We start from the raw sequence: 115,343 nt of genomic DNA, 5'->3' as shown, positions 1-115,343 counted from the left end.
GTTCGGACACCGCGCCGTCGCGCGAGGTGACCACGGCGACGACCTTCTCGACCGCGACGGGCTCCCCCGCCCGCACCGCGCACCGCAGGACGTGCGCGACGCGGTCGGGCCGGCGGTGCAGTGAGCGTTCGTCGACGGCCGTGCCGGGTTCCAGGGTCGTACGGGCCGCCACCGCCACCCGCAACCGCGACTGGCGCGTCCGCGCGACGAGCAGCAGCGTGGACCCGTCCGGCTCCCCGGTCGTGACGACGTCCAGGTGGCGGCCGTCGAGGGCGGCGTAGCGGGACACGCCCGCGTTGCGGACGGCGCCGTCGATCCCGGACTCGATCCGCAGGTTCCCCGACCAGTTCTCGGCCACCAGCACCGTGTGCAGGCCGGCCACGTGCGGCAGCGTCCGGTGCACGAAGCTGCGCTGGCGCAGCACGGTGATCCGCCCCGCGGCGTCGGCGAACCGGGTGCGGCGGGTGAGCAGCCCGCGGCGCAGGTCCAGCGCCACCCGGTGCTCCAGCACCTCGGCCCCGTCCGCGGAGATCCACGGCCCGTCCTCGACGGCGACGCGCAGGTCCGCCCAGTGCGGCAGGTTGACCATGCTCTCGGACTCGACGACCTCGCCGTCGATCTCGTCGCGGACGCGGTCGAACACGCCCGCGGCGTAGGTCCCCGGGTAGTGCACGCCGTCGGCCCGGCTCTCGGGCGCCGCCCCGCGGGTGGCGAACCGGCCGTTGCCCAGGGTCGTCAGGGCCTCCCGGCGCCCTTCGTCGGCGGGGTCCCAGCCCTCGAAGGTCAACGTCCAGGCATCCACGGCAACCCCCTGTCCGTTCCGACCGTAGGACCCCGCCACGGCGTCCGATCCGGGCCGAAGGTCCCGCATCCGGGGCCGGACGATCCTGGCGACGGCCGCTCGGACGACCGAGGCTGGACCGGCCAGCACCGCACACCGCGAGGAGGGGCGATCCCGTGCCACCGATACCGACGGCCGCTCTCGACGAGGCGTTGCGCGCCCCCTCGGTGCACAACTCCCAGCCGTGGCGCTGGCGGATCACCCCGGAGTCGGTGGAGCTGCACGCCGACCCCGACCGGCACCTGCAGGTGACCGACCCGGACCGGCGCGACCTCGTCCTCAGCTGCGGGGCGGCACTGCACCACCTGACCGTCGCGCTGGCCGCGCACGGCGCCGCCGCGGTCGTCGACCGGCTGCCCGATCCCGAGGACTCCACGCATCTCGCGTCCGTGTCGATCGGACCGGGACGACCGGCCGCAGCCGACGCCGACCTGTTCCCGGCCATCGCCGCCCGCCGGACCGAGCGGCGGCGGATGAGCCACCGTCCGGTGCCCGCCGAACTGCTGGAGCACCTGGCCGAGCAGGCCCGGCGGGCCGGGGCCCTCCTGGTGCCCGTCGTCGGCGCGGCCGCCCGGGACCGGCTCGCCCTCGCCCTCGGCGACGCCGGCCGGCTGCAGCGGTCCGCACCGGGCTACCCGGCCGAGCTGCGCCTGTGGACCCACCGCCTCCCCGCCGCCCGGGACGGGATCCCGGCCACGGCGACGACCGCCGTGCCCCGCCGCGACAGCTCGCCCCCACTGCGCGCCTTCCCCGCCGGGCGGCTGCGCGAGGGACGCCAACTCACCGGGCACGGCGGCACCGACGACGCCGCCGAGTTCATGGTCGTGGCCACCGCGGACGACCGGGTCCTCGACCGGCTCCGCGCCGGCGAAGCCGTCAGCGCCGTGCTGCTGGCCGCCACGCTCGCCGGTCTGGCGTCCACCCCGCTCAGCCAGGCGACCGAGGTCGACACGGTCCGGGACGCCCTGCGCACGCACGTCCTGCGCGTCCCCGAGCACCCGCAGATCGTCCTGCGGCTGGGCTGGCCGGCCACCTATGCCGACCCGCTCCCCGCCACCCCGCGCCGCCCCCTGCGGTCGGTCCTGCTGCGCTGAGGACGCACGGCGGAGGTCGGGGTACCGCAGAGGCCCCCGCGAGCCCGCGGACCCGGGCGGCGACGTCCCCGCGGATCGGCCGGATCTCCGCCGCGGCCGTGCCGGCGGGATCGGTGAGCGGCCAGTCCACGTAGCGTTCCCCGGGGGACACCGGGCAGGCGTCACCGCAGCCCATCGTGACCACGACATCGGTTGCCTCGACGGCACGACACGACCTGCTGCCTGCTGCTGCACGGCCGCGCCGCCCATGCCCCGAGCGGGCCGACGCGGACCCGTCCGCGGCCTCTCGTCCCGCACCGGCCTCAACGACCGCCGGACCGGGAGCCGCCGGAGATCACGACGCCCAGATCACGACGCCCAGTCATCGCCCGCTACGGCTCCACTCCGGGCCGAACCGCTCCCAGTCCCGTTCCCAGCGCGCGGAGTTGGCCCGCCCGACCATGCCGCGCACAGCCGCCCAGGTCGCGCCCAGCACCACGCCCCCGCCCAGCATCAGACCCACCACCGCGAGACCCCCGGCGACCACGGCCCCGACCTCGCCGACGGGACGGGGAACGACCCGGCCGTCGCGGTCGAGCCAGATCCTCACCACGGCCCCGGCGCGGGCACCCGCTCCGGCGGTCACCGAGCCGGTGCGCGACACCCCGTCCGGGTCGAGCCAGCGCGCCGGGACCACCACCTGGCCCCGCGCCGTCCCGTACTCCCCGGCGGCCGCCGCCGCGTCCTCGAGCAGGACGGCCTCGGTCGAGGTGCGGGCGGCGCTCTCGAGACGGCCGCGCTCGACGGTCCCGGCGTGCACGACGATCCCGCCCAGGACCGCCACCGTCAACAGGAGCAGTCCGGCGCAGGCGAGCATCCACGCCACGAGGTCCTCGACGACGTCGGTGAGCCTGCGGCGTGGCCGCACCGCGCGCTCCGACGGACGGTCACCGGGCTTCCGCGGTCGCTGCATCGTGACCGCCCCCCTTCCGGGACGGGCACTGCAGGCGCGCGTCCGGTGGCGGGAACAGCAGTGACTCGTGGTCGTCGTCGAGCCACCGCACGCGGTAGGGCGGGGAGCCGTCCTCGTGCGGGACACCGACGATCCGCCCGCGCCGCACCAGGTGGTCGCCCGGCGCCACCGGGACCACCAGCCAGTCCCCCACGTGGGCGCGCATCAGCGCACCGCCCCACGGCGTGCCGCGTCGAGCAGCACCCTCCGCTCGGCGGAGGCGACGGCCGGGCGATCGACGCCGCACACATGGGTGAAGGTGACGTTCATCCCGGCGAACGAGTCGTCCGTGCCGTCCTCCCCCACCGCTGAGGACCGCACCGCCACGACGGCTCCGCGCTCCTCGGGATCGGGCAACCGCTCGTAGGCGGCACGCACCGCGGACTCCAGCGCGGGCGGGAACGGCGCGGAGCCGGCCAGGTCGCCCACCCGCAGGCGGAGTGCGTCGAGCGCGGCGGGATCCTCGACGGCCGCGGTGAGACCGGTCAGGTCCCGCACCGCGGCGGGCGCGGCCACCGCCGTCATCCCTGCTCCCCGGTCTCCTCGGTCCGCACGACGGCGACCGGGCACGGGCTGCGGTGCAGCAGCGCATGGCCGACCGACCCGAGCAGCAGGCCCGCGAACCCGCCGCGCCCGCGCGACCCCACGACCACGAGCTGGGCCCCCACCGCCTCCTTCAGCAGGGCGTGCGCCGCCCGGTCGCGGGTCACGACGCGCCGTACCGGCACGTCCGGGTACTTCTCGGCCCAACCCGCGATGCGCTCGCCCAGCACCACGCGCTCGTCGACCTCGATGGCCTCCCAGTCCAGCAGCGGCGCGATCGCCGGGTCGGCCACCAGGTCCATCCACGTGTGCACCGCCACGAGCGGGGCGTCCCGCAGCGCCGCCTCCTCGTAGGCGAAGGCCAGCGCCGCCTCGCTCACCGGCGACCCGTCGATCCCCACGACGACCGGCGCCGACGCCGAGACCGCCTGTCCCGCACCGCGCACGACCACCACCGGACACGCACCGTGCGACGCCAGCGCGTGCGCCACCGACCCCAGCAGCAGGCCACCGATCCGGCTCAGGCCGCGGTCGCCGAGCACCATCAGCTCCGCCCGGCGCGACTCCGTCACCAGGACCCCGATCGGGTAGCCGACGACGAGCTCGCGCTCCACGGGCACGTCGGGGGCGTGCCGGGCGACGGCCGCCTCCGCCGTGGCCAGGTCGCGCCGGGCGTGCTCGAGCATGATGTCGCGGCGATGCTCGCCGAGGCCGGGGTGCCCGACGACGAGCTCGGTGGTCCAGCCGAACGCGTACACCAGCCGCAGCCCGAGATGCCGCCGCGACGCCTCGTCCGCCGCCCAGCGCGCCGCCTCGAGCGCGCTCTGCGAGCCGTCGATACCCACCACTACGGTCCTGCTCCGTCGAGCGTTCATGGCCTTCTCCTCGTCGATGTGGGGCGATCGTGTCTCCGCGGCGACCCCGCCGGGCAGCGTCCAACGCCCCGTGCCCGGGGGCCCTCCGACCCGTTCCCCACGGACCTCCGCGGTCAGAACAGGGGTGCACGACGGCATCGGCGAGCCGCTCGTCCAGCCGGTACCGCAGCCGGTCGACCACGGTGACGACACCTTCCACCCGCCGCACCTTCCGCGGCGGCTCGGTCATCAAGGCGGCCGCTCCGGACTTCGCCACGACCGTCCCGGTCATCGGGGCGACGACGGGTTCGGTCGCCGGTGTGGACCGCACGACCGTGACCGGACACGGGGCGCCCACCACGCAGCGCAGCCCGACCGAGCCGAGCCGGACGCTCACGACAGCCCGCGCCCGCGATGCACACGACCAGCAGGTCGGCATCCCGGGCGGCGCTGAACAGGGCATCCGCGGACGGCCCGGGCGCCGCCCCCCGCGGGGACGGCCGCACGGGCCCGTAGGCGCTCGCCCAGAGCTCCGAGGGCTCCACCGCGACCACCACCCTCAGGAGGGCGCCGCGGCGGGCCGCCACCCGCAGCGCGAAGTCCAGCGCGGCGAAGGAGCCGGGCGAACCGTCCGCCCCGACCGCGACGGCCGGCTGGCCTGCCGCGCCTCGATCGGTCGACCTGATCCCGCCCGGCGACCGCAGGCCGGTCACCGGGACGAGGTACCCCGCCCCCGGGCGTCCGCAGCCCGCGTCCGCTCCACCACAGCGGAGCGCTGAACAGCCGGGCCACGGCGAACGCGACCATCAGGAACAGCGCCACCGCGCGCACGTCGATGCGCTCGCGCGGGATGACCCGCCCGGTGTCCGCCGTCATCGGGGATCCGGCCCCTCCGCGGGTGGCGTGCGGGTCAGCGGTCCGGTGTGCGGGGGATGGACCGGAGCTCGACGTGCACGGGCGGGTCCGCCGGGGTGTCGGGGTCGGTGACCCGGCGTCCGTCGACGAGGACCCAGCCGCCGCGGACGTGTTCGATCGCCCGTTCCCTCGAGATCCCGGCCTGCACGAGCCGGTCCAGCACGGTGCGGTCCGCGACGGCGGTACTGCTGCGTGGGGTCTCCATCAGGTCATCACCTCGGTGATCGGAGGAATTCGTTCGGAGATCCGACGGTCCCAGCAGCGTGAGCCGGCCGTCAGCGGCGAAGGTCCCGTTCTCCGACCGACCAGCGGCCCTGCCGGGAGCATCCGCTCGACCGTGGTCGCGCCGGCACCGCACGCGCACGATCGGTACCTCCAGAACTCCTTCGACCGGCGAGGTGGACCGATGCGCATCCGCACGGGCGTCACCGGCATCGGCCCCGCCGGCTCCACGCTCCCGGACCGGTGAGCTGAGGTGCGGCGCGTCGGCACGCGGCTCGGGACCGGGATCCGGCCGGGGCTCGCGGCGGTGCGCCGCCGCGACCGGCGGGCGGTGTCCGCCGACCTGCTCGCCGGCGCCACCGTCGCGGCCTACCTGGTGCCGCAGGTGCTCGCCTACGCGGAGGTGGCCGGTCTGCCGGCGGTCGCCGGCCTCTGGGCCTCGCTCGCGGCGCTCACCGCCTATGCGGTGTTCGGTTCCTCGCGGCTGCTCTCCGTGGGTCCGGAATCGACGACCGCGGTGATGACCCTCATCGCGATCGCCCCGCTCGCGGGGGGCGACCCGGGTCGCCACGCGGCGCTGTCCGCCGCGCTCGCCGCGCTGGTCGGGGTGCTGTGCCTCGCCGGGCGAGCAGCGCGGCTGGGTTTCCTGGCCGACCTGCTGTCGCGCCCGGTGCTCGTCGGCTACCTCACCGGGATCGCCCTGATCATGATCGCCGGTCAGCTCGGCCGGCTCACCGGGATACCGGTCGACGGTGGCACGTTCGTCGACGACATCGCCGGCGTCGTGGGCGGGCTCGGCGGGGTCCACCTGCCCACGCTCGTCCTCTCGGTGGCGGTGCTCGCCGTCCTCGTGGTCGTCGCCGCGCTCGCCCCCCGCCTGCCGGGGCCCCTGCTCGCGGTGCTGCTCGCCACCGCCGTCAGCGCCGCGCTCGACCTGCCGCGACTCGGGGTGGCCGTGGTCGGCGCGGTCCCGCCGGGGCTCCCGTCCTTCGCCGTCCCCGCGGTGGGCGCGGCGGACCTCGGCGCCCTGCTGCTGCCCGCGCTCGGCGTCGCGCTGGTGGCGTACTCCGACAACGTGCTCACGGCCCGGGCGTTCGCGCCCAGCGGGCAGCGGGTCGACGCCGACCAGGAGCTGCTCGCCCTCGGCACCGCCAACATCGCCGCCGGCGTCCTGCAGGGATTCCCGGTCAGCAGCAGCGGCAGCCGGACCGCGATCGGCGCATCGGTCGGCGGCCGCAGCCAGCTGGCCTCGGTGGTGACGGTGCTGGCCGTGCTCGCCGTCCTGCTGGCCGGGGGCCCCGTCCTCGCCGCCTTCCCGACCGCCGCGCTGGGCGCACTCGTCGTCTACGCCGCGGTCCGGCTCGTCGACCGGCGGGAGTTCTGCCGGTTCGCCCGGTTCCGTCGCTCCGAGCTGCTCATCGCGGTGACCACCACCGCCGCGGTGCTCGCGCTGGGTGTGCTCACCGGCGTGCTCGCCGCTGTCGGCCTGTCGATCCTCGACCTGCTGCGGCGGGTGTCCCGACCGCACGACGGCGTACTCGGGTTCGTCCCCGGCCTGGCCGGGATGCACGACGTCGACGACCACCCCGGCGCAACGACCGTCCCGGGGCTGGTGGTGTACCGGTACGACGCGCCGCTGTGCTTCGCCAACGCCGACGACTTCCGCGCCCGCGCCATGGCCGCGGTGGACGCGGATCCGCAGGCCCGGTGGCTACTGCTCAACGTCGAGGCGGTGGTCGAGGTCGACATCACGGCGGTGGACGCGCTGCTCGGGCTGTGCGACGAGCTGCGGCAGCGCGGCGTGACCGTGGCGCTGGCCCGCGCCAAGCACGAGCTGCTCGAGGACCTCGCGCGCAGCGGGCTCCGCGACCGCATCGGGGAGGACCGGATCTTCCCGACCCTCCCGACCGCGGTGGAGGCCTACCGCAGGGAGACGACATGTCCATGGACCTGACCGCCCCCACCCGCGTCGAGCACTACCACGACCCGGTCGCACCGCCCGCCGCCGTCGTGGTGCCACTCGTGTACGCCGTGGCCCGCGACACGACCGGCCGCGTCCTGCTGGTCCGCCGCGCCGACACCGGTGACTGGGAGCTGCCCGGTGGCCGCGTCGACCCCGGGGAGTCGGCCGTGGCGGCACTCGTCCGTGAGGTGGCCGAGGAAAGTGGCCTGGTGGTCGACGTACGGGGCGTCGCAGGTCTGTACTCCGATCCGGGCCACGTCGTGGAGCAGGCGGGGGTCGTGCGGCAGCCGTTCGCCGTCTGCTTCCACGCCATCGCCCGGCCGGGCGTGCCGCGGCCCGATCGGCACGAGACCAGCGACGCCCGGTGGTGGGACGTCGCCGATCTCGACGGGCTGCAGATGCACACCGCCGTCCGGGCCCGGGTCCGCGACGCGGTCAGTCGGCCCGACCGGGTGCACCTCGGCTGAAGCCCTGTCGGTCACCCGGTACCAGGCCGCCGGCGGCGGGTTCGGCGGCCACCATCGCGGGTCCGACCACGACGACGGGACACTCCGCGAACTCGACCAGGGCTCGGCTGGTCGACCCGAGCAGCATCCCGGTCTGCGGCATCCCGGTCTGCGGCATCCCGGTCTGCGGCGCGGTGCGGCGGTGCCCGACCACGATCATCCGGGCCGTGCCTGCCCGGTCGAGCAGGACCCGTAGCGGGGTGTCCTCGTCGACGTCGTGCTCGATCACGAGCTCGGGGTGCGCGGCGGCGACCCGGCCGAGCTCGGCGGCGAGCATCCTGCCCGCCTCGTCCGCGAGGACCGGCCAGTCCTCGGGCCTGCGGTGTGCGGACCCGTCGCTCCCGGCGACGACGTCCGACCACGCCCGCGTCCCCACCAGTCGCGCGCCCAACACCTCGGCCAGCCCGGCCGCGACGTCGAGCGCGGCGCGGCCGGCCGGCGAACCGTCGACCCCCACCACCACGGGACCGCCACGGGGCGGCGGCAGCTGCGGGACCTTGCCCCGGATCACCGCGACCGGACACCGGACCCGTTCCAGGAGGGACACCGCCACGGTGCCCGCGAGCATCCCCGACCACCCGGCCTCGCCGTAGCTGCCGAGGACCAGCATCGCGGCCCCCTCCGCGCGGGTCCCGAGCACGTCGACCGGTGTGCCGGGCTGCACCTCCGCGACGCACGGCTCCGCCCCCAGGCGCACCGCGACGTCCCGCAACTCGGCCAGCCACGCCGGAATGGGGGTGATCGGCGCGTCCTGGTAACCACCCGGCACCACGTGCACGAGGAGCAGCGGCGCGCGCTCGGCCGATGCGAGGTCTGCGGCCCACTCGGCGGCCTCCCTGGCGGAGTCCGAGGCGTCCACGCCGACCACGATCAGGCCGCCGTCCCTGTTGCCGTCCATGCGCACGCGCCTCCATCGGGTCCGACGTCTCTCCGACCAGAGTCTCCGGGCCACGCGGGGCGTCCCAGGGTCGGCGGACCACGGTCGTCGGGACCTCCGACCCCAAACCGCGGCCCCACGGGTCACCACGGACTCGGTGCTGATCGCCTCTGTGCGGCCCGATCTGCCGGGGGGACGGTGCACACATGGCAGATAGGGACGTTCCCGTCGGTGTACTCGCGGTCGCGGTGCAGCGGGCACTGCAGGCGCCGTCGGTGCACAACACGCAGCCGTGGCGGTGGCGGCTCACCGACGGGCTGATCGAGCTGCACGCCGACCCGGCACGACAGCTGGTGGCCACCGACCCCGACCTTCGCGATCTCGTCCTGAGCTGCGGTGCGGCTCTGCACCACCTCCAGGTCGCCCTCGCCGCCGCGCGCCTGTCGGCGCACGTCCACCGGCTCCCGTCACCGGAGGACCGCTGGCACCTGGCGACCGTGCGTGTCCGCCCCGGGGCGGGCGACACCGGGCTCGCCCAGCTGAGCCGGGCCATCGACGAACGCCGGACCGACCGCCGCCCGTTCGGCGCCGACCCCGTCTCCCCGCAGGCGATCGGGCGGCTCGTCGCGTGCGCGACGCAGTACGGCGCGACACTGCACCCGGTGACCGAGCCCGGTGCGCGTCGTCGGCTCGACGAGGTACTGGCCGATGCCGGGGCGCGGCAGCGCTTCGCGCCCGGCTACGCAGCCGAGCTGACGATCTGGAGCCACCGCTGGGCCGCCGCACGCGACGGCATCCCGGCCACCGCCCGCACCACGCGCACCGCGGCCCCGGACCTGCGGGCGTTCCCGCGCGGGACGCTGGGCAGCACCCGGCCGCAGCCGGCACCGGGCGGGCACGACGGTTCCGTCCTGCTCGTCCTCACCACCACCGGCGACGAGGTGCTCGATCACCTGCTCGCCGGCGAGGCGACCAGCGCGGCGCTGCTCACGGCGACCGTTCAGGGGCTGGCCACCACCCCGCTCAGCCAGTCGCAGGAGGTCCCCGCAACCCGCGCGCGGCTGGCGTCGTCCGTCCTGCGCTCACCGGACCGTCCCCAGCTGGTGATCCGGATCGGTCACCCAGGACCGGGCGCGAGCCGGATCGAGCGGACACCACGCCGCATGCTCGAAGCGGTCCTGATGCACTGACCCGGTCCCGGTCGGCCACCCGGTGGGCGCGGAACGCCCGTCGTGCACTGCCCCGGGCCGGTCGGCGTCGCAACACGGCGCCGACGGTGGCGAGGAGCATCGCCGCACCGAGCAGCAGGCCCAGACCACCAGGACCGCCGCCATCACGACACCGGGGACCGGCGGATCCGGCCGGGACGGCCCGCGCTGGGCCGTCCGGCCCTCCCGGTCGGGGCCCATCGGCACAGACGCGGACCCCTGTCGGCAGGTACCGTCGACGCGGCGACGACGAGAGGCAGGCCGTGACCATTTCCGTGTTCCTGCTGGACGACCACGAGATCGTCCGGCGTGGCATCGCGCAGCTGCTGGAGTCCGAGGACGACATCACGGTCGTCGGGGAGGCCGGCACGGCTGCGCAGGCGCTGGCCCGCATCCCGGCGCTGCGCCCGGACGTCGCGATCCTGGACGTCCGGCTCCCCGACGGCGAGGGCGTCTCGGTGTGCCGCGAGGTGCGGTCGGCCGTCCAGCCGCCGCCCGCGTGCCTGATGCTCACCTCGTACTCCGACGACGAGGCCCTGTTCGGCGCGATCATGGCCGGTGCGTCGGGCTACCTGCTCAAGCAGGTCGCCGGGGTCGATCTGGTCGGTGCGGTGCGCACGGTCGCGGCGGGCGGGTCCCTGCTGGACCCGCGGGCCACGGCCACGGTCCTCGAACGGCTGCGCACCGGGGACGCCCCGGCCGACCCGCGCTACGAGTCGCTCAGCCCGCAGGAACGCCGGATCCTGGAGTTGATCGCCGAGGGCATGACCAACCGCCAGATCGGCGCCGAGATGTACCTCGCGGAGAAGACGGTCAAGAACTACGTCTCCTCGTTGCTGCACAAGCTCGGGTTCGCCCGCCGCACGGAGGCCGCGGTCTACGCGGCCGAGCTGCGCCACGGGCCACGCTGACGGTCACAGCGCCTCGGCCCTGCGCCGTCACGGCGTCGTCACGGCGGCGCCGCGACGGCCGCATGGGCCCCACGGGCGTCCCGGTGGATGCGGAAGGTCGTGTCGAGGGGCGATCCGGGAGGTCCACGCGGGTCGCTCACGCGGCGCACGGCCGCGACAGCAGGCTGTCCAGGCGGGCGAGCGCGGCCCGATCCACCGAGCCGGCGACCACCATCGCCGCACGGCCGCTCCGCGGTGTGCTGGTGACGTGCAGCACCACCGGCGAGTCTGCTCCGGACGTTGCCCTCGTCCCGATGGGCGATCTCCGGTCGCCACGACCTACCGGGGGCTGAGGGCGGGACCGCCGGCCGTCCGCGGGGGGCCGTTCGGCCCTCCCGAGCGCTGGGCTCTCCGGGCGAAGGTCGTGGTGAGCCGGAGTACCGGCGCCCGACCGCTCACGGAGGAGTGATGAACCTCGATCTCGCGCGGTGGCAGTTCGCGATCGTCACCGTGTACCACTTCCTGTTCGTCCCGCTGACGATCGGCCTGTCCGTCCTCGTGGCCGGCATGCAGACCGCCTGGTACCGCACCGACGACGACCGCTACCTACGCATGACCAAGTTCTGGGGCAAGCTGCTCCTGATCAACTTCGCGATGGGCGTGGTGACCGGGATCGTCCAGGAGTTCCAGTTCGGGATGAACTGGAGCGACTACAGCCGCTACGTCGGCGACATCTTCGGCGCCCCGCTGGCCATCGAGGGACTGCTCGCGTTCTTCCTGGAGTCGACCTTCCTCGGCCTGTGGATCTTCGGCTGGGACCGGCTGTCCAAGGGGCTGCACCTGGCCTGCATCTGGCTCGCCGCGATCGGCACCGTCCTGTCGGCCTACTTCATCCTCGCCGCGAACTCCTGGATGCAGCACCCGGTCGGCTCGATCGTCAACGACGAGCGCGGCCGCGCCGAGCTCGTCGACTTCGGCGCCGTACTCACCAACTCCACCGCGGTCGGGGCCTTCCTGCACACGATCACCGCCTGCTTCGTCACCGCCGGGATGTTCGTCCTCGCCGTCAGTGCCTGGCACCTCGCCCGCGACCGGCACACCGAGGTGTTCCGCCCCTCGATGCGGCTCGCACTGGTCACCGTGCTCATCGCCAGCCTCGGCGTCGTCGTCACCGGCGATCTGCAGGCCCGGCTCATGACCGAGCAGCAGCCGATGAAGATGGCCGCCGCCGAGGCCCTCTACGACACGGTCGCGCCCGCGTCGTTCTCGCTGTTCACGGTGGGCTCGCTGGACGGGTCGCAGGAGCTGTTCAGCGTGCGGGTCCCCCGCATCCTGTCGTTCATGGCCACCGGCTCGTTCGACGGGGAGGTCGAGGGCATCAACCAGCTCCAGGCGGCCGCCGAGCAGACCTACGGGCCCGGCGACTACACGCCGAACATCCCGGCGACGTACTGGACGTTCCGGCTCATGATCGGCTTCGGGCTGCTCGCGGGGCTGATCTCCGTGGTCGGGCTGTGGCTGACCCGCCGCCGCGCCCGCCGCCCGGTGCCGCGCTGGTTCTACACCGTCGGGGTGGCCGGCCTGGTCCTCCCCTTCGCCGCCAACAGCGCAGGCTGGATCTTCACCGAGATGGGCCGCCAGCCCTGGGCCGTGTACGGCGTCCTGCGCACCGCCGACGGCGTCTCCCCCTCCGTGACCACACCGATGGTGCTCACCTCGCTGATCGTCCTCACGCTGCTCTACGGCGCCCTCGCGGTCGTCGACGGCTACCTGATGATCCGCTACGCCAAGGCCGGGCCACCCCCCGCCGCCACGGCCACCCCCACCGACACCGACGGACCGCGGCCGCTGGCCGTGGCCTACTGAGGGACCCGACATGGCACTCACCGACATCTGGTTCCTGCTCATCGCCGTCCTGTGGACCGGCTACTTCGTCCTGGAGGGCTTCGACTTCGGCGTCGGGATGCTGCTCCCGTTCGTCGGGCGCACCGAGAAGGACCGCCGGGTCGCGATCAACACGATCGGCCCGGTCTGGGACGGCAACGAGGTCTGGCTGCTCGTCGCGGGCGGCGCCACGTTCGCCGCGTTCCCCGAGTGGTACGCCAGCCTGTTCTCCGGCTTCTTCCTGGCCCTGCTGCTCATCCTCGTCGCGCTCATCGTGCGCGGGGTCGCCTTCGAGTTCCGCGGCAAGATCGACAGCGACCGGTGGCGCCGCAACTGGGACATCGGGATCGTCGTCGGGTCGACGGTGCCCGCACTGCTCTGGGGCGTCGCGTTCGCCAACATCGTGGCCGGGGTGCCGCTGGACGCCGACCACGAGTTCACCGGGTCGCTGCTCACCCTGCTCAACCCCTACGCGTTGCTCGGCGGGCTCGCCACGCTGAGCCTGTTCGCCCTGCACGGCGCGGTGTTCCTGTCGCTCAAGACCCACGGTGACGTCCGGACGCGGTCCCGCGCACTGGCGCAGCGCGCCGGGCTGGCCTCGGTCGTGCTCGGCGGCGGCTTCCTGGTCTGGACGTTCCTCGCGCACGGACCGTTCTGGACGGTCGTGCCCGTGCTGGTCGCGGCCGCGGCGCTGATCGGGGCGGTGCTGGCGAACGCACGCGCGCGGGAGGGCTGGGCGTTCCTGCTCACCGCGACCGCGATCGTCGCGGTGACGGTGACGCTGTTCGGCTCGCTCTACCCGGACGTGCTGCCCTCGAGCACCGACCCGGCGTTCAGCCTGAACACGACGAACGCGGCGTCGACGCCCTACACGCTGCAGATCATGACCTGGGTGGCGGTCGTGTTCACCCCCGTGGTGCTGGCCTACCAGTCCTGGACGTTCTGGGTGTTCCGCCGCCGCATCGGCGCGGCCGACATCCCCGCCGCGTCCGGGCTGCCCGCCCGCAACGGCCGGAAGGATGAGCCGGTCCGATGAGACCACTGGACCCGCGGTTGCTGCGGCACGCCTCTGCGGCGCGGCGCTACGTCGTGCTGGCCGCCGCGCTCTCCGTGGCGACCGCGGGCCTGGTGCTCGTGGCGGCCGAACTGCTCGCCCGCGCCGTCGAGGGCGCCTTCCTCGGCGGTGCCGGTCTCGACGCGCTGGCCCCGCTGCTGCTGGGCCTGGTCGTCGCGGTCTCCGCCCGCGCCGTGCTCGCCTGGGCCGGGGAGGTGGCCGCGCACCGCGCGTCCACCGACGTCATCCGCCAGCTGCGGGCCCGGCTCGTCGAGCACGTGCTGGCCCTGGGCCCGCGGCACCCCGACCTGCCGCCGACCGGCGAGCTGGCCACCCTGGCCACCCGGGGCCTCGACGGGCTGGAGGGCTACTTCAGCCGCTACCTCCCGACCCTGCTGGTCGCGGCCACCGTGCCGGCCGCCGTCGCCGGGCGCATCCTGTTCGCCGACCCGCTGTCCGGGCTGATCGTCGGGCTGACGGTCCCGCTCATCCCGATCTTCATGATCCTCGTCGGGATGCACACCGGGCGCTCCACGCGCCGGCAGTGGCGCACCCTGGCGGTGCTCGGCCACCACTTCCTCGACCTCGTCGCCGGGATGGACGTGCTCGTCGCGTTCGGGCGCGCCCGGCGCCAGTCCGGGCGCCTGCGCAGCCTCGCCGAGGACTACCGCCAGGCGACCCTGCGCACCCTGCGCGTCGCGTTCCTCTCCGCGCTCGTCCTCGAACTGCTCGCGACGCTCTCGGTCGCGCTCGTCGCCGTCGCGATCGGGCTGCGCCTGGTCGAGGGGCATCTCGACCTCGTCACCGCACTCGTCGTGCTGATCCTCGCGCCGGAGGTCTACCTGCCGCTGCGCGCGGTCGGGGCCCGCTTCCACGACTCCGCGGAGGGGCTCGCCGCCGCCGCCGAGGTGTTCGCCGTGCTGGAGACACCCACCGTCGGCTCCGGCGAGCGGATCCCCGCGCCGGACCCGTCGCGCGTCGCCGTCCGGCTCGACGGCGTCGTCGTCGAGGGCCGCGGAGGGCGCGTCCTCGACGGGCTCGACCTGGTGCTGGAGCCCGGCACCGTCCTGGGTGTCCGCGGCCCGAGCGGGTCGGGCAAGTCCACCCTGGTCGACCTGCTGCTCGGCCTGCGCCGCCCGGACGGCGGGCGGGTCACCGTCGGCGGCGTCGACCTCGCCGACATCGACCGCGACGCCTGGTCCCGCCGCGTCGCCTGGGTCCCCCAACGCCCGGTGCTCGTGCGCGGCACCGTCGCCGACAACATCCGCCTCGGTGCGCCCGACGCCCCGGAGCCGCGGGTGGCAGCGGCCGCCGCCGCCGCTGCGCTGGACGTCCCGCTCGACCGGCGCGTCGGCGAGGACGGGGTGGGCATGTCCACCGGGCAGCAGCGCCGCGTCGCGCTCGCCCGCGCCGTGCTGGCCGACCGGCCGCTGCTGCTGCTCGACGAGCCGACCGAGGGCGTCGACACCGACACCGAGGCCGCGATCGTCGCGGCCCTTCCCGGGATCGCGGCGGGGCGGACCGTCGTGCTCGTCAGCCACCGGCCCGATGTGCTCGCCGGCTGCGACCGGACGGTCACCGTGGACGCGCCGCAGCTGCCGGCCCCCGTGACGCACCCGCTCTCCCCCCAGACGCCGGCCGCGGCACCTCCTGCCCCCGAAGGGCCGCGGCCGGCCCCGTCCCCGATCGGCACGCCGGTGCGCGGCGCGCTGCGCTGGTCGCTGTCCGCGGCCCGCGACCAGCGCGGCCGGCTGGCGCTCGCCGCCCTGCTCGGCGCACTCGCGCTCGGGTGCGGCGTGGCGCTGACCGCGACCTCGGCCTGGCTGATCTCCTCCGCCGCGCTGCACCCCCCGGTGCTGGCCCTGATGGTCGCCATCGTCGCGGTGCGCGCGTTCGGGCTGGGCAAGGGCGTGCTCCGCTACGCCGAGCGGCTCGTGTCGCACGACGCCGCACTGCGGGCCTCCAGCGCGCTGCGGGTGCGGATCTGGGAGGCGCTGCTGCGGCTCGGACCGGCCGCCACCGCGCGGCTGCGGCGCGGGGAGCTGCTGTCCCGGCTCATCTCCGACGTCGACGCCCAGCAGGACCTGCTGGTGCGGGTGCTGCTGCCCGCGGTGGCCGCCGCCGCGGTCGCGACGGGCACCGCCGTGGGGATCGGGCTGCTGCTCCCCGCCGCGGGACTGGTCGTCGCGATCGGCCTGTTCGTCGCGGGGGTACTCGCACCCGCGACCACCGCATGGGCCGCCCACCACACGGAGCGGCGGGCGGCCGCCGCCCGCGGCGAGGTGCTGGCCCGCAGCGTCGAGATCGTCGAGGCCGCCCCCGACCTGATCGCCTTCGGTGCGGCCGGCCGGTTCCGCGACCGGCTCGCCGACGCCGACGCCCGGCTCGCGGCCCTGCTGCGCCGGGCGGCCACCGCCCGCGGGCTCGGTGCCGGGATCGGCGTGCTCGCGATCGGGGCGACGTCCGTGGCGGCCACGGCCGTCGGCATCGCCGCCGTGCGGGCGGGGACGCTGCCCGGGCCCGCGCTCGCGGTGCTCGCGCTGACCCCGCTGGCCATGGCCGACGTCGTCGCGGGGCTGCCCGACGCCGCCGTCCGGCTGCTCACCGCGCTGCCCGCCGCCCGGCGGCTCGCCGAGCTCGAGGCCCGGCCGGTCGCCGTCGCCGATCCCGCGCACCCGCTCGACGTCGCGCCGCCGTCGGGCTTCACCGCCGACGGGCTCGCCGTCCGCTGGCCGGGTGCGGGCCGCGACGCCGTGCACGACGTCGATCTCGACCTGCGCGGCGGCACCCGCCTCGCGCTCACCGGGCCCTCCGGCTCCGGGAAGTCCACCGTGGTCGCGGCCCTGCTGCGCACCCTGGACCCCAGCGCGGGCACCCTGCGCGCCGACGGCCACGACGTGCGCGGGCTGGCCGGGGACGACGTGCGCCACGGCATCGCCTGGTGCGGCGCCCGCACCCACCTGTTCGACAGCACGCTGCGCGCCAACCTGGCCCTCGCCGCCCCGGACGCCACCGACGCGCAGCTCGTCGCGGCGTTGGGCCGGGCCCGGCTGGGTGACTGGTTCGCCGGGCTGCCCGACGGGCTCGACACCGCCGTCGGCGAGCACGGGGGCGCGGTGTCCGGCGGCGAGCGCCAGCGCATCGGGATCACCCGCGCGCTGCTGGCCGAGCGCAACGTCCTGGTCCTCGACGAGCCCACCGCCCACCTCGACCCGGCCACCGCGGACGCGCTGGCCGCCGAGCTGCTCGCCGTGACAGAGGGCCGCACGGCGCTGATCGTGACCCACCGGCCCGAGCAGACCCCCGGCCTGCCCGAGGTCCGGATCGGCGACCGGCCACTCGTCCCCGCGCGCTGACCCGGACCCCGAGGAGACGGTGGTGACCCGCACCGACGCAGCACCGACCGGCGGACCCGCACGCGTGACCCCACCGAGCCGGCGGGGAGCGCTCACCGCGGCGCTCGCGCTGGCCGCGGTCTCCGGTGCGGTGACCGCGGTCGCCGTGCCGCTCGGGCCGACGACCGCCGGACAGGCCGTCGCCGTCATGGTCCTCGGCGCGCTGCTCGGGCTCGTCGCCGGTGGCGGGACCGGCACGGCGTGGACGGTGCTGCCCACCTCCGCGGTGTACGGGGCGGTGCTCGAGCTGGGCCGCCTGGCCGTCGCGCTGCCGACCGTCGACGCCGTCCGGCTCGACTCGGTCTACGGCGTCCTCGCGCTGCTCGCCGGACGCGGCGTGCACGCGCTGCTGCTCGTCCTGCCGATGCTGCTCGGGGCCCGGATCGGCGTCGGCATCGCGCTCCGGCGGTCCGGGGCGGTGCCGCACCGCGCCCGCCGCGCGATCGGCACCGGTGTCGTGGGCCTGGTCGTCGTCGCCATGGCCGCGTTCGTCGCCGTGCCGGCATCCACCCCGCCGGTCGTGGACGCCACCGGGGCCGTCGTGCCGGGCGGCCTGGCCTCGCTGGAGACCGTGACGCTCGGCGGCACCGGGCACGCCCTCATGATCCGCGCCGCGGACGTGGACGACCCGGTGCTGCTCTACCTCTCCGGCGGGCCGGGGCAGTCCGACCTCGCGCTGGCCCGCGTCCTGTCCGCCCCCTGGACCGACGACGTCGTGTTCGCCACCTACGACCAGCGCGGCAACGGCAAGTCCTACGCCGGGCTGCTGCCGACCGGGCGGGCCACCCTCGACCGGGCCGTCGAGGACACCATCGCGCTGAGCGAGCAGCTGCGCGACCGCTTCGGCGAGGAGAAGATCCTCCTCATGGGCGAGTCCTGGGGCACGCTCCTGGGGGTCCTCGCCGTGCAGCGTCGCCCCGACCTCTACCACGCCTGGATCGGCAGCGGCCAGATGGTCGACGTCCAGGAGACCGACCGCCGGATCCACACCGACCTGCAGGCGTACGCGTCGCGGACCGGCGACACCGACCTCGCCGCCACCCTGGAGCGGATCGGGGTCCCGCCCTACCGGGACATCCCCTGGGCGAACGCCGCGGTCATGGACGCCTACGGCCGCCTCTACGGCCCCTACACCCCGTCGGCGGGCTACCTCGCCCGCGGCGCGGCATCGGGGCTCGACCCCTTCGGCCTGCTGGGTTCCGAGTACGACGCCATGGAGAAGGCGAACGTGCTCCGCGGGCTCGTCGACACGTTCGCGGTGATGTACCCGCAGATCCAGGACCTCGACCTGCGGCGCGACGTGCCCGCGCTGCAGGTCCCGGTGTACGTCCTCGACGGCGCGGCCGAGCTGCACGGCAGGCGCGACCTGATGCTGGAGTGGTACGGCCTGCTCGACGCGCCCGAGAAGCACCTGGTGACCTACGAGGGAGCCGCGCACGCGGTGGCCTTCGAACAGGCCGACGAGGTGCACCGGCTGCTCGTCGAGGACATCCTCCCGCGGACGGGCACCCCCTGAGCCCTACCGGACCGTGAGCCCTACCGGACCGTGAGCCCTACCGGACCGGGCTCGGGGACCACCCGGACGTCGGCGACGAGGGCCGGCAGGACGATCTTGCCGGTCACCGACCAGACCCCCGGAGATCGTCCGCGCGGCCGCACCGACAGGAACGCTCCGGCGAGGTCGGGGACGGCGGCGATACCGACCGCCACCCGGGGCCGCAGCGCCCCGGTCGCGATCGAGATGGCCATCGCGTTCGCGGTGTCGTGGAACCCGTTGGTGAAGTCGACGAGCGCGGTGAGCACCACCGTCACCACGATCGGCGAGATGTCCATCGGCGCAGGCCCTCCGTCGGCCGGGCGGAGGCGCTCGCCCGTGGCCCGCGCTGCTCCGGCCGCCACGATCCGGTGGACCGCGGTGACCGGGCACCGGCCGCCGAGCGACATGTCCTCCGGGCCCTCCGGCGACGGCCCTCGTCCCGTGCGGCCGTGGAGTACCCGGGTGAGGTGCGGACGTGGGACCTCAGGGGTACCGAGGTCGGGTCCGACGACCCGGCTGCCCGGTGCGTTCGCTCCTGCCCGCGCCCGGCCCCGCCCGGGCAGCGTCTGCCCATGCAGACATGGCAGAGCGTGCTGGTGGGTGCGGTGGTCGTGCTGGTCCTGCTGGGCCTGGGCAGCATCCGGATGGTGCAGCAGTACGAGCGCGGGGTCGTCTTCCGCTTCGGGCGGGTGCTCCCGGGCGTGCGCGAACCCGGGCTGCGGCTCATCGTGCCGATCGCCGACCGCATGCAGAAGGTCTCCGTGCAGGTGATCGTCCTGTCCGTACCCGGCCAGGGCGCGATCACCCGGGACAACGTCACGGTCCAGGTCGACGCCGCCGTCTACTTCAAGGTCGTCGACCCGGTGAAGGCCATCGTCAACGTCCGGGACTACCAGCACGCGGTCTCCCAGGTCGCCCAGACCTCGCTGCGCACCGTCATCGGCCGCGCCGACCTCGACACCCTGCTCTCGGACCGCGAGCGGATCAGCGCCGAGCTCAAGGCCGTCATCGACGAGCCCACCGAGCAGCCCTGGGGAGTGCGGATCGAGCTCGTCGAGCTCAAGGACATCGCGCTGCCCGAGACCATGAAGCGGTCCATGTCGCGCCAGGCCGAGGCCGAGCGCGAGCGCCGCGCCAGGGTGATCGCCGCCGACGGCGAGTTCCAGGCCTCGACCCGCCTCGCCGACGCCGCCCGCGCCATGCACGCCACGCCCGGCGCCTTCCAGCTGCGGCTGCTGCAGACGGTCTCCGACGTCGCGGCGGAGAAGAACAGCACCCTCGTCATGCCGTTCCCGGTCGAGCTGCTGCGCTTCTTCGACCACGCCGCCGGCCACATCGCGGCACCGGTCACGATCCCGGACACAGCCGCCGAACTGCACGGCCACTCCGATCATCGATGACCCGCGGCGCCTGCCGCCGGTGACAGCCGTCCTGCGCGACGGAGAGGATGACCACGACGTGGTGGTACGGATCCGGGCTGAACGGGTGGGGTTACGCCCTGCTCGGGGCGGGGACCGTGCTGCTCTGCGTCCTGATCGCGCTCGTCCTGGTCGCGCTCGTCCGCGACCGCGGGGCCGCCGACGCCGACGCAGCCGCCGACGCAGCCGACCCCGGGGCAGATCCTCGCCGAACGGTTCGCCCGTGGCGAGATCGACGAGCAGGAGTACCGCATGCGCCTCGACGTCCTCCAGGAGCCACCCACCCTGAGGTCCTGATCCGGGTCACACGCCGGCCCGCAGCCGCGTGCACCCCGTGCCCGGTCGCCTGACCGACCACCGAACCGATCGACGGTCCGGGGATCGCGGGCCCAACGGCCCGACATCACGGGTCTGCCGCCGCTGCCGGCGCACGGCGGCAACGAGAGACGCTCGGTCATGCCGCACGTCCGACAGGAGATCACGATGACCCGCCGCCCGTTCCGCCTCGACGCACCGCCCGAGGCCCTCGACGACGACCCTCCCGTCACCGAGCTGATGACCCACCGGATCGTCGCCATCGTCCCGGAGGCCGACCTGGCGGTGGCCCTGCGCCTCATGGACGCGCACGGGGTCCGGCACCTGCCGGTGCTCGACGGCGAGCGGTGCGTCGGACTGGTGCTGGAGACCGACGTGGCTCGGCTGCTCGCCGGCGGGCGCCCCGAGCCGGGGGTCCCGCGGCTGCGGGTCGCGGACGTGTGCCGGACGGCCCCCGCGCTCGAGCCCGCCGCGCGCCGGTCGGCCGCGGCGCGCAGCATGCACGCCGGGGGGATCGACGCGGTACTCGTCACCGACGGCGACCGCCTGCTCGGCATCGTCACCGCCACCGACCTGATCCGCTCGCTCGCCGCCGACGGGGGGAACCGATGATCGTCGAACACGTCGACCACCGTTCGGTGCGCAGCGCGCTGGAGCTGGCCACCCGGGCCCCGTCGATCCACAACAGCCAGCCGTGGCGGTGGTTGCTGGGTCCCCGCAGCATCCACCTCTACGCCGACCTGCGCCGGTGGCTGCCGGTGACCGACGCAGACGGCCGCGACCTGGCCGTGAGCTGCGGCGCGGCGCTGCACCACCTGACCGTCGCCCTCGCGGCGACCGGCCTGCGCTGCACGGTGCACCGGCTGCCGAACCCCGCCGACGGCGACCACTTCGCGGCCGTCGAGCTGCGGGCGGGGCCCGTCGCAGCGGCCGACCTCGGCACGGCGAACGCCATCGTGGCGCGGCGCACCGATCGCAGGCGCTACCTCGACTGGGAGGTTCCCGAGGCGTTCGTGGGCGAGCTGACCGACCGGGCCGCCGAGTTCGGCGCGGTGCTGCGCCCGGTCACGGGCGCGGCACGCGACCGGACCGTGGCGGCGCTGCGTGCGGCGGCCCGGGCACAGGAGGACCTGCCCGGCTACCACACCGAGACGACGGTCTGGACCGGCGGGCGATCCGGCGACGACGGCGTTCCGGCGGCGAATCTGCTTCGCGACGCCGACGTATCCGGTGACGGCACTGCGCGCTGGTTCAGCGAGGGCCTGATCGCCCAGACGGACGGGGGGAAGGACGGGGCCCTGCTCATGGTGCTCGGCACCGCGTCCGACGACACCCTCTCGCAGCTGCGGGCCGGGGAGGCGCTGAGCGCGGTGCTGCTGCACGCCACGCAGCTGGGCCTCGCCAGCTGCCCGCTCAGCCAGCCGCTCGAGGTCACCAGCACCCGCGCGATGCTGCGCGACGACGTGCTCGGCGGCACGCTCGACCCCCAGCTCGTGCTGCGGGTGGGCTGGGCGCCGACCGGCTCCCCGCTCCCGCCGACGCCCCGCCGCGCCCTCGACGACTCCCTCGAACGCATGCCGCAGTGAGCATCGCCCGCCCGGACCTCGGGTCCGGCCGGGCGATCGCGTCGGGGCCACTGTCTCAGAACGGCCCTGTCGGAACGGCCGCAGTCAGTAGCGCCGGACCTCCGACAGGTCGGCGTGGCGGTCGTCCACCCGGAAGTGCAGCCGGTCGACGACGGCGACGACCCCCTCGACCCGCTCCGTGAACCGCACGGCCAGCTCGGCATCCGCCCGGGTGTCGAGCTCGCCGTCGAGGGTGACCACACCGTCGATGACGGTTACCGAGACGCGCTCCTCACCGACGAGCAGCAGCCGGCCGAGCACGTCGACGAGGACCTCGGCGCGGATCCCGTCGTCGTCGCGGTCGAACACCGAGAGCAGGTCCGAGCGGCCCAGCACGCCGACCATGCGGCCGTCCCGTTCGACCACGGGAAGCCACGCCAGCCCGTGTTCGCGCATCGCGCGCGCCGCCCGGGCGACGGTGCTGCCGGGCTCGACCGTGACGGCGGGCGTGGTCATCAGCTCGGCAGCCGTCGTCGCCCCGGGTGTGCCGGTGGGCCGGGTCCGGCCGGTGTGCCGCGGGCGCCACCACGGCCGTACCAGCGGTGGGTCCGCCCGCTCGGCGGTGAGCAGCAGGTCGGCCTCCGACACCGCCCCCAGCAACACACCATGGGTGTCGCACACCGGGACCGCCCGGATCCGGCCGGTCGAGAGGGCGGCGGCGATGTGCGCGAACGTCGCGTCGGGCGACACCCGGACCACCTCGGTGGTCATCACGTCGGCGACCGTGGTGCGCCGCACGGACGGCCTCGTGGCGCGCACCCGACGGGTCTCACCGACGCTCGTCACCGCGGGGCGCGGACGCACGATGGTCACCGGGCACGACGCGTCCATGACGCACCGCATCCCCACCGACCCCAGAAGGGTGCTGGCGACCGCTCCCCGGCCGCGGTGACCCAGCACGAGCAGGTCCGCGTCGCGCGACGCATCGGTCAGCGCCTCCGCCGGCGGACCGGCCACGGCGGACACCTCGACCGGAACCGTGACCGAACCGGTGGGCCGGGCCGCCGTCACGTCGTCGATCCACTGCTGGGCCGCGGTACGCACCCGGTCGACCTCCGCCGGGGCCGGGGCCAGCAGTACGGGGCCGTAGGCGGTCACCCAGTAGTCGGGGTGCGCCAACGCGGCGACGACCCGGAGCCGGGCACCCCGGCGGGCGGCGTCGTCCAGCGCGTACTCCAGTGCCACCCGCGACTCCGGCGATCCGTCGACGCCCACGACGACGGTGCCCGCATCGTCAGGTGGGATCATCGGCCGTCTCCTGCGCGTCGCGGCCCGGGCCGGCCGGATCGGGCCAGAGACCGATGGCGCTGCTCGGGGCGTGCGGCCATCGGGCGGCGCTCTCGATCCGGTAGCCCGGCGGCGGGGTGACCACGGAGTCGCGGTCGTTACCCACCCAGCGCACCCGGTAGCGCTCCGGGCCGTCGCCGGGGATCCGGGCGACGATGCGGGCCCACCGCCAGCCGCGCTCGATCGGCGGGCTGGGGACGACGAGCCAGTCACCGACCGGTGGCCGGGACGGGTCCGTGGCCGATGTGCCGGTCACCTCGTCGGGGACCGTGGACTTGTCCACCATTGTCGACACCTCCGTCTGGGTCGTGTCCACGGTCCCCTGGACGACGGCGGTCCCGGTAGTGGCGGACGGCCCTGCCGTGGTGGCCACAGGTACCACCGCGGGAGCATTCCCCGGGCCACCCGGCCGCAGCGCTCGGGGCCTCCGACCCTGCCGCCCCGCCCCCGCCGCGCCGATCCTGGGACCTCACCGAAGGGAAGGACCAGCCGTGGAGCACCCAACCGTGGAGGACGAGGACATCGCCGCGTCACCGGAGGTCGTGGTCGGCACCGACGGGACGGCGACGGCGTCACGAGCCGTCGCCTGGGCCGCCACCGAGGCCCGCGTCCGCCGGCTGCCGTTGCGGATCGTGCACGCCGGCCCCTACGCGACCGAGGACTACGCGCCGGGCAGGCGTCGGGCGGCCGCGATACTCGCTCGCGCCTACACCATCGCGCACCGGCGTGAGCCCGGCGTCGAGGCCCACACCGTGCTGTCCGACGAGGCGCCCGTCGCAGCGCTCGTCCGCGCCTCCCGCGACGCCGAGCTGCTCGTCGTGGGGCTGCTCAGCGGGCACCCCGGGGATCTGCTGGTCGGGTCGATCGCGCCCGCGCTGACGGCCAGGGCACACTGCCCGGTGACCGTCGTACACAGCGACCACAACCTGTCCGGGAACCGCCGCACCGTCGTCGTCGGGGTCGAGGACGTCGCGGCCGACACACCCGCGCTGACCGTCGCGTTCGCCGACGCCGCGCGGCATGCATCGCCCGTATCGGTCGTCCACGCGTGGCGCCGGGCCTGCGACATCCCGGGGACCGCCGCGCCCCAGACCGTGCTGCTCCACGAGCTGGGCCCGTGGCGCGCCCGCTGGCCCGACGTTCCGGTCGAGGTGCGGATCGTGCACGGCGGGGCGGACGAGCCGCTGTTGGCCGCCGCGCACGGGGCCCGGCTGATGGTCGTCGGGACGGCCGGCCACAACCTGGCCGCACGTGCGGCACTGGGGTCGACGAGCAGGACACTGGTACGCCTGGGCGCCTGCCCGGTGACCGTTGTCCGCCGGGACCTCGACCTCACGGCGGCCGGGGCACCACCGGCCCGCGACGCCGGGGCGGTCCGGTCGTGAGCCCGGCACCGCCGGTCGCGGTCCGGGAGACCCACATCGGCATCGTCTTCCTCGTCGGCGACCGGGCATACAAGATGAAGAAGGCCGTGCACAACGACTTCCTCGACTTCCGCACCCCGAACCGCAGACGCGCCGCCTGCCGCCGCGAGATCGAACTCAACCGCCGGCTCGCCCCCGACGTCTACCTCGGCATCAGCGAACTGCTCCGACCCACCGACCCGACAGGACGGCCCGTCGCCCACGCCGGACCGACCGAACCGATGGTGGTCATGCGCCGGATGCCCGAAGAACGCCGCCTGGCCACCCTCGTCACCTCCGGCGCACCAGTCGCCGACGACCTCCGCGCACTGGCCCGGACCATGGCCCGATTCCACGCCGGCGCCGAGCGCGGCGATCACATCACCGCCGACGCCACCCGCGACACCATCGCCACCCGCTGGCGGGACAACACCGCCGCACTCCACCCGTACGCAGGCCCCGTACTCGACCCGAACCTCCTCGACGCGCTGGAACAGCTCTCCACCCGGTTCCTCGACGGCCGCGCCCCCCTGTTCACCGACCGCATCGCCCACGACCGCATCATCGACGGCCACGGCGACCTGACCGCCGCCGACGTGTTCTGCCTCCACGACGGCCCCCGCGCCCTGGACTGCCTGGAGTTCGACGACCACCTCCGCCACATCGACGGCCTCGACGACGTCGCATTCCTCGCCATGGACCTCGAACGCCTCGGCCACCCCGACCTCGCCACCGTGTTCCTCGACGCCTACATCGAATTCTCCGCCGACCCCGCCCCCACCGCCCTGCGCCACCACTACATCGCCTACCGCGCCGTCGTCCGCACCAAGGTCGCCTGCCTACGCCACGACCAGGGCGACGAAGCAGCCGCCACCGACGCCGAACAGCACGCCGAGCTCGCCCTGCACCACCTCGAACAAGGCGCGGTACGCCTGGCCCTGGTCGGCGGCCTGCCCGGCACCGGCAAGACCACCCTCGCCGGGGCACTGGCCGACCGGTTCGGCGCGGTCCTGCTCTCCAGCGACCGGATCCGCAAGGAACTCGCCGGCATCGACCCCACGAAACCCGCCGGCGCGCCGTTCCGGGAGGGTCTCTACACCGAACAGCACACGGCGCAGACCTACACCGAGCTGCTGCGCCGGGCCCGGACACTGCTGGGCCGCGGCGAGTCGGTCGTGCTCGACGCCTCCTGGATCGACGCCCGCCACCGCGCCGCCGCCACCGACCTGGCCCTCGACACCAGCAGCGACCTGGTCGCGCTGCGGTGCCACGCGACCGCCGACACCGCGGAGCGGCGCATCGCCGGCCGCGGGGCGACCGGATCGGACGCGACCGCAGCCGTCGCCGGTGCGATGCGCGCCGCGATGGACCCGTGGCCGGATGCGCGACCGATCCCGACCGGTGGGCGACTCGCCGCCGCACTGGACGCCGCCGCCGCCGTCTGGCGCGACTCCGCGGGCCCGGCCGGGCGATCCGTGTTGCTGACGGCCCCGTCGGGCTGACCCAGCGCCCGTCGGCGTCGGCCGCCGATCGGTCACGGACCGCCCTCAGGGGCGGTCCGTGACCGGCTGCGCGGCGTGCCCGACCATCGCGGGAGGCCGTCGAGCTCCGCCCGGAAGGCTCGCGGCCCTTCATGTTCTCGTTCGCCCGCGCAGCTCCCGGACCTCCTGCTCGAGCTCGCGAACCCTCGCTGCCTCGCCGGTGGTGACACCGGGTTCGTAGCCGTCGTCGATGCCGGCCTGGCGCACCCACGACCGCACCGACTCGACCCCGTAGCCCGGTTGCTCGGCGACCCGTTTCACCGTGCCGTGCTCGCTACCCAGCTCCGCGCGCAGGGTGCGGGCCATCCGCACCGCGGCGGCCTTCTCCTCCTCCGAGTACCGACGCGTGGTCGGCTTGCCCGGGGACTGCTCTCCCGGCATGGCTCCATCCTCGTTTCCACGCTCAGGAGCCTCCACAGGACCCAGGGCGAGTCAGTGGCCGCCGGGCCGAGCGTCCGGTGTGCCACTCGCCGGTGGATCGCCGCCGCATCGAGTGCGTGGAAACGGCGTGATCCAGACGCGCGCCGCCCGTCACCCGGTGACGGGCGGCTCCACCCCGAAGACGGCGAGCTGGGTGGCGACCAGGTCGTAGTAACCCAGCAGCGCCAGCAGCTCGAAGACCCCCCGCTCGCCCAGCTCGGCGGCGGCCGCGTCGTACTCCGCGTCGTCGAGGTCCCTGCGGTCGAGGACGGCCAGGGTCGTGGCGAACACCAGCCGCTCCTCCCCTGACCTGAACGCCGGCTCGGTGCGCGAGGCGAGCCCTTCGATCTCGGCCCCCGAGAGACCGGCGGCCAGTCCCGCCCTGCGGTGGGCGTACAGCTCGAACGGGCTGGCGCGGTGGAAGGCGTGGAGCAGGATCGCGATCTCACGCGCCCGGTCGGAGAGCTCGAGATCGAACCGCAGCACCCAGCCGATCCGCTCGAGCACGCGGCCGAGCGGCGGGCTGCGCAGCCACGCGTCCGGCGGCCCGACCAGCCCGCCGTCCGGATGGACGAGGGAGAACGCGGCGGCCGGATCGGCCCGCCTGCCGTCGGTGAAGCAGGCGTAGATCTCGGCCTGCTCCGGGGTCATGTCGTCCGGACGCAGACGGGTCAGCCGTTCGGTCATCGTTCCTCCTCGTCGGCGGCAGGATCGCGGGTCACACCGGCTCGCCCTCGACGACCTCGTAGCGGTACCCGCCCGCCGGGTCGGTGACGACCCGGCCGGGTGCCGAGTCCGGGAAGTGGGCCGGGAACAGCAGCACGTCGCGGTCGGCGATCTCGTGCAGCAGGCGCCGCCGGGCCTCACCCGCGCGGTCGGCGTGAACGCAGAAGTCGGTGCTCATCGCGGGAAAGGCCAGCTGCAGGGCGTGATGGACCATGTCGCCCGCGAAGATCGCCCGCTGCCCGCCGGAGGACACCTCGACGCAGACGTTGCCCGGGGTGTGACCCGGTGCGGGGACGAGCCGCAGCTCGTCGCAGATCCGCAGGTCCGGCTCCACCAGGTCGAGGACGCCCGCGGTGCGCAGCGGCAGCACGCTGTCGGCGACGTAGTCGCCGAGCTGCTCCCGGAACCCGCTCGCCGACCCGCCGGTCCAGTAGTCGAGCTCGGCGGCGGTCGTGAGGTAGCGCGCGGCCGGGAACGTCGGCACCCAGGCGTCGCCGTCGAACCGCGTGGCGTAGCCGACGTGGTCGACGTGCAGGTGCGTGAACACGACGGTGTCGACCTCCTCCGCCGTGGCCCCCGCCCGGTGCAGCGCGGCGAGCCAGTCGTCGTCGCGGTGGTCGAAGCAGGGGTTGGGCCGCGACTTGCCGTTGCCGACGCCGACGTCGACGAGCACCGTCCGGTCCAGGGTCCGGACCAGGAAGCCCCCCATGTCGATGACGAGGAACCCGTCGTCGACGTAGGGCGGCTGCCAGTACCAGGCCGTCTCGTCGATGATGCGGGGGTCGAGATCGCCGAAGAAGCGCCGCGGGTCGACGCGGTAGTGGAACTGGACGAGCGGGGTGATCGTCACCTCACCGACGCGCACCCGCCGGTCCCGGGCACCGGCGTCGCGGGCGTGGGCCCGGACCGGCGCCGTCATCGCGGCACCGCGAACGCCCGGATGCCCCAGCGGTCGAGCAACCGGGTCACTACCAGGTACTTGAGGTGCGAACCCGGCCACTGGGTCACGTTGGCCCCTCCCGGGGAGTGGTAGTAGTTGCGGCAGCCCGACTCCATCGCCGAGGCCTTGCGGGCGATCTGGTCGTCGACCCACGCGACCCAGCGGCGCTGGGCCCGCTCGTCGGTGTCGACGTACCCCGCACCGCGTTCGAGTCGGCGCACGGCCCTGCTGGCGATCTCGGCCTGGCGCTCCAGCTGGGCGATGATCGAGAAGCCCCCGTTGGTGTTGGGCCCGTAGAGCACGAAGAAGTTGGGGAACCCGGCCACCGTCACGCCGAGGAACGCCGACGCCCGGTCCTTCCACGCGTCGTGGATGCTGCGCTTGTCGATGCCCCGGACGTCGAGCCCGGACAGGAACCGGGTCGGCTGGAACCCGGTGCTCAGGACCAGGACGTCGACGTCGTGGTGCACGCCGCGGTCGTCGACGAGCCCGTCACCGGTCACGGAGGTCACGGGGTGCGGGACCAGGTCGACGTGCGGGAGGTTGAGCGCCTCGTAGAACGTCGACGCCAGCACCGGCCGCTTGCACCCCCACGGGTAGTCGGGGGTCACGGCCTCGCGGGTGGCGGGGTCGTGCACCGTGCGCCGGATGTAGTCGGTGCACCGGCCGCGCATGGTCTCCTGCATCCGGCTGGTGGTGTCGTAGGCCTTGACGCGGGCGATGGACCGGCCGAACAGCAGCCCGCGGTGAAGGCGCTGGGCACCGGGTACATGGCGGTAGACCCAGCGCTCCCTCGCGGTGAACTCCCGCTCCTGCTTGGGCTCGACCCACCCGGGCTCGCGCTGGAACACCAGGAGCGACCCGACCGTGCCGGCGATGCCGGGGACGATCTGCGCCGCGGTCGAGCCGGTGCCGACCACGGCCACCCGCTTGCCCCGCAGGTCGACGTCGTCGCGCCAGCGCGAGGTATGGAAGGCGGGGCCGCGGAAGTCCTCCAGCCCGGGCCACTCCGGGTGGTTGGGCACGCTGAGCAACCCGAGCGCGGAGATCACGACGTCGAACTCGTGGCTCTCGCCGTCGGCGGTGCGGACCTCGTGGTGCTGCTCGTTCTCGTCCCAGAGGACCTCGGTGACCTTCGTACCGAGCCGCAGGAGCGGACGGAGCCCGAACGCGTCGACGACCTCGTTCGCGTAGCGCAGCAGCTCGGGCTGCCGGGCGTGCGTCCGCGGCCAGTCGTGGCGGTGGAAGGAGAAGCTGTAGGCGTGCGAGGGGATGTCGACCTCGCAGCCGGGGTAGCGGTTGTCGTACCAGGTACCCCCCACCTCGTCGGACTGCTCGAAGATCACAACCGAGGCGGAGGTGCGCTGCCTGAGCTTGATCGCGGCGGCGATGCCGCCGAAACCGGCTCCGATGATGCCCACGCGGATCGTCCGCCGGGGCGCCCTGCGCCGAGTGCGCGCCATGGGTCTCCTCCCTTCAGCTCGTGGGGGTTCCGGGGTCGGCCCGGTCCGTCTCGGCCAGCACCCGTTCGGCCTGGCGGAAGGCCTGCAGCGCCGCCGGCGCCCCGCAGTAGGGCGCGGTGTGCAGGAGCAGCTCCTGGATGTCGGCGACCGTGCAGCCGTTGGTCAGCGCCGCACGGACGTGCGACTCGAACTCGGTGGGGCGGTTGAGCGCGGTGAGCATCGCCAGCGTCACCAGGCTGCGGGTCCGGCGGTCCAGCCCGTCACGGGTCCAGACGTCGGCCCACACCGCGCCCGCGATCCAGTCCTGGGCCGGGCGGCTGAACGCCGACGCGTTCGTGTAGTTCCGCTCGACCAGGTCGGTGCCGAAGACCTCCTGCCGCACCGCCAGCCCCTCCGCCACATGCACGTCCTCGGGGTCACGCATCGCTGCGGCCTCCGCTCGTCGAGGTGGGGGCCCCGGCTGGCGGACCGGAGCCGGTGTGCAGCAGGCAGGCCACGCTGTGCCCGGTGGAGACCGGCTGCAGCTGCGGGTCGACCTCCGCGCACGAGGGCATCGCGTAGGGGCAGCGGGTCCGGAAGCGGCAGCCCGACGGGAGGTCCGCCGGGTTGGGCGCGTCGCCCTGCAGGACGATGCGGCTCCGGTTGCGCTGGACCCGCGGGTCGGGCACGAGCACCGCGGACAGCAGGGCCTTCGTGTACGGGTGCAGCGGTTCGCGCACCACGTCGAGGGTCGGTCCCTCCTCCACGATGCGGCCCAGGTACATGACCGCGACCCGGTGGGCCAGGTGCTGCACCGTGGCGAAGTCGTGCGACACCAGCAGGATCGACAGCCCGGTCTCCTGCTGCAGCGCGAGGAGGAGGTTGAGGATCTCCGACCGGGTCGAGAGGTCCAGCGCGGAGGTCGGCTCGTCCGCGATCAGCAGCCACGGCGCCAGCGCGAGCGCCCGCGCGATGCTGACCCGCTGCCGCTGTCCGCCGGAGAGCTGCTCGGGGTACCGGCGCGCGAGCCCGGCGTCGAGCCCGACGCGCGCGAGCAGCTCCTCCGCGGCCTCCGTGCTGCCGGCTCGCCGGATCCGGCGGTGCACGATCAGCGGCTCGGAGACCGCGTGGGCGATGGTCTTCGTCGGGTCCAGCGACCCGAACGGGTCCTGGAACACGACCTGCAGGCTGCGCCGCACCGCGGACAGCTCGCGGCCCCGCAGGCCCGCCGTGTCGCGCCCGTCGAGGCGCACGGTCCCGCTGTCCGGACGTTCCAGCAGCGAGGCCAGTCGGCCGAGGGTCGACTTGCCCGAACCGGACTCGCCGACCACCCCGACCGTCATCCCCGCGGTCACGTCGAGGTCGACGCCGTCGACGGCCCGCACCCGGGAGACCGGCCTGCCGAGGACGTTGCGGCTCAGCGGGAACGTCTTGACCAGTCCCCGCGCCTCGAGCGCGTGGGTGCCGGCCGGGTGACCACCGCCCTCGTCGAGGGCTCCGGCGGTGCGACCCCCGGTGTGCGTCGTGTCGGTCATCGCTGCCCCCGGGCCGACATGGCGTCGCGGATCGCGTCGCCGATCGTGTTGAACGCCAGGACCGTCAGGACGACGGCGATGCCGGGCGGGAGCACCGCGGTCGGCGCCTCGAACTGGTTCTCGTACGCGGTCCGCAGCATGGAGCCCCAGCTCGACTCTGGGGGCTGCACACCCAGCCCGAGGAAGCTCAGGCCCGCCTCGGACAGCAGGGCCAGTCCCATCAGGATCGTGGCCTGCACCAGGAGCGGGGCCGCCACGTTGGGCAGCACGTGCACCCGCAGGATGCGCGAGGTCGAGCACCCGATCGACCGGGCGGCGTCGATGAACGGCTCCTCGGAGACGGCCATCGCGGCACCCCGGATGACCCGGAAGAGCGTCGGCGTGAACACCACTCCCAGCGCGACCATCACGTTGACCAGGCCCGGTCCCACCACCGCGATGATCGCCAGCGCGAACGCAAGGCCCGGCAGGCTGAGCAGGGCGTCGGCGATCCGGCTCAGCACAGCGTCGACGTAGCCGCGGGACAGCCCAGCCCACAGGCCGGTCGGCACCCCGAGGACCAGCGCCACGCCGACCGAGATCAGCGGGGCGAGGAGGGCGAGCTTGATGGCGTGCATCAGCCGGGAGACGACGTCGCGGCCCAGGTCGTCGGTGCCCAGCGGGTGCTCGGCCGAGTAAGGCGCGAAGGCGTTCGTCAGGTCCTGGGCGAAGGGGTCGTGCGGGGACACCCAGGGGGCCAGGGCCGCCAGTGCCACGAGGAGCAGCACGAAACCGAACGCCACGACGCTCGAGGGCCTGCTCAGCAGCAACCGCAGGGTGCGGCGCCGCGGCGAGACGACCCCAGGGGGCGGCTCGGGGCGGCCCGTCACCGGGCCGGGCAGCGATGTGGTGGTCATGACGTGCGCACCTTCGGGTTGAGCCAGCTGTACATCCCGTCGACGACCAAATTGATCGTGACGACGATGGCGGCGGAGAGCAGGACATAGCCCTGCAGGATCGGGAAGTCGCGCTGCAGGATCGCGTTGATCGCGAGGGTGCCGAGCCCGTCGATCCCGCAGACCATCTCGATGACGATCGACCCGCCGAGCAGCCGTCCGGCCTGCAGCCCGAGGACGGTGACGACCGGGATGGCGGCGTTGCGCAGGATGTGGTGGCGCACCAGCCACGACGGGTGGGCCCCGCGGGCGCGCGCGGTCCGGATGTAGGGCCGCTCGAGCACGTCGGCGACGCAGCCCCGGGCGTGGCGCGCGAGCTCGGCCGCGGTGGCCAGCCCGAGCGCGACGGCCGGGATGACGATGTGGGAGAACCATTCGCCGACCCCGTCGCCGATCGGCGAGTAACCGGTGGCCGGGAGCCACGACAGTCCGAGCGCGAGGACCAGCACCAGGAGCATCGCGACCCAGAAGCCCGGCATCGCGATGCCGACGGTGGCCAGCAGCGACACCGTCCGGTCCACCCAGCTCCCCTGGCGCAGTCCCGCGACCACGCCGGCGGGCACGCCGACGACGACCGCGATGACGAGCGCCACGAACGTGATGGACAGCGTGGCCGGAGCGGCCCGCAGGATCGCCTCGGTCACCGGGTCCCCGGTGAAGACCGAGGTGCCGAGATCGCCCTGCACGATGCCGGACAGCCAGCTCGTGTACTGCGTGGTCAGCGGGCGGTCCAGGCCGAGCTCGACCCGGATCTGCTCGACGCGCTCCGGCGACGCGCTGTCGCCGGCCACCAGCTCGGCCGGGTCACCGGGCACCAGCTGCAGCAGCGAGAAGGTCAGCAGGGAGACCAGCCAGAGCACGATGAGGCCGCCCCCGATGCGGGTGAACACCGCCGTGGGTCTCACCGGGGCCCCCCACCGGTCGTGGACGCCGTCACGAGGGGTCGACGGCGACGTCGGTGAACTTGGTCTCGAGCGTCATGTCGAGGTCCTGCACGTCCGACTGGTACGCGGCGAGCCGCGGGGCCGTACAGATCGGCATGATCGGCGGACCGTCGTTGAGGACGTTGGTCATCAGCTCGTGCAGCGCCGGGGCCCGGCCGGCCGGGTCGAGGCTCGACGAGGACTCGGCGAGGAGCTCGGCCGTGCCGGGCAGGTCGTAGCCCCCGGGGTTGAAGATCCCGTCGGGCAGGTAGAAGTTCCGGACGAACGCGCTCTGGTCGGGCCGGGCGTTCAGGTAGACCGACACGGTGCCGTCGAAGTCGCCCTGCCGCCGCGCGGTGACGAACTGGACGTTCTCCATCGGGCGGATGTTCACCCGGATCCCGATCTCGCCCCACTGGGCCTGCAGGATCTGGCCGATCTGGGTGTAGTTCTGGGCCGTCCCGACCTGCAGCTCGAAGTCGAACCCGCCGGCCACGCCGGCCTCCGCCATGAGCTGCCGGGCGCGCGCGGGGTCGTACTGGGCGGCGGGCAGCGCGTCGAGCTCGTCGGAGTGGGCCCAGTCGTTGGGGTCGTAGGGCTGGGCGCTCGGGGCGCAGCCGTCCTCGCCGAAGACCGCGCGGGCGATCGCGGTGCGGTCGAGGGCGAGCATCATCGCCTGTCGCACGAGGGGGTTGCCGAACTCGCGGCGGCCGGTGTTGACCAGCACGCCCCAGAAGGACTCGGCGGTGTCGGGTCGCGCCACCTCCAGGTCGGTCGACTCGACCTCCCTGACCTGCGACGGGATGATGAACGCGGTGTCCAGCTGGCCGGAGCGCAGGGCTCGCAGACGCGCGCTGTCGTCGATGAGCACGTCGATGTCCACGCCGCCGATCCGCACGGCCGCGGCGTTCCAGTACCCGTCCCAGGCCGTGAACTGCAGCCGCTGCCCCTCGAACCGCTCCAGGGTGAAGGGGCCGGCGCCCGCGGACCGCTGGGACAGGTCCTCACCCAGCGAGGCGGGACTGATGATCATCCCGGCCTCGCCGGCCAGCACCCCGAGCAGCGGTGCGGGCGAGTCGGTCAGCTCGATCCGGACCTGCCGGTCGCCGACGGCCTCCACCCCCGCGATGTTGGTCAGCTGGCCCGAGAAGTTCGTGCCGCCGGCCCGCGACGCGTCGAGGTTGGCCTTCACCGCCGCGGCGTCGAAGGGCGCGCCGTCCTGGAAGGTGACCCCGGGGCGCAGGGTCAGCTCCAGGGTGCGGGCGTCCTCCGAGAGCGTCCAGCTCTCGGCGAGCGCCGGGGTGAAGCTCCCGTCCGGTGCGCGCTGGACCAGCGTGTCGTAGAGCATCCCGATCCACTGCGCCTCGTACGGGGCAGACCTGCGCGGGTCCAGCGAGGACGGCACGGCGGCGGCCCCGACCGTGAGCGTGCTCCGCTCACCGGAGCCGGACCCCGGCTCCGACGAGCCGCACGCGGCCAGCGAGACGGTCAGGGCGGAGGTCGCGACGATGGCGAGGAACCTGGTCAGCGTTCTCATGGCGTTCCTATCTGGTCAGGGGGCGTCATCGGCCCGGAACCGAGGTGGGACGTGCGCCAGATCTAGGGCGCGGCGGTCAGGCCGCGAGCGGTCGGCAGGGCGACGGCGTCGCCGTCGGCGGCGCGGGCGCACCGGACGGAGCGCCGGTCCGCCCCGGTCGACTCGTGCTGGGGGGCGCGGCAGCGCGGGTCGCCCCCGTGGGTGCAGCGGGGCTCGAACCGGCAGCCGCCGGGGAAGCGTCCCGCGGCGGGGACGCGACCCGGGATCACCGGCAGGAGCGTGCGGGGGCTGCCGGTCTGCGGGACGGCGTCGAGCAGCGCGCGGGTGTAGGGATGCCGCGGGGTGTCGAAGAGCTCGTCGACGCCCGCCCGCTCCACCACGGTGCCGGCGTACATCGCGACCACGCGGTCGCAGAAGTCCGCGACCACACCGAGGTCGTGGGTCACCAGCAGCACCGCGATCCCCTGCTCGCGGCGCAGCTCGCGCAGCAGCTCGAGGATCTCGGCCTGGATGGTGACGTCCAGCGCGGTCGTCGGCTCGTCGGCCAGCACGAGCCCGGGATCGCAGGCGATCGCGGAGGCGATCATGGCCCGCTGCTGCATCCCGCCGCTCAGCTCGTGCGGGTAGCTGCGGAGGCGCTTGCCGGCGTTGGCGATACCGACGCGGTCGAGGAGCTCCGCGGCCCGAACCAGAGCCGTCTTCCGGCTCTCGCCCAGGTGCAGCCGCCGGGACTCGGCGATCTGGTCGCCGACGCGCATCGTGGGGTCCAGGCTGCTCATCGGCTCCTGGAAGATCGCGCCGATGGCCCGGCCGCGGGTCTCGCGCAGCTGGCGCTGCGTGCTGGTGAGCAGGTCGCGGCCCGCGAGCCGGATCTGCCCACCGGTCACCGCGAAGCCCCGGGGCAGCAGTCCGAGGACCGCCATCGCCGTCATCGTCTTCCCGCAGCCGGACTCCCCGATCAGGGCCACCGACTCGCCGTGCTCGACGGTGAAGGAGACGTCCGAGAGGATGCCGGGCTGCGCGACGTCGCCGGTCAAGTCGATGGTCAGCCCGTCGACGACGAGCAGGGGCTCTGCCGTCGTCGCGCGGCCGGTGTCAGTGTTCATGGAGGACTCGATCCGTTGCGTCAACGACATGTGTCCGAACGGCGCCGCCCCCCGCCACTCCGACTGCGGGGGACCTGGAGTGATCAGGAGCACAGCCACTGTACGACGCCGCGACCACTCTTCCGGGCGACGAGAAGGCCGCCCGCTGTTGACGTGGGCTCAACGATCTGCCTCCTCGTCAGGGGAACACGACGGTGCGGTTGCCGTGGACGGCGATCCGGTTCTCGGCGTGCCACCGCACGGCGCGGGCGAGTGCCCGGCTCTCGACCTCGCGCCCGCGGGCCGCGAGCTGCTCGGGGCCCAGGCTGTGGTCGACCCGGACCAGGTCCTGCTCGATGATCGGCCCCTCGTCGAGGTCGGCGGTGGCGTAGTGGGCCGTGGCGCCGATGAACTTGACGCCGCGGACGTGCGCCTGGTGGTAGGGCCGCGCACCCTTGAAGCTGGGCAGCATCGAGTGGTGGATGTTGATGGCGCGGCCCTCGAGATGCTTGCAGGCGTCGTCGGAGAGGATCTGCATGTAGCGGGCCAGCACCACCAGGTCGACGCGCTCCCGGTCGACCAGGTCGAGCAGCTCCGCCTCGGCCCGCCCCTTGGTGTCGGCGGTGACCGGGATGTGCCGGAAGGCGACCCCGTGGCTGTCGGCCAGCCTGCCCGCGTCGGGGTGGTTGGACACCACGGCCACGACGTCGAGGTTCGGCTCGCCGACCGAGCTGCGGAAGAGGAGGTCGTTGAGGCAGTGCAGCAGCCGGCTCACCATCACCACGACGCGGAGCGGCCGCGTCGGGTCGACCAGCCGCCAGGTCATCCCGAACCGGTCGGCGAGCGCTGCCGTCCGCAGGCGCAGGGCCGGCAGGTCCAGCGGCGCCCCGTCGGCACGGGTGAACTCGACGCGCATGAAGAAGGTGCCGCCGTCGCCGGGGACGCTGCCACCGAGGAGGCTGCCGAACTGCTGGCTCGACAGGATGGTGCAGCCCTCCTCCACCAGCAGCCCCGAGACCGCGTGGACGATCCCGGGGGCGTCGGGGCAGGACAGCAGCAGCACTCCGCGCGTGGTCGTTCCGGGCGTGCTCACGGCACCTCCAGCAGGGTTCGGTCCGATCCCGGTCGCAGCGAGGCGGCGCGGACGGTGCTGCGCAGCAGCCAGACGTCCGTCACCGGCCCGACCCCGCCGGGCACCGGGCTCAGGGCGCCGGCACGGGGCGCGACGGAGGCCGCGTCGACGTCGCCGACCGTCCGCACCCGGCCGTCCGACCCGGTGGATGCGTTGATCCCGACGTCGATCACGATCGCGCCGGGGGTGACGTGCTCGGCCCGGATGAGGCCCGGCCGCCCGGCCGCCACGACGAGGACGTCGGCCCACCGGGTGTGGCGGCCGAGACCGCCCGTGCGGTCGGCCCACACGTCGACGGACTCCACCGACGCCTCCCGCGCGCACCCCAGGGCCACGGCGGGCTTCCCGACCGTGTTGGACCGGCCGACCACGACGATCCGCGACCGGTGGTAGAAGTCGGCCCGGTCCTCCCCCGCCGCGTCGAGCCAGGTGTCGAGCAGGTGGAACACCGCGGCCGGCGTCGACGGCACGAACCGCGGCACCCCCAGCGTCAGCAGACCGGCGTTCTCCGGGTGCACGGCCTCCACGTCCTTGGCCGGGTCGAGGGCCCGGAACACGGCGGACTCGTCCACGTGCGGCGGCAGCGGGCGCAGGACGAGGATCCCGGACAGGTCCGGGTCGGCGTTGAGCTCCGCGATCACGCCGAGCAGGTCGGCCTGCGTGGCGGTCGCGGGCAGCGGACGGGCCGCGTGCCCGATCCCGAACTCGGCGGAGAGCCGCTGCAGGCGCCGGCCGTAGAGCGCCGCGCCGTGGTCGGACCCCGCCGAGACGATCGCGAGGCCCGGCCGCCCTCCCCGGTCGCGCAGGCGGGCCACCTCGTCGGCGAGCCCCGCGGCGAGCGCGCGGGCGCAGGCCCGGCCGTCCATCACCCGGGCCGTCATCGGTCCTCCTCGGCCAGCCGGGCGAGCCAGCCCTGCCGCCACGACTCGGTGGCAGCGAGCTCGTTGAACGTGTAGACGTGCAACCCGGCCAGCGGGCGGTCCGGCCGGGCCAGCGTCGGCGCGAGCCGGCGGACCAGGCGGTCCGGGCGGTAGCCCCCGGGCAGCAGGAACCGGCCGATCAGGTTCTGCTGCTTGGCGAGGAAGCGGGCCGACTGCCCCAGCCCCAGGCCCGCGGCGATCCGGACCAGCTTGGTCCGGGCGACGGGGCCGGGCACGCCGACGCGGACCGGCAGGCCCACGCCGTCCTCCCGGATGCGCTGCGCCCAGCGCACGGTGGCCCCGGCGTCGAAGCACAGCTGCGTGACGACGTGCGTCGCGTGCGGCGCCTTCGCCACCAGCGCCCGCTCGATCAGGGCGTCGCCGATGCGGCCGTGCCCCTCCGGGTACCCGCCGATCCCGACGGAGGCGAACCGGTCGCCGTCGCGGTCGAGCGCCTCGAGCAGGCTCAGGGCGTCGGGGAACGGGCCCGCGGGCGCCGGTGCATCGCCGCCGATCACGAAGACGCCGTCGACGCCCGCCTCCCGCAGCCGGGACTGCACGTCGTGCAGGTGCTTCGCGTCCCGGATCAGCCGGGCCGCCAGGTGCGGCGCCGCCCGGTAGCCGGCCGCGGTCAGCCGGACGGCCAGGTCGAGCGTGGAGTCCAGCCCGCGGGTCTCGGTGGTGGTCACCGATACGGGCACCTCGGTCGGGACGTGGGCGAGGACCTTCTCCTCCGCGCCCCGCAGGGGCAGCACCTCGTAGGAGGCCTCGCGCAGCGCGGTCGCGAGCGCGGCCCGCACCGGCAGCGGCTCGGCACCCGTCGTCGCGGGCCTCACCGGGCCACCCGGTCCGGGGCGGAGCGCAGCAGCGGCCGCAGCTCGTCGGCGGCATCCGGGCCGTAGGCGTCGGCGAGGCGGGCCAGGTCGCGGGCCGGGTCGAGGCGCCACTCCTGGGCGCCCGCGGTCTCCAGCACCGCGGTGGCGACGAGTGCGCCGAGCTGCGCGGCCCGCTCGGTGCCCATTCCGTGCCCGATCGCGGCGAGGAAGCCGGCGCGGAACCCGTCCCCCCCGCCCGTGGGGTCGACGACCTCGGCCGCGGGCACCGCCGGGACGTGCACCTCGACGCCGCCGTCCACCAGCAGGACGCCGTCGGCGCCCAGCGTCGTGATCCGGGTGCCGGTCCGGCGGGCGATGTCGGCGTCGTCCCAGCCGGTGCGCCGGCGCAGCAGCTCCCACTCGTAGGCGTTGGTGAACAGGTACCGGGCCCCGTCGACGAGCGTGCGGCACTGCTCCTCGTCGAGCCTCGGGAGCTGCTGCGACGGGTCCGCCGCGAACGGGACGCCGAGCGCCCGCGCCCGGGCGGTGTGGGCGAGCATCGCCTCGGGGTCGTCGGCGCCGATCAGCACCAGGCGGGCGCCGTGGCGCTCGACCAGCGGGCCGAGGTCGATGTCGCGGGCCTCGCTCATCGCCCCGGGGTAGAAGGAGGCCAGCTGGCACTGGTCGTCGTCGGTCGTGCAGGTGAACCGGGCGGTGTGCGAGACGGCCGAGACGAGCACGCCGCCGCAGTCGACGCCGTGGGCCTCGAGCCAGGTGCGGTACTCCGCGAAGTCGGCGCCGACCGCGGCCACCAGCACCGGGGCCGCGCCGAGGACGCCCAGCCCGTAGGCGACGTTGGCCGCGACCCCACCGCGGCGGACCACGAGCTCGTCCACGAGGAAGCTCAGGGAGATCCGGTCGAGGTGCTCGGCGACGAGGTGGTCGGCGAACCGGCCGGGGAAGTGCATCAGGTGGTCGGTCGCCACCGACCCGGTGACGAGGACCGGGTCGGCGCCACCGGTCCGGGACGTCGTGCGGACGGTGGTCGGGGCGGTGCTCACCGGGCCACCGCGGCGGCGTCGCCGACCGACAGGCCGGCGGCCTCCCGCAGGGCGTCGGCGCGGTCGGTGCGCTCCCACGGCAGGTCGACGTCGGTGCGGCCGAAGTGGCCGTACGCCGAGGTCGGGGAGTAGATCGGCCGGTGCAGGTCGAGGTCGCGGCGGAAGGCGGCCGGGCGCAGGTCGAAGTGCTCGGTCACGAGCTTGTGCACCAGGCGGGGCTCCACCCGCTCGGTCCCGAAGGTGTCGATCATGAGCGAGACCGGCCGGGCCACCCCGATCGCGTACGCCACCTGCACCTCCGCCCGGCTCGCCAGGCCCGCGGCGACGACGTTCTTCGCGACGTGCCGCGCCGCGTAGGCCGCGGACCGGTCCACCTTCGACGGGTCCTTCCCGGAGAACGCGCCGCCGCCGTGGCGGGCGAACCCGCCGTAGGTGTCGACGATGATCTTCCGGCCGGTCAGGCCCGCGTCCCCGACCGGGCCGCCGATGACGAAGCGGCCCGTCGGGTTCACCAGGAGGTCGGCGCGCAGCGCGTCCGCGTCGTAGAGGTCGGCGGGCAGCACGGCCGTGATCACGTGCTCCCACAGCTCCTCGGTCAGCTGCTCGCGGGTGACGCCCTCGGCGTGCTGGGTGGAGACGAGCACCCGCTCGATCCCTGTGGGGACCCCGTCGACGTAGCGGACGGACACCTGCGTCTTGCCGTCCGGGCGGAGGTGCCCGAGGGTGCCGTCGCGGCGGACCACGGCGAGCCGGCGCGCGAGCCGGTGGGCCAGCGCGATCGGGGTGGGCATGAGCTCGGGGGTCTCGTCGGTGGCGTAGCCGAACATCATCCCCTGGTCCCCCGCGCCGGACAGGTCGAGCTCGTCGGCGGAACCCCGGTCGCGGTGCTCGCTGGCCCGGTCGACACCGCGGGCGATGTCGGGCGACTGCCCGTCGACCGCGACGAGGACGGCGCAGGTGTGCCCGTCGAAGCCGTAGTCGCCGTGGTCGTAACCGATGCGGTTGACCGTCTCCCGGACGATGCCCGTGTAGTCGAGGGGCCGCGGGGTGGTGATCTCCCCCGCCAGCACGACCATTCCGGTGGTGATCAGGGTCTCGCAGGCCACGCGGGCGAACGGGTCGTCGGCGAGCGCGGCGTCGAGGACGGCGTCGGAGATGGCGTCGGCGATCTTGTCGGGGTGCCCCTCCGTGACGGACTCCGAGGTGAACAGCATGTCGTGCGGGGCGGACTGGGTCATGTGACTGCTCCTTGGGAGAGGACCGGGGTCGGTTCGGGGGCAGGGGCGGGGTCGCGCCGGGCGGCGGGGAGGGAGGCGCGGACGAGCTCGGCGCCGGCCGCCATCGCGGCGAGCTTGGCCCGGGCGACGTCGCCCGAGAGGTGGCGCAGCCCGCAGTCGGGGTTGACGACCAGTCGCTCGGCGGGGACGAACTCCAGCGCCCGCCGGATCCGGGCCGCCACGATCTCGGGGGTCTCCACGCGCGGGCTCTTCACGTCGATCACGCCGACGCCCACGCCGCGGTCCCAGCCGTACCGGGCGACCACGGGGAGGTCGTCGTAGCCCTTGCGGGCGAACTCGAGGACCAGGTGGTCGACCGCGGCGTCGAGCACCGCGGGGAAGAGGAAGTCGTAGTGCCCCTCCCAGGACGGGCGGGAGTAGCGGTTGCCGTAGCAGACGTGCAGCCCCCAGGACACGTCCACGCCCGCGGTGACGAGGTTGATCGCCTCGACGGCGACGTCGACCTGGCCGGGGTGCCCGGCCAGGAACGGCTCGTCAAGCTGCAGCCGGGTCGCACCCCGGGCCGCCAGCGCCCTGGCCTCCGCGTTGAGCTGGCGCGCGACGGCCAGCACCAGTTCCCGGTGGTCCCCGTAGGCGTCGCCGCGGATGCGGTGGGCCAGCGAGAAGGGTCCCGTGAGGGAGAAGGTGATCGGTCGGTCCGTCTGCGCCGCGGTGAACGCGTAGTCGTCGGCGAGGCCGAGCGGGCCGGGGCCGGCGGGCTCGGGCAGCGGCGCGGTCACCCGCGGCTCGTAGTAGTCGAAGTAGAAGTCCTTGGCGGTGTGGGCGATCTCCACCCCGGGCATCCGGGCGAGCAGGTAGTCGACGTCGTTGTCGCGGCGCAGCTCTCCGTCGGACACGATGTCGATGCCGGACTGCTCCTGGTCGCGCAGCGCGGCCTTGATCGCCGTCTCGTGCACGTCCTGCATCTGCCGGTGGCTGATCCGGCCGCGGAACCACTCCGTCTTCAGCCGGGCCAGCCACTCCGGCACGGGCCACGACCCGATGACGGTGGTGGCGATCGGGCGCAGCTGCTCCGTCGGGGCGCCCATCTCAGTCCCCCACCTGGGCGGACATCGTGACGATGTTGCCGCCGGACCGGTGCCGGAACCGTTCGTAGCGGATGTCGAACCCGTGCCGACGCCCGACGTGGGCGAGGAGCGGCCCGTTGACCCAGTTGACGACCGAGCCGTCGTACTTCCCGGGACCGCGGAAGTGCGTCCGGTAGCCCTCGACCTCGGTGACGAACAGGTCGTGGCACACGAGCGTGCCGTAGGGATGCAGCAGCTTCAGGCTCTCCACGAAGCTCGTCACGGCCCCGTTGCTCACGTGCATGCGCAGGTCGGCGCCGGACTGCAGGAGCGGCCCGAGCAGCTCGCCGCCCAGCACCGTCTCGGCGCTGCCTGGGCCGAACGTCGGGTCCGACAGCGCGTAGGTGTCGAGGCCGGCGAGGGGGACGTAGCGCTCCTCGAGCCGCAGCGCCGCCCACGTCCGCCGCCAGAACTCGACGGCGGAGTCGACGTCGGGCACGCGGTCGGGCACCGCCTCGGGGAGCAGGGTGGGGCCGAGGCGCAGCAGCTTGTGGACCAGGTCCGGGAGCTCGTCCACCCCGGTCGAGAGGAGGTCGGCCAGCTCGGCGGCGGCGTCGGCGGGCAGGTAGGCGCGGGTCTCCACGCAGTAGGTCCGGCCGCCGAGGTGGGCGACCTCGTCGGTCGGCAGGTTGTCGTAGACGTTGGACACGTAGACGAGGAAGACCTTGAACTGCAGGAAACCCAGCGCAGTGAGCGGCCGGACGGCGTCGAGGGCGAACGCGCTGACGTGGTCGAGGTGCTCCGCCACGGTCTCGCGGGCGAGGTCCAGCACATGCTGGGAGTAGTCGCACATCAGGTAGTGCAGGCGCCGGTAGTACGCGGTGCCGCGCTCGCGGTCGCGCTCCCGGAGGGTGTCGAGGAAGACCTTGGCCTGCCCCCCGTTGCCCACCCCCAGCTCGACGACGTACAGCTCGTCGGGCAGCGCCCTGGCCGCGGCGAGCCGGTCCCACACGGCGAACAGCTCGTCGACGAGGTCGCGGGCGGCGTCGCTGTTGCGGGCGTCGCTCTCCCCGCCGGGCAGCGCCTGCTCGTAGCCCTGGCCGCTGGCCTTCTCCCACAGCTCCAGCGCCGACCAGTACAGGGCGTTGAAGTCCCAGATGCAGCTCTCGCTGCCGCGGCCCCAGTCCTCGATCACGACGTGGTCCGAGCGCTCGCGGAGCCGGTCGGCGGCCAGCTCGCGGAGCGGGACGTCGCCGCTGCGCCGGACGTCGACGGCGATCTCGACGTCGTCCTCGCGCGTCCCCATGGGCACCGGCACCGCCTCGGCGGGTCCCCGCGCCACGGGCGTGTGCAGGATCGGCCGCAGGTCCACGACGTCGCGGAAGTTCTCGCGGTACTGCACCCAGTCGGCGACCACGCGCACCTTGCCGAGATCGACCGGGGAGTCGCTCAGGGCCTCGAGGACCGGGACGACCGTCGCCCCGATGTCCACCGGCCGACTGCCTCGAAGGCGGGTGTGTGGCCGGAAGTCGACGAGCATGACTGTCCCCTCTCGGGCGCTGGCGGTGCTGGGGAGGGCGCTCCGGGACCGGGTCCTCGGAAAGCGCTTCGACCTCACGGTAGGACCGCGTTCAGGGCCTGAGCAGGACGGTTAGTGCAGGCGAGCGTGAGCGGAAGTCAACTCAGACGTCGGCGACGGCCGCGGTCCGGCTCTCGGCGAGCAGCCAGCGGCGGAAGGCCGTGAACGCCTTCCGGTTCGGGTGGTCGCCCGGGTAGACGAGGTAGAACTGCGTCGCCGGCCGCGGCGCGAGCGGGAACGGTGCGACGAGGCGTCCGGCGGCCAGGTCCGGCTCGACGAAGGGCATCGGGGCGAGCATCACGCCGTGGCCCGCCGCCGCGGCCTGGTAGGCCAGCGTGGAGTCCCCGAACATCGGCCCCCGGGTCACGTCGACGTCGTCGACCCCGACCACGTCGAACCAGATGCGCCACAGGTGCGGCGAGGCCACCGAGCGCAGGAACCCGTCACCGGGCAGCCGCCGCAGGTCCTCAGGCCGCTCCAGCCGGTACTCGGCGACGTAGGCGGGGTTGCAGACGAGGACGAGGTCGGTGTCGACGACGAGGTCGGCCTCCAGCCCGGGCCACGGCCCCGACGCGCCGGGCCGGATCTCGGCGTCGACGTCGCGGCCGCCGAAGTCGGCGGGGTCGCTGGAGGTCACGAGCTCGATCTCGATCCAGGGCTGGCTGCGCCGGAAGCGGGTCAGCCGCGGGATCAGCCAGGTGCTCGCCAGCAGGGTGTAGGAGCGGATGCGCAGCGCCCCCTCCGCGCGTCCACGGCCCGTCGCCCGGTCCGTCGCCTCCGCGATCCCGGTCAGGTGCTCGGTGACCGACCGGAGGTAGCGCACACCGGTGTCGGTCAGCTGGATGGTCCGCCCGTCGTGGCGGAACAGCTCCACACCGAGCCAGGACTCCAGCACCCGGACCTGGCGGCTGACGGCGCCCGGAGTCACGACGAGCTCGGCCGCCGCGGCGCGGATGCTGCCCAGCCGCCCGGCCGCCTCGAAGCTGCGCAGCGCGTTCAGCGGCGGCAGGTGCATCCCACCGCCACTGTGCGTGTTCATCGGCCGAGTCTCGGCGACCCGTCCCGACGGCGTCAACCGGGCCCGCACCGTTGCGCTCAGCTCAACAGCAGCGGAGTTCTCGTCGCCGTCCGCGGCATCGCCACGCCCCTACGCTCCGACGACGGGGGCCGACCCCGACGCCGGGCTCGCCCCGGCCGCCACCACGGTCGACGACGCCAGGGGGAACACGGCATGCCGGACCTGCTCGAGGGCATCAGGGTCGTCGACCTCGGTGAGCACGTCGCCGGGACGCTCGCCGCCGTACTGCTCGCCGACCAGGGCGCGGACGTCGTGCACGTCGACCGGCCGGGCGCCCCCGACACCGCGACGGACGCCTTCTACCTGCGCGGGAAGCGGCGTATCGCGCTCGACCTGCACGACGAAGCCGACCTCGACGTCGCGCGCCGGCTGGTCGAGGGGGCCGACGTGGTGGTCGACGACCTCCGCCCGGGCATCCTGGCCGGGCTCGGGCTCGCCTACGAGCAGCTGCGCGAGCGCGCCCCCCGGGTCGTCCACCTGTCGCTGCCGCCCTTCGCGCCGGACGACCCGCGGCACGCCGTGGCGGGCGGGGAGTGCGTCGTCGACGCCGCCACCGCGTGCTGCCGGCTCCGCACCGGTGAGGAGCCCGCCGGGTGGGACCCGGGCCGGCCCACCTACTCGGCCGTGCCGGTCGCCTCGAACTTCGCCGCGTTCCTCGGCGCGGCCGGGGTCGTGGCCGCGCTCGTCGAGCGGGGCCGGTCCGGCCGCGGCCAGCAGGTCACCGTCCCCCTGCACGACGCCGTCTTCGAGGCGATCGGCGACGCGGGCGCCTTCCCGACCGCCCGCGGGCCCGCCGTCCAGCACCCGTTGCGGGCCAACGGGAGTGGCACCTACGCCTGCGCCGACGGCCGGCACGTCCAGTACAACCCGATCGGCGGCAGCCGCCGGTTCCTCACCTGGTTCCTCGACGCCGCGGGCCGTCCCGAGTGGACGGCCTCCACGGACGACACGCTCCTGCGCACCCGGCTCACCGGGCTGTTCGCCACCCGGCCCGCCGCGGAGTGGGAGGCGCTCGGCGCGCGCGCCGGGGTGCCGCTGGCGGCGGTGCGGACGGCGCAGGAGTGGCTGCGGACCCCCCACGCCGCGGAGTCGGGTGCCGTCGTGCGGCTCGACGACCCGGTGCTGGGCCCCACGCCGATGGCCGGGGCCGCGGTCGAGGTCGTCGGGCGGCCCGCCCGCCTGCGTCCGCGGCACCTCCCCGACGCCGACCGGGCCGCCGTCCTCGGCGAGCCCGTCCCCGCCCTCCCCCGGCCCGCACCCGGACCGCCCGGGGGACGGACCCGTCCGCTGGAGGGCCTCCGCGTCCTCGACCTGACCCAGGTGCTGGCCGGCCCCACCAGCGCGCGCCTGCTCGGCGAGCTCGGCGCCGCCGTCACCAAGATCAACGCGCCCCAGCGGCGGGTCGGCGCGCACGGCGCCGTCAACCGGGGCAAGGACTCCATCCTGCTCGACGTCGAGCGCGAGGCGGGCCAGGAGGTCTTCTGGGCCCTGGCGGAGCGCGCCGACGTCATCGTGCAGAACTTCACCCCCGGCACCGCGGAGCGCTACGGCATCGGCGCCGCGCACGTCCTCGCCCGCTGCCCGCAGGTCGTGCACGTCTCGATCAGCTGCTACGGCGCCACCGGGCCGTGGGCGACCGGGCGCGGCTACGAGACCCAGGCCCAGGCCGCGACCGGGATCATGGCGCGGGCCGGGGGCGACGGACCGCCCGCGGTGCTCGGCCCCTACAACCTGCTCGACTACGGCACCGGGGTGCTCGGCGCCTACGCCGCGCTGCTCGGCGTGCTGCACCGGGAGCGCACCGGCACCGGCCTCGCGCTCGCCACCTCCCTGGCCCGCACCGCGAGCCAGCACCAGGCGGGGCTCCTGCTCGGGGCCACCGACGGGCCCGCCGGCCCCTGGGCGCTCGGCGAGCACACCCTGAACGGGTTCCAGCGCGGTGCCGACGGCTGGTTCGCGCTGGCCGCGGACCCCGGGGACCTGCCCCGCCTCGCAGAGGTGCCCGGCCTGCACGAGCTGGCCGGGCTCGACGCCACGGGGCCCGACGGCCCCGGTGCGGAGAAGCTCGCGCTGCTGCTCGCGGACCTGTTCGCCCGCCGCCCGGTCGCCGGCTGGGTCCGGGACCTGGTCGCCGCGGGCGTCGGTGCGCACGCCGTCCTCGGCCTCGCCGACGTGCTGGCCGACCCCTCCGCCCGGGCGCGCGGCGTGGTCGTCACCCAGGTGTCGGAGGACGTCGGCGAGGTGACCGCGCCCGGCATCGCCCTCGGCCTGTCCGCCACCCCGCTGCGCGTGGGCGCGCCGGCACGCCGGCCCGGATCCGACGCCGGGAAGGTCCTGGCCGAGGCCGGACTCGCCGGAGCGATGACCGATCTCGAGCGGGCGTGGGCCGTCCAGACGGCCGGACTGCCCGACGCCTGGCCGCCGGGCTGAGCCCGCCTCCTCCGTCTCCTCCGCCGCAACCCGATCGGGAGCGAACCGTGACCGCACACACCTCTGGACCCCCGCCTGCCTACGACCTGCTGATCCGCGGCGGCCACGTCCTCGATCCGGGCTCCGGCCTGGACGGCCGCACGGACATCGCCGTCACCGACGGGCGCATCGCCGAGATCGGACCCGGGCTGGACCCGGAGCGCGCCCGTCGGGTGCTGGAGATCCGCGGCGCCGACCGGTACGTCGTCCCGGGCCTCGTCGACATCCACACCCACGTCGCCGACGGCGCCACCACCCGCGGGGTCGGGATGGGCTGCTGCGTCCCCGACGACGTCGGGGTCCGGTCCGGCGTGACGACCGTGGTGGACTGCGGGTCCGTCGGGGTGGCCAACATCGGCGTCTTCCCCGCCCACATCCTGCCGAAGGCCGCCACCCGGGTCGTCGTGTTCGCCAACATCGGCAGCTTCGCGCACACCATGCCGGGCTGGGCCGACCTCGCGAGCCTCGACGACATCGACGACCGCGCCATCGCCGCCTGCGTCGAGCACAACCCGGGGCTCGTGTCCGGGATCAAGCTGCGCCTCGTCGGCGACATCGTGACCGAGCGCGGCGAGGAGATCGTCGACCGGTCGAAGAAGGTGGCGCGGGAGCACCACGTGCCGCTGATGGTGCACATCGGGGACCTGCGGGCCGCCGACCGGCCCCGCCCCGAGCGGATGGGCGAGGTCACCCGCCACCTCATCGACGCGCTCGAACCCGGCGACGTCCTCACCCACCTGTGCAGCCCGAACGTCGGCGGCGTCATGGACGACGTCGACGCCACGTTCCCGATGCTCGCCGAGGCCCGCGCCCGCGGGGTGGTGCTCGACCCGGCGCCCGGCATGGGCAACTTCGGGTTCGCCGTGGCCAGGGAGCAGGCCGAGCGCGGCCTGTACCCGGACACCATCTCCAGCGACGTCACCCTGCCCGGTCAGAGCTTCCACAGCCTCGTGGAGTGCATGGCCAAGTTCATGGCCGTCGGGTACTCGTTCCGCGAGGTCGTCGCGATGACGACCGGGCGGGCCGCCGCCGCGGTCGGGCTGCAGGACGAGGTCGGGGCCATCGCCGTCGGGCGCGAGGCCGACCTCACCGTCCTCGACCTGGTCGGCGGCGACTTCACGTTCCTCGACACCACGAAGGCCCGCTTCTCCGGGGAGCACGGCATCGCGCCGGTGCTCACCCTCCGGGCCGGTGAGCCGATCGCGCCGGGGTGGGGCACCCACCCGTGGGGCTTCCTGCCCGCGACCGCGGCACCGGTGGCCGCCGGGGGTGCGCGATGACGCTCGCCCCGGCCCGGGCCGACCTCCGGTTCACCGTCGACGACCGGTGGGGGCGGCTGCCCGAGCGGCTCGCGCACACCGACGTGGCGGCCGTCGACGTCGACGCGGACGACGTCGTCTACCTGTTCACCCGCGACCGCGACGGCGTGGTCGTCCTCGATCCGGACGGGACGGTGCGCACGGCGTGGGGCGACGGACTGTTCACCACCCCGCACGGGCTCACGGTCGCCCCCGACGGCACCGTGTACTGCGTCGACTGCGGCGACCACACGATCCGCCGGTTCACCCCCGACGGCCGGCTGCTGCAGACCATCGGCACCCCCGGGTCGGCCGCCGACACCGGGTACGGGCGCCGCGGCCCCACCGTCGTGCACCTCAACGAGACGATCCAGCGGCCCGCGGGCCCGTTCAACGGGTGCACCAACCTGACGATCGCCCCGGACGGCGACCTGTTCGTCGCCGACGGCTACGGCAACTGCCGCGTCCACCGACTCTCCCCCGACGGCGAACTGCTCGGGTCCTGGGGCGGCATCGGGATCGGGCCCGGCGAGTTCCACCTCCCGCACGCGATCTGCGCGACCCCCGACGGGCTGCTGCTCGTCGGCGACCGGGAGAACGAGCGGATCCAGGTCATCGACCTCGACGGTACCTACCGCACCGAGTGGACCGACGTGCAGCGGCCGTCCGACATCACCGTCGGCCCGGACGGCCTCCTCTACGTCGCCGAGCTGTGGCGGCCCCGCGGCAGCGCGTCGTTCACCGGCGGCGCGTCCACCACCGACCTGCCCGGACGGGTCTCCGTCCTCGACCGCGACGGGCGGGTGGTCGCGCGCTGGGGTGCGTCGACCGTCATGCGCGACGCGCCCGGCAACTTCGTCGCCCCGCACGGGATCGCGGTCGACTCGACCGGGGCCGTGTACGTCGCCGAGGTCACCGGCACCTTCGGCGTGGCGACGGGCCGGGTGCCCGCCGCCATGGCCGACCACCAGCTCCAGAAGTTCACCCCGATCAGCTGAGCCGATCGGGCCACGTGCCACCAGGAAGGACCCATGATGAAGCGCAACGACGGTCGGATCCGGACCTCGCACGGCGGCAACCTGCCCCGACCCGCCGATCTCGACGTCCTGCTCGCCGCCCCCGACCGCGACGAAGCGGCCGTGCAGGCCCGGCTCCCGTCGGCGGTCCAGGAGGTCGTCGACCTGCAGATCGCCAGCGGGCTTGACGTCGTCAACGACGGCGAGTACGTCAAGGCGGGGGCGGCCGGGGCCTACGCCGGCTATATCCACGCCCGCGTCACGGGCTGGGAGGTCCGCGAGCCCGGCGCCGTGGCGCCCAAGCGCGGTGGGGTCGCCGAGCGCGACCGCGCGCTGTTCCCCGGCGTGTACGCCTCCGGCCTGTGGATGGCGGGCTCCGGGGGTGCGGTCCGGCCCGGCTTCTCGACGCCGGGCGCGGCCGTGCCGCGGTCGCGGTCGCGGGTCTGCGTCGAGCCCGTGCGCTACGTCGGCCACGACGCGATCGAGGCCGACATCACCGCGCTGCAGCACGCGCTGAAGGCCCGCGACCACCAGGGCTCTGGCGCCGACGCGGAGGGCTTCATCGCCGCTCTCGGTCCGCTGAGCCTCGGGGCGGGCGCCGTCAACGAGTACTACGCCTCGGAGGAGGAGTACCTGATGTCGGTGGCGGAGGTGATGCGCGAGGAGTACCGCGCGGTCACCGACGCCGGGCTGGTGGTGCAGATCGACGAGCCCGAGTTCCTCACCACCTGGACCTTCCACCCGGAGTGGAGCGTCGCCGACCTGCGCCGCTACCTCGGGCTCGCGGTCCAGGTGATCAACCACGCGGTCGACGGCCTGCCGACCGAGCAGGTGCGGTTCCACTGCTGCTGGGGCAGCGGGCACCGGCCACACACCACCGACATCGAGTTCAAGCACGTCGTCGACCTGCTGGTGCAGATCGACGCCCAGTGTTACGCGTTCGAGGCGGGCAACGCCCGGCACGCCCACGAGTGGCGCGTGTGGGAGGACGTCACCCTGCCCGAGGGCAAGCACGTCATGCCCGGGGTGGTGTCGCATGCGACCGACCTCGTCGAGCACCCGGAGCTGGTCGCCGAGCGGATCACCAACTTCGCGAGCGTGCTCGGCCGCGAGAACGTCCAGGCCGGCACCGACTGCGGCATCGGCTCCCGGGTCGGGCACGAGGAGATCGTGTGGGCCAAGCTCCGGTCGCTGGGCGAGGGCGCCCGGATCGCCGGCGCGCGGCTCTGGGCGTAGGGGATGGATCGGGTCGCCCTGGTCACCGGCGCGGCGGGCGGGGTCGGCTCGGCACTCGTCCGGCTCCTCACCGGGCACGGCTACGCGGTCGTCGCGACGGACCTCTCCCCCGCGGTCGAGGCGCTCGGCCGGCCCGGGGCCGTGCTCCCGCTCGTCGGGGACGTCGCCGACAGCGCGTCCGCGGACCTCGCCGTGGCCGCGGCCGAGCGCGAGTTCGGCCGGCTGGACCTGCTGGTCAACAACGCAGCGCGGTTCCTGCGCCGGCCGATCGAGGAGTCGACCGACGCCGACTTCGACCGGCTCTTCTCGGCCAATGTGCGGGGCGCGTTCGTCCACTCCCGGGCGGCCGTGGCGCCGCTGGCGCGGACGCGGGGGGCGATCGTGAACGTCACGTCGATCTCGGGCCTCGTCGGCATGCGAGACCAGTCGCTCTACGCGATGACGAAGGGCGCGCTGGTGCAGCTGACCCGCCAGCTCGCCGTCGAGCTGGCGCCGTGGGGGGTGCGGGTCAACGCCGTCGCCCCAGGTGCGGTCGACACGGACTTCATCGCCGAGGCGAGTGCAGCGGACCCGGATCCCACCGCGACGGCGGCCGCCGTGCTCGCCCGGCACCCCCTCGGGCGGATCTCGACACCGCTCGACGTGGCCGAGGCGATCGGGTTCCTCGCCTCGGCCGCGGCCGGGGGGATCACCGGTGCGATCCTCAGCGTCGACGGCGGGTACGTCGCCCAGTAGGAGCGCGCCCAGCAGGAACCCGCCCGGCCACCACGAGGGAGCCCATGACCGCACGACCGCTGCCCGGCGGGCCCGTCGCCGACCGCGTGCTGACCGACGTCACGGCGCGGGCCCGCGCGCTGCGCGCCCGCGGCGTCGCGCCGAGCCTGGCCACGATCCTGGTCGGCGACGACGACGCCTCCGCCGGCTACATCCGCATCAAGCAGCGCCAGGCCGCCGGGCTCGGAATCGACTCCCCGCACGCGCACCTCCCGCCGGACACCACCCAGGATCAGTTGGTCGGCGTGATCCGCGGCTTCAACGACGACCCCGCGGTGCACGGCCTGCTCATCCAGTACCCGATCCCGCGACACCTCGACTACGACGCCGCGCTGGCCGAGCTCGACCCGGCCATGGACGTCGACGGCATGCACCCGGTCAACATGGGGCGCCTCGCCGTCGGGCTGCCCGGGCCGCTGCCCTGCACCCCGGCCGGGATCGAGGAGTTGCTCGCGTACCACGAGATACCGATCGCCGGGCGCGAGGTCGTGATCCTCGGCCGCGGGGCCACGCTCGGTCGCCCGCTGGCGATGCTGCTGGCGCAGAAGCGCCCCACCGCCGACGCCGCGGTCACCGTGGTGCACACCGGCGTGCCCGACTGGGAGCGGTACACGCGGCGCGCGGAGATCCTCATCGCCGCCGCGGGGGTCCCGGGGATCATCCAGCCCCACCACGTGAGGCCCGGCGCGACGGTCGTCGGCGGCGGGGTGCGGTACAAGGGCAGGCGCCTGCTGCCCGACGTCGACGAGTCCTGCGCCGAGGTCGCCGGCGCCATCACGCCACGGGTCGGCGGCGTCGGCCCCACCACCGTCGCCATGCTCTTCCGCAACGTGGTCGCCGCGGCCGATCGGGCCCGCTGACCTCGTGCGCGGAAACCGTGGCCCTGGCCACGGTTTCCGCGCACGGGCTCAGTAGCGGTAGTGCTCGGGCTTGAACGGGCCCTCGACGTCCACCCCGATGTACTCGGCCTGGTCCTTCGACAGCTTCGTCAGCTCCCCGCCCAGCGCCAGGACGTGGATCTTCGCGACCTTCTCGTCGAGGTGCTTGGGCAGCCGGTACACGTCCTTGTTGTACTCCTCGAACTTCGTGAACAGCTCCACCTGCGCGATGACCTGGTTGGCGAAGCTGTTGCTCATCACGAACGACGGATGCCCCGTCGCGTTGCCCAGGTTCATCAGGCGGCCCTCGGACAGCAGGATGATCGAGTGCCCGTCCGGGAACACCCACTCGTCGACCTGCGGCTTGATGTTGATCCGGATGATGCCGGGGATCCGGCCCAGCCCGGCCACGTCGATCTCGTTGTCGAAGTGACCCACGTTGGCCACGATCGCCTGGTGCTTCATCCGGGACATCGCCTCGGTGGTGATGATGTCCTTGTTGCCCGTGGTCGTCACGATGATGTCGGCCTTCTCGATCGTCGACTCCAACGTCGCGACCTGGAAACCCTGCAACAGCGCCTGCAACGCGCAGATCGGGTCGACCTCGGACACGATCACCCGCGCACCCTGCCCGGCCAGCGCGGCCGCCGAGCCCTTGCCCACGTCACCGAAGCCGCAGACCAGCGCGACCTTCCCGCCGATCAGGACGTCGGTGGCCCGGTTCAACCCGTCGACCAGGGAGTGGCGGATGCCGTAGACGTTGTCGAACTTGCTCTTGGTGACCGAGTCGTTGACGTTGATCGCCGGGAACAGCAGCTCCCCGCGCTCGGCCAGCTGGTAGAGCCGGTGCACGCCGGTGGTGGTCTCCTCGGTGACGCCCCGGATGTCGGAGGCGACCGTGGTCCAGCGCTGCGGGTCCTCAGCCAGCGAGCGGCGCAGGGTGTCGAGGATGATCCGGTACTCCTCGGAGACGGTGAGGTCGTCGTCCTCGACCGTGGGCACCACGCCGGTCTTCTCGTACTCGACGCCCTTGTGGATCAGCAGGGTGGCGTCGCCACCGTCGTCGAGGATCATGTTCGGGCCGACCACGTTGCCGTCGGCGTCACGGAACAGGAACAGCTGCTCGGTGCACCACCAGTACTCCTCCAGCGTCTCACCCTTCCAGGCGAACACCGGGACGCCCTGGGGCTCCTCCGGGGTACCGGAACCGACGACGATCGCCGCGGCGGCGTGGTCCTGGGTGGAGAAGATGTTGCAGGAGACCCAACGGACCTCCGCACCCAGCGACACGAGGGTCTCGATGAGTACCGCGGTCTGCACGGTCATGTGCAGCGACCCGACGATCCGGGCTCCGTGCAACGGACGCGCCTCCGCGTACTCGGTGCGCAGCTCCATCAGGCCCGGCATCTCGTTCTCGGCCAGACGGATCTCCTTGCGGCCGAACTCGTGCAGCGAGAGATCGGCGACGGCGAAGTCGATGCCGTTGACGGTCTGCAGCCGACCGGCGGGGTCGGTGGTCAGGGTGGTCATGTGCTGTCTCCTCGAACGGTGGGAGGCGCCCTTCTCGTCGTGGGACCGCGGACCGAGCGTGGCGGACGGATCGTCCGCTGCAGCGCCTCTCGGCCACGGGGATCTGTGGGTCCTCAGGACCGGGTGGTGCGCGCCTGCTCCGCGGCGATCTCCGCGAGGACCGGGACGGCCGTGGTGGCCGCGTGGATGCCGATGACGCTGACGATCGCGAGCACCTCCATGATCTCGCCGGCGGTGGCCCCGAGACGCACGGCGTTCTCCATGTGCAGCTTCAGGCCCGGCACGTAGAGGTGGGTCGCGGAGGCGTCGAAGGCGATGTAGACCAGCTCCTTGACCTTCGGCGGCAGCGGTCCGGTCCGCCACGGCACCGAGGAGAACTCGATGTAGGCCTCGAAGAGGTCGGGATCGAGCTCCAGGAGCCCGTCCCAGAACGCGTGCCAGTAGCCGCGGTTCGCCGTGAACTCGGCCTTGAGCCGTTCCCGACGCTCGTCGAGGGGTGCGGGCCCGTCGCGCAGGCCCGCCTCCTGCAGCACCTCGAGCAGCAGCGGCACACCGATGTTGCTCGCGTGGATGCCGAGGGTGGAGGTCAGCTCGATGACCTCCATGATCTCCTCGGTGGTGGCGCCGTGGTCGAACGCGGCGGCGACGTGCTGCCGGATGCCGGGCTCGTAGAGGTGGGTGGCGGCCGCGTCCGCGGCGATGTACACGAACTCCTTGACCTTCGGCTCCAGGTGCGTGGTCCCGGTCCAGGGGACCGCAGAGAAGTGCAGGTAGGCGCGGACGAAGGCGGGGTCGAGCTCCAGCATCCGCTGCCACGGCTCGCCCCAAGTGCCGCGCACCCGGACGAACTCGTCCTTGATCTCCTGCTGCTCGGGGCTCAGCACCTGCTCGTCGATCGGGGACATGGTTCTCCTGTCGCAGGTCCGGACCGCCGCGTGCCGCGGTCCGTGCAGGACCGGGCCGGGCTCGCCGGACGTCGGGAGGGACGGTTCAGCTGTCGGTGCGCAGGCGCGCGAGTGCGGTGCGCGCCGCGTTCTGGATGTGGTGCACGCAGGCCGCGGCGGCGCGGTCGGCGTCGCCCGCCTCGACGGCGTCGACGACGGCCCGCAGCTCCGCGGCCGCCTCGCGCGGGCGACCGGGTTCGGACAGCGACGTCGCCCGCAGCAGGCGCACCCGCGCCTGCAGACCGGCGACGGTCTGCTGCAGCGGCTCGCTGCCGGACCCGAGGAAGAGCACCTCGTAGAAGCGGTCCTTGGCCCGCAGCTGCGCCGACGGGTCCGCCGACTCCGCGGTGCGCTCGATCTCGGCGACGGCCGCGCGCAGGGCGGCCACGTGCTCGGGGGCGGCCCGCTGCACGAAGCGCTGCACGGCGAGCGCCTCGAGCGGGGCGCGCATCTCGTAGAGGTCGGCGGCGTCGTCCGGCGAGAGCGCGGTGACGATCGCGCCCCGCTGCGGCACGACGGTGACCAGCCCCTCCGCGGCGAGCTGGCGCAGCACCTCGCGCACCGTGGCCCGGGAGACCGCCAGCTGCTCCACCAGCTCGCGCTCGACGAGCCGCTGGCCGGGCTGCAGGCGGAACCCGAGGATGGCGTCGCGGACGAGGTCGACGACCTGCTCGCGCAGCGGCGCGGCGACCCGGCCGATCTGGTCGGCGGTCCACGTCGGCCCGGCCGACGGCGAGCTGCTCGCCACGCTCATCCTCCCCCCGGGTCGGTGCGCCGCAACCATCGCACGATCTCCGTGTGGTCCGCACCGGGCCCCAGCGCGGCCGCGGCATCGGCCCACACCTCGACGGTCCGCGCGGCGTGGGCGTGCGGCACGCCGGTGGCCTCGGCGAGCCCGAGCCCGATCCGGATGTCCTTGAGCATCAGGGCGAGCGCGAACCCGGAGTCGTAGGTCCCCGGCAGCACGAAGTTCGGCCACTTGCTCTCGGTGGAGCCGCTGCGCCCGCTGGAGCCGTTCACCGCATCGAGCATCACCGCCGGATCGAGGCCGAACCGCTCACCGGCCAGCAGCGCCTCCGAGCTCGCCAGGAGGTGCGCGGCCGACATCAGGTTGTTCAGGGCCTTGAGCGCGTGCCCCGCGCCGACCGGCCCCACGTGGCGGACCCGCCCGAGCAGGGCGAGCAGCGCCGCGAGCGCCGCTACCGTGTCGTCCGGCCCGCCCACCATGATCGTCATGGTGCCCGCGGTGGCACCGGAGACGCCGCCGGAGACCGGCGCGTCGACGAGCACGGCACCGCGGGCCGCTACCTCGTCGGCCAAGGCACGGGTCCGCAGGGGCTCCGAGGAGCCCATGTCGACCAGCACCGTCCCGGGTGCGAGCGCGTCGAGCAGCCCTGCCCCGTGCACCACGGCGTCGACGGCGTCGGAGTCCGGCAGCATGAGGACCACCACCCCGACGCCCTCGGCCACCTGCACGGCCTCGTCGACGAGGGTCACGACGTCGCCGAGCCCGGGCCGGGGCGCGGTGTCGTGCCCGCGGACCCGGACCCCGGCGCCCACGAGGCGCCGCACCATGGGCTCGCCCATCCGCCCGAGACCGACGAAGCCGACGGCGGACGGCGGGCCGTCGGGGTCAGCCACCGCCGTCCTCCGCCGCGATCTCACCGAGGACGCGCTCGGCCACCCGGAACGACTCCAGGGCGGCCGGCACCCCGCAGTAGATGCCCGCCTGCAGGAGCGCCTCCTGGATCTCCTGCTCGGTGCAGCCGTTCGTGATCGCTCCCTTCACGTGCACGCCGAGCTCGTGGTTGCGGCCCAGCGCCGTCAGCATCACGAGGTTGAGCAGGCTACGGGTGCGCCGGTCCAGCCCGGGGCGCCCCCAGACGTCACCCCAGCACGCCCCGGTGACGAACTCCTGGATGGGCCGGGAGAAGTCGCTCACCGCGGCGAGCGAGCGCTCGACGTGGGCCGCGCCCAGCACCTCCTTGCGGATCGCCAGCCCGCGTTCGTACCGCTCGTCCGTCTGGTGTCCGTCGGTCTGCACCGCACCGTTCCCTTCGCTCATCGTTCGGTTCCCCGCGCCGCGGCGGTCAGCCCCGCGCGGTACTCGTCCTCGGCCACCTCGTGCAGCCACACCGTGGGCCCGAGCGACACGGCGAGGTGCGTCATCACCGTGTCGGCCGTGCCGCCGTGCCAGTGCCGCTCCCCCGGCGGCGTCCACACGACGTCGCCCGCGCGGAGGGTCTGCGGGGTGCCGCCCTCGGCGCACACCCAGCCCAGGCCCGCCGTCACCGCGAGGATCTGGCCGCGGGTGTGGTGGTGCCAGAACGTCCGCGCCCCGGGGGTGAAGGTCACGGAGTTGATCGTGTTGCCCTCGGCCGTCGTGGGCAGCACCGGATCACCCCACACCGTGCCGGTGAAGGTCTCGGTGCGGGACAGGGTCGGGGCGGTGTCGGGGGCGCGCCCCCGGACGATCTGCATGGTCATCCCTCCGTCTGGTCGTGCACGCGGACGCTGCCCGAGACGTCGCCGATGGCGTCGACGACCCGGTTGCTGATCTCGTCGCCGTACCCCAGGCTCTCGGCGAGCCCGAAGCTCGCCAGGGGGCCCGCGGCGTTGAGGCTGGGCACCCCGAGCCGGCCGACGAGGTCGACGTAGAGGCCGACGTCCTTGGTCATCAGCCGACCCGTGAGCCCGCCCTCGAGGTAGTCGCCCCGGACGATGTGCGGGAACCGGTTCTGCGTCGCAAAGTTGACGCCGCTGCTGGAGTTGAGCACGTCGAGCAGCTGCGGGAGGTCCAGCCCCGCCTTGCGGCCGGCGACCATCACCTCGGCGGTGGCGGCGAGGCTCACCGCGTTGAGGAAGTTGTTGAGCAGCTTGGCGGTGTGCCCGGTGCCGGCGGCGCCCATGTGGTGGACGTGCGCGGCGATCGGCTCCAGCGCCCACCCGATCTCGGCGAGCGCGTCCGCGCTGCCGCCGACCATGATCGTCAAGGTGCCCTTCTCCGCGGCCGCCGCGCCCCCGGAGATGCCGGCGTCGAGATACCGGACGCCCTTCTCCGCGGCCTCGGCGTGCAGCGCTGTCGTCGACGACGGCGACGCCGTCGACAGGTCCACGATCGTCGTGCCGGGGCGCGCCCCGGCCAGCAGCCCGTCAGTGCCGCGGACGACCGGCTCGACCACGCGGCTGTCCGGCAGTGACAGCAGCAGCACGCGGGCCCGCCGCGCCACCTCGGCCGGATCGGCGGCCGGCGTCGCCCCGACGGCCTCCGCGGCGCCGGGGCGCGGGTCGAACCCGACCACCTCGAACCCGGCGTCCACCAGCCGGCGGGTCATCCGTCCGCCCATGTTGCCGAGTCCCACGAACCCGACGGTCTTTTCCTGCGTCATGACGTCCTCCCTCACGCGAGCTCCGGGTGCATCCGCACGTCACCGGGCCGCGGGTCCCACGCCCCGGCCCCACCGGACGGCCGCACGGTGCTGACCGCGGACGCCCCGCCGTCCACCGACACGGTCTCGCCGGTCATGTAGGCCGCGCCGTCGCCCAGCAGGAAGGCGACGACCGACGCGATCTCGTCGCCGGTGCCGGGGCGGCGCAGCGGCGTGGTGGCGGCGCGGCGGGCCATGTCGTTCCCGCCGCCCGGGCCGCCACCCGCCCCGGCGAAGAGCGCCGTCGGGACGATGCCCGGCGCCACCGCGTTGACGCGCACCCCGATCGGGCCGCCGTAGAGCGCCGCACCCTTGAGGATGCCCAGCACACCGTGCTTGGAGGCGTGGTAGGCGAGCAGGTCGTCGCTCCCGCGCAGGGAGGCGATCGACGCGGTCAGCACGATCGCGCCGCCGCTGCGCTGCACCTCGTACTGCCGGAAGGCCGCCCGCACGCCGAGGAACACCCCGCGCAGGTTGATGCCCAGCACGCGGTCCCAGTCGGCGACGGACAGGTCGGGCAGCCGGACCAGCGGGCCGGGCACTCCGGCGTTGAGGTGGTGCAGGTCGATGCGGCCGAAGGCCGCGACCCCCGCCGCCACCGCGGCGTCGACGTCCGCCTCGTCCGCGACGTCGCCCGCGTGCACGACGGTCTCGACCGGCAGGTCTGCCGCCAGCGCCGCGAGCCGGTCGCCGTCGACGTCGGTGAGGACGAGCCGGACGCCGTCGGCGGCGAGCCTGCGGGCCGTCGCGGACCCGAGCCCCCCGGCCGCGCCCGTGATGAGGCAGACCTTCCCGGCCAGGGTCACGACGCCGCCCCCGCGCTGCGCCCGGTCACGTCGACGACCAGGTCGACCAGGTCGGCTGGCAGCCCGGGCACCCGGCCGCGAAAGCGCGTCCCGACGTCGGCGTCGTGGCCCGCCACGACCAGTCGTCCCGGGTCCTCGCTCATCTCGCGCAGCACGTCGAAGGCGCGGTACATCTCGACGAGGTCGGCGACCACGAAGAACGGGCGGTCGCGCTCCAGCTCCTCGTAGAAGTGCAGCGCGTCGGCGGCCAGCACCACCGCCCCCGGGCCGTCCGCGGCGACCTGCACCACCAACTGGCCGGGGGTGTGCCCACCGACGACCACCAGCTCGATCCCCGGTGCGAGGTCGAGCCGGTCCTCGACCAGCCGGAGCCTGCCCTGCGCGCGGACGGTGGAGAGGTGCGCCAGCTCGTCGGCCTCGGCGGAGTGGGCGAACTGGAGCCGCTGCGCGTAGGGCCCCGTCCAGAAGTCGTACTCGCGGCGCGCGATCACGACCTCGGCGTTCGGGAAACGGTGCAGGTTGCCGATGTGGTCGTAGTGCGCGTGGGTCACCACGAGCTGATCGACATCGTCCGGTTCGACGCCCAGCGCCGACAGCGCCGAGACGGGGTCGACGAGTGTCGTGCGCCCGCGCCGCCGCCCGGCCTCCGCGCCGAAGCCGCAGTCGACAAGCACGGTGCGCTCCGGGCCGCGGACGAGCCAGAAGAAGTAGTCCATCGCGAAGGACTCGTCCGGCTCGCCGTAGAGGTGGAAGTTGAGGTAGCTCTCCGCCTTGGTCGCGGTCCGCGTCCCGTAGCGGACGGCGAGCACCTCGTACGCACTCCCCACCCCGGCAATGTGGTGCATCGTCGCCCCTTCGCTGGAGTTATTGTTCGACCGTCAGCTTGTCAGACAATCTGTACGCCCACAAGGATGCTCCGTTCCGACATGGGCCTGGAGGCACGCGGGCAGGAGCGCCGTCGGACCGCCGGATCGGCAGCAAGTTGAGCTCGCACGCCGCGAGGTGCGGGACGTCCGGCTCAGGTCGACGCCAGGCGCTTCGACGGGCTGGAGGCGCGGTCGCCACGCCATCGTCCGCGACGTACTGGAGCACGCCGGCCGGGAGGAGCTCGCCTTCCGCAACTTCGCCAGACCGGTCAAGATCGAGTCGCCGACGCCGGTGAACCCACGCGAACCGCTGTCCGCGGCGAAGGCCCCGAAGAGCGACCGAACCGCGGCGTTGTGATCGCCGGTCAACCGAAGGCCACCCGCCCGGCGATCGCATTCCGCCACGTCAGGAACACGAAACGGGCGGTCCCTCACGAAGAGGAACCGCCCGTTTCGACCGTCGGGACGACAGGATTTGAACCTGCGACCCCTTGACCCCCAGTCAAGTGCGCTACCAAGCTGCGCCACGTCCCGGCCGCCCCCGAAGAGGCTCCATCAGCCTACAACACGGCTGACCACAACCCTCGTTCGGCCGGTCATGGCTCCCCCCAACACCTGGTCGCCGCACCTGCTGGCCGCGGGCACCGGTTTCCCGGCACCTGCGACTCGATCATCCTGCGGGCTCCGGGCACGGTCCACCACCGCCCTCGGTCGCCCTGCATGGGCGACTTTGGTGGGTACCCGTCGGTAACTACGCGACCGGGGCGGGTTGCGGCGGGAACCAGGCCTCCACGGTGAACCCGCCGTCGGGGCGCGGGCCTGCGGTGATCCGACCGCCGACGGCGCCGACGCGCTCGGTCAGACCGGTCAGGCCGGCCCCTCCGCGACCGACGACGTCGCGTGCCTCCGCGGACGCCGTGTTGTCGACCCGCACCGACAGCGACCCCGCCACGGACCCGATCTCGACGCGGACCTCCGAACCGGGCGCGTGGCGTGCGGCGTTGGTCAGGGACTCCTGCACCACCCGGTAGGCCGCGCGCCCGAGGGCCGGGGGGAGATCCGTCGTGCGCCGGGCGTCGACGAGTTCGACGGCCAGGCCGGCCTCGCGCCACTGCGCCACCAGCGCGTCCACGTCGGACACGACCGCCCCCGCCGTTCCCGCACCGGCCGTGGAGGAGACCAGGCCGAGCGCCGTGCGGACCTCGCCGAGCGAGCGCTTCGCCAGCGCGCGCAGCTCGTCAGCGGCGCGGCGGGTGCCCTCCTCCCGCGTCGACGCGGCCAGCGCCGCGGCGCCTACCGCGATCAGCGTGATGTGGTGCCCGACCGCGTCGTGGATCTCCCGCCCGATCCGGGCCCGCTCCTCGGCACGGGCGGCGTCGGCGCGGGCGGCGAGGGCGGAGTCCCGCACGCGGGCCAGCTCGGTCGCGCTCTCGACGAGCCGCGCGCGCGTGCCCACCAGCATCCCGACGACGGTGGCCGCGGCCGCGTTGACCACGACGTACCCGACGACGAGCACGCCCTGGTTCCACCGCAGGTCCTGCGTCGCGAACACCGGGGCCACGGCGGCGACGACGGGCAGCACCAGCCACAGCAGCACCCGGGGCACCGACCGGCCGTGGCGGCCCAGCCGGTACAGCGCGACGAGCGCGGGGGGCCAGCCCAGCCCGCCGGCCAGCCCCGCCAGTACCCCGAGCAGCGCCAGCGGCGGCCACACGTGCCGCAGCGGCAGCAGGGCGCAGCCCACCAGCGCCGCGGGCACCGACCAGGCGAACGCCGGCTCCCCCAGCACCGCGACGACCGCGGTCAGCGCGACCGCCAGCAGTTCCGTCCCGACGAACCGCGCCCACCGCACCTAGAGCCCCCATCCCTGCGCGAGCAGCGCCGCCTGGACCCGGTTGTCGGCGCCCAGCTTCACCAGCACCGCGGACACGTACTTCTTGACGGTCGCCGGCGCCAGCCCGAGCCGGGCCCCGATGGCCGCGTTCGACTCCCCCGCCGCCAGCCCGCTGAGGACCTGCTGCTCACGCATCGTGAGCTCGACGGGCGGGCGCGCCGGTGCCCCGCCGGCGAGGCGCGGCAGCAGGCGGGCGGTGATGCGTGGGTCGAGCACGGCCCCACCCGCGGCGAGGTCGAGCACGGCACGCACCAGTGCGTCGGGTTCGGCGTCCTTGAGCAGGAACCCCTGCACCCCGATCCGCAGCGCCTCGGCGACGTACTCGTCGAGGTCGAACGTCGTGAGCACGGCCGCCGGTGGGGCGCCGGGACGCGCGCAGAGGGTCCGCAGCGCGTCGAGCCCGCCGGAGCCGGGCATCTGGACGTCGACGAGCACCACGTCGGGCCGGTGCCGGTCGATCTGCTCCAGCAGGGCGTGGCCGTCGTCGGCCTCCCCGACGACGCGCACGCTGCCGCCGACCTCCAGCACCGTCCGCAGGCCCGCGCGCATGAGCGGCTCGTCGTCGGCGAGCACCACCCGCACAGCACGAGACCCGTCGTGCTCCCCCCGGTTCACGCAGGTGAGCCTAGTGCGGCGGCCTACTTGCGCGAGCGCTTCTCCCGCACCCGGATCGACATCCGGATCGGCGAACCGGTGAACTCGAACTCCTCACGCAGCCGCCGCTCGAGGAACCGCCGGTAGCCCGCCTCCAGGAATCCGCTGGTGAACAGCACGAACGTCGGCGGACGGGTGGCGGCCTGCGTCGCGAACAGGATCTTGGGCTGCTTGCCCGCGCGCACCGGCGGCGGCGTCGCGTTGACCACCTCGGAGAGCCAGCCGTTGAGCCGCCCGGTCGGCACCCGCCGGTCCCACGACGCCAGCGCGGTGCGCAGCGACGGCGCGATCTTGGTGACCGAGCGCCCCGTCAGCGCCGAGATGTTGACGCGCTCGGCCCAGCGCACGCGCACGAGGTCGCGCTCGAGCTCGCGCTTCATCGCCAGGCGCCGGTCCTCGTCGACGAGGTCCCACTTGTTGAACACGAGCACCAGCGCGCGCCCGGCCTCCTCGACCATCGTGATCACGCGCTGGTCCTGCTCGGCGATCGGCTCGCCCGCGTCGATCAGCACGACGGCCACCTCGGCCGCCTCGATCGCGGCCTTGGTGCGCAGGCTGGCGTAGTACTCCATGCCGCTCGCGGTGTTGACGCGCTTGCGCAGGCCCGCGGTGTCGACGAAGCGCCACACCTCGCCGTCGAGCTCGACCAGGGAGTCGACGGGGTCGACCGTGGTGCCGGCGACCTCGTGCACGACCGACCGGATCTCGCCGGAGACCCGGTTGAGCAGGCTCGACTTGCCCACGTTCGGCTTGCCGACCAGCGCCACGCGGCGCGGGCCGCCGGGGGCGCCGAACCCGAGGTCGCGCGGGCTCTCCGGGAGGATGGCCAGGATCTCGTCGAGCAGGTCGCCCGAGCCGCGGCCGTGCAGCCCGGAGACCGGGTGCGGCTCGCCGAGCCCGAGCCGCCACAGCGACGCGATGTCGGAGGTCAGGCGGTCGTCGTCGGCCTTCGTGGCGCACAGCATCACCGGGACGTCGCCGCGGCGAAGCACGCGCGCGACGGCCTCGTCGGTGGTGGTGGCCCCCACCGAGGCGTCGACGACGAGCAGCACGGCGTCGGCGGTCTGCATCGCCATCTCCGCCTGCGCCGCGACCGAGGCCTGTAGCCCCTTGGCGTCGGGCTCCCAGCCTCCGGTGTCGACGAGGGTGAAGCGGCGTCCGTTCCACAGCGCGTCGTAGGCGATGCGGTCGCGGGTGACGCCCGGGATGTCCTGGACGACGGCCTCGCGGCGGCCCAGCAGCCGGTTGACCAGCGTCGACTTGCCGACGTTGGGTCGCCCGACGACCGCGAGCACGGGTGCCGGGACCAGCCCCTCGGGCTCGCCGTCCGCCCCGTCGGCCAGGTCGGCGTCGGTGAACTCGGACGGGTCGAGACCCAGCCGGCCCATCTCGGTGAGGGTGTCCTCGTCGTACTCGCTCATGTGTTGCTCCGTTGGGCATCGAGTTCTCGGACCATCCCGGCCAGCGCGGCCCGGACGGTCTCGGTGGCGGCGGCGAGTCCCGCGCGCCCACCACCTGCGGGGAGGTCCAGTGGATCGCCGACCAGTACGTCCACCCGCGGGCGGAAGCGACGACCGGTCCCGGCCGGGCGGCGCGTGCCCCGGCAGACCACCGGCAGCACCACCGCACCGGAGGTGCGCGCCAGCCAGGCCGCGCCGTGCTGTGCCGCGGCCATGTCGCCCTCTCCGCGGGTGCCCTCGGGGAACACCCCGACGAGCCCGCCCTCGCGCAACACCGCCACCGCGGCCGTCAACGGCCGCCGGTCGGGCGCCCCGCGGCGCACGCCCAGCTGACCGATCCTCGGTAGTGCCCGGCCGGCCGGGCCGTCGAACATCTCCTGCTTGACCAGGAACACCGCACGCCGTCCGACCAGTCCGAACAGCAACGGCCCGTCGACGAACGCGCTGTGGTTGGCGACGAGCACCACCGGACCGGCCGCCGGCAGCCGTTCGGCGTGGTGCACCCGCACCCGGTAGAACGGCGTGAACAGCCACGTGCCGACCCACCGGGCCAGGTCGTGGAACCACGGCCACGATCCGGTGGGGAGTTGGGTCCCCGTCACCGGACGAGGCCCCGCTCCCCCACCAGCCTACGCAGCTCGTCGAGCACGGCGTCCACGCTCAGGTGGTCGGTGTCCAGGACGACGGCGTCGGCGGCGGCGGTCAGGGGCGAGACGGTACGGGTGGTGTCGAGGTGGTCGCGACGGCGGACGGCGGCGAGCACCGTGGCGGCGTCGGCCGCGCGGCCGGCCTTGCGGTCCTGCGCGCCCCTGCGGGCGGCACGGATCTCGTCGGAGGCGGTGAGGTAGACCTTCAGCGCGGCGTCCGGGGCCACGACGGTGCCGATGTCGCGGCCCTCCACGACCATCCCGCCGTCGGACGCGACCGCGCCGGCGATGAGCTCCTGCTGGCGCCCGACGATCAGCTCGCGGATCTCCGGGTGCGCCGACACGGCACTGACGAGCCCCGTCACCTCGGCCCCGCGGATCTCGGACTCGACGTCCTCGCCGGAGAGCAGGATCCGCGGCGCGGCCGGATCGGTGCCCGACTCGATCCGCGCCTGCGCGGCGGCGAGCACGACGTCGCGGGCGGAGCTGTCGGGCCCGAGTCCCGCGCGCAGCACCGCGAGAGTCGCCGCCCGGTACATCGCGCCGGTGTCGAGGTAGGGCACCGCGCACTCGCGCGCGAGCCGCCTGGCGACGGTGGACTTCCCGGTGCCGGACGGTCCGTCCATCGCGACGACCCCGTGCAACCTGCCCGCCACCACGACCGACCCCTCATCCGGGGGCCGCGCGGCCCCCTGCTCGCCGCATCACGGCCTGCGACCCACGGACGTGGGCCGCACTCATCATGCCGTGCGGCGGATCCGGCGACGTCAGCGGCATGCGTCTGCGCGGGCGGCTACAGCCCCACGGACCTGTAGAGCGACCCGATCTCCTCGCGGTTGAGCGGCCGGAACTTGCCGGGCCGCTGGTCGCCCAGCTGCACGTCGCCGACGGCGGTGCGCACGAGCCGCTGCACCGGGAACCCGACCTCGTCGAGCAGGCGGCGCACCACGTGCTTGCGCCCCTCGTGGATCTTCAGCTCCACCATGGACCGGCCCGGGGTGGAGTCGACGAGCTTGAAGGAGTCGACGACGACCGGACCGTCCTCCAGGTCCACGCCGGCACGCAGACGCTTGCCCAGGTCGCGCGGGAGCTGCCCCATCACCTCGGCGACGTAGGTCTTCTGCACCTCGTAGGACGGGTGCATGAGTCGGTGGCCGAGGTCGCCGTCGTTCATGAGCAGCAGCAGGCCCTCGGTCTCGGCGTCGAGGCGGCCGACGTGGAACAGGCGGCTGCGCGGCGCACCGGTGAAGTGCTCCTCCACGATCCCGCGCTCGACGATGAGGTCGCCGACGCTGGGGCGGCCGAGGTCGTCGGACATCGAGGACAGCAGCCCGCGCGGCTTGTTCAGGGCGAGGTAGACCATGTCGTCGCTCAGCACGATCCGCGACCCGTCGACGTGCACGACGGCGGTGTCGGGGTCGATGCGGCGGCCCTGCTCGCGCACGATCTTGCCGTCGACGCTGACCCGGCCCTGCGCGATCAGCTCCTCCGACGCCCGTCGCGACGCCACGCCGGCCTGGGCCAGCACCTTCTGCAGTCGCACGCCGTCACGGTCTTCGCTGGGGTTCACGGTCCTACTTCTCACATGTCGTCGATCGAGTCCACATCGGGCAGCAGCGGGGCCAGCGGGGGCAGGTCCTCCACGGAGGACAGCCCCAGGCGCTCCAGGAACATCTCGGTGGTGCGGAACAGGGTGCCCTGCGTCGCGCCGTCGATACCGGCGTCCTGCACCAGCCCACGGGACACCAGGGTACGCAGCACCCCGTCGCAGTTGACGCCGCGCACCGCGGAGACCCGCGCACGGGTCACCGGCTGCCGGTACGCGATCACCGCGAGGGTCTCCAGCGCGGCCCGGGTGAGCTTCGCGCGCTGCCCGTCGAGGAGCAGCCGCTCGACGTAGGGCGCGTAGGTCTCGCGGGTGTAGAACCGCCACCCGCCGCCGACGTGGCGCAGGTCGATGCCGCGGCCGTCCTCGGTGTAGGAGCGGGACAGCCGCACCAGCGCCGACTGCACCCGCGCGACGGGCTGGTCGAGCGCGAGGGCCAGCGACTCGGCCTCGGTCGGGGCGTCGACGACGAGCAGCAGCGCCTCCAGGGCACCGTCGAGCTCGGCGTCGGCGAACAGGGAGAGCTGTTCGGACTCCTCCGCCACGTCCCCGTTCAGGGCGTCCATCGCACCGTCAGCTCCCCGAACGGCTCGGGCTGGTCCAGCTCCACGACGGCACTGCGGAACAGGTCGAGCACCGCGAGGAACCGCGCGACGACCTCGATCGGGGCGACGCAGTCGGCGGTGAGCGTCGCGAACGTGGCGACGCCCAGCTCGGCGAGCCGCGCCCGCAGCAGCGCGACGTGCTCCGGCACCGACACCTCGTGCTGGTGCAGGTGCCCGAGACCGGGCTCCTCCGGCGGCGGCTTGGGCCGGAACACACTGGCGGCGAGGTCGGCGAACGTCGCCGCGTCGACGCCGAGGAGGACCTCGGGCAGCAGCACCGCGAAGCGCTCCTCCAGTGCCACCGACCGCGGGAACCGGCGCGCCGCCCCCGCCTCCAGCTCGACGAACAGCGACGCCACCTGCTTGTACGCGCGGTACTGCAGCAACCGCGCGAACAGCAGGTCGCGGGCCTCCAGCAGCGCCAGGTCCTCGGCGTCCTCGACGTCGGCGTCGGGCAGCAGCCGGGCGGCCTTGAGGTCGAGCAGGGTGGCGGCGATGACGAGGAACTCGGTGGTCTCGTCGAGGTCGGCGTCGTCGCCGAGGTGCTTGAGGTGCGCGATGAAGTCGTCGGTGACGCGGTGCAGCGCCATCTCGGTGATGTCGAGCTCGTGCTTGCCGATGAGCTGCAGCAGCAGGTCGAACGGGCCCTCGAAGTTGTACAGCCGCACGGTGAAGCGCTGCGGGCCCGCCGGGTCCGCCGCCGCGGCCGTGTCGTCGACCAGGGTCACCGGGCGATGACCTCGCGCGCCAGCATCCGGTAGGCCATCGCGCCGTTGGAGACCGGCGCCCAGGTCGTGATCGGCTCGCCGGCGACCGTGGTCTCCGGGAAGCGGACCGTCCGGTTGATCGTCGCCTCGAACACCAGCTCGCCGAACGCCTCGATCACGCGCTGGCGCACCTCCCGGGTGTGCAGCGTGCGGGGGTCGAACATGGTGGCGAGGATCCCGAGGATCTTCAGGTCGGGGTTGAGCCGGTCCTGGACCTTCTCGATCGTGTCCATCAGCAGCGCCACCCCCCGCAGCGAGAAGAACTCGCAGGCGAGCGGGATGAGGATCTCGTCGGCGCAGGCCAGCGCGTTGATCGTGAGCAGGCCGAGCGAGGGCTGGCAGTCGATGAGGATGATGTCGTAACGGTCGAGCACCGGCTTGATCGCGCGGCCGAGAGCCTGCTCGCGGCCGACCTCGGTGACGAGCTGCACCTCCGCCGCCGACAGGTCGATGTTGCTGGGCAGCAGGTCCAGGCCGTCGACGCCGGTCTGCTTGATGACGTCGTCGATCTCGACGCCGCGCTCCATCAGCAGGTTGTAGACCGTGGTGTCGAGCTCGTGGGCCTGCACCCCGAGCCCGATCGACAGCGCACCCTGCGGGTCGAAGTCGACGAGCAGCACCTTGCGCCCGTACTCGGCGAGCGCGGCACCCAGGTTGATCGTGGACGTCGTCTTGCCGACGCCGCCCTTCTGGTTGGCCACGGCGATGATGCGGGCCGGGCCGTGCTGGGTCAGCGGTGCCGGTTCGGGCGCGGTCAAGCGATGTCTCCCCCCGAGGTCGGGTGGCACGGACCCCGTGTCCGGCTCGTCCTCGTAGTGCTGCTCCGGGCGGGGGACGAAGGGCCGCGGCGTGTCCATGCGGGCTCCGCTCTGTGACGGGGCGGCCCGTGGGGGCCGTTCCGCGCAGACTAGGAGGCGCCGGTGACGAGCGGCAACGCGCCCCGCCGTGTCGCCGCCGCCGAATCATGTGCCGAGTCGGCTGATCAGAGCCGACGGGAGCGGAACGTTACCGGGCGGTGGCCCCCCGGTGTCGCGCGGGTACCGGCTCACACACGATCGGGGTCACCTGTGAGACGCCGGCCCCGCACTCGCAACAGCGCGGTCACCGTCCGGCATCAACGGTTCAGTTGACTCACCCCCGAACCCGACGCGTGACCGGAGGCCTCCCCCGTGCCCGACCTCTTCAGCCCGTACACCCTCAAGGGCGTGACCCTGCGCAACCGCATCGCCATGTCCCCCATGACGATGTACCGCTCGACCGACGGCAAGATGGACGACTTCCACCTGATGTACCTGGGCGCCCGGGCCGCGGGCGGGTTCGGCCTGATCTACCCCGAGCAGGTGGCGATCTCCCCGGAAGGGCACACCACACCGCACTGCGCCGGGATCTACGAGGACGCGCAGATCGAGGGGCACGCCCGCGTCACGTCGATGATCAAGAACATGGGCGGGGTGGCCGGCATCCAGCTCGGGCACACCGGTCGCAACGGCAGCGAGCTCAAGCCGTGGGTCGGCGGGGACCTCGGCCAGCAGCTGTCCCCGGACCACCCCGAGGGATGGCAGGTCGTCGGCCCGTCGGACGTCCCCTACGGCTTCGGCAAGCGTCCGTACCCGGTGCATGCGCTGACCGTCGAGGAGATCGAGGCGATCCACAGGAAGTACGCCGAGGCCGCCGTCCGCGCGCTCGAGGCCGGCTACGAGTGGCTGGAGATGCACTTCGCGCACGGCTACCTCGCCGCGAGCTTCTACTCGCCGCTGGCCAACCGGCGCACCGACTCCTACGGCGGCAGCAAGGAGAACCGCGCGCGGTTCCTGATCGAGGCGATGGACGCCGTCCGCGAGGTCTGGCCGGAGCACCTGCCGCTGACGTTCCGCCTCGGTGCCGACGACTACCACCCCGACGGCGTGCAGTGGGAGGACTCGATCGAGGTCGTCGGCTGGCTGAAGGAGCACGGCGCCGACATGGCCGACCTGTCCTTCGGCGGCAACACCGACGACATGGTCGACCCGTTCTTCGGCGACGTCAGCGCCTGGGTCGAGCGCGGCGCACAGGTCAAGCGCGAGATCGACATCCCCGTCACCGTGAGCTGGAACCTCGGCGTGCCGCAGAACGCCGACCGGGCGATCCGCGACGAGAAGATCGACCTCGTCCTGCTCGGCCGCCCGGCGCTGGCCAACCCGCACTGGCCGGTGTGGGCCGCCCGCGAGCTCGGCCACAAGGACCCCTTCGAACTCGTCCCCGAGGACTGGGGCTGGTGGCTGCAGAACTTCCGCGGCCACGACCCGAGCATCGGCTGGCCCGAAGTGCCCGTGGCCCCGGAGAACCTCGACGAGGTCGCCTGACCCCCACCCGGCGAGTTTTCCACCCCCACCCGGCGAGTTTGCCGCTCACGCCCGGCGAGTTTGCCGCTCACGCCCGGCGAGTGTGCCGATCCGGTACGCACCGCGCGTACGTGATCGGCCAACACACCGAGCGCCTGCGGCAAACTCGCCGGGGGTGTGGGGTCAGTGGGTGAGCGCGAGCTTCCCGAGGAACCCGGTGACGATCGTCGTCAGGTCCGCGGGGCGTTCGATGTGCAGGCCGTGGCTCGACCCGGGTCCCGTGACGAGCTCGTACTGCGCACCCGCGATCGCGTCGGCGACCTTCTTCGCCTGCCACGGCGGGGTCAGCAGGTCCTGCTCCCCCACCACGACGAGCGTCGGCGCGGTGATCCCGCCGAGCCGGTCGAGCGAGTCGTGGGCCAGGTCGGCGTCCCACTGCTCGACGGTGACCTGCATCTGCTCCTCGTTCTGCGGGAACGCCGGCAGCATCGGCTCGATCATCTGCGCGAAGTCCGGGTGGTCGAGCAGCTGCGGGGAGAACGCGAGTCCCGCCGTGGCGAGCGCCGACTCCATGTCGCGGTGGACGTAGGGCAGGCGCAGGGCGGTGAGCACCGAGCGCTGGAAGCCGTCGGCCCGGCCCCACGTGGCGTACAACAGCGCGGAGGCGACCTGGTCGGGGTGCGCCAGCGCCAGCTCCTGCGCGATCGCCGAGCCGAGCGACCAGCCCAGCACGTGTGCGCGGGGCACCTCCAGTGCCTCCAGCAGGGCGGAGGCGTCCTCGGCGAGCGAGGCGACGGTGATCGGGCCGCTGCCGCGGTCGCTCCCACCGAGGCCGCGGTTGTCGTAGGCGATGACCTGGTTCGTCTCGCTCAGGCGCGCGATCATCTCGCCCCACAGGGCGATGGCGCCGGAGGTTCCCATCACCAGCAGCAGCGGTTCGCCGCTGCCGGTGATCTCGTAGTTCAGGGTGACGCCGGTGCGGACGGGGATCTGGGGCACGGATCTGCTCCTTCGGGGTGGGCGGTCAGCGGTACTGGAGGCCGTCGCCGACGTCGGCGGCGGGCAGGGCGGTGCGGTCGTGCGCGTACTCCTGCATGTGGGTCCACGGCTCGCGGTCGCCCTGCTTGAACATCCGCTCCTGCGAGCGCAGCACGTAGTTGGGGTTGAAGTTCTCCGGGTCCGACCACTCCCGCAGCGGCATGTCGGCGTCCTGCGGCCGCAGCTCGGGCACGACCGTCGTCGCGCCCCGCTCCCCCATGCGCTCGACGATCCGGGCGACGACGTCGTTGACCAGGTCGACGCGCAGCGTCCAGCTGTGCCGGAAGTAGCCGAACGCGTACGCCATGTTCGGGACGCCGCTGATCATCATCCCGTGCCAGGTGACCCGCTCGGAGAAGTCGACGGGTTCGCCGTCGACCGCGAACGGGATGTCTCCGAACACCGCCAGGTCGAACCCCGTCGCCGTGACGACGATGTCGGCCTCGAGCACCTCGCCCGAGGAGACCTGAACGCCCGTCTCGGTGAACCCGGTGATCGTGTCGGTGACGATTGAGGCCCGGCCGTCGCGCATGGCCTCGAACAGGTCGCCGTCCGGGACGATCGCGATGCGCTGCTGCCACGGCCGGTACCGCGGGGTGAAGTGCTTCTCGATGTCGGTGCCCTCGGGCAGCAGCGGGGTGATCGTGTCCATCAGGAACGTGTGCAGCTGGTCCGGGTCCTCGTGCCCGACCGCGGCCAGCCAGTCGAGCTGCTGGGTGTACTGGCGGCGCAGGATCTCGTGCGTCCAGTCCGCGGGCAGGTCCAGCGGGGCGAGCGTGGTGGCGAGCTCGTGCACCGAGGGCGAGGGGAACCAGTACGACGGCGAGCGCTGCAGCATCGTCACGTGGTCGGCGGACTTGGCCAGGGCCGGCACGAGCGTCGCCGCCGTCGCCCCCGACCCGATGACGAGCACCCGCCGGCCCGCGTGGTCGAGGTCGGCCGGCCAGGCCTGCGGGTGCACGATCGTGCCGCCGAACCGCTCGGTCCCGGGCCACTCGGGGGTGTAGGGCTCGTCGTGGTTGTAGTAGCCCTGACACATCCACAGGAACGACGCGGTGACGGTGAGCTGCTCGTCGGTGTCGGTGCGGGTGACCTCGGCCGTCCAGCGGTGCTCCTGCGACGACCAGGACAGCGAGGTGACGCGGTGGTGGTAGCGGATGTGCCCGGCCAGGTCGTCCTCCTCGATGACCTCGTCGAGGTAGTCGAGGATCGCCCCACCGGCCGCGATCGACGGTCCGACCCACGGCTTGTGGCGGTAGCCGTAGGTGAACAGGTCGCTGTCGGAGCGCGCGCCGGGGAACTGGTGCGTCCACCAGGTCCCGCCGCGGGCGTCCTGGGCCTCCAGGATCGCGAAGCTGCGGTCCCCGAACCGTTCACGCAGGTGGTGCGCGGCTCCGATGCCGGACACGCCGGCCCCGATGATCAGGACGTCGAGGTGCTCGTTCTCGGAGCGGGTCATGGGCGATCTCCCTGCGTCGGCGGTGACGGCATCTCCCGACGGTAGGACGGGCGTCGGGGACCGGCGGTGTCCGAACATCGGACGGTTCCGGCCTTGACCGATGCCGCATGATGTGAGCTGGGCTACAGGGAGGTGCCGCGTCATGGGTGACGTCCTGGCTCGTCGCAGGCTCCTCACCTCCGCGCTGGCCCGGCTGCACGACCGGCCCGACGCCGACCTCCCCGGGATCCCGGGGCACGTGGTCGCCTCGTGGCGCCGGAGCCTCGCCCACGGCGTCGATCCCACGACGGTGTCGAACCTGCACCACCCGGACCTGGACCTGGACTCCCGGCTGGCGCGGTGCGCCCGCCCGGTGATCGAGCAGCTGGCCGAGCAGATCGCGGGCGCCCCGGTGTGCGTCGTGCTCACCGACGACCGGGCGCGCCTGCTCGTGCGGCTGGACACGACGTCGGCGATCGGGCGCGCCGCGGATGACAACCGCTTCGCCGAGGGTTTCGGCTACGACGAGGGGGCGGTCGGGACCAACGGGGTCGGCACCGTCCTGGAGTCGGGCCGGTCCGTGCACGTCGTGGGCGCCGAGCACTTCGTCGAGCCGCTGCAGTCCTACGCGTGCGCCGGCGCGCCGGTCCGCGACCCGGTGACCGGACGGATCGAGGGCGTGCTCGACGTCAGCTGCCGGGTCGAGCACTCCTCGCCGATCCTGCACTCGCTGGTCACGTCGGCGGCCGCCCGGATCCAGGACGCGCTGCTGCACGAGCGGGACCCGGGGCAGCGGGCGGTGTTCGACCTCTACACCCGGGTCGACGCGCGGTCCCGGCGCCCGGTGCTTGCGGTGGGCAGGCGGATGGCCCTGGCCAACACCGCGCTGCAGACCCTGCTGGACCCCGCCGATCTCGCCGCGCTGCAGGAGCACGCGCGGTTCCGCATGCACCGCGGGCCCGACGTCGACGACCGCCTCGACCTGCCGTCGGGCGTCCGGGTCCGGATGCGCGGCACCGCGGTCACCGACGGAAGCGCGGTCGCCGGGCTGGTCGCGGTGCTCTCGGTGCTGCGGGAGGCGGACGGGATACCGATACCCCGGCTCGCACCGGACGTACGACCGGTGCCGGACCCGGCGAGCACCAGCCCCGGCTGGCGCACGGCGTGGACGGCGGCGGCGGAGGCGCTGCGGGCCGGTGCGCCGCTGCTGGTCGTCGGGGAGGCCGGGACCGGCCGGCGTCGGCTGCTCGCCGACCTGGACCGCGCGCTGCACGGCCCGGGACGCGTCGTCGAGATCGGGCCCGCCGACACCGACCCGGCGACGCTCATCGGTTCCGCCGGGCCGTCGCCGCTGGTCGTGCTGGTCGACGTCGACCGCCGGCCCGGTCTCCCGACCGGGCTGCCCGGAGCGCTGCGCGCGTGCCGGGCCCGGCTCGCGGCCACCGCCGTCGACGGCGCCCGGTGCGCGCCGGCGGTCGCCGACCTGCTCGCCGGGTTCCGGCACTCGGTCACGGTGCCGCCTCTGCGCAACCGGTCCGGGGACCTCCCGTCGTTGGTCACGGCTGTGCTGGCCGACCTGGCCCCCGGCCGCGACGCACGGCTGTCCGCCGACGCGCTGCGCACGCTGGCCCGCCACGGCTGGCCGGGCAACGTGGCGGAGCTGCGCGACGCGCTGGACACCGCGCTGCGCCGCCGTCCGGTGGGGGCGGTGGAGGTCGGCGACCTGCCCGAGTCCTGCCAGAGCGCGCCGCGGGGGGCGCTGCGCCCGGTCGACCAGGCCGAGCGCGACGCGATCGTGGCCGCGCTGCGCACGACGGAGGGGAACCGCGCTGCAGCGGCCTCGGTGCTGGGGGTCGCCCGGTCCACGCTCTACCGCAAGATCGCGCAGTACCGCATCACAGCCTGAGCGGCCGAGCGCTCAGGCCAGCGCGCGGGGGTGGGTGGTCGCGTAGACCTCACGGAGCGCATCGACCGTGACGTGGGTGTAGACCTGCGTCGTCGTGACCGATGCGTGACCGAGCAGCTCCTGCACCGTCCGGACGTCGGCACCACCGGCGAGCAGGTGGGTGGCGAAGCAGTGCCGCAGGGTGTGCGGGGAGACCTCGACGGTCAGCCCGGCCACGTCGGCCGCACCGCGCAGCGCGTGCCACGCGCTCTGCCGCGACAGCCGGGAACCGCGCGCGTTGAGCAGCAGCGCCGCGGTGCCGCGACCCTTCTCGGCCAGCGCCGGGCGGGCCCGCACCCGGTAGGCGTCGACGGCGGCGAGCGCCGGTCGCCCGACGGGCACGATCCGCTGCCTGCCGCCCTTGCCGCGCAGCAGCACCGTGCGCCCCTCGACGTCGAGGTCGTCGCGGTCGATCCCGACGGCCTCGGAGATCCGCGCGCCGGTGGAGTACAGGAGCTCGAGCAGGGCGCGGTCCCGCAGCGCGACCGGCCCGTCCCCCGGCGACCCGGCGAGCAGCTGCTCCACCTGGTCGACGTCGAGGGCGCGCGGCAGCGTCGAGGGCAGCGCGGGCGGGGTGACGGCGCGGGCCACGTCGTCGGGCACCAGCCCGTCGCGCGCGGCGAAGCGGTGCAGCCCCCGCACCGCGGCCAGCGCGCGGGCCGCCGACGAGGCGGCCAGCGGCGGGGTCCCGCTGCGCAGCGCCACCACGAACCCGCTGACGTCGGCCTCGCGGACCCGCGCCAGGTCGTCGATCCCGAGGCCCTCGAGGTACCCGACGTAGCGGCGCAGGTCGGCGGTGTAGGACGCCACGGTGTTCGCGGCGCTGCCGCGCTCCACCGTCAGGTGGTGCAGGAACGCCTCCACCGCCGCGCTCGTCATCGCGCCATCATGCCGTCACCCGGGGACCCCGGCGCGGTCCCCCGCCGCGCGTGTCACGAGCTCCACCAGCTCGTCGCGGGTCGGGCCGTCGGGCACCGGCGGCTGCCACCCGGTCGCGTAGACCTCCCGGGCCCGCGGCTCGACCTCCGCGAGCGCGGCGGGCAGGGACTGCATCGCCAGGTACGGCCCGACCACGGCCATCATCGACGGGTCGACCGCCGCCGCCGCGCCGATCAGGTCCGAGGGCAGCGGGGCGTCGAGGTCGACGTCGGCCCCGGCCCAGCGGGCGGCGAGCCCGGCGTCGCAGGCGACGTGGTCGTCGAACCAGGGCCGGACGTGCGCGGTGTTCCAGGCGTCGAGCGCGCGGGTGAGGGACTCCGGGTCGCCGGGGTGCTCGGCGAGCAGCGCGAGCAGCCTGCGCACCTGCAGCAGCGACGTGGTGATGCCGCGCCCGGCCGAGGGGTTGGTCGTGCACACCGTGTCGCCGACGAACACCAGCCCGGGCAGCGGCACCTCCCCGCGGTCGTCGAGCTGGCCGCACCAGGTGTTGTGCAGCCGCCCGCCGGGCAGGACCCCGGTCAGCGGCGTGCTGCGGGCGGGATCGGTCCACGCGGCGAGCAGCGGGACGGCCGCGGCCACCGCGTCGAACGCCGCGGTCCCGCGCAGGCCGGTGAGCGCGCGGTCGTCGCCCGACCGAATGACCACCGTGGAGAACACGCCGTTGTCGTGCGGGAACGCGATGGCGGCGTAGCCGGGGTAGTAGGCGATGCCCGCGATCGGCATCGTCAGCGGGCCGAACTCCGCCCCGGGGCGCAGCCGGTACTGCCGCGAGACGTAGGCCTGCCCGCAGTCGCCGCCCTCCGCCGGGGCGCGCAGCCCGCGGCCGATCCGCCCGGACCGGCCCGACGCGTCGAGGACGAGGTCGGCGCCGAGGGGACGGCCGTCGACGCGCAGCCCGGCGGCCCGGCCGCGCTCGGCCAGGACCTCCTCGGCGTGCCCGCGCAGCAGCTGCACGCCGGGCTCGGCGACCGCGGCGGCGCGCAGCACCCGCTCGAACACCATCCGCCGGCACCGCAGCCCCGCGACGGTGTCCGGCGTCACCTGCACGGGCTCGGCACCCGCCGCGAGCAGGGCGTCGACGACCTCGGGCATCTCCGCCGACAGGGCGTCGACGACCGGCCCGCGGAACGCGTGCGGATGGTGGAACTGCATCACGCCGACCCGCGGCCACGACCCGTCCGGGTGCGGGCCGGGGTCCCGGTCGACGACGGTGACGGCGTGGCCCCGGCGGGCCAGGGCGATGGCGGCGAACAGGCCGGTCGGCCCGGCTCCCACGACGGCGATGCGCATGGGGGACGGAGTCGGCCGGCCCGCCCGCTGATACGTCAGGCGAGCGCCGGGATGACCTCGCGCTCGAACAGCTCGATGCCCGAGCGGTCGTAGGCGGCCTCGGCGAAGTTGAGGACGGCGTAGGTCATGCCGGCCTCCTTGAGCTTCGTGAGGTTCTCGATGATCTGGTCGGGGGTGCCGCACCCGGGCAGGCCCCGCACCGCACCCAGCGAGCCCTCGGCCTTCTCCTCGCCCACGTACGGCAGCAGCCGCGCCTTCGCGTCCTGCATGCGCTGCTCGACCTCGGCCTGGTTCGCGCCGATCGCGATGTTGTAGTTGGCCGAGCGGACGATCGCGTCGAAGTCGGTGCCGACGGTCTCGCAGTGCCCCTTGAGCAGCTCGGACTTGCGGGTGAAGCCCTCCAGCGTGCCGTCGAAGTTGGTGTACTGCGCGTACTTCGCCGCGATCTTCAGCGTCACCTTCTCACCGCCGCCCGCGATCCAGATCGGGATGCCGCCGTCCTGCAGGGGCTTCGGCTGCACGATCGCGCCGTCGACCTGGTAGTGCTTCCCGTCGAGCGTGGCGGAGCCCGTCTCCCACGCCTGCTTCATGATCTGCACGCCCTCGTCGAGCATGCCGAGGCGGTCGGGCGCGGCGGGGAAGCCGTAGCCGTAGGCCCGCCACTCGTGCTCGTACCAGCCCGCGCCGATGCCCATCTCCACGCGGCCGCCGGAGATGATGTCGGCGGTGGCGGCCACCTTCGCGAGGTAGGCGGGGTTGCGGTAGCTCATGCACGTGCACATCTGGCCCAGCCGCACCCGCTCGGTGACGGCGCCGAACGCCGACATCAGCGACCACGCCTCGTGCGTGGCCTGGTCGGTGGGGGCGGGCACGGTGTGGAAGTGGTCGTAGACCCAGACGGACTCCCACGGGCCCGCGTCGGCGTGCTGCGCGAGCCCCTTCATGGTGGCCCACTGGTCCTTCGGGTCGATGCCGACGAGGTCGTGTCGCCAGCCCTGGGGAACGAACAGTCCGAATCGCATACCGGTCACGAACCCCGACCCTAGTCTCCGCCCGCCGGTACCGTCGTGGGTGTGAACCCGCCGGAGACCCCGCGCATCCGCGTCGGCCACGCCGAGCGCGAGTGGGCCGTCACGGAGCTGGGCGAGCACCTGTCGCAGGGCAGGCTCGACCCCGACGAGTACGCCGACCGCACCACCGCCGCCTACGCCGCGCGCACGAGCGACGAGCTGGAGGCGCTGTTCGTCGACCTGCCGCGGCCGGCTCCGGCCGCCGCCCCGGTGGCCTACCCGTCGCCGTACCCCGCCGTGCGGGCCGACGCCCCCTACGGCGTCGATCCCCGGTCCGGCGTGCCGTACTCCGACCGCTCCAAGGTCGTCGCCGGCGTCCTGCAGCTGGTGCTGCCCTTCGGTGTCGGCCGGTTCTACTCCGGCCATCACGGCATCGCGGTGGCCCAGCTGTTGCTCTCGATCTTCCTGATCGGCGCGATCTGGGCGTTCATCGACGGCATCGTGCTGCTCGCCGGCCGGCCGACCGACCCGTACGGCCGTCCCCTGCGGCCCTGACGGACCGGCGGGCCCGACCGACACATCGGGTGTGGACCACGCGGAGTACCGCAGCCACGACGCCGTGGTGCCGGCCGACGAGCTGCTGACCGCGACCGCCGACCGGGCCGCGGCGTCGACGGGCGGCTGTTCGGACCCCGACGACCTGCCGCTGGGCGTCCGGCACGTGGGCGGGCGGCGAGGGACTCCTGCTGGCCCTGGCTTCCCACCTGGTGGCGCCGCGGCCGTGGTTCGACCGGCAGCCCCCGCTCCGGGTCAGGCCTTCCGTGCGGCGAACCGGGTGGGACGGTCCGTCCACGGGGCGTCGACCGGGCGCGCAGCGGTCGGCGCCCCGGCCAGGACGTGCGCGGCGAGGATCGCCGCCACCGTGGTGGCGTTGACGATCGTGCCGGCGAGCACCATCCGCACCGCGACGGGCATCGACACCCACTTCACCGTGAGGTCGGACTCCTCGTTGTCGCTCTCCTCGGGGCCGCCCATCTCGGGACGCCCGACCTCGGTGACGCCGCGGGCCAGGAACACCCGGATCGACTCGTCGGAGAACCCGGGCGACGGCACGATGTCGAGCAGCACCGACCACTCCTGCGCGGCGAGCCCCGCCTCCTCGGCCAGCTCGCGTTGCGCGGTGAGCACCGGCTCCTCCCCCGCGACGTCGAGCAGACCGGCCGGGAGCTCCCAGAGCCGCCGACGTACGGCGTGGCGGTACTGGTGGATCATCATGACCCGGTCGTCGGCGTCGAGCGCGACGATCGCGACGGCACCGGGGTGCTCCACGATCTCGCGCGCCGCGACCCGCCCACCGGGCATCACGACCTGGTCCGACCGCAGCGCCATGACCCGCCCGGCGTAGACGTCCGTGCTGCTCTCGACGGGGAAATCGTGCCTGCTCACGATCCGGCCCCGTTCACCGACGCGGCCGCGGACTCCCGCGCGGGCTCGTCGAACGGCAGCAGGACCTCGCCCTGGTAGCGCAGCGCCGCCTTGACGAACGCCGCGAACAGCGGGTGCGGCCGGGTGGGGCGGCTCTTGAGCTCGGGGTGGGCCTGGGTGCCGACGTAGAACGGGTGCTTCTCCGCGGGCAGCTCGACGAACTCGACGAGCGCGCCGTCCGGGGAGGTGCCGCCGAACACCAGCCCGGCCTCCTCCAGCCGCGACCGGTAGGCGTTGTTGACCTCGTAGCGGTGGCGGTGCCGCTCGGTGACCTCGCGCTCGCCGTAGGCCGCGGCCACGACGGTGCCCGCGCCGAGCGTCGCCGGGTAGGAGCCCAGGCGCATGGTGCCGCCCATGTCCCGCTCCCCCGCCACGACGTCGCGCTGGTCGGCCATCGTGGAGATCACCGGGTGCGGGGTGCGCTCGTCGAACTCGCTGGAGTTGGCGTCGGCCAGCCCGGCGAGGCTGCGTGCGGCCTCGATCACCATGCACTGCAGGCCCAGGCACAGGCCGAGGGTCGGGATGCCGCGGGTGCGGGCGTGGGTCAGGGCGTCGAGCTTGCCCTCGATCCCGCGGACGCCGAACCCGCCCGGCACGAGCACGCCGTCCATGCCGTCGAGGGCGGCGGCGGCCCCGGCCGGGGTGCGGCACTCGTCGGACGGCACCCAGACGATCTCCACCCGCGCGCGGTGCGCGAACCCGCCGGCCCGCAGCGCCTCGGTGACCGAGAGGTAGGCGTCGGGCAGGTCGACGTACTTGCCGACCAGGGCGATCCGCGCGGTCGCGTCGGGGTGGTGGACGCGGTCGAGCAGGTCGCCCCACACCGTCCAGTCGACGTCGCGGAAGGGCAGGCCCAGGCGGCGCACGACGTAGGCGTCGAGGCCCTCGCTGTGCAGCACCTTGGGGATGTCGTAGATCGACGGCGCGTCCGGGGCGGCGGCGACGCCGTCGAGGTCGACGTCGCACATCAGGGAGATCTTGCGCTTCATGCCGTCGGGGATCTCCCGGTCGGCGCGCAGGACCAGCGCGTCGGGCTGGATGCCGATGTTGCGCAGCGCCGCGACGGAGTGCTGGGTCGGCTTGGTCTTGAGCTCGCCGGACGGCGCGAGGAACGGCACCAGCGACACGTGCAGGAAGAAGCAGTTGTCGCGGCCCACCTCGTGGCGGACCTGCCGGGCCGCCTCGACGAACGGCAGCGACTCGATGTCGCCGATCGTGCCGCCGACCTCGGTGATGACGACGTCGGGCGCGACGCCGTCCTCGTCGGGCTCCGCCATCGCGAGGATGCGGTCCTTGATCTCGTTGGTGATGTGCGGGATGACCTGCACGGTGTCGCCCAGGTACTCGCCGCGGCGCTCCTTGGCGATCACCTCGGAGTAGACCTGCCCGGTGGTGACGTTGGCCCGGCCGTGCAGGTTCCGGTCCAGGAACCGCTCGTAGTGGCCGACGTCGAGGTCGGTCTCCGCCCCGTCCTCGGTGACGAACACCTCCCCGTGCTGGAACGGGTTCATGGTGCCCGGGTCGACGTTGAGGTACGGGTCGAGCTTCTGCATGATCACCCGCAACCCGCGGGAGGTGAGGAGCTGGCCGAGGCTCGAAGCCGTCAGACCCTTACCCAGCGAGGACGCGACCCCACCGGTGACGAACAGATGACGCGTCGCACGAGGCTGCACGGGGTTTCACCGTACAGGGAGCCCGTCCCCCGCCCCCCGCGGGTCGGACGGTCAGGCGGCGGGGGCGGCCCCGTCCGACGCCGTCGCGGCCGAGCCGTAGCGACCGGACCGGCCGTCGAGCTGTTCGCGCAGGGCCAGCACCGTCGACACCTGTCCCGGACCGGACTGGACGTCGTCGACGGTCGACAGCGCCGCCGTGACGGTCGAGTCCGCCCGGGCGACGCCGACGGCCCCGGTCGAGTCGGCCGAGCCGGTGCTCCCTGCGAGGACGGCACCGGCACCGCGGCGGTCGAGCTCCGCGGCGAGCCGGGCGACGACCGCGGCCGAGTCGGCGGCGTCGACGCCGGTCAGCGCACCCCCGGTGAGCACGACGACGAGCGACGCGGGCGCCGGGGCCTCCCCCGCCTGCAGGAAACCGGCGGTGGTGAGCCCGGTGAGCACCGCGGCGGGGTCGCCGCCCTCCAGCAGCGCCCCGCCCAGCAGGCCGCCGAGCAGGCTGCCGGTGTCGGACGCGGCGGGCAGCTGAGCGCCCGTCGGGAGCAGACCTGCGGTCAGCTCTCGGAGCTGGTCGGCGCGGGCGGGGTCGCCGACGGCGGTGGTGAGCGCCACCTCGCCGCTGACGGTCGCCCCGGCCTGCCCGAGCAGCGCGACGAGCCCGTCGCGGTCGGCGACGTCGGACCCCGCGCTGACGATCGTGACGGCCTGGCCGTCGAGCAGCCCCCGCACGGCGGCGGGGCCGACGCGGCGGGCGAACTCGTCGGAGGCGCGGGCGGCGGCGGCGAGGTCGTCGCGCTCACCGGTGAGCGTCTGAACCTGGGTGCCGAGGTCGTCGCGCTGTGCGGAGACCGCGGACAGGAGCCGGTCGGACACCCCGCTCGCCCCCAGCACGACGCCGAGGGCGAGCGCGAGGAACACCGCGGCGATCGAGACGACGTGGTAGCGCAGTGAGATCATCCGAACCAGCCCAGCACCGCGTCCAGCAGGCCGTTCCAGCCCCGGACGATCCAGTCGAGCACCGCGTCACCGGCGTCGGACACCAGCAGCGCGGCGACGACCGCCACCACCGCGGCGGCCACCATCAGCACGATCGCCCCGAGCGAGACCCGGCTGCGGTAGAGCGAGGCGATCACCCGCCCGTCCACCAGCGTGCCACCGAGCTGCAGCCGGGTGAGGAAGGTCGAGGCGTTGCTGCCCGAGCGGCCCCGGTCGAGGAACTCGGCCATGCTCGCCGAGAGCCCGACCGTGACCACCATCGACGCTCCGTGGTGCGCCGCGAGGAGTAGCGCGAGGTCCTCGGCGTTGGCCGAGCTGGGGAACGTGACGGCCCCGGTCCCGAGGTCCTGCACGCGGTGCAGTCCCGGCGCGTGCCCGTCGGCGAACGCGGGGACGACGACGTCGGCGCCGGAGGTGAGCGCCTCGTTGGACACTTCACCGGGATCCCCGACGATCAGGGCCGGTGAGTGCCCGGCGGCGAGCAGCGCGTCGGCCCCCGCCCCGACGCCGATCAGCACCGGCCGGTACTCGTTGATGTAGTTCTTGAGCCGCGCCAGGTCCGCGACGTGGTCGTACCCGGCGGCGACGACGAGCACCTGCCGCCCCGCCAGCGTCACGTCGACGTCCGGCACCCCGGCGCCGTCGAGGAGCAGGGCGCGCTCGCGGCGCATGAACTCGATGGTGTTGGCGGCGAACGCCTCGAGCTGGTGCGTGAGACCGGACCGGGCCTCGACGAGCGCGTCGGCGACCGAGTCGGCATTCTGCTCGACGCCCTCGCCGACCCGCAGGTCCCCGAGGTAGAGCACCCCGTCGAGCAGCCGCAGCTTGTTGCCGTCCTTGACGGCGTAGAGCAGCTCGGGACCCACCGCGTCGATCAGCGGGATCCCGGCGGCCACCAGCACCTCGGGGCCGAGGTTCGGGAAGCGGCCCGAGATCGACGGCGACGCGTTGACGACGGCGGCGACGTCCGCGGCGACGAGTGCGTCGGCCGTGGCGCGGTCGAGGTCGATCTGGTCGAGCACCGCGATCTCACCCGCCTTGACACGGCGCAGCAGCGCGTCGGTGCGGCGATCGACGCGGGCGACCCCGGACAGACCGGGCAGCTCGGGGCGGGTGCGGTGCAGCAGGCCGGACAACTTCATGCACGCACTGTGACACCGACGGAACCGGGGGCCAGGAAGGCACGCCGGACCGTCACCCGGGGTTCATCGTGTCCGTTTCGCCGCCCGCTTCGGCGCGGCCCGTTTCGGCGGAGCCGGCGCGCGGTCGGCCTCGCGGTGCGCGCGGGCCGCACCGAGCAGCTCCTCGGCGTGGGCGCGGCCGGTGTCGGTGTCGTCGAGGCCGGCCAACATCCGGGCCAGCTCGACGATCCGGTCGCCCTCGGCGAGCGTCCGCACCCTGCTCCGCGCGGGGCCCGACCCGCCCCGGACCGCCTTGTCGACGACGAGGTGCCGGTCGGCGTACGCGGCCACCTGCGGCAGGTGCGTCACCACGATCACCTGGTGCCTCGCGGCGAGCCGCGCCAGCCGCCTGCCGATCTCGACCGCGGCCCGGCCGCCGACGCCGGCGTCGACCTCGTCGAAGACCATCGTCGGCACCGGGTCGGCCCCGGCGAGCGCCACCTCCAGCGCGAGCATCACGCGCGAGAGCTCGCCCCCGGACGCCCCCTTGTGCAGCGGCTGCGGCGCCGCCCCGCCGTGGGCGACGAGCCGCAGCTCGACGTCGTCGACGCCCGTGGTGCCGGCCACCAGCCGCAACCCGCCGACCAGCAGTGCGTCGGCCGCGTCCGGCCCCGCCTGCCGCGGCCGGACGTCGACCAGCAGGCGGGCGTCGGCCATCGCGAGCCCGCCGAGCTCCGCGGTGGTGCCTGCGGCGAGCCGCTCGGCGGCCTCGACGCGGGCGGCGGTGACCTCCTCCGCGTGCCCGGCGAGCTCGACCGCCAGCTCGTCGCGGCGGGCCGCGAGCACCGTGAGTGTCTCCTCGGAGGTGTCGAGCCCGTCGAGCCGCTCCCGGGCCTCGTCGGCCCAGGCCAGCACCCCGTCGACGTCGGCGGCGTACTTGCGGGTGAGCGCCTTGAGGTCGGACTGGCGCGACAGGACCGCGGCGAGGCGCTCCGGGTCGGCGTCGAGGCGCTCCAGGTAGGCGGTGAGCTCGGCCCCGACGTCGCCGAGCAGGGCCAGCACCTCACCGAGCCGGGCGTCGAGGGCGGTGAGCTCGTCGTCGCCCGCCCCGGCGAGGCGGTGCCGGGCGTCGCCGATGAGCGCGAGCGCGGCGGGGGCGTCCGGATCGCCCTCCTCTGCCCCCACCAGCGCCGCGCGGGCCGCCGAGGCGACCTCGCGCAGCTCGTCGGCCGCCACGAGCCGCCGCGACTGGGCGAGCAGGTCGGCATCCTCGCCGGGCTGCGGGTCGACCGTGCCGATCTCGCTGAGGCCGTGGCGCAGCAGGTCGGCCTCCTGCGCCATCCGCCGCGCGCCGTCGCGCCGCTCCACCAGCTCCGTGGCGACCTTCTGCCACTCCGTGCGCACCGACCGGTAGCGATCGAGCGGGCCCGCGACGGCGTCGCCGGCGAACCGGTCGAGCAGGGCGCGCTGCTCCGCGGGGCGCAGCAGCCGCAGCTGGTCGTTCTGCCCGTGGACGGCGAGCGTGACCTCGGCGAGCCGACCCAGCACCCCCACCGGCACCGACCGGCCACCCAGGTGCGCGCGCGAGCGCCCGTCGGCCCCGACCGTGCGCACCGCGATCAGGGTGCCGTCCTCGTCGGCGTCGGCGCCCACCTCGTCGGCGACGGCGAGCGCGGCCGGATCGGCGGAGAACCGGCCCTCGACGACCGCGCGCTTCGCCCCCTCCTGCACCCGCGACGCCTCGGCCCGGCCGCCCCCGAGCAGGGACAGCCCCGTGACCACCATCGTCTTGCCCGCACCGGTCTCCCCCGTGAGGACGGTGAGCCCCGGATCGAGCTCGAGGGTGGCGTCGTCGATCACGCCCAGGCCCTGGATCCGCATCTCGGCGAGCATGGGGGCAGGCTACGGCGCCACCCCGACATTCCGGGGGGTGCACCGGCGATCAGGGTCGCGGCGCCCCGCGCCACCCGCGGACCGGCAGGTCGAACTTGCGGACCAGGCGGTCGGCGAAGGGCCGCCCGTCCAGGCGCACCATCCGCACCGGCATGTCCCCCCGTGAGAGCTCCACGCGGGCACCCGGAGGCAACGCGACGGTGCGCCGGCCGTCACAGTCGAGGACGGCGGGGGGACCGTTCGCGTCGACCTCGACCGCCACCTGCGAATCCGGCGAGATCACCATCGGCCGCGCGAACAGCGCATGTGCGTTGCTCGGCACCAGCAGCAGGGCCTCCACCTGCGGCCACACCAGCGGCCCTCCCGCGGAGAACGCGTAGGCGGTGGAGCCGGTCGGGGTCGCGCACAGCACGCCGTCGCAGCCGAACGCCGACACCGGTCGCCCGTCGACCTCCAGCACGACCTCCAGGATCCGCTCGCGCGTGCTCTTCTCGACCGCGGCCTCGTTGAGCGCCCAGGTGCGGGCCAGCACGTCGCCGTTGCTGCGGGCGACCGCATCGAGGGTCATGCGCTCCTCGACGGCGTAGGTGCCGGCGACGATCGCGTCGAGCGCGTCGTCCAGGGAGTCCTGCTCGACCTCGGCGAGGAACCCGACCCGCCCCAGGTTGACGCCCAGCAGCGGCACCCCGACCGGCCGCGCCATCTCCGCGGCGCGCAGCAGCGTGCCGTCGCCGCCCAGCACCAGTACGACCTCGGCTCCCTCGGCGCACCCGGGGCGCCCGTCGACGACGCGTGGACGGAGCGACTCGGGCAGCTCCTCGTCGTCGACCTCGGACCACTCCTCGGCCAGCACGCGCAGCCGGATCCCGTCGGCCGCGAGCCGGGCCGCGACCGCGGAGGCCGTCTTCCGGTTCGTCGCACGTCCGGTGTGCAGGACGAGCAGGACCTCCCGCCGGCTCACGCCGGCCCCTGCTCGACGGCCGTGGCCAGCGCGTCGTCGCCGACGTCGTCACCGGTGCGGGCCAGCAGCAGGAAGAACTCGACGTTGCCCGACGGCCCCGGCAGCGGGCTCGCCACCGCCCCGCGCAGCACCAGCCCGAGCGCGCGGGCGGCCGCGGCGACGTCGACGAGCGCCGAGCGGCGGAGCTCGGGATCACGCACGACACCACCGGAGCCCAGCCGCTCGCGCCCCACCTCGAACTGCGGCTTCACCATCGGCACCAGCACACCGTCGGTGCAGGCCGCGAGCGCGGGCAGCACGGTGCGCAGGGAGATGAACGACAGGTCGGCGACGGTCACCGCGGCGGTCCCGCCGATGTCGTCGGGGGTGAGCGCGCGGACGTTCGTGCGGTCGTGCACGTGCACCCGCTCGTCGCTGCGCAGCCGCCACACCAGCTGCCCGTACCCGACGTCGACCGCGACGACCTCGGCCGCGCCGCGGTCGAGCAGCACGTCGGTGAAGCCGCCCGTGGACGCCCCCGCGTCGAGGCAGCGGGCCCCGCCGACGTCGAGGGCGAACGCGTCGAGCGCCCCGATCAGCTTGTGCGCACCGCGCGAGGCCCACTCGCGCTCACCGGTCTCGCGCACGATCACCGGGGTGTCGCGGTCGACGACGGTGGCCGCCTTGCCCGCCACCACCCCGCGGACGGCGACGCGACCCTGCTCGATCAGCTCCGCGGCCTGCTGGCGCGACCGGGCGAGCCCGCGCCGCACCAGCTCGGCGTCCAGACGGGCCCGGGTGACCACCCGCGTCACGCCGAGCCCGCGGCCAGCGCGTCGCCCAGAGCCGCGTGCACGCGCTCGTAGGCGTCGACGTGCTCCGCGAGCGGGCGCTGCGCCAGGCCGTCGAGACCGGCCATCGCGGCGGCCACGGCGGCGCGGGGGTCTGCGCCGCTCGGGTCGGCGGCACCGCGGGGTCCCGACACGGGGCCGGACCCTCCCGGGGTGGCCCCGATGTGTCCCGGCGGGGGGCCGGGGCGTCCCGGCACGGGCCGGGGCGGTCCCGGGATCGGGACGGTCATGTGCGGGCTCCGGGCGGGTCGGGGGTTGCGGCTCCCCCCACGGTAACCGGGGCGAGACCCAGCTCGTCCAACGCCCGCTCGGCGCCGTCGCCGGACGCCGTGACCTGCACCTTCCCGCCGCCCGCCGCCCAGTGGACCGCGCAGAGCACGCGGAGGGCGTCGAGCGCGTCGCCGTCGCCGGAGAGCTCGACCGCGCCCTCCCCGGTCGACCGGGCGTGCCAGCCGGGCCGGGGTCCCGGCGCCAGATCGTCGACCGGGAGGTCCAACGCCGACATGTCGGCGCCGATCAGGTCAGGACGCAGCGCCTGCGGCGCGGCCAGCAGCTCGGCGGCGTCGGAGACGCCGGTGAGCACCAGCAGCGTCGTCATCCCGGCCGCGCGGCCACCCTCGACGTCGGTGTCGAGCCGGTCGCCGATCATCAGCGGGTTCTTCGCCCGCGAGCGGCCCGCCGCCTCGTGCAGCAGCGCGGGCGCAGGCTTGCCCGCCACCTGCGGCTCCCGCGACGACGCCGTACGCAGCGCCGCGACCATCGACCCGTTCCCCGGCAACGGGCCGCGTTCCGTCGGCAGGGTCGGGTCGACGTTGCACGCCACCCACACCGCACCGGCCCGCAGCGCGACCGTGGCCTCGGCCAGCACCCGCCAGCCGGTGTCCGGGCTGTGCCCCTGCACGACGGCGACGGCGTCGGCCGCGTCGGAGGTGACCGTCAGACCGACCCGGGTCACCTCCTCGACCAGCGCCTCCGTGCCGACGACGAGCACCGCCGCCCCCGCCGGGAGCTGCTCGGCCAGCATCGCGGCGGCCGCCTGCGAGCTCGCGACGACCTCCCGCTCGGTGGCCGGGAACCCCAGCTCGGCCAGGTGCGCCGCCACGTCGGTCGGGCGGCGGGAGGCGTTGTTGGTGACGTACATCGTCGTCACGCCGCGCTCCCGCGCCGCCAGCACCGCCTCGACGGCACCCGGAACCGCCTCGGGGCCACGGTAGAGCGTGCCGTCGAGGTCGGCGAGCAGGACGTCGTGCCGGTCGAGGGGGGTGGTCACCGCGCGGTGTCCCCGCCGGCGGTCCCGGCGGCGCCGTCGGAGCGCGCCTGGTCGGCAACGGCTTCGTCGACGTCGACCCCCTCGACAGGCGCCTCGTCCGCAGGCGCCTCGTCCACATCGCCCTCGTCGACCGTCGCCACATCGGCCACCGCCGCAGCCGGCTCGGAGTCACCCCCGTCGTCGGTGGTCACGTCGTCGGGATCCGCTGTCGAAGCCTCCGAGGTCGCCACCCCGGCCGGTTCGGCCGCACCCGCGACGCCGGTGTCGGCCCCGGGCGTGACCGGGGCGGATGTGTCCGTGCCCTCCGATGCCGCGGGGTCGTCGACCGGATCGGTCTTCTCGCCCGGGAGCTCCGCCACCGGGTCCGGCTCGTCCCCGTCGACCGCGGCGCTCGGCTCGGTCCCGAGCTCGTACGGGGCGGGCGGGTCCACGTCGTCCGCGACGGTCGGCTCGACGTCGTCGGCCGCCTGCGTGTCGTCCTCCGACGCGTCGTCCGGCCGCGCCTCGTCCGTCACCGACGCCTCGTCCGTCACCGACGCCTCGTCGGTCACCGGCGCGTCGTCCGTCACCGGGGCGTCGTCGACCTCGTCCTCGTCGACGTCCTCCACCCCGAAGGCGAAGTCGTCGGCGTCGTCGGGGTCCTCCCCGGTCAACCCGGCGATGCGGCCGACCGCGTCGGTCTCACCCTCGGCGTCGGCGTCGGCGGCGTGGACGAACCACTGCAGCGCGTCGGACTCACGCCCGGCCGCCAGCAGGTTGTCGGCGTAGGCGTAGAACAGCCGCGCGCTCCACGGGTCGCGCCGCACCGGGTCCAGCTCGGCGATCTGCAGGCCGACGACGGCTGCATCGAGCTCACCGAGGTCGCGCCGCGCCCCCGCGGCGACGATCGCCAGCTCGATGCGTCCCGCGGTGCCCAGCTCGGCCGCCTCGGGGCTGCGCGCGATGTCGACCGCCCGCTCCGGGCGACCCAACGCACGCTCGATGTCGGCCATCACCGGCAGGTGGATCGGGCCACCGCCCATCCGCCGGGCCGCACGCAGCTCCGCGAGGGCCTCGGTCCACTCCTCGGCGTGGTAGGCCGCGATCCCGGCCGCCTCCCGGACCACCGCGATCCGCGACGCGCGGCGTCGCGCGTACCGGGCGTGCTCCAACGCCAGCGCCGGGTCCTCCTCCACGAGGCTGCCCGCGGCCACGAGGTGCCGAGCGACGCTGTCGGCGGTGTCCTTCTGCAGCCCGCGCAGATCGCGGCGGACCTCCGTGTCGAGTGCGGCCACCGTGTACTCGTCGCTCAGCGGCGGCTCGGCCACGAACGACGCACGCGCCGACTCGGGCACGCCCGCCCGGTCCCGGCCGGGGCGTGCGCCGGTGTCGCGGGACGGCCGGTCCGGCCGTCCACCTGCCGTGCGCCGGTCGTCGGGACGACGCTCGGACCGCGCCCCGGACACCGGGCGACGGTCCGCCGACCGGTCCGCGTACGGACGGTCCGAAGCCGGACGTCCGCCGGCGGAGCGGTTCGCGGAATCACGGTCGCCGTAGGTGCGACCGCCGGAAGGGCGGTCGGTGGAGGAGCGGTCGGTGCTCGGCCGACCCGCCGATCCGCGGTCCGCCGAGGGCCGACGGTCGGCCGACGGCCGGTCGCCGTACGGGCGGCGGTCGGACCGGTCGTCGGATCGCGCGGGGCGCCGGTCACCGGTGGGACGTGCGTCATCGCGGCTGCCGGCGCCGGAACGCTCGCGCCATCCCCCGTCGTCGCGCCGGCCGGACCCGGCCCGGTCGTCCTGCCGCTCACGGTGGGGGCGGTCCGACGACGGACGTGCCGACGGGTCGTCACGGCGCGCAGCCGGGGGGCGCGATGCGCCGCGGTCGTCGTCGCGGCGCGGACGGTCCCGGCCGTCGCGGGCCGATGTCAAGGAGCTCGATGCCCGGTCACCACGGTCCCGACCGCCGGAACCCTGGTACCCGCCGGATCCCCGGTCGCGATCGCCCGAGCCCTGGTACCCGCCGGATCCCCGGTCGCGATCGCCCGAGCCCTGGTACCCACCGGAGCGCTGCGCGGGCCGGTCCGCACCGGAACGCCGGTCACCGGACGGGCGGTCGCGATCGTCCCGTACGGGGCGGCGATCGTCGCCGCGGTCCGGACGGCTCCCCCGCGGATCGGATCCGCCGTCGACACGACGCGCGAACGCCGTGTCGCGCCCCTCCGAGCGCACCCGCTGGGGGTCACGCCCTCGGCTGTCGGTGCCGCTCTTGCCCGAGCTCCAGCCGCTTCGACCGTCGCCGGACCCGGTGCGTTCACGACCGCCGGCATGCCCGCCGCGCCGATCGTCGGACCGGTCGGGGCGGTCCGTCCGTACCGGACGCGAGGCAGACCCGCCGCGCGAGTCCCCCCCGCGGAAGCCGCCGCGGTCCTCACGCGGGCGCCCGGCACCACCACGGTCGTCCCGGGAGGCGCCGCTACGTCCTGCGCGGTCGTCGTCGCCCGCGCGCCCGCGGTACGGCGAGCCACCACGGCTGTCGCCGTCGCGGCTCGGGCGGGACGGACGGTCGTCGCCGCCGCGGCGCGGGTAACCGCCCTGGGGGCGGTCCTCGCGCCGTCGGTCACCCGGCCCACCGCGCGCATCGCGGTCACCGCGCCCGGCGTCCTTCGCGGCCGGACGCGCCGACCGCGAATCCCCGGAACGGACCGGTCGATCACGGTCGTTCCGCGGTCGGCCGTCGGACCAGCCGCTTCCTGTGCCGGCGCCCCGGCGGGAATCGTCGCGCGAATCCCGGCCGGAACCGGATCCACCTCGCGACGGGTTTCCGCGTCGTTCTCCACCCGATCGATCATGTCCTGCCGGGGAGCCGCCGCGATCATCCCGTCGCGGGCGGTCATCGCCGGAACCATCCGCGATACTCACCTGCAGAGGATACAAAAAAGTGGGCCCCCGCCTGACGGCGGGGGCCCACAAATGAGGTTTGATGTCGGCGGCGACCTACTCTCCCACACCCTAACGAGTGCAGTACCATCGGCGCTGGAGGGCTTAGCTTCCGGGTTCGGGATGGGACCGGGCGTTCCCCCTCCGCCATAACCACCGACAACACTATGAAACGTGTTGCGACGACTTCAGCGTATGCAATTAGTGGATGCGAGACAACACGAGCCTGTTCCGCAACCCGACCACACAACATGGTTGTGTGTTCAGGGTCGCACAGTGGATGCAAACAACTCGTCATGAACAAGCCCTCGGCCTATTAGTACCAGTCAACTCCACCCCTTACAGGGCTTCCATCTCTGGCCTATCAACCCAGTGGTCTGCTGGGGGCCTTAACCACGCAAGGTGGTGGGAGACCTCATCTTGGAACGAGCTTCCCGCTTAGATGCCTTCAGCGGTTATCCCTTCCGAACATAGCCAACCAGCCGTGCCCCTGGCGGGACAACTGGCACACCAGAGGTCCGTCCGTCCCGGTCCTCTCGTACTAGGGACAGCCTTCCTCAAGTCTCCTGCGCGCGCGGCGGATAGGGACCGAACTGTCTCACGACGTTCTAAACCCAGCTCGCGTACCGCTTTAATGGGCGAACAGCCCAACCCTTGGGACCTACTCCAGCCCCAGGATGCGACGAGCCGACATCGAGGTGCCAAACCATGCCGTCGATATGGACTCTTGGGCAAGATCAGCCTGTTATCCCCGGGGTACCTTTTATCCGTTGAGCGACACCCCTTCCACCAGGTGGTGCCGGATCACTAGTCCCGACTTTCGTCCCTGCTCGACCTGTCGGTCTCACAGTCAAGCTCCCTTGTGCACTTACACTCAACACCTGATTGCCAACCAGGCTGAGGGAACCTTTGGGCGCCTCCGTTACATTTTGGGAGGCAACCGCCCCAGTTAAACTACCCACCAGGCACTGTCCCTGAACCAGATCATGGCCCGAGGTTGAGACACCCAATTCGACCAGAGTGGTATTTCAACAATGACTCCACAACCACTGGCGTGGCCGCTTCACAGTCTCCCACCTATCCTACACAAGCCGAACCGAGCACCAATACCAAGCTGTAGTAAAGGTCCCGGGGTCTTTCCGTCCTGCCGCGCGTAACGAGCATCTTTACTCGTAGTGCAATTTCGCCGAGTCTGTGGTCGAGACAGCGCCCAAGTCGTTACGCCATTCGTGCAGGTCGGAACTTACCCGACAAGGAATTTCGCTACCTTAGGATGGTTATAGTTACCACCGCCGTTTACTGGCGCTTAAATTCTCCGCTTCGCCCCGAAGGACTAACAGGTCCTCTTAACGTTCCAGCACCGGGCAGGCGTCAGTCCGTATACATCGTCTTGCGACTTCGCACGGACCTGTGTTTTTAGTAAACAGTCGCTTGGGCCTGGTCTCTGCGACCGCCCACCGCTAGCCCGCAAGGAGCTTCACAGCAAGCGGTCCTCCTTCTCCCGAAGTTACGGAGGTATTTTGCCGAGTTCCTTAACCACAGTTCACTCGATCGCCTTAGTATTCTCTACCTGACCACCTGTGTCGGTTTGGGGTACGGGCCGCAACAGCACTCGCTAGAGGCTTTTCTCGGCAGCATGGGATCACTCTACTTCGCCTCAATCGGCTACGCGTCACGTCTCACCCTTATATGACAACCGGATTTACCTGGATGTCGGGCTACACGCTTGCACCAGTACTACCATTAACTGGCGGAGCTACCCTCCTGCGTCACCCCATCGCTTGCCTACTACCGGATCGGTTCCCACGCTCCCCCGACAAACCAACCCGAAGGTCGGTAAACGGGTTCGGATGGTTAGCATCACCGGCCTCAGCACGGACGCACTATCACGGGCACGGGAATATCAACCCGTTGTCCATCGACTACGCCTGTCGGCCTCGCCTTAGGTCCCGGCTCACCCTGGGCGGATTAACCTGGCCCAGGAACCCTTGGTCATTCGGCGGCAGAGGTTCTCACTCTGCATTCGCTACTCATGCCTGCATTCTCACTCGCACACCCTCCACGACTGGGTCACCCCGCCGCTTCACTGGATGCACGACGCTCCCCTACCCAACACCACGACTACACACCCACAGCAAGCTGCAGGAGCGGATCTCATGTGGTATTGCCACGGCTTCGGCGGTGCGCTTGAGCCCCGCTACATTGTCGGCGCAGGACCACTTGACCAGTGAGCTATTACGCACTCTTTAAAGGGTGGCTGCTTCTAAGCCAACCTCCTGGTTGTCTGGGCGATCCCACATCCTTTCCCACTTAGCGCACGCTTAGGGGCCTTAGCCGGTGATCTGGGCTGTTTCCCTCTCGACTATGAAGCTTATCCCCCACAGTCTCACTGCCGCGCTAGAAATACCGGCATTCGGAGTTTGGTTGAGTTCAGTAAGATTTTGGTCCCCCTAGCCCATCCAGTGCTCTACCTCCGGTATCCACCACGCGACGCTGCACCTAAATGCATTTCGGGGAGAACCAGCTATCACGGAGTTTGATTGGCCTTTCACCCCTACCCACAGCTCATCCCCCCCGTTTTCAACCGAGGTGGGTTCGGTCCTCCACGACGTCTTACCGTCGCTTCAACCTGGCCATGGGTAGATCACTCCGCTTCGGGTCTACACCCCGCGACTCAATCGCCCTATTCAGACTCGCTTTCGCTACGGCTACCCCACACGGGTTAACCTCGCCACGAAGCATAACTCGCAGGCTCATTCTTCAAAAGGCACGCCATCACCCAAAGGCTCTGACGGCTTGTAGGCACACGGTTTCAGGTACTATTTCACTCCCCTCCCGGGGTACTTTTCATCTTTCCCTCACGGTACTAGTCCGCTATCGGTCATCAGGGAGTATTTAGGCTTACCGGGTGGTCCCGGCAGATTCACAGCAAATTCCACGAGCTCGCTGCTACTCGGGAGCAACATCCACAACGCATGCCATGTTTTCGCGTACGGGGCTCTCACCCACTACGGCAACCCTTTCCAGAGGTTTTCCGCTAACACAACACCACGAAGTCAGGCAGACGGCAGTCCACCTACGACGAAATCCCACAACACCCACATCGCAACGCCTGCCGGCTTGACACGACATAGGTTTAGCCTCTTCCGCTTTCGCTCGCCACTACTCACGGAATCACGGTTGTTTTCTCTTCCTGTGGGTACTGAGATGTTTCACTTCCCCACGTTCCCTCCAACACCCTATGTATTCAGATGTTGGTAACACCCCATGACGGGTGCTGGGTTTCCCCATTCGGACATCCTCGGATCACAGCTCGGTTGACAGCTCCCCGAGGCCTATCGCGGCCTCCCACGTCCTTCATCGGCTCCTGATGCCTAGACATCCACCATGTGCCCTTAAACACTTGTTCACAACAAGATGCTCGCATCCACTATGCAACACTCAACACACAACCACACCCCGACCCGCAACGACCACCACCACACCCACCCAACCAGCACGAAGCCGGCACCAGGGATGCGTTAGACGGTCCAGGCCAGGAGCAGCCAGAGACAAACACCCAACCAACAGGTGTCCTCTCAGGACCCAACAGCGTGCCGAACCCGCCAACCCTCCGAAGAGAACCAACGCACCTTGAAGATCTACTTGGTCATTATGTTCCACCCAGCCACAACCCCCAGTCGACGACCCGAAGACCATCCGTCGAGAGCGTGGTTATCGTGAAAGGAGAACCAACCACCTTCAGAGTGGCCGGTCAGCCTCACCACACGGTGAGAACTCCTTAGAAAGGAGGTGATCCAGCCGCACCTTCCGGTACGGCTACCTTGTTACGACTTCGTCCCAATCGCCAGTCCCACCTTCGACAACTCCCTCCCTTACGGGTTAGGCCGTCGGCTTCGGGTGTTACCAACTTTCGTGACGTGACGGGCGGTGTGTACAAGGCCCGGGAACGTATTCACCGCAGCGTTGCTGATCTGCGATTACTAGCGACTCCAACTTCATGGGGTCGAGTTGCAGACCCCAATCCGAACTGAGACCAGCTTTAAGGGATTCGCTCCACCTCGCGGTCTCGCAGCCCTCTGTACTGGCCATTGTAGCATGTGTGAAGCCCTGGACATAAGGGGCATGATGACTTGACGTCATCCCCACCTTCCTCCGAGTTGACCCCGGCAGTCTCCCATGAGTCCCCGGCATAACCCGCTGGCAACATGGAACGAGGGTTGCGCTCGTTGCGGGACTTAACCCAACATCTCACGACACGAGCTGACGACAGCCATGCACCACCTGCACACCAGCCACAAGGGAACGCCTATCTCTAGACGCGTCTAGTGCATGTCAAACCCAGGTAAGGTTCTTCGCGTTGCATCGAATTAATCCACATGCTCCGCCGCTTGTGCGGGCCCCCGTCAATTCCTTTGAGTTTTAGCCTTGCGGCCGTACTCCCCAGGCGGGGCGCTTAATGCGTTAGCTGCGGCACAGAGACCGTGGAATGGCCCCCACACCTAGCGCCCACCGTTTACGGCGTGGACTACCAGGGTATCTAATCCTGTTCGCTCCCCACGCTTTCGCTCCTCAGCGTCAGTATCGGCCCAGAGACCCGCCTTCGCCACCGGTGTTCCTCCTGATATCTGCGCATTTCACCGCTACACCAGGAATTCCAGTCTCCCCTGCCGAACTCAAGTCATGCCCGTATCGACCGCAAGCTCAGGGTTAAGCCCCAAGTTTTCACGACCGACGCGACAGACCGCCTACGAGCTCTTTACGCCCAATAATTCCGGACAACGCTCGCACCCTACGTATTACCGCGGCTGCTGGCACGTAGTTGGCCGGTGCTTCTTCTACCCCTACCGTCAACCCGAAGGCCTTCGTCAAGGTCGAAAGAGGTTTACAACCCGAAGGCCGTCATCCCCCACGCGGCGTCGCTGCGTCAGGCTTTCGCCCATTGCGCAATATTCCCCACTGCTGCCTCCCGTAGGAGTCTGGGCCGTGTCTCAGTCCCAGTGTGGCCGGTCGCCCTCTCAGGCCGGCTACCCGTCGTCGCCTTGGTAGGCCATCACCCCACCAACAAGCTGATAGGCCGCGGGCCCATCCCCAGCCGAAAAAACTTTCCACCAACCACCATGCGACAGTTGGTCATATCCGGTATTAGACCCAGTTTCCCGGGCTTATCCCAGAGCTGAGGGCAGGTCACCCACGTGTTACTCACCCGTTCGCCGCTCGTGTACCCCCGAAAGGGCCTTACCGCTCGACTTGCATGTGTTAAGCACGCCGCCAGCGTTCGTCCTGAGCCAGGATCAAACTCTCCAACAAAAAAAGAGGTTGAAAACCCAACCAAAGTACCTGCGACGGGGTCGCAGGAAAAACAAACTGGCATAAAACCAATTCAAGATCGTGTCATCCGAAGACGACACAGTTCGACACACTGTTGAGTTCTCAAAAGACACCCGCACACCATCGCGATCCTTGCGGACCGGGCCGGGGCAACTTTTCCAAGCTACATGGTCCCGTTCGCGGTGTCAAACTCCCGCTGGGCCCAACTGCTTGGCACGTACTGGGCAAGGCTACACCGTGAGGTGAGAGGCCTTGCGGATGGTCACCGTTCCGCGGGCTGACTCTGGGCCGAAGATTTCGTCCCGGTCTGTCGTGCTGCCCGCCGTGGCGACGAGGAGAAAGTTACACAGACCCGGTTCCGTGAGTCAAATCGGGGGGTCCCTTTCGGCGTTTCCGCAGTTCAGAGACCTGCGACGCGCACACCGGCCAGATTGCGCTTGCCGCGGCGCACGACGAGCCAGCCGCCGGCGAGGTGGTCGGCGGGCGTCGGGGACCACGCCTCGTCGAGCACCTTCGCGTTGTTCACGTAGGCGCCCCCCTCCCCCACGGCACGTCGCGCGGCCCCCCGGCTCTCGCTCAGACCGGTCGCCACGAGCAGGTCGACGATCGTCGGCTCCTCCGTAGGCGCGACCTGCGCGTGCGGGACCTCCGCCAGGGCGGCGTCGAGCGTGCCCGCGTCGAGGTCGCGCAGCTCCCCTCGCCCGAAGAGGGCGCCGCTGGCCGCGACCACCTGCTCCGTCTGCCGTGCGCCGTGCACCAGCGTGGTGAGCTCGGCGGCCAGTGCTCGCTGTCCGGCGCGCAGATGCGGCCGTTCGGCGACATCCTTCTCGAGCGCCTCGATCTCCTCGGGCGGCAGGAAGGTGAACAGGCGCAGGTACCGGCCGACGTCGGCGTCCCCGACGTTCACGAAGTACTGGTACCAGGCGTACGGCGAGGTCATCTCCGGGTCCAGCCAGATGTTGCCGCCCCCGGTGGACTTCCCGAACTTGCGGCCCTCCGCGTCGGTGACCAGCGGCACCGTCAGGGCGTGCACCGCGCCGGACTCCACCCGCCGGACCAGCTCCACCCCTCCGACGATGTTGCCCCACTGGTCGGAACCGCCGATCTGCAACCGGCAGCCGTGCCGCCGGTAGAGATGCAGGTAGTCCTGGCTCTGCAGCAGCAGGTAGCTGAACTCCGTGTAGGACATCCCGTCGGAGGCGAGCCGGCGCTTCACCGTCTCCCGGCCGAGCATCACGTTCACCGAGAAGTGCTTGCCCACCTCGCGCAGGAACTCCAGGGCCGTCTGCTCGCCGGTCCAGTCGAGGTTGTTGACGACGAGCGCGCCGGTCGGCGTGTCGTCGAACGCGACGAACCGCTCGAGCTGCCCGCGAATGCGGGTGCCCCAGTCGCGGATCGTCTCGACGCTGTGCATCGACCGCTCACCGACGTCGCGCGGGTCACCGATCATCCCCGTCGCCCCGCCGGCCAGGACGATCGGCCGGGCCCCGGCCTGCTGGAACCGGCGCAGTGTGAGCAGCGGCACGAGGTGGCCGGCGTGCAGGCTCGGCCCCGTCGGGTCGAACCCCGCGTAGAGCGTCAGCACCCCCTCGGCGAGATCGTGTCGCAGCGCCTCGCGGTCGGTGCTCTGCGCGATGAGGCCGCGCCACTCCAGGTCGTCCAGGATGCCGGGGATGTTCGTGCTCACACCCGAATCCTGCCCCAGTGCGGAAGCGGGTTCTCAGCCGCCCACGCGTGCGGCGAGCTCGCCCGGCACCGTGTCGAGCAGCGACGGCAGGCTGAGCACGCTGCTGAACGACAGGGCCACGGCCTGCTCCGCCGTCATGTCGTACACGCGGCCCTCCTGGCCGATCCGCAGGGTCGGGTAGCCCGCCTGCTCCTGGAGAGTGGCGTTCTCCGTACCGGGGATCTGCAGCCAGACCAGCACGTCGGTCTCGTCGAGCAGGCCGAGCTGCTCGCCGCTGATGTCGGCGTAGAAGTTCTCACCGGCGAGCCCGTCGAACGTGGCGGGCACGGTGAGCCCCAGCGACGTCAGGAAGCGCCCGCGGTTGTCCTGTGAGGTCCACACGAAGAACTGTCCGCCCCCGACGGAGCTGACGGCCGCCACCGCGGCGCGCTTGCCCGCGAGCTGCGGATACTCCGCCGCGACGGCGTTGAAGCGTGCCTCGAGGTCGGTGACGAGCCCGTCGGCCTCGGTGCTGCGCCCCAACGCCTGCCCGATCAACCGAGTCGTGTCCTGCCACCCGCTCTGGAAGGGCTGGTCCCCGACCGGCTGCGTGATGACCGGGGCGATCCTCGAGAAGCTGTCGTACTGCTCCCGGGTCAGTCCGGCCGAGACGGCGACGATCAGGTCGGGGGCCAGCGCGGCGACGGCCTCCAGGCCGACCTCGCCGTCCAGTACCTCGGGCTGCTGCCCCTGCAGCAGGTCCGACGCCCACGGCCAGGTGGCCGACGGCTGCCCCCCGGTGAACTCGCGGATCGCCACCGGGACGACGCCCAGCGCGAGGATCGCGTCCTGGTCGGTGTAGCCGAGGGACACCACCCGCTCCGGGGCCGCGGGGATCTCCGTCGTACCGAGCGCGTGCTCGACCGAGACGGGGAAGCCCGCCGACGGCGCTGCCCCCGGGTCCGTGCCCGGGTCCGGAACCCCGCACGCGGCGAGGACGAGGGAGAGACCGGCGACGAGCGCCAGGAGGACGGGGCCACGCGCACGGCGTCGTTCCAGCACGAATGGAGGGTAGCCTTGCCTATCTAAGACGTCCAGCGCGGGCCGCGCGGCGGTACACGCTCACCGCGGGCTCACCGTCGATCCAGAAGCGCCACGGCACGTCGGCCGCCGCTCTGACCCCGACCCGGGGACCGGTGCGCACCCGCGCCGGGTCGACCGGAGGCCCGGCCAGCACGCGCACCGCGGACGTCGTGCACGTCACGTCGACACCGTTCGCCTCGCGGCCCAGCCCGAGCAACGACGCCAACCGGGCCGGCCCGCGCGCCAGGTCGACGTCACGGTGGGCGGTCGGGCGACGGTGCCGGGCCACTGTGAGGTCCGACACCACCTCCCCCGCGCGCAGCAGCACCGCGCCGGCATCGCCGTCGTCGAGACAGCTGACGTTGGCACAGAAGTGCATCCCGTAGACGAAGTAGACGTACAGGTGACCGGCCGGCCCGAACATCACGCCGTTGCGCGGGGTCCGGCCCCGGTGGCTGTGCGACGCCGGGTCGTCGGCCCCGCGGTACGCCTCCACCTCGACGAGCCGCACGGCGACCGTGCCGTCCGGGGTGTCCGCCTCCACGGTGCACCCCAGCAGCCGCACGGCCGCCGCCTCGACGTCGGCGCTCAGCTCCTCGCGGTCGAGCAGCACCCGACCGGTCAGGAGGCCTCGGCCAGGGCCAGGTGCACGCAGACCGCGACCCCGGCCATCGCCTTCTCCACCTCGTCGAGCGGCGGGAAGGTGGGCGCGAGCCGGATGATCGAGTCCGCCGGGTCGTCGCCGCCGGGGTGGGTGGCACCGGCCGGGGTCAGCGAGATCCCGGCCTCCTTGGCCAGCTGCACGATCCGCGTGGCGCGGCCCTCGGGCACCGTCAGCGTGACGAAGTAGCCGCCCTTGGGCGTCGACCACGAGACGCCGGGGGTGTCGGCGAAGTTCTCCGTGAGCACCTTCTCCAGCGCGGCGAACTTCGGCGCGATGAGCGCGCGGTGCTTCTCCATGTGGGCGGCGACCCCCGCGGCGTCGCCGAAGAACAGCGCGTGGCGCAGGTGGTTGACCTTGTCGGGGCCGATGGTGCGCTTGCCGGTGAGCGCGAGCCACCACTTCACGTTGGCGGGCGAGGCCCCCAGGAACGCGACCCCGGCCCCGGCGAGGGTGATCTTCGACGTGGAGCCGAAGACGAACGGGCGGTCGGCGTGGCCCGCCTCCGCAGCGAGCGCCAGCACGTCGGCGACCTCGACGGCCTCGTCCGTGAGGTGGTGCACCGCGTACGCGTTGTCCCACATGATCCGGAAGTCCGACGCCGCCGTGGGCATGCTCGCCAGGCGGCGGGTGACCTCGTCGGAGTAGACGACACCGTCGGGGTTGGCGTACTTCGGCACGCACCAGATGCCCTTGATCGACGGGTCGGCGGCGACGAGCCGCTCGACGACGTCCATGTCGGGGCCCTCGGACGTCATCGGGACCGCGAGGAGCTCGATGCCGAGCCGGTCGCACACCGCGAAGTGCCGGTCGTACCCGGGCACCGGGGCGAGGAAGACGACCTTCTCCTCGTCGACCCAGCGCCGCTCGGCGCCGGGCAGCGGCGAGAGCAGCGCGTGCACGAGCGTGTCGTGCATGAGCTCCAGGCTCGAGTTCCCGAACGCGATCAGCTGCTCGACGGGCACCTGCAGGACCGGCGCGAAGATCTCCCGCAGCTCGGTGAGCCCCTGCAGCCCCTGGTAGTTGCGGGTGTCGGTGCCGTCGGCCGCCTTGTACCGCTCCCCCGGCAGGCCGAGCATCGCGACCGAGAGGTCGAGCTGGGCCGCGGAGGGCTTGCCGCGGGTGAGGTCGAGCTTCATGCCCTGCGCCACGAGGGCGTCGTAGGCCTCCTGGGCGCGGCTGGTGACGTCCGTGGTCATGCTGGTCCTCCAAGCGAGAGAGCGTCGCGGGCGGTGGCCGCGGCGGCGCGCAGGTCGTCGAGCTGCTCGGCGACGCGCTCCCCCGCGGTGCCACCGCGGGCGTTGCGCGAGGCTATCGAGCCCGCCACCGTGAGCACCTCGCGCACCCCGGGGGTGAGCGCGGGGTGGACGGCGACGAGCTCGGCGTCGGTGAGATCGGCCAGACCGACGCCGCGGCCCTCCGCCGCACGGACACAACCACCCGCCGCCTCGTGCGCCACGCGGAACGGGACGCCCTCGCGGACCAGCCACTCGGCGACGTCGGTGGCCAGGGTGAAGCCCTGCGGCGCGAGCGCGGCGAGCCGGTCGGTGTGGAACGTGAGGGTGGCCACCATCCCGGAGACGGCGGGCAGCAGGAGGTCGAGCTGCTCGACGGAGTCGAACAGCGGCTCCTTGTCCTCCTGCAGGTCGCGGTTGTACGCGAGCGGCATCGCCTTGAGCGTGGCCAGCAGCCCCGTCAGGTTGCCGATCAGCCGCCCCGCCTTGCCGCGCGTCAGCTCCGCGACGTCGGGGTTCTTCTTCTGCGGCATGATCGAGCTGCCGGTGGAGAACGCGTCGTCGAGCGTGACGTAGGAGAACTCCGCCGTCGCCCAGAGGATCACCTCCTCCGCGATCCGCGAGAGGTCCACCGCGATCATCGCGAGGACGAACGCGGCCTCGGCCGCGAAGTCGCGCGACGCGGTGCCGTCGATGGAGTTGGCGCTGGACGAGTCGAAGCCCAGCTCCTTCGCGACGGCCTCCGGATCGAGCCCGAGGCTCGACCCCGCCAGCGCACCCGACCCGTACGGTGAGACGGCGGCGCGCCGATCCCAGTCGCACAGCCGGTCGACGTCGCGCAACAGCGCGTGGGCGTGCGCGGCCAGGTGGTGCCCGAGCAGCACCGGCTGCGCGTGCTGCAGGTGGGTGCGGCCGGGCATGGGTGCCCCGGCGTGCGCGGTCGCCTGCGCCACCAGTGCGTCGACGACGTCGAGCACTCCCCCGCCGACCCGCACGGCCGCGTCGCGCAGCCACATCCGGAACAGCGTGGCCACCTGGTCGTTGCGCGACCGCCCGGCTCGGAGCTTCCCGCCCAGGTCCGGGCCGGCCCGCTCGATGAGTCCGCGTTCCAGGGCGGAATGCACGTCCTCGTCATCGGGCGCCGGTCCGAACGCACCCGACTCGACGTCGGCGCCCAGCTTGGCCAGCGCGTCGAGCATGCCGGTGAGCTCGGTGTCGGTGAGCAGGCCCGCGGCGTGCAGCACCCGGGCGTGCGCCACCGAGCCGCGCACGTCGTAGGGGGCGAGGCGCCAGTCGAAGTGGGTGGACTTGCTCAGTGCCGCCAGAGCGTCGGCCGGACCGGAGGCGAACCGGCCGCCCCACAGTGCCGAGCCCGCCATCAGTCGGTCCCCGCTTCCAGGGCGGCGTCGTCGAGGAACCGGCCCGAGTCGCGCGCCTCGTCCGCCGCGGCGATCCGGTCGAACCCGCCCGAGGGCAGCTCGCCGAACAGCGTGCCGTGCTCGACGAGGACGGTGCCCTGGTCGTGCGGCTGTCCGGCGTAGGCCTCCAGCTTGGCCCGGGAGTCGGCGATGTCGAGGTTGCGCATCGTGAGCTGGCCGATCCGGTCCGTCGGGCCGAACGCGGCGTTCTCGACGCGCTCCATCGAGAGCCTCTCGGGGTGGTAGGAGAAGCCGCTCCCGCGGGTGTCGAGGACCGTGTAGTCGTCACCGCGGCGCAGGCGGAGCGTGACGGTGCCGGTGACGAGCGAGGCGATCCAGCGCTGGATCGACTCGCGGACCATCAGGGCCTGGGGGTCGAGCCAGCGACCCTCGTAGAGCAGCCGGCCGAGCTTGCGGCCCTCGTGGTGGTAGTTCGCGACGGTGTCCTCGTTGTGGATCGCGTTCACCAGCCGCTCGTAGGCGGTGAAGAGCAGCGCCATGCCGGGCGCCTCGTAGATGCCGCGCGACTTCGCCTCGATGATCCGGTTCTCGATCTGGTCGGACATGCCGAGGCCGTGGCGGCCGCCGATCCTGTTGGCCGCCAGCACGAGGGCGACCGGGTCGGCGAACCGCTCACCGTTGATCGCCACCGGGTGGCCCGCCTCGAAGGTGACCGCGACGTCCTCGGTCGCGATCTCGACCGAGGGGTCCCAGAAGCGGACGCCCATGATCGGCTCGATGGTCTCCAGGGACACGTCGAGGTGTTCGAGGGTCTTGGCCTCGTGCGTGGCCCCCCAGATGTTGGCGTCGGTGGAGTACGCCTTCTCCGCCGAGTCCTTGTAGGGCAGCCCGCGGGAGGTGAGCCACCGGCTCATCTCGTCACGCCCACCGAGCTGGTGGACGAAGTCGGCGTCGAGCCACGGCTTGTAGATGCGCAGCTCGGGGTTGGCCAGCAGGCCGTAGCGGTAGAACCGCTCGATGTCGTTGCCCTTGAAGGTGGAGCCGTCGCCCCAGATGTTGACGTCGTCGGCGTGCATCGCCCGCACCAGCAGGGTGCCGGTGACGGCGCGGCCCAGCGGCGTGGTGTTGAAGTACGTGCGCCCCCCGGACCGGATGTGGAAGGCGCCGCACGCGAGCGCGGCCAGGCCCTCCTCCACCAGCTGCGGCCGGATGTCGACCACGCGGGCGATCTCGGCGCCGTACTGCTTCGCGCGGTCGGGCACGCCGGAGACGTCCAGCTCGTCGTACTGGCCGAGGTCGGCGGTGTAGGTACACGGGATCCCGCCGCTCTCGCGCATCCAGGCGACCGCCACGGAGGTGTCGAGGCCTCCGGAGAAGGCGATGCCGATGCGCTCACCCTGGGGCAGGGAGGTCAGGACCTTGCTCACGAAGTGCTCCTCATCTACAGATCGCGCAGCAGCGCGACGAGTTCGGCGCCGGTGAGGGGCTCGCGGGCCACCACCAGGAGGGTGTCGTCGCCGGCGATGGTGCCGACGACGTCGTGCAGGGCCGCGCGGTCCAGCGCGCTGGCCAGGTAGTGCGCCCCACCGGGAGGCGTGCGCAGGACCGCCAGGTTCCCACTCGCGTCCGCGGACACGAGCAGGTCCCCCAGCAACCGGGCCAGCCGGGCGGTGCCGCCCTCGATCCCGCGGACCGGGCTGCCGTCGTCGGGGATGACGTAGACGGGTGTGCCGCCGTCGGCCCCGCGGAGCTTGACCGCGCCCAGCTCGTCGAGGTCGCGCGAGAGGGTGGCCTGCGTGGTGCCGATCCCGTCGGACTCCAGCAGCGCCAGCAGCTCGCTCTGGCTGTGGACCCGGCGCTGGGTGATCAGCTCGACGATCCGGGCCTGCCGCGACACGCGCGAGCGTCCGCCCTGGATCGCGGTCATCGTCGTCTCCTCATCGGCTCAGCAGCCAGGTGAGCAGTGCCTTCTGCGCGTGCAGCCGGTTCTCGGCCTCGTCCCACGCGGCGCTCTGCGGCCCGTCGAGGACCTCGTCGGTGATCTCGTCGCCGCGGTGCGCGGGCAGGCAGTGCAGGACGATCGCGGCCGGGTCGGCCCGGGCGAGGAGCTCCGCGTTGACCTGCAGCGGCCGGAACGGGGCGGCGCGGTCGAGACCGTCGGCCTCCTGGCCCATCGAGACCCACGTGTCGGTGACGATCACGTCGACCCCGTCGACGGCGGCGTGCGGGTCGGCGATCAGCTCGACGCCTCCGCCGGTGTCGGCGGCCCGGTCCTTCGCGGCGCGCAGGACCTCCTCGTCGGGGGTGAACCCCTCCGGTGCGCAGACCCGCACGTGCATCCCGGCGGTGGCCCCGCCGAGCAGCAGCGAGTGGGCCATGTTGTTGGCGCCGTCGCCGAGGTAGGTGAGCGTGAGCCCGGCGAGCCGTCCGAAGCGCTCCCGGATCGTCTGCAGGTCGGCGAGCACCTGGCAGGGGTGGAACTGATCCGTGAGCGCGTTGACCACCGGCACCGTGGCCGCCGCAGCCATCTCGTCGATGCGCGACTGGTCGCCGGTGCGCCAGACGATCGCGTCGACGTAACGGGACAGCACCCGGGCGGTGTCGGCGATGGTCTCGCCGCGCCCGAGCTGGCTGGCCTGCGCGTCGACGATCAACGGCTGGCCGCCGAGCTGCGAGATCCCGACCTCGAACGAGATCCGGGTGCGCGTGGAGGACTTGTCGAACATGACCGCGATCGGCCGCGGCCCGGCGAGTGGCCGCTGCGCGTACCGGTCGGCCTTGAGCGCGTCGGCGAGGTCGAGGATCGCGGTCTGGTCGGCGGGCGACAGGTCGTCGTCGCGCAGGAGGTGCCTAGGCATCCTTCGCCCCGTCCAGGATTGCCGGGAGCGCCGCGACGAACTCGGCCGCCTGGGCCTGCGTGAGCACAAGCGGCGGGGCCAGGCGGATGCGGTCGGGCGCAGCGTTGTTGATCAGGAACCCGGCGTCGCGCGCGGCGGTGGCCACCGCGGCGGAGACCGGCTCGCCGAGCAGGATCCCGATGAGCAGGCCGGCCCCGTCGACGCCGCGGAGCAGCGGGTGCCCCAGCGCCTCGACGCCCGCGGTGATCGTCTTGCCGACGAGGTTCACGTGCTCGAGGAGCCCGTCGGAGGCGATGGTGTCGAGCACCGCGAGAGCGGCGGCGCAGCACACCGGGTTGCCGCCGAACGTGGTGCCGTGCTGGCCCGGCTCGAGCAGCCCGCCCGCGGCGCCGATCCCGATGCACGCCCCGATCGGCAGGCCGCCACCGAGCCCCTTGGCCAGGGTGATCACATCGGGCACGACGCCCGCGGTCTGGTGGGCGAACCAGGCTCCGGTACGCCCGACGCCGGTCTGTACCTCGTCGAGGACCAGGAGTGCGCCGCGCGCCGCGGTGAGCTCGCGGGCCGCCTTCAGGTAGCCCTCAGGCGGGGTGACCGCGCCGGCCTCCCCCATGATCGGTTCGAGGAAGACGGCGGCGGTGTGCTCGTCGACCGCCGCGTCGAGCGCGGCGACGTCGCCGTAGGGCACGTGCGAGACACCGGGCGTCATCGGTTCGAACGGGGTGCGCTTGGGCGCCTGGCCGGTGAGCGCCAACGCGCCCATCGTGCGGCCGTGGAACGAGTTCTCCGCGGCGATGATGTTCGGGCGTCCGGTGCGCCGTGCCATCTTGAACGCGGCCTCGTTGGCCTCGGCGCCGGAGTTGCAGAACAGCACGCGGGCGTCGCCTGCGTCGAGCAGCTCGAGGAGCCGCTCGGCCAGGGCCAGCGGCGGCTCGGTGAGGTAGAGGTTGGAGGTGTGGCCCAACGTCGAGATCTGCCGGGTGACGGCCTCGACGACCGCGGGGTGGGCGTGACCGAGCGCGTTGACCGCGATGCCGCCGAGGAGGTCGAGGTAGCGGCGACCGTCGGCGTCCCACACCTCGGCGCCCGACCCGCGCACCAGCGCGAGCGGCGGGGTGCCGTAGTTGTTCATCATCGCGGCCTGCCACCGCTGCACGAGGCTCATGGGATCACCATCGTTCCGACTCCGTCGTGGGTGAAGACTTCCAACAGGACCGAGTGCGGGACCCGGCCGTCGATCACGTGGGCCTGGCCCACCCCGCCGCGGACCGCCCGCAGGCACGCCTCCATCTTCGGCGCCATACCCGCCTCCAGCCCGGGGAGCATCGGCTCCAGCTCGGCCGCGGTGAGCTCGCTGATCACCGACTCCGGGTCGGGGTAGTCGGCGTAGAGGCCCGCGACGTCGGTGAGCACGACGAGCTTCGCCGCGTCCAGCGCCGCGGCGAGAGCGGCGGCCGCACTGTCGGCGTTGATGTTGTAGACCTGCCCGTCGGCGTCGGGCGCGATGCCCGCGACGACCGGGATCCGGCCCGCGCGGACGATGTCGAGCACGGCGTCCGGGCTGACCTCGACGACGTCGCCGACCAACCCGATGTCGACGACCTCGCCGCCGACGAGCGCGGTGCGCTTCTCCGCCCGGAACAACCCGGCGTCCTCCCCGGACAGGCCGACGGCGTAGGGGCCGTGCTGGTTGATCAGGCCGACGAGCTCGCGCCCGACCTGCCCGACCAGCACCATCCGGACCACGTCGATCGTCTCGGGGGTGGTGACGCGCAGGCCGCCGCGGAACTCGCCGGGCAGGCCGAGGCGGGTGAGCATCGCGCTGATCTGCGGACCGCCGCCGTGCACCACGACCGGCAGGATCCCGGCCAGGCGCAGGAAGACCATGTCGCGGGCGAAGGCCTGCTTCAGCTCCTCGTCGATCATGGCGTTGCCGCCGTACTTGACGACGACGATCCTCCCGTGGAAGCGCTGCAGCCAGGGCAGCGCCTCCGCGAGGATCCCGGCCTTCTCCCCTGCCCGCTCCAGCCGCTCGCTACGAGGGGTACGCACTGTTCTCCTCCACGTAGGCGTGCGACAGGTCGGTGGTGAGGATCTCGCCCTCGCCGTCGCCCAGACCCAGCGTGATCACCACGGCGATCTCCGCGCCGGACAGGTCGGCCGACGTGCGCCCGCCCGCCGCGACCCCGCCGCGGCACAGCTCGACGCCGTTGATCGCGATGTCGAGCCGGTCGGGGTCGACCGCGGCATCGGAGTAGCCGACGGCGGCCGCGATCCGGCCCCAGTTGCCGTCGCAGCCGAACAGCGCCGTCTTGACCAGGCTGTCGCGGGCGACCGTGCGCGCCACCACCACGGCGTCGTCCTCCGACGCCGCACCGGTGACCCGCACGGTGATGCGCTTGGTGACGCCCTCCGCGTCGGCCTGCATCTGCTCCGCGAGGAAGCGGCAGGTCTGGGTGAGCGACCGCTGGAAGTCGGCCGGGTCGGGTCGCACCCCGGACGCGCCCGAGGCCAGCAGCAGCACCGTGTCGTTGGTGGACATCGAGCCGTCGACGTCGAGCCGGTCGAAGGTGACGCGCACCGCGGCGCGCAACGCGGTGTCGAGCTCGTCCGCATCGAGAACCGCGTCGGTGGTGAGCACCGAGAGCATCGTGGCCATCGACGGCGCGATCATCCCGGCGCCCTTGGTCATCCCGCCGACCCGCCAGCCCGCCCGGTTCTCGCACACGACCTGCTTCGCGACCGTGTCGGTGGTCATGATCGCGGTGGCCGCCGCGGTGCCCGCCGCCTCGTCGGCGGCGAGCCCGGCGTGGGCCTTCTCCACCCCGGCCAGCACGGCGTCGCGCGGGAGCTGGGCGCCGATCAGGCCGGTGGAGCAGATCGCGACCTCGACGGCCCCGCACCCGAGCAGCTCCGCCGCCTTCTCCGCCGTGGCGTGCGCGGTCTGGAACCCGTCCGGTCCGGTGCATGCGTTGGCCCCGCCGGAGTTGAGGACGACCGCCCGCAGCGCACCGGTGGTGAGCACCTGCTGCGACCAGAGGACGGGTGCGGCCTTGACCTTGTTGCGCGTGAACACCCCCGCCGCGGCGAACCGCGGACCGTCGTTGACGACGAGCGCGAGATCGGGCGCGCCGCTGGACTTGAGCCCGGCGACGACACCGGCCGCCCGGAACCCCTGCGGGCTGGTGAGACTCACGGCGCCACTCCGTTCAACGGCAGGCCGGTGGTCTCGGGGAGCCCGACGGCCAGGTTCATGCACTGGACGGCGGCGCCGCCGGTGCCCTTGGTGAGGTTGTCGATCGCGGCGACCGCGATCAGCCGGCCGGCGTCGTGGTCGACGGTGACCTGCAGGTGGACGGTGTTGGCGCCGAGCGTGGCGGCCGTGGTGGGCCACACGCCCTCGGGCAGCAGGTGCACGAACGGCTCGTCGGCGAAGGCCTTGGCGTAGGCCTCGCGCACCTCCCCCGCCGAGGCCGACGTGGGCGCCGAGCAGGACGCGAGGATGCCGCGCGGCAGCGGGGCGAGGACCGGTGTGAAGCTCACGTCGACGGTTGTACCGGCGACCCCCGACAGGTTCTGCACGATCTCGGGGGTGTGCCGGTGCACGCCCCCCACCCCGTACGCCGACAGCGAGCCCATCACCTCGGCGCCGAGCAGGTGTGGCTTGAGAGACTTGCCCGCCCCCGAGGTCCCGGTGACGGCGGTGACCACGACCGACGGCTCGGCCAGGCCGGCGGCCAGCGCCGGGAACAGCGCGAGGCTGATCGCCGTCGGGTAGCACCCGGGGACGGCGACGCGCTTCGCCCCGCGCAGCGCGTCGCGGGCGCCGGGCAGCTCGGGCAGGCCGTAGGGCCAGCTCCCGGCGTGCTCGCCTCCGTACCAGCGCGACCACGCGGCGGCGTCGACGAGCCGGTGGTCGGCCCCGCAGTCGATCACCACCACGTCGGTGCCGAGCTGGGCCGCGAGCGCTGCGGAGTGGCCGTGCGGAAGCGCGAGGAAGACGACGTCGTGCCCGGCCAGGGTCTCCGGGGTCGTGTCGAGCAGCACCCGGTCGGCCAGTGCGAGCAGGTGCGGCTGGTGCTCGCCCAGCCGCGTCCCCGCGCTCCCGCCGGCCGTCAGGGCCCCGATCTCGACGTCCGGGTGGGACAGCAGCAGGCGGAGGACCTCGCCCCCGGCATACCCACTGGCTCCTGCGACCGCGATCCGCACCATACGCATGACTATGCACGAGCGCGGAATCTCATGCAACCTGCTTCTGTCGGTACCCCTCCCTATCGTTCCGGGCATGACCGATCTGGCCGACGCCGTGCGCGCCGGGCTGGCCGCCCGGGCCGATCCCGACGCGGCCGGGCCGATGCAGCGCTACATGAGGTCCGCGATGCCGTTCCGGGGTGTGCCGAAGCCGGCCCGGGAGGAACTGGTGCGGGAGCTGGTCGCGGGGCGGTCGGTGCCGTCGGTCGAGGAGTTCGGTGCCACGGTCCGCGATCTCTGGGACGGTGCGGAGTTCCGGGAGGAGCGCTACGTCACGCTCACCCTCACCGGGCACCGGCGCTGGGCGCCGCCGCAGGACGCGTCGTGGGTGCCGCTGTACCGGCACTGGATCGTCACGGGCGCGTGGTGGGACTTCACCGACGAGATCGCGAGCCGCCGGATCGGGTCGCTGCTGCGCGCCGACCCGGCGTCACTCGTCCCCGTGCTGCGGGCGTGGATCACCGACCCCGACCGGTGGCTGCGGCGCACATCGGTGATCGCGCAGCTCGGCTCCGGCGAGGCCACCGACGTCGGGCTGCTCACCGACGCGATCGAGGCCACCCTCGGGGACCCGGACTTCTTCCTGCGCAAGGGGATCGGCTGGGCCCTGCGCCAGCACGCCCGCGTCGACCCCGGCTGGGTCCGCCGGTTCGTCGACGGCCACCCCGGACTCTCCCCACTGTCGCGCCGGGAGGCCCTCAGGCACCTGCCGTGAGCACCCCATCCCGGCCAGCGCGTCGTACCAGGCGGGGTCGAGCCAGTACTCGCCGTGCCCACGCAGCGGGAGCAGGCAGCCCCGCTGCAGCGTCCGGTCGGCCGGGGGCGGCGGATCGGCGAGGCACCAGTCCGGGCCGTACTGCTCGCGGCCCGGCCGCGAATCCCGACCCAGATCCCCGATCCACTCCGGCGCATCCCGGTTCCAGCTCAGCACCGGCCCGGCCAGCGGGTCGGTGTCGCGGTAGAGGTTGCGCCAGTCCCCACCCAGGTCGGTGTGCAGTGCGGTGACCGCCTCGCGGTTGACGTACGCCGGGAAGCCCCGGGCGAACATCACCTGCAGCTGCGAGCCGAACGTGAGGAAGGAGATCCGGTCCAGCAGCGGACGGTCCGCCTCCGACGCCGACAGCCGGACGAGCGCGGCGAAGGCCAGCAGGCTCCCCTGGCTGTGTCCGCAGACCGCGAGCCGGGCGGCGCCGGCGTCGCGCAGGTGGAACCGGATCCGGTCCTCCAGGTCGGCGACGGCCCGCGCCGAGTACGCCGACGGCACGAACGGGTGCACCGCGCGCGGCCAGAACGCGATCACGTCCCACACGACGTTGATCCCGCGCCGGGCCGACGCCCCGAACAGCGCGGTGCGGGCGAGCAGGATGAGCCCGGTCGCGAGACCGGTCAGCGTCAGTGTGCCGAACGCGAGCAGCGCGACCTGGAGCGCGGGCGCGGCGACTCCGGGGCGGGGCCACCAGCTGAGCACGTCGAGCGCCCACGGAAGTTCGACCGCGGGCAGCCCGAGCACCGGGGCGAGGTCGACCGCGGCGACCATCGTGAGCACGACGCCGAGCACCCCGGAGGTCGCGAGCACGCAGACCAGGCCGTTCTTCAGCCGGGCCGTCCAGATCGCTGCGGCGACCTTGCGCGTCCAGCGCCCGGTCAGCCACGGCGCGGACTCCGCCACCCGCGGGGCCTCGCTCGCGATCGCGGCCCGCCGTCGGAGGACCAGGTACCCGGTGAACAGGACGCCACCGGCGGCGGTGACACCCCACGCGTAGGCGACGCGGGAGAGCAGCTCGGGCACGACGACCGGACGCTCCCCGGAGGTCAGTGCCGCCGCGACGACCGTCGTGAACGCGCCCGAGTAGCCGACGCCCAGGAAGAGGCCGAGCAGTGCCAGCAGGATGCACGCCCCACCACCGGCGTACGGGGCGAAGGGTCCGTCGCCGCGGTGGGCGCGGGCGAGCACGGCGTTCGCGATCGCCAGCACCGCGACGGCGAGCACCGCGACCAGCATCACCAGGACGGAGACGACGTCGCTCCCCGGCGGGCCGCCCGGTCCCCCGCCGACCGGCCGGAGCAGCGCCGCTCCGATCGTCACCAGCGCGACGGCCCCGGCCAGCACCGCGAGCACCTGGGAGGCCACCTCCCGGTTCCGCACGCGGCGGACCGCGGCGGGGTCGGCCGGTCCCCAGGGATTCGTCGCGGTGTCGAGGTCCCGCAGCCCGGCCGTCACCGCGACCGCGACCAGCCCGAACACCGCCGCAGCCGCCACCCGGAGCACCTGCTGGAACCCGACGGACCCGGTGAGCGCCGCACCGACGCCCGCGACGACGGTCAGCCCGCCCGCGGCGTGCAGCGCCTGCAACGACCGGAGGTCCCGGACCCCGACGAAGAAGTCGCGGTGCACCAGGTCGCTGGGCTGCACGTCGGCCGGGGAGCCGGGCCCCGTCGTCCCGGCCGCCTCCCGGACGTCGGGCGCGGGCGGCCCGGCGGCCCAGCGGAAGGCGCCGAGGAGCGCGACCGGGGCGAGCAGGGCGAGCGCGTAGGCACCACCACCGGTCGCGCGGGCCTGCTGCCAGGCCCACAGGTCGACCGTCATCGTCGCGACGGTGAGGACGAACAGTGCCGTCAGGGCGAGTCCGAGCAGCCGCAGTGCCGCACCGGCCAGGTCGTGGCACCGCCCGGCCCACGGCGTGCCCGGCCGCGGCAGCGTGAACTGCGCCGCGTTGACGAGCCCGAACGGCGCCAGGAGCAGCCAGAGGGCCTGGCTGAACGACCCCGAGGTGAGCCGGCCCCAGTGGTAGGCCTCCACCACGTGGCCGTCGTCCTCGGCGAGCTCGACGCCCCTCCGGTCGGCGCGGCGGAAGATCCGGCCCACCTCGTCGCCCGCCACCTGCACGACCCGGTCGACGTCGAGCATGTCCTCGGGATCGGTGGCACGGACGCCGTGCACCCTCAGCTCGACCCAGTTGCCGTCCACACCCGTACCTCCTCGTACGCGGCGGAACCCGCGCCGCCCGTCACCGATGCAGAGACACCCGGGGGGCCGGTGCGTACACCTGCGACCGGTTCGGTCGAACGCCCACGGGTGCCGGGGTCGCCGGGCTACCGTCGCCGACGTGCGTGGAGGACGGGCGACCGCGGCGATGCTGCTCGTCGCGGGCTGCGCCGCCGGGGGATGCAGCACCGCCGTCCCGGGCACCGGGCGAGCGGCGCCGCCGATCGCCGTCACGGACGCCCCGTCCGCCACCGCCCCGGGACCGTCCGCCGGGCCGCGCAGCGCGCTGGCGGCCGACGTCGTCGAGGACGAGTGCCTGCTCGACGCGATCGGCTTCAGCACACTCCTCGGCGAACCGGTGCTGCCCCCGCAACAGACCGAGGTGACGCGCGCGGACGGGTCCCGCCCGTCGAGCTGCGTCGCGACCTCCACCGGTGGCGCGCCCCTGGCGTCGATCAACGTCTACGAGACCCGCACGGGCACCCCGGCCGACTTCGTCCGGGCCGCACCGCCGCAGGGCCGCCGCGAGCTGACCGGGGCCGGTGAGGCCGCGTCGCTCGTCGACACCGCGCCGGGCCTCACGCTGCAGCTCGCGGGCTCCCGGTACGTCGTCACGGTCGCGGTGCTCGACGGCGCCCCCTCCGACGACGCCTGGCGGGCCGCCGCGGCCGAGGCCCTGGCCGCCCTGCCTACCTGATCCCGCTCCAGAGCTCCCGCAGGTCACCTCGCGGGTCGGCCAGCGTCTGCACCACGTCCCCGAAGCGGCGCACGGCCCGGCCCTCCGAGTACCGCGGCCAGCCCGGGTCGCCGGTGCGGGCGAACGCCACCCACGCGGCGTGCATCGCGTCGGCCAGCTCCTGGGGTGGGTCGCCGCCGGAGAGTGCGGACCCGGCGGCGAGGGTGTCGAAGACGAACCCGAGCTCCAGGGCGTGGCACGAGCCCAGCCGCCCGTCGAGGACGGGGGTGACCCAGTCGAACTCGTAGACGTGCGCCCGGCCGTTCGCCTCGGCGAGGCGCACCGCGGGGATCCGGAAGAACCAGTCGCCCATGAGGTCGGCGAGCACGAGCCCGGGCGAGGCGTCGGGCCGCTCGGCGCGGTAGGCGTCGACCGCACCGTCGGGTAGCCGGTAGGCCCCCGCGACGACGGCGATCGCCGCGTCGGTGACGCGGTCGGCAGCCCCCGTCGGGACCAGGAAGAACCGGTGCTCGTCGCGGTTGCTGCCGACCAGCACCTCGACGTCGGCGCTCGCGCCCGCGGCGATCGCCTCGATCGGCAGCGCCGGCAGCACCTCCCCGTCGACGACCGGCTCGAAGATCATCGAGTTGAGCGTGATCTCGCGCCACCGCGCCGGGTCGGGCTGGGTCGCCGACTGCACGCTCAGCGCCTGCTGGCCGGCGACGAGCCGCGCGGGATCCGCCGCCGCGAACCCCGCCGCGGTCGGCTCGACGCCGACCTCCTCGGCCAGGTACCCCGCCACCTTCGACGCCGTGCCCGCGCTCAGCGCGTGGTGCGCGGCGCCGCTCTGCAGGATCGCGCGCCGGAACAGCCCCTGCGCCGACGGCATCGCGAGCAGTGCGCCCACGCTCATCCCGCCCGCGGACTCCCCGAACACCGTGACGGTGTCGGGGTCACCGCCGAACGCGGCGATGTTGTCGCGGACCCAGCGCAGCGCGGCGACCTGGTCGAGCAGGCCGCGGTTGGGCGGGGCGTCGGGCAGGTGCAGGAACCCCTCGGCGCCGAGGCGGTAGTTGACCCCGACGAGCACGACGCCGTCGCGGGCGAACGCGGAGCCGTCGTAGACCGGGATCGAGTTGGAGCCGTTGACGAACGCGCCGCCGTGGATCCAGACCATGACCGGCAGGTCCGAGGCCGACGGGTCGGGCGTCCAGACGCTGAGGTTGAGGATCTCCTCCCCCGGCACCCGCACGACCGGCAGCAGGTCGGAGAACGGCGCCGGGTAGCCCGGCGCGGGCGCGGTCGGGCCGTGCTCCAGCGCGTCGCGGACCCCCTCCCACGGCTCGACGGGGGCGGGCTCGCGGAACCGGAGCGGACCGAACGGGGCCGCTGCGTAGGGGATGCCGAGGAACGCGGTGACGCCGGAGGAGGCGTTGCCGCGCACCTCACCGGAGAGGGTCTTCACGACGGAGTGCATGACCCCGTTCCTACCCCTCACGCGCGGAGAAGGCTTCCTCGGCCGCCTTCTCCGCGCACGGGCGGCGTCAGCCGCGCAGCACCGCCGCGTGCCGCTGCGTCGCGACCGCCACCGCCGCGTCGCGGGCGGTGGTGGCCTCCTCGCTGGTCAGCGTGCGGTCGGGGGCCCGGAAGCGCAGCGTGAACGCGAGCGAGCGCTTGCCCGCCCCGACCTGCTCGCCGGCGTAGACGTCGAACAACCGCACGGTCTCCAGCAGCTCGCCGCCGCCGTCGACGAGCGCGTCGGTGAGGTCGGCCACCGGGACGGACTCGTCGGCGACGAGCGCGACGTCGACCCCGACCGGCGGGTACGGCGACACCTGTGGCGCGGGACGGGCGTCCTGCACCGGGATCGCGTCGAGGTCGAGCTCCATCGCGCAGGTGCGCGGCGGCAGCCCGAGCGCCTCGACGACCTTCGGGTGCAGCTCGCCGGCGTGCCCGACCGGCCAGTCGCCGACGCGCAGCTGCGCGCAGCGGCCGGGGTGCCACGGGGCGAGGTCGGCCGCGACGACGCGCAGCTCGACCCCCGCGGCCTGCCCCACCAGCACGGCGGCGGCGACGGCGTCGGCCCAGGTGGCCGGGCGACCGGGGCCCCACCAGCCGCGGGCCTCGCGGTCTCCGGCGAGCACCGCGGCGACGTGCAGCGGCTGCGCGGGCAGCGCGGCGCGGATCTGCGCGTACTCGGCGTCGGTGGGACGGCGGTCGACGGGCGGGTCCGGCATCCCGACCGGCTGTCTGTGCGGCAGCACGACCTGCCCGATGTGGAACAGCGCGACGTCGGACGCGCCGCGGGAGCGGTTGCGGACCAGCATGTCGAGCAGGCCGGGCAGCAGCGTGGTGGTGAGCTCGGCGCGCTCGGCGTCGAGCGGGTTGAGGACGCGGACGGTGCGGCGGCGCACGTCG

At 73.6% G+C, this 115,343-nt stretch carries 99 protein-coding genes, 1 tRNA gene, 3 rRNA genes and 2 pseudogenes (2 of these 105 running past the window's edge); 26 read left to right on the top strand and 79 right to left on the bottom strand.

Features of this window, described 5'->3' with window-relative positions; translation table 11 throughout:
* Nucleotides 1-802, bottom strand: partial view of a glycoside hydrolase family 65 protein gene (locus tag I4I81_RS05985; protein WP_226363778.1) — the beginning only. It extends 1,703 nt beyond the left edge of the window; the window shows 802 of its 2,505 coding nt (coding positions 1-802); the start codon lies at nt 800-802; its stop codon lies off the left edge, out of view.
* A 155-nt stretch (nt 803-957) separates the two neighbouring features.
* Between I4I81_RS05985 and I4I81_RS05980 the strand changes: the two genes are divergently transcribed.
* Nucleotides 958-1,935: an Acg family FMN-binding oxidoreductase gene (locus I4I81_RS05980; protein ID WP_218615867.1), complete on the top strand. Its 978-nt coding sequence runs from the start codon at nt 958-960 to the stop codon at nt 1,933-1,935.
* A 361-nt stretch (nt 1,936-2,296) separates the two neighbouring features.
* Here I4I81_RS05980 and I4I81_RS05975 read toward each other — a convergent pair whose 3' ends face one another.
* The 5 genes from I4I81_RS05975 to I4I81_RS05955 all read right to left on the bottom strand — a co-directional run bounded on the left by I4I81_RS05975 (nt 2,297) and on the right by I4I81_RS05955 (nt 5,443).
* Nucleotides 2,297-2,887 (bottom strand): Rv1733c family protein, encoded by a 591-nt coding sequence (locus I4I81_RS05975; protein WP_218615866.1) that lies wholly within the window; start codon nt 2,885-2,887, stop codon nt 2,297-2,299.
* Nucleotides 2,862-3,092 carry a DUF1918 domain-containing protein gene (locus I4I81_RS05970; protein ID WP_218603521.1) on the bottom strand — a complete coding sequence of 77 codons (231 nt, stop codon included), beginning with the start codon at nt 3,090-3,092 and terminating at the stop codon, nt 2,862-2,864. Before I4I81_RS05970 ends, I4I81_RS05975 begins: the two co-directional genes overlap by 26 nt.
* Nucleotides 3,092-3,451 (bottom strand): PEP/pyruvate-binding domain-containing protein, encoded by a 360-nt coding sequence (locus I4I81_RS05965; protein WP_218603520.1) that lies wholly within the window; start codon nt 3,449-3,451, stop codon nt 3,092-3,094. The genes I4I81_RS05970 and I4I81_RS05965 overlap by 1 nt, the downstream gene beginning before the upstream one ends.
* Nucleotides 3,448-4,344 (bottom strand): universal stress protein, encoded by an 897-nt coding sequence (locus I4I81_RS05960; protein ID WP_218603519.1) that lies wholly within the window; start codon nt 4,342-4,344, stop codon nt 3,448-3,450. Before I4I81_RS05960 ends, I4I81_RS05965 begins: the two co-directional genes overlap by 4 nt.
* 889 nt (nt 4,345-5,233) lie before the next feature.
* A complete protein-coding gene (locus I4I81_RS05955; protein WP_218603518.1) occupies nt 5,234-5,443 on the bottom strand; it encodes an Hsp15 family protein in 210 nt (69 codons plus the stop codon).
* Between the two features lie 270 nt (nt 5,444-5,713).
* On the opposite strand from I4I81_RS05955, the gene I4I81_RS05950 reads away from it, so the two are divergent.
* Both I4I81_RS05950 and I4I81_RS05945 read left to right on the top strand, forming a co-directional pair.
* On the top strand, nt 5,714-7,414 hold the full coding sequence (locus tag I4I81_RS05950) for a SulP family inorganic anion transporter (protein ID WP_226363777.1): 1,701 nt from the start codon (nt 5,714-5,716) through the stop codon (nt 7,412-7,414).
* Nucleotides 7,399-7,890: an NUDIX hydrolase gene (locus I4I81_RS05945; protein ID WP_275957367.1), complete on the top strand. Its 492-nt coding sequence runs from the start codon at nt 7,399-7,401 to the stop codon at nt 7,888-7,890. The genes I4I81_RS05950 and I4I81_RS05945 overlap by 16 nt, the downstream gene beginning before the upstream one ends.
* Here I4I81_RS05945 and I4I81_RS05940 read toward each other — a convergent pair.
* Nucleotides 7,859-8,827, bottom strand: coding sequence for a universal stress protein (locus I4I81_RS05940; RefSeq protein WP_218603517.1), 969 nt, complete (start codon nt 8,825-8,827; stop codon nt 7,859-7,861). The two genes, I4I81_RS05945 and I4I81_RS05940, sit on opposite strands and share 32 nt — an antisense overlap.
* A gap of 185 nt (nt 8,828-9,012) precedes the next feature.
* Here I4I81_RS05940 and I4I81_RS05935 point away from each other — a divergent pair, with 185 nt between their 5' ends.
* The 6 genes from I4I81_RS05935 to I4I81_RS05910 all read left to right on the top strand — a co-directional run bounded on the left by I4I81_RS05935 (nt 9,013) and on the right by I4I81_RS05910 (nt 18,753).
* Nucleotides 9,013-9,996, top strand: a complete 984-nt coding sequence (locus tag I4I81_RS05935) for an Acg family FMN-binding oxidoreductase (protein ID WP_218603516.1) — start codon at nt 9,013-9,015, stop codon at nt 9,994-9,996.
* Between the two features lie 281 nt (nt 9,997-10,277).
* Nucleotides 10,278-10,925, top strand: coding sequence for a response regulator (locus tag I4I81_RS05930; protein ID WP_218603515.1), 648 nt, complete (start codon nt 10,278-10,280; stop codon nt 10,923-10,925).
* A 444-nt stretch (nt 10,926-11,369) separates the two neighbouring features.
* A complete protein-coding gene (locus I4I81_RS05925) occupies nt 11,370-12,770 on the top strand; it encodes a cytochrome ubiquinol oxidase subunit I (protein WP_218603514.1) in 1,401 nt (466 codons plus the stop codon).
* 10 nt (nt 12,771-12,780) lie between these two features.
* The gene (cydB, locus tag I4I81_RS05920; RefSeq protein WP_218603513.1) at nt 12,781-13,824 is read left to right on the top strand and encodes a cytochrome d ubiquinol oxidase subunit II; all 1,044 of its coding nucleotides are present in this window, start codon (nt 12,781-12,783) and stop codon (nt 13,822-13,824) included.
* Nucleotides 13,821-17,198, top strand: a complete 3,378-nt coding sequence (cydD, locus tag I4I81_RS05915) for a thiol reductant ABC exporter subunit CydD (protein WP_218615865.1) — start codon at nt 13,821-13,823, stop codon at nt 17,196-17,198. The genes cydB and cydD overlap by 4 nt, the downstream gene beginning before the upstream one ends.
* A 64-nt stretch (nt 17,199-17,262) precedes the next feature.
* Entirely contained in the window at nt 17,263-18,753 is a 1,491-nt protein-coding gene (locus I4I81_RS05910; protein ID WP_218602058.1) for an alpha/beta fold hydrolase, read from the top strand.
* 84 nt (nt 18,754-18,837) lie between these two features.
* Here I4I81_RS05910 and I4I81_RS05905 read toward each other — a convergent pair.
* Nucleotides 18,838-19,070: pseudogene (locus tag I4I81_RS05905) on the bottom strand (inorganic phosphate transporter); the annotation flags it as partial.
* Between the two features lie 276 nt (nt 19,071-19,346).
* Here I4I81_RS05905 and I4I81_RS05900 point away from each other — a divergent pair.
* From I4I81_RS05900 to I4I81_RS05885, 4 genes are all read left to right on the top strand, one after another.
* Nucleotides 19,347-20,174 (top strand): SPFH domain-containing protein, encoded by an 828-nt coding sequence (locus I4I81_RS05900; protein ID WP_218602059.1) that lies wholly within the window; start codon nt 19,347-19,349, stop codon nt 20,172-20,174.
* A 219-nt stretch (nt 20,175-20,393) separates the two neighbouring features.
* Nucleotides 20,394-20,489 carry an SHOCT domain-containing protein gene (locus I4I81_RS31535; RefSeq protein ID WP_218602075.1) on the top strand — a complete coding sequence of 32 codons (96 nt, stop codon included), beginning with the start codon at nt 20,394-20,396 and terminating at the stop codon, nt 20,487-20,489.
* 186 nt (nt 20,490-20,675) lie between these two features.
* Entirely contained in the window at nt 20,676-21,119 is a 444-nt protein-coding gene (locus I4I81_RS05890) for a CBS domain-containing protein (protein WP_218615864.1), read from the top strand.
* Nucleotides 21,116-22,093: an Acg family FMN-binding oxidoreductase gene (locus tag I4I81_RS05885; RefSeq protein ID WP_218602061.1), complete on the top strand. Its 978-nt coding sequence runs from the start codon at nt 21,116-21,118 to the stop codon at nt 22,091-22,093. Before I4I81_RS05890 ends, I4I81_RS05885 begins: the two co-directional genes overlap by 4 nt.
* Before the next feature lie 84 nt (nt 22,094-22,177).
* Here the strand turns inward: I4I81_RS05885 and I4I81_RS05880 are convergent, their stop codons facing one another.
* Complete coding sequence (locus tag I4I81_RS05880) at nt 22,178-23,380, bottom strand: CBS domain-containing protein (protein ID WP_218602062.1); 1,203 nt, start codon at nt 23,378-23,380, stop codon at nt 22,178-22,180.
* The gene (locus I4I81_RS05875) at nt 23,367-23,705 is read right to left on the bottom strand and encodes a DUF1918 domain-containing protein (protein ID WP_218602063.1); all 339 of its coding nucleotides are present in this window, start codon (nt 23,703-23,705) and stop codon (nt 23,367-23,369) included. Before I4I81_RS05875 ends, I4I81_RS05880 begins: the two co-directional genes overlap by 14 nt.
* Nucleotides 23,706-23,910: 205 nt before the next feature.
* Here I4I81_RS05875 and I4I81_RS05870 point away from each other — a divergent pair, with 205 nt between their 5' ends.
* Both I4I81_RS05870 and I4I81_RS05865 read left to right on the top strand, forming a co-directional pair.
* Complete coding sequence (locus I4I81_RS05870; RefSeq protein WP_218602064.1) at nt 23,911-24,804, top strand: universal stress protein; 894 nt, start codon at nt 23,911-23,913, stop codon at nt 24,802-24,804.
* On the top strand, nt 24,801-26,324 hold the full coding sequence (locus I4I81_RS05865; protein ID WP_226363776.1) for a bifunctional aminoglycoside phosphotransferase/ATP-binding protein: 1,524 nt from the start codon (nt 24,801-24,803) through the stop codon (nt 26,322-26,324). The genes I4I81_RS05870 and I4I81_RS05865 overlap by 4 nt, the downstream gene beginning before the upstream one ends.
* Before the next feature lie 147 nt (nt 26,325-26,471).
* Here I4I81_RS05865 and I4I81_RS05860 read toward each other — a convergent pair.
* The 18 genes and pseudogenes from I4I81_RS05860 to I4I81_RS05775 all read right to left on the bottom strand — a co-directional run.
* Nucleotides 26,472-26,744, bottom strand: a pseudogene (locus I4I81_RS05860) (transposase); the annotation flags it as partial.
* Between the two features lie 150 nt (nt 26,745-26,894).
* On the bottom strand, nt 26,895-27,470 hold the full coding sequence (locus I4I81_RS05855; protein ID WP_218602065.1) for a carboxymuconolactone decarboxylase family protein: 576 nt from the start codon (nt 27,468-27,470) through the stop codon (nt 26,895-26,897).
* Nucleotides 27,471-27,501: 31 nt separating this feature from the next.
* Nucleotides 27,502-28,428 carry an MBL fold metallo-hydrolase gene (locus I4I81_RS05850; protein ID WP_218602066.1) on the bottom strand — a complete coding sequence of 309 codons (927 nt, stop codon included), beginning with the start codon at nt 28,426-28,428 and terminating at the stop codon, nt 27,502-27,504.
* Entirely contained in the window at nt 28,425-29,870 is a 1,446-nt protein-coding gene (locus I4I81_RS05845) for a flavin-containing monooxygenase (RefSeq protein ID WP_218602067.1), read from the bottom strand. The genes I4I81_RS05850 and I4I81_RS05845 overlap by 4 nt, the downstream gene beginning before the upstream one ends.
* A 55-nt stretch (nt 29,871-29,925) precedes the next feature.
* Nucleotides 29,926-30,336 (bottom strand): carboxymuconolactone decarboxylase family protein, encoded by a 411-nt coding sequence (locus I4I81_RS05840; RefSeq protein ID WP_218602068.1) that lies wholly within the window; start codon nt 30,334-30,336, stop codon nt 29,926-29,928.
* A complete protein-coding gene (locus I4I81_RS05835) occupies nt 30,329-31,426 on the bottom strand; it encodes an ABC transporter ATP-binding protein (protein ID WP_218602069.1) in 1,098 nt (365 codons plus the stop codon). The genes I4I81_RS05840 and I4I81_RS05835 overlap by 8 nt, the downstream gene beginning before the upstream one ends.
* Nucleotides 31,423-32,322, bottom strand: coding sequence for an ABC transporter permease (locus I4I81_RS05830; RefSeq protein ID WP_218602070.1), 900 nt, complete (start codon nt 32,320-32,322; stop codon nt 31,423-31,425). Before I4I81_RS05830 ends, I4I81_RS05835 begins: the two co-directional genes overlap by 4 nt.
* A complete protein-coding gene (locus I4I81_RS05825) occupies nt 32,319-33,266 on the bottom strand; it encodes an ABC transporter permease (RefSeq protein ID WP_218602071.1) in 948 nt (315 codons plus the stop codon). Before I4I81_RS05825 ends, I4I81_RS05830 begins: the two co-directional genes overlap by 4 nt.
* Nucleotides 33,267-33,294: 28 nt before the next feature.
* The gene (locus tag I4I81_RS05820) at nt 33,295-34,821 is read right to left on the bottom strand and encodes an ABC transporter substrate-binding protein (RefSeq protein WP_218602072.1); all 1,527 of its coding nucleotides are present in this window, start codon (nt 34,819-34,821) and stop codon (nt 33,295-33,297) included.
* Between the two features lie 62 nt (nt 34,822-34,883).
* Nucleotides 34,884-35,927: an ABC transporter ATP-binding protein gene (locus tag I4I81_RS05815; protein ID WP_218602073.1), complete on the bottom strand. Its 1,044-nt coding sequence runs from the start codon at nt 35,925-35,927 to the stop codon at nt 34,884-34,886.
* Between the two features lie 178 nt (nt 35,928-36,105).
* Nucleotides 36,106-36,999, bottom strand: coding sequence for a formyltetrahydrofolate deformylase (purU, locus tag I4I81_RS05810; RefSeq protein ID WP_226363775.1), 894 nt, complete (start codon nt 36,997-36,999; stop codon nt 36,106-36,108).
* On the bottom strand, nt 36,996-37,919 hold the full coding sequence (locus I4I81_RS05805) for a bifunctional 5,10-methylenetetrahydrofolate dehydrogenase/5,10-methenyltetrahydrofolate cyclohydrolase (RefSeq protein WP_218602074.1): 924 nt from the start codon (nt 37,917-37,919) through the stop codon (nt 36,996-36,998). Before I4I81_RS05805 ends, purU begins: the two co-directional genes overlap by 4 nt.
* The gene (locus I4I81_RS05800) at nt 37,916-38,794 is read right to left on the bottom strand and encodes a methylenetetrahydrofolate reductase (protein WP_226363774.1); all 879 of its coding nucleotides are present in this window, start codon (nt 38,792-38,794) and stop codon (nt 37,916-37,918) included. Before I4I81_RS05800 ends, I4I81_RS05805 begins: the two co-directional genes overlap by 4 nt.
* Nucleotides 38,791-39,741, bottom strand: a complete 951-nt coding sequence (locus tag I4I81_RS05795) for a carbohydrate kinase family protein (RefSeq protein WP_218616525.1) — start codon at nt 39,739-39,741, stop codon at nt 38,791-38,793. Before I4I81_RS05795 ends, I4I81_RS05800 begins: the two co-directional genes overlap by 4 nt.
* A gap of 89 nt (nt 39,742-39,830) precedes the next feature.
* Nucleotides 39,831-41,072 carry a methionine adenosyltransferase gene (gene metK / locus I4I81_RS05790; RefSeq protein WP_218615863.1) on the bottom strand — a complete coding sequence of 414 codons (1,242 nt, stop codon included), beginning with the start codon at nt 41,070-41,072 and terminating at the stop codon, nt 39,831-39,833.
* Nucleotides 41,069-42,160, bottom strand: coding sequence for a hypothetical protein (locus I4I81_RS05785; RefSeq protein ID WP_218615862.1), 1,092 nt, complete (start codon nt 42,158-42,160; stop codon nt 41,069-41,071). The genes metK and I4I81_RS05785 overlap by 4 nt, the downstream gene beginning before the upstream one ends.
* A 1-nt stretch (nt 42,161) precedes the next feature.
* The gene (locus I4I81_RS05780; protein WP_218605651.1) at nt 42,162-43,631 is read right to left on the bottom strand and encodes a class I SAM-dependent methyltransferase; all 1,470 of its coding nucleotides are present in this window, start codon (nt 43,629-43,631) and stop codon (nt 42,162-42,164) included.
* Between the two features lie 190 nt (nt 43,632-43,821).
* Complete coding sequence (locus I4I81_RS05775; RefSeq protein WP_218605650.1) at nt 43,822-44,757, bottom strand: LysR substrate-binding domain-containing protein; 936 nt, start codon at nt 44,755-44,757, stop codon at nt 43,822-43,824.
* Nucleotides 44,758-44,949: 192 nt separating this feature from the next.
* On the opposite strand from I4I81_RS05775, the gene I4I81_RS05770 reads away from it, so the two are divergent.
* From I4I81_RS05770 to I4I81_RS05745, 6 genes are read left to right on the top strand one after another with little or no spacing between them, the layout of a single operon-like run.
* A complete protein-coding gene (locus I4I81_RS05770; protein WP_218615861.1) occupies nt 44,950-47,226 on the top strand; it encodes a CaiB/BaiF CoA-transferase family protein in 2,277 nt (758 codons plus the stop codon).
* Nucleotides 47,227-47,273: 47 nt separating this feature from the next.
* Nucleotides 47,274-48,545, top strand: coding sequence for an amidohydrolase family protein (locus tag I4I81_RS05765; protein ID WP_218602006.1), 1,272 nt, complete (start codon nt 47,274-47,276; stop codon nt 48,543-48,545).
* Nucleotides 48,542-49,561 carry a peptidyl-alpha-hydroxyglycine alpha-amidating lyase family protein gene (locus I4I81_RS05760; protein ID WP_218602005.1) on the top strand — a complete coding sequence of 340 codons (1,020 nt, stop codon included), beginning with the start codon at nt 48,542-48,544 and terminating at the stop codon, nt 49,559-49,561. Before I4I81_RS05765 ends, I4I81_RS05760 begins: the two co-directional genes overlap by 4 nt.
* 33 nt (nt 49,562-49,594) lie before the next feature.
* Nucleotides 49,595-50,815 (top strand): epoxyalkane--coenzyme M transferase, encoded by a 1,221-nt coding sequence (locus I4I81_RS05755; protein ID WP_218602004.1) that lies wholly within the window; start codon nt 49,595-49,597, stop codon nt 50,813-50,815.
* 3 nt (nt 50,816-50,818) lie between these two features.
* Nucleotides 50,819-51,550: an SDR family NAD(P)-dependent oxidoreductase gene (locus I4I81_RS05750; protein WP_218602003.1), complete on the top strand. Its 732-nt coding sequence runs from the start codon at nt 50,819-50,821 to the stop codon at nt 51,548-51,550.
* Between the two features lie 44 nt (nt 51,551-51,594).
* Complete coding sequence (locus tag I4I81_RS05745) at nt 51,595-52,449, top strand: bifunctional 5,10-methylenetetrahydrofolate dehydrogenase/5,10-methenyltetrahydrofolate cyclohydrolase (protein WP_218602002.1); 855 nt, start codon at nt 51,595-51,597, stop codon at nt 52,447-52,449.
* Between the two features lie 48 nt (nt 52,450-52,497).
* Here the strand turns inward: I4I81_RS05745 and ahcY are convergent, their stop codons facing one another.
* The 19 genes from ahcY to I4I81_RS05650 form a co-directional block, all read right to left on the bottom strand.
* The gene (gene ahcY, locus I4I81_RS05740) at nt 52,498-53,997 is read right to left on the bottom strand and encodes an adenosylhomocysteinase (RefSeq protein ID WP_218602001.1); all 1,500 of its coding nucleotides are present in this window, start codon (nt 53,995-53,997) and stop codon (nt 52,498-52,500) included.
* Nucleotides 53,998-54,110: 113 nt separating this feature from the next.
* A complete protein-coding gene (locus I4I81_RS05735; RefSeq protein ID WP_225924494.1) occupies nt 54,111-54,902 on the bottom strand; it encodes a carboxymuconolactone decarboxylase family protein in 792 nt (263 codons plus the stop codon).
* Nucleotides 54,903-54,987: 85 nt separating this feature from the next.
* Nucleotides 54,988-55,689 carry a GntR family transcriptional regulator gene (locus tag I4I81_RS05730; RefSeq protein WP_226363773.1) on the bottom strand — a complete coding sequence of 234 codons (702 nt, stop codon included), beginning with the start codon at nt 55,687-55,689 and terminating at the stop codon, nt 54,988-54,990.
* A gap of 2 nt (nt 55,690-55,691) precedes the next feature.
* Nucleotides 55,692-56,582: an NAD(P)-dependent oxidoreductase gene (locus I4I81_RS05725; protein ID WP_218601999.1), complete on the bottom strand. Its 891-nt coding sequence runs from the start codon at nt 56,580-56,582 to the stop codon at nt 55,692-55,694.
* A complete protein-coding gene (locus tag I4I81_RS05720; RefSeq protein ID WP_218601998.1) occupies nt 56,575-57,006 on the bottom strand; it encodes a carboxymuconolactone decarboxylase family protein in 432 nt (143 codons plus the stop codon). Before I4I81_RS05720 ends, I4I81_RS05725 begins: the two co-directional genes overlap by 8 nt.
* Nucleotides 57,003-57,428: a cupin domain-containing protein gene (locus tag I4I81_RS05715; protein WP_226363772.1), complete on the bottom strand. Its 426-nt coding sequence runs from the start codon at nt 57,426-57,428 to the stop codon at nt 57,003-57,005. The genes I4I81_RS05720 and I4I81_RS05715 overlap by 4 nt, the downstream gene beginning before the upstream one ends.
* Nucleotides 57,425-58,330, bottom strand: a complete 906-nt coding sequence (locus tag I4I81_RS05710) for an NAD(P)-dependent oxidoreductase (RefSeq protein ID WP_218601996.1) — start codon at nt 58,328-58,330, stop codon at nt 57,425-57,427. The genes I4I81_RS05715 and I4I81_RS05710 overlap by 4 nt, the downstream gene beginning before the upstream one ends.
* 11 nt (nt 58,331-58,341) lie before the next feature.
* On the bottom strand, nt 58,342-59,175 hold the full coding sequence (locus I4I81_RS05705; protein WP_218601995.1) for an SDR family NAD(P)-dependent oxidoreductase: 834 nt from the start codon (nt 59,173-59,175) through the stop codon (nt 58,342-58,344).
* Nucleotides 59,172-60,020: an N-acyl homoserine lactonase family protein gene (locus I4I81_RS05700; RefSeq protein ID WP_218601994.1), complete on the bottom strand. Its 849-nt coding sequence runs from the start codon at nt 60,018-60,020 to the stop codon at nt 59,172-59,174. Before I4I81_RS05700 ends, I4I81_RS05705 begins: the two co-directional genes overlap by 4 nt.
* A 481-nt stretch (nt 60,021-60,501) precedes the next feature.
* A tRNA-Pro gene (locus tag I4I81_RS05695) sits at nt 60,502-60,575 on the bottom strand.
* Nucleotides 60,576-60,792: 217 nt separating this feature from the next.
* On the bottom strand, nt 60,793-61,893 hold the full coding sequence (locus I4I81_RS05690) for a sensor histidine kinase (RefSeq protein WP_218601993.1): 1,101 nt from the start codon (nt 61,891-61,893) through the stop codon (nt 60,793-60,795).
* Nucleotides 61,894-62,550 (bottom strand): response regulator, encoded by a 657-nt coding sequence (locus tag I4I81_RS05685; RefSeq protein WP_226363771.1) that lies wholly within the window; start codon nt 62,548-62,550, stop codon nt 61,894-61,896. It lies immediately after the preceding gene.
* Between the two features lie 23 nt (nt 62,551-62,573).
* Nucleotides 62,574-64,010 (bottom strand): ribosome biogenesis GTPase Der, encoded by a 1,437-nt coding sequence (gene der / locus I4I81_RS05680; protein ID WP_218601992.1) that lies wholly within the window; start codon nt 64,008-64,010, stop codon nt 62,574-62,576.
* Nucleotides 64,007-64,651: a lysophospholipid acyltransferase family protein gene (locus I4I81_RS05675; protein WP_218601991.1), complete on the bottom strand. Its 645-nt coding sequence runs from the start codon at nt 64,649-64,651 to the stop codon at nt 64,007-64,009. The genes der and I4I81_RS05675 overlap by 4 nt, the downstream gene beginning before the upstream one ends.
* Nucleotides 64,648-65,322: a (d)CMP kinase gene (gene cmk, locus I4I81_RS05670; RefSeq protein WP_218601990.1), complete on the bottom strand. Its 675-nt coding sequence runs from the start codon at nt 65,320-65,322 to the stop codon at nt 64,648-64,650. Before cmk ends, I4I81_RS05675 begins: the two co-directional genes overlap by 4 nt.
* A 167-nt stretch (nt 65,323-65,489) precedes the next feature.
* On the bottom strand, nt 65,490-66,239 hold the full coding sequence (locus tag I4I81_RS05665; RefSeq protein ID WP_218601989.1) for a pseudouridine synthase: 750 nt from the start codon (nt 66,237-66,239) through the stop codon (nt 65,490-65,492).
* Between the two features lie 38 nt (nt 66,240-66,277).
* Complete coding sequence (gene scpB, locus I4I81_RS05660) at nt 66,278-66,868, bottom strand: SMC-Scp complex subunit ScpB (RefSeq protein ID WP_218601988.1); 591 nt, start codon at nt 66,866-66,868, stop codon at nt 66,278-66,280.
* The gene (locus tag I4I81_RS05655) at nt 66,856-67,635 is read right to left on the bottom strand and encodes a segregation and condensation protein A (protein ID WP_372453547.1); all 780 of its coding nucleotides are present in this window, start codon (nt 67,633-67,635) and stop codon (nt 66,856-66,858) included. Before I4I81_RS05655 ends, scpB begins: the two co-directional genes overlap by 13 nt.
* A complete protein-coding gene (locus I4I81_RS05650; protein ID WP_218601987.1) occupies nt 67,632-68,531 on the bottom strand; it encodes a ParA family protein in 900 nt (299 codons plus the stop codon). Before I4I81_RS05650 ends, I4I81_RS05655 begins: the two co-directional genes overlap by 4 nt.
* Before the next feature lie 312 nt (nt 68,532-68,843).
* Here I4I81_RS05650 and I4I81_RS05645 point away from each other — a divergent pair, with 312 nt between their 5' ends.
* Entirely contained in the window at nt 68,844-70,016 is a 1,173-nt protein-coding gene (locus I4I81_RS05645; protein ID WP_218615860.1) for an NADH:flavin oxidoreductase/NADH oxidase, read from the top strand.
* A 162-nt stretch (nt 70,017-70,178) separates the two neighbouring features.
* Here I4I81_RS05645 and I4I81_RS05640 read toward each other — a convergent pair whose 3' ends face one another.
* A complete protein-coding gene (locus I4I81_RS05640) occupies nt 70,179-70,994 on the bottom strand; it encodes an alpha/beta fold hydrolase (protein WP_218604533.1) in 816 nt (271 codons plus the stop codon).
* Between the two features lie 25 nt (nt 70,995-71,019).
* A complete protein-coding gene (locus I4I81_RS05635; protein WP_218604534.1) occupies nt 71,020-72,492 on the bottom strand; it encodes a flavin-containing monooxygenase in 1,473 nt (490 codons plus the stop codon).
* Nucleotides 72,493-72,634: 142 nt separating this feature from the next.
* On the opposite strand from I4I81_RS05635, the gene I4I81_RS05630 reads away from it, so the two are divergent.
* Entirely contained in the window at nt 72,635-74,377 is a 1,743-nt protein-coding gene (locus tag I4I81_RS05630; protein ID WP_218604535.1) for a sigma-54-dependent Fis family transcriptional regulator, read from the top strand.
* Between the two features lie 12 nt (nt 74,378-74,389).
* On the opposite strand, the gene I4I81_RS05625 is transcribed toward I4I81_RS05630, so the two are convergent.
* Genes I4I81_RS05625 through I4I81_RS05615 form a run of 3 tightly spaced genes read right to left on the bottom strand, consistent with a single transcriptional unit; the run spans nt 74,390 to nt 77,667 of the window.
* Nucleotides 74,390-75,295, bottom strand: a complete 906-nt coding sequence (locus I4I81_RS05625) for a site-specific tyrosine recombinase XerD (RefSeq protein WP_218604536.1) — start codon at nt 75,293-75,295, stop codon at nt 74,390-74,392.
* 15 nt (nt 75,296-75,310) lie between these two features.
* The gene (locus I4I81_RS05620) at nt 75,311-76,645 is read right to left on the bottom strand and encodes an NAD(P)/FAD-dependent oxidoreductase (protein WP_218604537.1); all 1,335 of its coding nucleotides are present in this window, start codon (nt 76,643-76,645) and stop codon (nt 75,311-75,313) included.
* Nucleotides 76,646-76,680: 35 nt separating this feature from the next.
* Complete coding sequence (locus I4I81_RS05615; protein ID WP_218604539.1) at nt 76,681-77,667, bottom strand: LLM class F420-dependent oxidoreductase; 987 nt, start codon at nt 77,665-77,667, stop codon at nt 76,681-76,683.
* A gap of 51 nt (nt 77,668-77,718) precedes the next feature.
* Between I4I81_RS05615 and I4I81_RS05610 the strand changes: the two genes are divergently transcribed.
* Entirely contained in the window at nt 77,719-78,210 is a 492-nt protein-coding gene (locus tag I4I81_RS05610; RefSeq protein WP_226363770.1) for a DUF1707 domain-containing protein, read from the top strand.
* A 255-nt stretch (nt 78,211-78,465) separates the two neighbouring features.
* On the opposite strand, the gene I4I81_RS05605 is transcribed toward I4I81_RS05610, so the two are convergent.
* The 25 genes from I4I81_RS05605 to argC all read right to left on the bottom strand — a co-directional run bounded on the left by I4I81_RS05605 (nt 78,466) and on the right by argC (nt 109,230).
* Nucleotides 78,466-79,044 (bottom strand): NUDIX domain-containing protein, encoded by a 579-nt coding sequence (locus I4I81_RS05605; RefSeq protein WP_225925056.1) that lies wholly within the window; start codon nt 79,042-79,044, stop codon nt 78,466-78,468.
* Between the two features lie 53 nt (nt 79,045-79,097).
* The gene (pyrG, locus tag I4I81_RS05600) at nt 79,098-80,813 is read right to left on the bottom strand and encodes a CTP synthase (RefSeq protein WP_218615859.1); all 1,716 of its coding nucleotides are present in this window, start codon (nt 80,811-80,813) and stop codon (nt 79,098-79,100) included.
* 51 nt (nt 80,814-80,864) lie between these two features.
* Nucleotides 80,865-81,767: a copper transporter gene (locus I4I81_RS05595; protein ID WP_218604995.1), complete on the bottom strand. Its 903-nt coding sequence runs from the start codon at nt 81,765-81,767 to the stop codon at nt 80,865-80,867.
* Entirely contained in the window at nt 81,764-82,948 is a 1,185-nt protein-coding gene (gene steA / locus I4I81_RS05590) for a putative cytokinetic ring protein SteA (RefSeq protein ID WP_218604996.1), read from the bottom strand. The genes I4I81_RS05595 and steA overlap by 4 nt, the downstream gene beginning before the upstream one ends.
* A 63-nt stretch (nt 82,949-83,011) precedes the next feature.
* Nucleotides 83,012-84,820 (bottom strand): DNA repair protein RecN, encoded by a 1,809-nt coding sequence (gene recN, locus I4I81_RS05585; protein WP_218604997.1) that lies wholly within the window; start codon nt 84,818-84,820, stop codon nt 83,012-83,014.
* Between the two features lie 49 nt (nt 84,821-84,869).
* The gene (locus tag I4I81_RS05580; RefSeq protein WP_218604998.1) at nt 84,870-85,781 is read right to left on the bottom strand and encodes an NAD kinase; all 912 of its coding nucleotides are present in this window, start codon (nt 85,779-85,781) and stop codon (nt 84,870-84,872) included.
* On the bottom strand, nt 85,778-86,566 hold the full coding sequence (locus tag I4I81_RS05575) for a TlyA family RNA methyltransferase (protein WP_218604999.1): 789 nt from the start codon (nt 86,564-86,566) through the stop codon (nt 85,778-85,780). Before I4I81_RS05575 ends, I4I81_RS05580 begins: the two co-directional genes overlap by 4 nt.
* 5 nt (nt 86,567-86,571) lie before the next feature.
* Entirely contained in the window at nt 86,572-86,745 is a 174-nt protein-coding gene (locus I4I81_RS05570) for a hypothetical protein (protein WP_225924493.1), read from the bottom strand.
* Between the two features lie 92 nt (nt 86,746-86,837).
* A complete protein-coding gene (locus I4I81_RS05565; RefSeq protein ID WP_218615857.1) occupies nt 86,838-87,881 on the bottom strand; it encodes an HAD-IIA family hydrolase in 1,044 nt (347 codons plus the stop codon).
* Nucleotides 87,878-89,326 carry a tetratricopeptide repeat protein gene (locus I4I81_RS05560; protein WP_218605924.1) on the bottom strand — a complete coding sequence of 483 codons (1,449 nt, stop codon included), beginning with the start codon at nt 89,324-89,326 and terminating at the stop codon, nt 87,878-87,880. Before I4I81_RS05560 ends, I4I81_RS05565 begins: the two co-directional genes overlap by 4 nt.
* Before the next feature lie 1,517 nt (nt 89,327-90,843).
* Nucleotides 90,844-90,960, bottom strand: a 5S ribosomal RNA gene (rrf, locus tag I4I81_RS05555).
* A gap of 135 nt (nt 90,961-91,095) precedes the next feature.
* Nucleotides 91,096-94,208: ribosomal RNA gene (locus tag I4I81_RS05550) — 23S ribosomal RNA — on the bottom strand.
* Nucleotides 94,209-94,584: 376 nt separating this feature from the next.
* A 16S ribosomal RNA gene (locus I4I81_RS05545) occupies nt 94,585-96,109 on the bottom strand.
* Together the 16S, 23S and 5S rRNA genes form the textbook arrangement of a ribosomal RNA operon.
* Nucleotides 96,110-96,530: 421 nt before the next feature.
* Nucleotides 96,531-97,817 carry a tyrosine--tRNA ligase gene (tyrS, locus tag I4I81_RS05540; RefSeq protein WP_226363769.1) on the bottom strand — a complete coding sequence of 429 codons (1,287 nt, stop codon included), beginning with the start codon at nt 97,815-97,817 and terminating at the stop codon, nt 96,531-96,533.
* A 33-nt stretch (nt 97,818-97,850) separates the two neighbouring features.
* Nucleotides 97,851-98,858 carry an iron-siderophore ABC transporter substrate-binding protein gene (locus I4I81_RS05535; protein ID WP_218602398.1) on the bottom strand — a complete coding sequence of 336 codons (1,008 nt, stop codon included), beginning with the start codon at nt 98,856-98,858 and terminating at the stop codon, nt 97,851-97,853.
* A gap of 19 nt (nt 98,859-98,877) precedes the next feature.
* Nucleotides 98,878-99,489 carry a DNA-3-methyladenine glycosylase gene (locus I4I81_RS05530; RefSeq protein ID WP_225925049.1) on the bottom strand — a complete coding sequence of 204 codons (612 nt, stop codon included), beginning with the start codon at nt 99,487-99,489 and terminating at the stop codon, nt 98,878-98,880.
* 11 nt (nt 99,490-99,500) lie between these two features.
* The gene (locus I4I81_RS05525; RefSeq protein ID WP_218602397.1) at nt 99,501-100,739 is read right to left on the bottom strand and encodes an aspartate aminotransferase type Ic; all 1,239 of its coding nucleotides are present in this window, start codon (nt 100,737-100,739) and stop codon (nt 99,501-99,503) included.
* The gene (gene argH / locus I4I81_RS05520) at nt 100,736-102,154 is read right to left on the bottom strand and encodes an argininosuccinate lyase (RefSeq protein WP_218602396.1); all 1,419 of its coding nucleotides are present in this window, start codon (nt 102,152-102,154) and stop codon (nt 100,736-100,738) included. Before argH ends, I4I81_RS05525 begins: the two co-directional genes overlap by 4 nt.
* A complete protein-coding gene (gene argG, locus I4I81_RS05515) occupies nt 102,154-103,581 on the bottom strand; it encodes an argininosuccinate synthase (protein ID WP_218602395.1) in 1,428 nt (475 codons plus the stop codon). The genes argH and argG overlap by 1 nt, the downstream gene beginning before the upstream one ends.
* A 14-nt stretch (nt 103,582-103,595) precedes the next feature.
* On the bottom strand, nt 103,596-104,081 hold the full coding sequence (locus tag I4I81_RS05510; protein WP_218602394.1) for an arginine repressor: 486 nt from the start codon (nt 104,079-104,081) through the stop codon (nt 103,596-103,598).
* A 10-nt stretch (nt 104,082-104,091) separates the two neighbouring features.
* Nucleotides 104,092-105,012: an ornithine carbamoyltransferase gene (gene argF, locus I4I81_RS05505; RefSeq protein WP_218602393.1), complete on the bottom strand. Its 921-nt coding sequence runs from the start codon at nt 105,010-105,012 to the stop codon at nt 104,092-104,094.
* Complete coding sequence (locus I4I81_RS05500) at nt 105,005-106,177, bottom strand: acetylornithine transaminase (RefSeq protein WP_218602392.1); 1,173 nt, start codon at nt 106,175-106,177, stop codon at nt 105,005-105,007. The genes argF and I4I81_RS05500 overlap by 8 nt, the downstream gene beginning before the upstream one ends.
* Complete coding sequence (gene argB / locus I4I81_RS05495; RefSeq protein ID WP_218602391.1) at nt 106,174-107,064, bottom strand: acetylglutamate kinase; 891 nt, start codon at nt 107,062-107,064, stop codon at nt 106,174-106,176. Before argB ends, I4I81_RS05500 begins: the two co-directional genes overlap by 4 nt.
* Nucleotides 107,048-108,208 carry a bifunctional glutamate N-acetyltransferase/amino-acid acetyltransferase ArgJ gene (gene argJ / locus I4I81_RS05490; protein WP_218602390.1) on the bottom strand — a complete coding sequence of 387 codons (1,161 nt, stop codon included), beginning with the start codon at nt 108,206-108,208 and terminating at the stop codon, nt 107,048-107,050. Before argJ ends, argB begins: the two co-directional genes overlap by 17 nt.
* Nucleotides 108,205-109,230: an N-acetyl-gamma-glutamyl-phosphate reductase gene (gene argC / locus I4I81_RS05485; protein WP_218602389.1), complete on the bottom strand. Its 1,026-nt coding sequence runs from the start codon at nt 109,228-109,230 to the stop codon at nt 108,205-108,207. Before argC ends, argJ begins: the two co-directional genes overlap by 4 nt.
* 67 nt (nt 109,231-109,297) lie before the next feature.
* Here argC and I4I81_RS05480 point away from each other — a divergent pair, with 67 nt between their 5' ends.
* Complete coding sequence (locus tag I4I81_RS05480) at nt 109,298-109,978, top strand: DNA alkylation repair protein (protein WP_218602388.1); 681 nt, start codon at nt 109,298-109,300, stop codon at nt 109,976-109,978.
* 2,392 nt (nt 109,979-112,370) lie between these two features.
* Nucleotides 112,371-112,946, top strand: coding sequence for a hypothetical protein (locus I4I81_RS05475; RefSeq protein WP_218602387.1), 576 nt, complete (start codon nt 112,371-112,373; stop codon nt 112,944-112,946).
* Here I4I81_RS05475 and I4I81_RS05470 read toward each other — a convergent pair.
* Nucleotides 112,939-114,402, bottom strand: coding sequence for a carboxylesterase/lipase family protein (locus I4I81_RS05470; RefSeq protein WP_218602386.1), 1,464 nt, complete (start codon nt 114,400-114,402; stop codon nt 112,939-112,941). The genes I4I81_RS05475 and I4I81_RS05470 overlap by 8 nt on opposite strands.
* A gap of 67 nt (nt 114,403-114,469) precedes the next feature.
* Nucleotides 114,470-115,343 carry the 3' end of a phenylalanine--tRNA ligase subunit beta gene (gene pheT / locus I4I81_RS05465; RefSeq protein WP_218615856.1) on the bottom strand. It continues 1,604 nt past the right edge of the window, so only the last 874 of its 2,478 coding nucleotides appear in the window; its start codon lies beyond the right edge, outside the window; it ends in the stop codon at nt 114,470-114,472.

Origin of the sequence: Pseudonocardia abyssalis (assembly GCF_019263705.2) — a bacterium.
Classification (GTDB): Bacteria; Actinomycetota; Actinomycetes; order Mycobacteriales; family Pseudonocardiaceae; genus Pseudonocardia; species Pseudonocardia abyssalis.
This window is presented reverse-complemented; position numbering and strand designations above follow the sequence as displayed.

Coding starts and splice junctions, on each gene's coding strand:
- I4I81_RS05975 (WP_218615866.1), bottom strand. CDS start 2,887: ATGCAGCGACCGCGGAAGCCCGGTGACCGTCCGTCGGAGCGCGCGGTG.
- I4I81_RS05970 (WP_218603521.1), bottom strand. CDS start 3,092: ATGCGCGCCCACGTGGGGGACTGGCTGGTGGTCCCGGTGGCGCCGGGC.
- I4I81_RS05965 (WP_218603520.1), bottom strand. CDS start 3,451: ATGACGGCGGTGGCCGCGCCCGCCGCGGTGCGGGACCTGACCGGTCTC.
- I4I81_RS05960 (WP_218603519.1), bottom strand. CDS start 4,344: ATGAACGCTCGACGGAGCAGGACCGTAGTGGTGGGTATCGACGGCTCG.
- I4I81_RS05955 (WP_218603518.1), bottom strand. CDS start 5,443: ATGGAGACCCCACGCAGCAGTACCGCCGTCGCGGACCGCACCGTGCTG.
- I4I81_RS05945 (WP_275957367.1), top strand. CDS start 7,399: ATGTCCATGGACCTGACCGCCCCCACCCGCGTCGAGCACTACCACGAC.
- I4I81_RS05940 (WP_218603517.1), bottom strand. CDS start 8,827: ATGGACGGCAACAGGGACGGCGGCCTGATCGTGGTCGGCGTGGACGCC.
- I4I81_RS05935 (WP_218603516.1), top strand. CDS start 9,013: ATGGCAGATAGGGACGTTCCCGTCGGTGTACTCGCGGTCGCGGTGCAG.
- cydB (WP_218603513.1), top strand. CDS start 12,781: ATGGCACTCACCGACATCTGGTTCCTGCTCATCGCCGTCCTGTGGACC.
- cydD (WP_218615865.1), top strand. CDS start 13,821: ATGAGACCACTGGACCCGCGGTTGCTGCGGCACGCCTCTGCGGCGCGG.
- I4I81_RS05900 (WP_218602059.1), top strand. CDS start 19,347: ATGCAGACATGGCAGAGCGTGCTGGTGGGTGCGGTGGTCGTGCTGGTC.
- I4I81_RS05890 (WP_218615864.1), top strand. CDS start 20,676: ATGACCCGCCGCCCGTTCCGCCTCGACGCACCGCCCGAGGCCCTCGAC.
- I4I81_RS05885 (WP_218602061.1), top strand. CDS start 21,116: ATGATCGTCGAACACGTCGACCACCGTTCGGTGCGCAGCGCGCTGGAG.
- I4I81_RS05880 (WP_218602062.1), bottom strand. CDS start 23,380: ATGATCCCACCTGACGATGCGGGCACCGTCGTCGTGGGCGTCGACGGA.
- I4I81_RS05875 (WP_218602063.1), bottom strand. CDS start 23,705: ATGGTGGACAAGTCCACGGTCCCCGACGAGGTGACCGGCACATCGGCC.
- I4I81_RS05855 (WP_218602065.1), bottom strand. CDS start 27,470: ATGACCGAACGGCTGACCCGTCTGCGTCCGGACGACATGACCCCGGAG.
- I4I81_RS05850 (WP_218602066.1), bottom strand. CDS start 28,428: ATGACGGCGCCGGTCCGGGCCCACGCCCGCGACGCCGGTGCCCGGGAC.
- I4I81_RS05840 (WP_218602068.1), bottom strand. CDS start 30,336: ATGCGTGACCCCGAGGACGTGCATGTGGCGGAGGGGCTGGCGGTGCGG.
- I4I81_RS05835 (WP_218602069.1), bottom strand. CDS start 31,426: ATGACCGACACGACGCACACCGGGGGTCGCACCGCCGGAGCCCTCGAC.
- I4I81_RS05830 (WP_218602070.1), bottom strand. CDS start 32,322: ATGACCACCACATCGCTGCCCGGCCCGGTGACGGGCCGCCCCGAGCCG.
- I4I81_RS05820 (WP_218602072.1), bottom strand. CDS start 34,821: ATGAGAACGCTGACCAGGTTCCTCGCCATCGTCGCGACCTCCGCCCTG.
- I4I81_RS05815 (WP_218602073.1), bottom strand. CDS start 35,927: ATGAACACTGACACCGGCCGCGCGACGACGGCAGAGCCCCTGCTCGTC.
- I4I81_RS05805 (WP_218602074.1), bottom strand. CDS start 37,919: ATGACGGCCCGGGTGATGGACGGCCGGGCCTGCGCCCGCGCGCTCGCC.
- I4I81_RS05795 (WP_218616525.1), bottom strand. CDS start 39,741: ATGCACTTCCCCGGCCGGTTCGCCGACCACCTCGTCGCCGAGCACCTC.
- metK (WP_218615863.1), bottom strand. CDS start 41,072: ATGACCCAGTCCGCCCCGCACGACATGCTGTTCACCTCGGAGTCCGTC.
- I4I81_RS05785 (WP_218615862.1), bottom strand. CDS start 42,160: ATGGGCGCCCCGACGGAGCAGCTGCGCCCGATCGCCACCACCGTCATC.
- I4I81_RS05775 (WP_218605650.1), bottom strand. CDS start 44,757: ATGAACACGCACAGTGGCGGTGGGATGCACCTGCCGCCGCTGAACGCG.
- I4I81_RS05770 (WP_218615861.1), top strand. CDS start 44,950: ATGCCGGACCTGCTCGAGGGCATCAGGGTCGTCGACCTCGGTGAGCAC.
- I4I81_RS05760 (WP_218602005.1), top strand. CDS start 48,542: ATGACGCTCGCCCCGGCCCGGGCCGACCTCCGGTTCACCGTCGACGAC.
- I4I81_RS05755 (WP_218602004.1), top strand. CDS start 49,595: ATGATGAAGCGCAACGACGGTCGGATCCGGACCTCGCACGGCGGCAAC.
- I4I81_RS05750 (WP_218602003.1), top strand. CDS start 50,819: ATGGATCGGGTCGCCCTGGTCACCGGCGCGGCGGGCGGGGTCGGCTCG.
- I4I81_RS05745 (WP_218602002.1), top strand. CDS start 51,595: ATGACCGCACGACCGCTGCCCGGCGGGCCCGTCGCCGACCGCGTGCTG.
- ahcY (WP_218602001.1), bottom strand. CDS start 53,997: ATGACCACCCTGACCACCGACCCCGCCGGTCGGCTGCAGACCGTCAAC.
- I4I81_RS05735 (WP_225924494.1), bottom strand. CDS start 54,902: ATGTCCCCGATCGACGAGCAGGTGCTGAGCCCCGAGCAGCAGGAGATC.
- I4I81_RS05720 (WP_218601998.1), bottom strand. CDS start 57,006: ATGAGCGAAGGGAACGGTGCGGTGCAGACCGACGGACACCAGACGGAC.
- I4I81_RS05715 (WP_226363772.1), bottom strand. CDS start 57,428: ATGACCATGCAGATCGTCCGGGGGCGCGCCCCCGACACCGCCCCGACC.
- I4I81_RS05710 (WP_218601996.1), bottom strand. CDS start 58,330: ATGACGCAGGAAAAGACCGTCGGGTTCGTGGGACTCGGCAACATGGGC.
- I4I81_RS05700 (WP_218601994.1), bottom strand. CDS start 60,020: ATGCACCACATTGCCGGGGTGGGGAGTGCGTACGAGGTGCTCGCCGTC.
- der (WP_218601992.1), bottom strand. CDS start 64,010: ATGAGCGAGTACGACGAGGACACCCTCACCGAGATGGGCCGGCTGGGT.
- cmk (WP_218601990.1), bottom strand. CDS start 65,322: ATGGACGGACCGTCCGGCACCGGGAAGTCCACCGTCGCCAGGCGGCTC.
- scpB (WP_218601988.1), bottom strand. CDS start 66,868: ATGGACGCCCTGAACGGGGACGTGGCGGAGGAGTCCGAACAGCTCTCC.
- I4I81_RS05650 (WP_218601987.1), bottom strand. CDS start 68,531: ATGGACACGCCGCGGCCCTTCGTCCCCCGCCCGGAGCAGCACTACGAG.
- I4I81_RS05635 (WP_218604534.1), bottom strand. CDS start 72,492: ATGACCCGCTCCGAGAACGAGCACCTCGACGTCCTGATCATCGGGGCC.
- I4I81_RS05630 (WP_218604535.1), top strand. CDS start 72,635: ATGGGTGACGTCCTGGCTCGTCGCAGGCTCCTCACCTCCGCGCTGGCC.
- I4I81_RS05625 (WP_218604536.1), bottom strand. CDS start 75,295: ATGACGAGCGCGGCGGTGGAGGCGTTCCTGCACCACCTGACGGTGGAG.
- I4I81_RS05620 (WP_218604537.1), bottom strand. CDS start 76,645: ATGCGCATCGCCGTCGTGGGAGCCGGGCCGACCGGCCTGTTCGCCGCC.
- I4I81_RS05615 (WP_218604539.1), bottom strand. CDS start 77,667: ATGCGATTCGGACTGTTCGTTCCCCAGGGCTGGCGACACGACCTCGTC.
- I4I81_RS05605 (WP_225925056.1), bottom strand. CDS start 79,044: ATGGCGCTGCGGTCGGACCAGGTCGTGATGCCCGGTGGGCGGGTCGCG.
- I4I81_RS05595 (WP_218604995.1), bottom strand. CDS start 81,767: ATGATCTCACTGCGCTACCACGTCGTCTCGATCGCCGCGGTGTTCCTC.
- steA (WP_218604996.1), bottom strand. CDS start 82,948: ATGAAGTTGTCCGGCCTGCTGCACCGCACCCGCCCCGAGCTGCCCGGT.
- recN (WP_218604997.1), bottom strand. CDS start 84,820: ATGCTCGCCGAGATGCGGATCCAGGGCCTGGGCGTGATCGACGACGCC.
- I4I81_RS05525 (WP_218602397.1), bottom strand. CDS start 100,739: ATGACCACGGACGTCACCAGCCGCGCCCAGGAGGCCTACGACGCCCTC.
- argH (WP_218602396.1), bottom strand. CDS start 102,154: ATGGCGGGCTCGGCACTGTGGGGCGGCCGGTTCGCCTCCGGTCCGGCC.
- I4I81_RS05510 (WP_218602394.1), bottom strand. CDS start 104,081: ATGACCGCGATCCAGGGCGGACGCTCGCGCGTGTCGCGGCAGGCCCGG.
- argF (WP_218602393.1), bottom strand. CDS start 105,012: ATGCCTAGGCACCTCCTGCGCGACGACGACCTGTCGCCCGCCGACCAG.
- I4I81_RS05500 (WP_218602392.1), bottom strand. CDS start 106,177: ATGAGCCTCGTGCAGCGGTGGCAGGCCGCGATGATGAACAACTACGGC.
- argC (WP_218602389.1), bottom strand. CDS start 109,230: ATGCGTATGGTGCGGATCGCGGTCGCAGGAGCCAGTGGGTATGCCGGG.
- I4I81_RS05480 (WP_218602388.1), top strand. CDS start 109,298: ATGACCGATCTGGCCGACGCCGTGCGCGCCGGGCTGGCCGCCCGGGCC.
- I4I81_RS05470 (WP_218602386.1), bottom strand. CDS start 114,402: ATGCACTCCGTCGTGAAGACCCTCTCCGGTGAGGTGCGCGGCAACGCC.